Annotated in this window: 108 protein-coding genes and 2 tRNA genes (1 of these 110 running past the window's edge); 57 read left to right on the top strand and 53 right to left on the bottom strand. The window is 59.8% G+C overall.

The annotated features are described in order from the left end of the window. The first annotated feature begins 99 nt into the window (after window positions 1-99). Window positions 100-564, top strand: a complete 465-nt coding sequence (locus ACIROW_RS16410) for an Lrp/AsnC family transcriptional regulator (RefSeq protein WP_402277422.1) — start codon at window positions 100-102, stop codon at window positions 562-564. 37 nt (window positions 565-601) lie between these two features. Here ACIROW_RS16410 and glmU read toward each other — a convergent pair whose 3' ends face one another. Beyond that, window positions 602-1,960 carry a bifunctional UDP-N-acetylglucosamine diphosphorylase/glucosamine-1-phosphate N-acetyltransferase GlmU gene (glmU, locus tag ACIROW_RS16405; protein WP_402277421.1) on the bottom strand — a complete coding sequence of 453 codons (1,359 nt, stop codon included), beginning with the start codon at window positions 1,958-1,960 and terminating at the stop codon, window positions 602-604. A 225-nt stretch (window positions 1,961-2,185) separates the two neighbouring features. On the opposite strand from glmU, the gene ACIROW_RS16400 reads away from it, so the two are divergent. Together ACIROW_RS16400 and ACIROW_RS16395 are read left to right on the top strand one after the other, a co-directional pair. Next, the gene (locus ACIROW_RS16400; protein ID WP_402277420.1) at window positions 2,186-3,244 is read left to right on the top strand and encodes a glycosyltransferase family 4 protein; all 1,059 of its coding nucleotides are present in this window, start codon (window positions 2,186-2,188) and stop codon (window positions 3,242-3,244) included. Window positions 3,245-3,282: 38 nt separating this feature from the next. Then, on the top strand, window positions 3,283-4,209 hold the full coding sequence (locus tag ACIROW_RS16395) for a hypothetical protein (RefSeq protein ID WP_402277419.1): 927 nt from the start codon (window positions 3,283-3,285) through the stop codon (window positions 4,207-4,209). 64 nt (window positions 4,210-4,273) lie between these two features. On the opposite strand, the gene ACIROW_RS16390 is transcribed toward ACIROW_RS16395, so the two are convergent. From ACIROW_RS16390 to ACIROW_RS16285, 22 genes are all read right to left on the bottom strand, one after another. After that, window positions 4,274-5,344 (bottom strand): methyltransferase domain-containing protein, encoded by a 1,071-nt coding sequence (locus ACIROW_RS16390; RefSeq protein ID WP_402277417.1) that lies wholly within the window; start codon window positions 5,342-5,344, stop codon window positions 4,274-4,276. Window positions 5,345-5,470: 126 nt separating this feature from the next. Beyond that, a complete protein-coding gene (locus tag ACIROW_RS16385) occupies window positions 5,471-6,586 on the bottom strand; it encodes a glycosyltransferase (protein WP_402277415.1) in 1,116 nt (371 codons plus the stop codon). A 77-nt stretch (window positions 6,587-6,663) separates the two neighbouring features. After that, entirely contained in the window at window positions 6,664-7,248 is a 585-nt protein-coding gene (gene gmhB, locus ACIROW_RS16380) for a D-glycero-beta-D-manno-heptose 1,7-bisphosphate 7-phosphatase (protein ID WP_402277414.1), read from the bottom strand. A gap of 1 nt (window position 7,249) precedes the next feature. Then, complete coding sequence (locus ACIROW_RS16375) at window positions 7,250-8,188, bottom strand: NAD-dependent epimerase/dehydratase family protein (protein WP_402277412.1); 939 nt, start codon at window positions 8,186-8,188, stop codon at window positions 7,250-7,252. A 22-nt stretch (window positions 8,189-8,210) separates the two neighbouring features. Continuing rightward, a complete protein-coding gene (locus tag ACIROW_RS16370; protein ID WP_402277411.1) occupies window positions 8,211-8,795 on the bottom strand; it encodes an SIS domain-containing protein in 585 nt (194 codons plus the stop codon). 12 nt (window positions 8,796-8,807) lie between these two features. Next, window positions 8,808-9,533 carry a nucleotidyltransferase family protein gene (locus ACIROW_RS16365; RefSeq protein ID WP_402277409.1) on the bottom strand — a complete coding sequence of 242 codons (726 nt, stop codon included), beginning with the start codon at window positions 9,531-9,533 and terminating at the stop codon, window positions 8,808-8,810. A gap of 1 nt (window position 9,534) precedes the next feature. Next, entirely contained in the window at window positions 9,535-10,689 is a 1,155-nt protein-coding gene (locus ACIROW_RS16360; RefSeq protein ID WP_402277407.1) for a DegT/DnrJ/EryC1/StrS family aminotransferase, read from the bottom strand. A gap of 86 nt (window positions 10,690-10,775) precedes the next feature. Continuing rightward, window positions 10,776-11,312, bottom strand: coding sequence for a hypothetical protein (locus tag ACIROW_RS16355; RefSeq protein ID WP_402277405.1), 537 nt, complete (start codon window positions 11,310-11,312; stop codon window positions 10,776-10,778). A gap of 9 nt (window positions 11,313-11,321) precedes the next feature. Continuing rightward, complete coding sequence (locus tag ACIROW_RS16350) at window positions 11,322-12,032, bottom strand: thiamine pyrophosphate-dependent enzyme (RefSeq protein ID WP_402277403.1); 711 nt, start codon at window positions 12,030-12,032, stop codon at window positions 11,322-11,324. After that, window positions 12,010-12,951 (bottom strand): GDP-L-fucose synthase family protein, encoded by a 942-nt coding sequence (locus tag ACIROW_RS16345; RefSeq protein WP_402277401.1) that lies wholly within the window; start codon window positions 12,949-12,951, stop codon window positions 12,010-12,012. Before ACIROW_RS16345 ends, ACIROW_RS16350 begins: the two co-directional genes overlap by 23 nt. Beyond that, window positions 12,951-13,949 carry a kinase gene (locus ACIROW_RS16340; protein WP_402277399.1) on the bottom strand — a complete coding sequence of 333 codons (999 nt, stop codon included), beginning with the start codon at window positions 13,947-13,949 and terminating at the stop codon, window positions 12,951-12,953. Before ACIROW_RS16340 ends, ACIROW_RS16345 begins: the two co-directional genes overlap by 1 nt. A 76-nt stretch (window positions 13,950-14,025) precedes the next feature. After that, window positions 14,026-15,513: a B12-binding domain-containing radical SAM protein gene (locus ACIROW_RS16335; protein ID WP_402277398.1), complete on the bottom strand. Its 1,488-nt coding sequence runs from the start codon at window positions 15,511-15,513 to the stop codon at window positions 14,026-14,028. A 235-nt stretch (window positions 15,514-15,748) separates the two neighbouring features. Next, the gene (locus ACIROW_RS16330) at window positions 15,749-16,990 is read right to left on the bottom strand and encodes a hypothetical protein (RefSeq protein WP_402277396.1); all 1,242 of its coding nucleotides are present in this window, start codon (window positions 16,988-16,990) and stop codon (window positions 15,749-15,751) included. A 408-nt stretch (window positions 16,991-17,398) separates the two neighbouring features. Then, window positions 17,399-18,343 carry a dTDP-4-dehydrorhamnose reductase gene (rfbD, locus tag ACIROW_RS16325; protein ID WP_402277394.1) on the bottom strand — a complete coding sequence of 315 codons (945 nt, stop codon included), beginning with the start codon at window positions 18,341-18,343 and terminating at the stop codon, window positions 17,399-17,401. Between the two features lie 119 nt (window positions 18,344-18,462). Further along, entirely contained in the window at window positions 18,463-19,191 is a 729-nt protein-coding gene (locus tag ACIROW_RS16320) for a glycosyltransferase family 25 protein (protein ID WP_402277392.1), read from the bottom strand. Between the two features lie 308 nt (window positions 19,192-19,499). Continuing rightward, on the bottom strand, window positions 19,500-20,045 hold the full coding sequence (gene rfbC, locus ACIROW_RS16315) for a dTDP-4-dehydrorhamnose 3,5-epimerase (protein ID WP_402277390.1): 546 nt from the start codon (window positions 20,043-20,045) through the stop codon (window positions 19,500-19,502). A gap of 151 nt (window positions 20,046-20,196) precedes the next feature. Next, on the bottom strand, window positions 20,197-21,267 hold the full coding sequence (gene rfbB / locus ACIROW_RS16310; RefSeq protein WP_402277388.1) for a dTDP-glucose 4,6-dehydratase: 1,071 nt from the start codon (window positions 21,265-21,267) through the stop codon (window positions 20,197-20,199). A gap of 24 nt (window positions 21,268-21,291) precedes the next feature. Continuing rightward, window positions 21,292-22,302: a UDP-glucose 4-epimerase GalE gene (galE, locus tag ACIROW_RS16305; RefSeq protein ID WP_402277386.1), complete on the bottom strand. Its 1,011-nt coding sequence runs from the start codon at window positions 22,300-22,302 to the stop codon at window positions 21,292-21,294. A gap of 32 nt (window positions 22,303-22,334) precedes the next feature. Then, the gene (rfbG, locus tag ACIROW_RS16300) at window positions 22,335-23,414 is read right to left on the bottom strand and encodes a CDP-glucose 4,6-dehydratase (protein ID WP_402277384.1); all 1,080 of its coding nucleotides are present in this window, start codon (window positions 23,412-23,414) and stop codon (window positions 22,335-22,337) included. 349 nt (window positions 23,415-23,763) lie between these two features. Then, window positions 23,764-24,738, bottom strand: coding sequence for a tRNA 2-thiocytidine(32) synthetase TtcA (gene ttcA / locus ACIROW_RS16295; protein WP_402277382.1), 975 nt, complete (start codon window positions 24,736-24,738; stop codon window positions 23,764-23,766). 35 nt (window positions 24,739-24,773) lie between these two features. After that, window positions 24,774-25,169, bottom strand: a complete 396-nt coding sequence (locus tag ACIROW_RS16290; RefSeq protein ID WP_402277380.1) for a dihydroneopterin aldolase — start codon at window positions 25,167-25,169, stop codon at window positions 24,774-24,776. Between the two features lie 39 nt (window positions 25,170-25,208). Continuing rightward, window positions 25,209-26,000, bottom strand: coding sequence for an SDR family oxidoreductase (locus ACIROW_RS16285; protein WP_402277378.1), 792 nt, complete (start codon window positions 25,998-26,000; stop codon window positions 25,209-25,211). Window positions 26,001-26,073: 73 nt separating this feature from the next. Here ACIROW_RS16285 and ACIROW_RS16280 point away from each other — a divergent pair, with 73 nt between their 5' ends. From ACIROW_RS16280 to ACIROW_RS16260, 5 genes are all read left to right on the top strand, one after another. Beyond that, window positions 26,074-27,219 carry a class I SAM-dependent methyltransferase gene (locus ACIROW_RS16280; RefSeq protein WP_402277376.1) on the top strand — a complete coding sequence of 382 codons (1,146 nt, stop codon included), beginning with the start codon at window positions 26,074-26,076 and terminating at the stop codon, window positions 27,217-27,219. Between the two features lie 13 nt (window positions 27,220-27,232). Beyond that, a complete protein-coding gene (locus tag ACIROW_RS16275) occupies window positions 27,233-27,427 on the top strand; it encodes a DUF2905 domain-containing protein (protein ID WP_053200312.1) in 195 nt (64 codons plus the stop codon). Between the two features lie 9 nt (window positions 27,428-27,436). Then, complete coding sequence (locus ACIROW_RS16270) at window positions 27,437-28,093, top strand: response regulator (RefSeq protein WP_402277374.1); 657 nt, start codon at window positions 27,437-27,439, stop codon at window positions 28,091-28,093. Then, window positions 28,090-29,394 carry a sensor histidine kinase gene (locus tag ACIROW_RS16265; protein WP_402277372.1) on the top strand — a complete coding sequence of 435 codons (1,305 nt, stop codon included), beginning with the start codon at window positions 28,090-28,092 and terminating at the stop codon, window positions 29,392-29,394. The genes ACIROW_RS16270 and ACIROW_RS16265 overlap by 4 nt, the downstream gene beginning before the upstream one ends. A gap of 90 nt (window positions 29,395-29,484) precedes the next feature. Further along, the gene (locus ACIROW_RS16260) at window positions 29,485-30,972 is read left to right on the top strand and encodes a DegQ family serine endoprotease (RefSeq protein WP_402277370.1); all 1,488 of its coding nucleotides are present in this window, start codon (window positions 29,485-29,487) and stop codon (window positions 30,970-30,972) included. A 68-nt stretch (window positions 30,973-31,040) separates the two neighbouring features. Here ACIROW_RS16260 and kefC read toward each other — a convergent pair whose 3' ends face one another. Continuing rightward, window positions 31,041-32,840 carry a glutathione-regulated potassium-efflux system protein KefC gene (kefC, locus tag ACIROW_RS16255; RefSeq protein WP_402277368.1) on the bottom strand — a complete coding sequence of 600 codons (1,800 nt, stop codon included), beginning with the start codon at window positions 32,838-32,840 and terminating at the stop codon, window positions 31,041-31,043. A 21-nt stretch (window positions 32,841-32,861) separates the two neighbouring features. Continuing rightward, window positions 32,862-33,446 (bottom strand): NAD(P)H-dependent oxidoreductase, encoded by a 585-nt coding sequence (locus ACIROW_RS16250; protein WP_402277366.1) that lies wholly within the window; start codon window positions 33,444-33,446, stop codon window positions 32,862-32,864. A gap of 294 nt (window positions 33,447-33,740) precedes the next feature. On the opposite strand from ACIROW_RS16250, the gene ACIROW_RS16245 reads away from it, so the two are divergent. The 5 genes from ACIROW_RS16245 (at window position 33,741) to ACIROW_RS16225 (ending at window position 36,854) form a co-directional block, all read left to right on the top strand. Then, the gene (locus ACIROW_RS16245; RefSeq protein WP_402277364.1) at window positions 33,741-34,781 is read left to right on the top strand and encodes a gamma-glutamyl-gamma-aminobutyrate hydrolase family protein; all 1,041 of its coding nucleotides are present in this window, start codon (window positions 33,741-33,743) and stop codon (window positions 34,779-34,781) included. A 190-nt stretch (window positions 34,782-34,971) separates the two neighbouring features. Beyond that, the gene (locus ACIROW_RS16240; protein ID WP_116434473.1) at window positions 34,972-35,277 is read left to right on the top strand and encodes a YqjD family protein; all 306 of its coding nucleotides are present in this window, start codon (window positions 34,972-34,974) and stop codon (window positions 35,275-35,277) included. A gap of 17 nt (window positions 35,278-35,294) precedes the next feature. Next, entirely contained in the window at window positions 35,295-35,687 is a 393-nt protein-coding gene (locus tag ACIROW_RS16235; protein WP_402277362.1) for a phage holin family protein, read from the top strand. A 20-nt stretch (window positions 35,688-35,707) separates the two neighbouring features. Continuing rightward, on the top strand, window positions 35,708-36,124 hold the full coding sequence (locus ACIROW_RS16230; RefSeq protein WP_402277361.1) for a hypothetical protein: 417 nt from the start codon (window positions 35,708-35,710) through the stop codon (window positions 36,122-36,124). A gap of 73 nt (window positions 36,125-36,197) precedes the next feature. After that, window positions 36,198-36,854, top strand: a complete 657-nt coding sequence (locus tag ACIROW_RS16225) for an OmpA family protein (protein ID WP_116434470.1) — start codon at window positions 36,198-36,200, stop codon at window positions 36,852-36,854. Window positions 36,855-36,957: 103 nt separating this feature from the next. Here the strand turns inward: ACIROW_RS16225 and ACIROW_RS16220 are convergent, their stop codons facing one another. Then, window positions 36,958-37,542, bottom strand: a complete 585-nt coding sequence (locus tag ACIROW_RS16220) for a cytochrome c5 family protein (protein ID WP_116434469.1) — start codon at window positions 37,540-37,542, stop codon at window positions 36,958-36,960. Window positions 37,543-37,746: 204 nt separating this feature from the next. Here ACIROW_RS16220 and ACIROW_RS16215 point away from each other — a divergent pair. From ACIROW_RS16215 to ACIROW_RS16155, 13 genes are all read left to right on the top strand, one after another. Next, window positions 37,747-37,822 (top strand) — tRNA-Arg (locus tag ACIROW_RS16215). A gap of 329 nt (window positions 37,823-38,151) precedes the next feature. Beyond that, on the top strand, window positions 38,152-38,496 hold the full coding sequence (locus ACIROW_RS16210; protein WP_116434468.1) for an ATP synthase subunit I: 345 nt from the start codon (window positions 38,152-38,154) through the stop codon (window positions 38,494-38,496). Further along, a complete protein-coding gene (atpB, locus tag ACIROW_RS16205; RefSeq protein ID WP_016835152.1) occupies window positions 38,493-39,308 on the top strand; it encodes a F0F1 ATP synthase subunit A in 816 nt (271 codons plus the stop codon). Before ACIROW_RS16210 ends, atpB begins: the two co-directional genes overlap by 4 nt. Before the next feature lie 77 nt (window positions 39,309-39,385). Beyond that, window positions 39,386-39,631: a F0F1 ATP synthase subunit C gene (atpE, locus tag ACIROW_RS16200; protein WP_006461334.1), complete on the top strand. Its 246-nt coding sequence runs from the start codon at window positions 39,386-39,388 to the stop codon at window positions 39,629-39,631. 76 nt (window positions 39,632-39,707) lie between these two features. After that, window positions 39,708-40,178 carry a F0F1 ATP synthase subunit B gene (locus tag ACIROW_RS16195; RefSeq protein ID WP_116434466.1) on the top strand — a complete coding sequence of 157 codons (471 nt, stop codon included), beginning with the start codon at window positions 39,708-39,710 and terminating at the stop codon, window positions 40,176-40,178. A 1-nt stretch (window position 40,179) separates the two neighbouring features. Then, window positions 40,180-40,713: a F0F1 ATP synthase subunit delta gene (locus tag ACIROW_RS16190; RefSeq protein WP_402277357.1), complete on the top strand. Its 534-nt coding sequence runs from the start codon at window positions 40,180-40,182 to the stop codon at window positions 40,711-40,713. A gap of 54 nt (window positions 40,714-40,767) precedes the next feature. After that, a complete protein-coding gene (gene atpA, locus ACIROW_RS16185; protein ID WP_402277356.1) occupies window positions 40,768-42,309 on the top strand; it encodes a F0F1 ATP synthase subunit alpha in 1,542 nt (513 codons plus the stop codon). 17 nt (window positions 42,310-42,326) lie between these two features. Next, window positions 42,327-43,214, top strand: coding sequence for a F0F1 ATP synthase subunit gamma (gene atpG / locus ACIROW_RS16180; protein WP_116434464.1), 888 nt, complete (start codon window positions 42,327-42,329; stop codon window positions 43,212-43,214). 52 nt (window positions 43,215-43,266) lie between these two features. Next, window positions 43,267-44,667 (top strand): F0F1 ATP synthase subunit beta, encoded by a 1,401-nt coding sequence (gene atpD, locus ACIROW_RS16175; RefSeq protein WP_016835147.1) that lies wholly within the window; start codon window positions 43,267-43,269, stop codon window positions 44,665-44,667. Between the two features lie 71 nt (window positions 44,668-44,738). Further along, window positions 44,739-45,161 carry a F0F1 ATP synthase subunit epsilon gene (locus tag ACIROW_RS16170; RefSeq protein WP_402277353.1) on the top strand — a complete coding sequence of 141 codons (423 nt, stop codon included), beginning with the start codon at window positions 44,739-44,741 and terminating at the stop codon, window positions 45,159-45,161. A gap of 224 nt (window positions 45,162-45,385) precedes the next feature. Beyond that, window positions 45,386-45,796 carry a CoA-binding protein gene (locus ACIROW_RS16165; RefSeq protein ID WP_402277351.1) on the top strand — a complete coding sequence of 137 codons (411 nt, stop codon included), beginning with the start codon at window positions 45,386-45,388 and terminating at the stop codon, window positions 45,794-45,796. 46 nt (window positions 45,797-45,842) lie between these two features. Then, window positions 45,843-46,655, top strand: a complete 813-nt coding sequence (locus ACIROW_RS16160; RefSeq protein WP_402277349.1) for a PPK2 family polyphosphate kinase — start codon at window positions 45,843-45,845, stop codon at window positions 46,653-46,655. Continuing rightward, window positions 46,656-47,423 carry an SGNH/GDSL hydrolase family protein gene (locus ACIROW_RS16155; RefSeq protein ID WP_402277347.1) on the top strand — a complete coding sequence of 256 codons (768 nt, stop codon included), beginning with the start codon at window positions 46,656-46,658 and terminating at the stop codon, window positions 47,421-47,423. A gap of 50 nt (window positions 47,424-47,473) precedes the next feature. Here the strand turns inward: ACIROW_RS16155 and ACIROW_RS16150 are convergent, their stop codons facing one another. Continuing rightward, entirely contained in the window at window positions 47,474-48,283 is an 810-nt protein-coding gene (locus ACIROW_RS16150) for a transporter substrate-binding domain-containing protein (RefSeq protein ID WP_402277345.1), read from the bottom strand. Window positions 48,284-48,430: 147 nt separating this feature from the next. On the opposite strand from ACIROW_RS16150, the gene hemE reads away from it, so the two are divergent. The 9 genes from hemE (at window position 48,431) to ACIROW_RS16105 (ending at window position 59,071) form a co-directional block, all read left to right on the top strand. Continuing rightward, entirely contained in the window at window positions 48,431-49,525 is a 1,095-nt protein-coding gene (hemE, locus tag ACIROW_RS16145; RefSeq protein WP_402277344.1) for a uroporphyrinogen decarboxylase, read from the top strand. 740 nt (window positions 49,526-50,265) lie between these two features. Beyond that, window positions 50,266-52,302 (top strand): primosomal protein N', encoded by a 2,037-nt coding sequence (locus tag ACIROW_RS16140; RefSeq protein ID WP_402277343.1) that lies wholly within the window; start codon window positions 50,266-50,268, stop codon window positions 52,300-52,302. Window positions 52,303-52,461: 159 nt separating this feature from the next. Next, entirely contained in the window at window positions 52,462-52,980 is a 519-nt protein-coding gene (locus ACIROW_RS16135; protein ID WP_402277341.1) for a DUF6622 family protein, read from the top strand. A gap of 135 nt (window positions 52,981-53,115) precedes the next feature. Then, window positions 53,116-54,843, top strand: a complete 1,728-nt coding sequence (gene argS, locus ACIROW_RS16130) for an arginine--tRNA ligase (protein WP_402277340.1) — start codon at window positions 53,116-53,118, stop codon at window positions 54,841-54,843. Window positions 54,844-54,850: 7 nt separating this feature from the next. Continuing rightward, on the top strand, window positions 54,851-55,501 hold the full coding sequence (locus ACIROW_RS16125; RefSeq protein ID WP_402277339.1) for an SPOR domain-containing protein: 651 nt from the start codon (window positions 54,851-54,853) through the stop codon (window positions 55,499-55,501). A gap of 87 nt (window positions 55,502-55,588) precedes the next feature. Next, window positions 55,589-56,299 carry a thiol:disulfide interchange protein DsbA/DsbL gene (locus tag ACIROW_RS16120; protein WP_402277338.1) on the top strand — a complete coding sequence of 237 codons (711 nt, stop codon included), beginning with the start codon at window positions 55,589-55,591 and terminating at the stop codon, window positions 56,297-56,299. A 92-nt stretch (window positions 56,300-56,391) separates the two neighbouring features. Beyond that, entirely contained in the window at window positions 56,392-57,165 is a 774-nt protein-coding gene (locus ACIROW_RS16115) for an SDR family oxidoreductase (protein WP_402277337.1), read from the top strand. 12 nt (window positions 57,166-57,177) lie between these two features. Then, window positions 57,178-58,143 carry a methionyl-tRNA formyltransferase gene (fmt, locus tag ACIROW_RS16110; protein WP_402277336.1) on the top strand — a complete coding sequence of 322 codons (966 nt, stop codon included), beginning with the start codon at window positions 57,178-57,180 and terminating at the stop codon, window positions 58,141-58,143. 22 nt (window positions 58,144-58,165) lie between these two features. Beyond that, window positions 58,166-59,071, top strand: coding sequence for a LysR family transcriptional regulator (locus ACIROW_RS16105; RefSeq protein ID WP_402277334.1), 906 nt, complete (start codon window positions 58,166-58,168; stop codon window positions 59,069-59,071). Window positions 59,072-59,151: 80 nt separating this feature from the next. Here ACIROW_RS16105 and ACIROW_RS16100 read toward each other — a convergent pair whose 3' ends face one another. The 3 genes from ACIROW_RS16100 to ACIROW_RS16090 form a co-directional block, all read right to left on the bottom strand. After that, entirely contained in the window at window positions 59,152-59,604 is a 453-nt protein-coding gene (locus tag ACIROW_RS16100; RefSeq protein WP_402277333.1) for a cupin domain-containing protein, read from the bottom strand. A 24-nt stretch (window positions 59,605-59,628) separates the two neighbouring features. Then, window positions 59,629-60,240: an isochorismatase family protein gene (locus tag ACIROW_RS16095; protein WP_402277332.1), complete on the bottom strand. Its 612-nt coding sequence runs from the start codon at window positions 60,238-60,240 to the stop codon at window positions 59,629-59,631. 142 nt (window positions 60,241-60,382) lie between these two features. Further along, a complete protein-coding gene (locus ACIROW_RS16090; RefSeq protein ID WP_402277331.1) occupies window positions 60,383-60,946 on the bottom strand; it encodes a 5'-methylthioadenosine nucleosidase in 564 nt (187 codons plus the stop codon). 192 nt (window positions 60,947-61,138) lie between these two features. Here ACIROW_RS16090 and metH point away from each other — a divergent pair, with 192 nt between their 5' ends. From metH to ACIROW_RS16070, 4 genes are all read left to right on the top strand, one after another. Next, complete coding sequence (gene metH, locus ACIROW_RS16085) at window positions 61,139-64,885, top strand: methionine synthase (RefSeq protein WP_402277330.1); 3,747 nt, start codon at window positions 61,139-61,141, stop codon at window positions 64,883-64,885. A gap of 49 nt (window positions 64,886-64,934) precedes the next feature. Then, a complete protein-coding gene (locus tag ACIROW_RS16080) occupies window positions 64,935-65,210 on the top strand; it encodes a hypothetical protein (RefSeq protein ID WP_402277328.1) in 276 nt (91 codons plus the stop codon). 325 nt (window positions 65,211-65,535) lie between these two features. Then, window positions 65,536-66,720 (top strand): MFS transporter, encoded by a 1,185-nt coding sequence (locus tag ACIROW_RS16075; RefSeq protein ID WP_402277695.1) that lies wholly within the window; start codon window positions 65,536-65,538, stop codon window positions 66,718-66,720. Between the two features lie 99 nt (window positions 66,721-66,819). Continuing rightward, window positions 66,820-67,500, top strand: a complete 681-nt coding sequence (locus ACIROW_RS16070) for a MarC family protein (protein ID WP_016834912.1) — start codon at window positions 66,820-66,822, stop codon at window positions 67,498-67,500. A 6-nt stretch (window positions 67,501-67,506) separates the two neighbouring features. Here the strand turns inward: ACIROW_RS16070 and ACIROW_RS16065 are convergent, their stop codons facing one another. From ACIROW_RS16065 to ACIROW_RS16050, 4 genes are all read right to left on the bottom strand, one after another. Further along, window positions 67,507-68,121, bottom strand: a complete 615-nt coding sequence (locus ACIROW_RS16065) for an LON peptidase substrate-binding domain-containing protein (protein WP_116434441.1) — start codon at window positions 68,119-68,121, stop codon at window positions 67,507-67,509. Between the two features lie 40 nt (window positions 68,122-68,161). Beyond that, complete coding sequence (locus ACIROW_RS16060; protein ID WP_402277326.1) at window positions 68,162-69,724, bottom strand: SpoVR family protein; 1,563 nt, start codon at window positions 69,722-69,724, stop codon at window positions 68,162-68,164. Next, window positions 69,721-70,986: a YeaH/YhbH family protein gene (locus ACIROW_RS16055; RefSeq protein ID WP_402277325.1), complete on the bottom strand. Its 1,266-nt coding sequence runs from the start codon at window positions 70,984-70,986 to the stop codon at window positions 69,721-69,723. The genes ACIROW_RS16060 and ACIROW_RS16055 overlap by 4 nt, the downstream gene beginning before the upstream one ends. 153 nt (window positions 70,987-71,139) lie before the next feature. Then, window positions 71,140-73,062, bottom strand: a complete 1,923-nt coding sequence (locus ACIROW_RS16050) for a PrkA family serine protein kinase (RefSeq protein WP_402277324.1) — start codon at window positions 73,060-73,062, stop codon at window positions 71,140-71,142. A 1,000-nt stretch (window positions 73,063-74,062) separates the two neighbouring features. Between ACIROW_RS16050 and rpmH the strand changes: the two genes are divergently transcribed. From rpmH to mnmE, 5 genes are all read left to right on the top strand, one after another. Continuing rightward, window positions 74,063-74,200, top strand: a complete 138-nt coding sequence (gene rpmH, locus ACIROW_RS16045) for a 50S ribosomal protein L34 (RefSeq protein ID WP_006461360.1) — start codon at window positions 74,063-74,065, stop codon at window positions 74,198-74,200. A gap of 37 nt (window positions 74,201-74,237) precedes the next feature. Then, window positions 74,238-74,648: a ribonuclease P protein component gene (gene rnpA / locus ACIROW_RS16040; protein WP_116434435.1), complete on the top strand. Its 411-nt coding sequence runs from the start codon at window positions 74,238-74,240 to the stop codon at window positions 74,646-74,648. Continuing rightward, a complete protein-coding gene (gene yidD / locus ACIROW_RS16035; protein ID WP_402277323.1) occupies window positions 74,648-74,917 on the top strand; it encodes a membrane protein insertion efficiency factor YidD in 270 nt (89 codons plus the stop codon). Before rnpA ends, yidD begins: the two co-directional genes overlap by 1 nt. Window positions 74,918-74,936: 19 nt before the next feature. After that, on the top strand, window positions 74,937-76,622 hold the full coding sequence (gene yidC, locus ACIROW_RS16030; protein WP_402277322.1) for a membrane protein insertase YidC: 1,686 nt from the start codon (window positions 74,937-74,939) through the stop codon (window positions 76,620-76,622). 105 nt (window positions 76,623-76,727) lie between these two features. Next, on the top strand, window positions 76,728-78,134 hold the full coding sequence (mnmE, locus tag ACIROW_RS16025) for a tRNA uridine-5-carboxymethylaminomethyl(34) synthesis GTPase MnmE (protein ID WP_402277320.1): 1,407 nt from the start codon (window positions 76,728-76,730) through the stop codon (window positions 78,132-78,134). Window positions 78,135-78,348: 214 nt separating this feature from the next. Here the strand turns inward: mnmE and ACIROW_RS16020 are convergent, their stop codons facing one another. Beyond that, window positions 78,349-78,540 carry a hypothetical protein gene (locus ACIROW_RS16020; protein WP_053195427.1) on the bottom strand — a complete coding sequence of 64 codons (192 nt, stop codon included), beginning with the start codon at window positions 78,538-78,540 and terminating at the stop codon, window positions 78,349-78,351. Window positions 78,541-78,801: 261 nt separating this feature from the next. Between ACIROW_RS16020 and ACIROW_RS16015 the strand changes: the two genes are divergently transcribed. Both ACIROW_RS16015 and ACIROW_RS16010 read left to right on the top strand, forming a co-directional pair. Then, complete coding sequence (locus tag ACIROW_RS16015; RefSeq protein ID WP_402277319.1) at window positions 78,802-79,398, top strand: nitroreductase family protein; 597 nt, start codon at window positions 78,802-78,804, stop codon at window positions 79,396-79,398. Between the two features lie 77 nt (window positions 79,399-79,475). Continuing rightward, window positions 79,476-79,552 (top strand) — tRNA-Asp (locus ACIROW_RS16010). A gap of 262 nt (window positions 79,553-79,814) precedes the next feature. Here the strand turns inward: ACIROW_RS16010 and fusA are convergent. Then, window positions 79,815-81,923, bottom strand: a complete 2,109-nt coding sequence (fusA, locus tag ACIROW_RS16005) for an elongation factor G (protein WP_402277317.1) — start codon at window positions 81,921-81,923, stop codon at window positions 79,815-79,817. 346 nt (window positions 81,924-82,269) lie between these two features. Between fusA and ACIROW_RS16000 the strand changes: the two genes are divergently transcribed. Next, window positions 82,270-82,902, top strand: coding sequence for a TetR/AcrR family transcriptional regulator (locus tag ACIROW_RS16000; protein WP_402277315.1), 633 nt, complete (start codon window positions 82,270-82,272; stop codon window positions 82,900-82,902). An 88-nt stretch (window positions 82,903-82,990) separates the two neighbouring features. Here ACIROW_RS16000 and ACIROW_RS15995 read toward each other — a convergent pair whose 3' ends face one another. The 8 genes from ACIROW_RS15995 to ACIROW_RS15960 all read right to left on the bottom strand — a co-directional run bounded on the left by ACIROW_RS15995 (window position 82,991) and on the right by ACIROW_RS15960 (window position 91,690). Further along, complete coding sequence (locus ACIROW_RS15995) at window positions 82,991-83,923, bottom strand: recombination-associated protein RdgC (RefSeq protein WP_402277313.1); 933 nt, start codon at window positions 83,921-83,923, stop codon at window positions 82,991-82,993. A 107-nt stretch (window positions 83,924-84,030) separates the two neighbouring features. Further along, on the bottom strand, window positions 84,031-85,185 hold the full coding sequence (gene dinB, locus ACIROW_RS15990; RefSeq protein ID WP_402277693.1) for a DNA polymerase IV: 1,155 nt from the start codon (window positions 85,183-85,185) through the stop codon (window positions 84,031-84,033). Window positions 85,186-85,233: 48 nt separating this feature from the next. After that, window positions 85,234-85,446 carry a SlyX family protein gene (locus ACIROW_RS15985; protein ID WP_116434429.1) on the bottom strand — a complete coding sequence of 71 codons (213 nt, stop codon included), beginning with the start codon at window positions 85,444-85,446 and terminating at the stop codon, window positions 85,234-85,236. Further along, the gene (locus tag ACIROW_RS15980) at window positions 85,443-86,732 is read right to left on the bottom strand and encodes a TIGR03862 family flavoprotein (RefSeq protein ID WP_402277311.1); all 1,290 of its coding nucleotides are present in this window, start codon (window positions 86,730-86,732) and stop codon (window positions 85,443-85,445) included. The genes ACIROW_RS15985 and ACIROW_RS15980 overlap by 4 nt, the downstream gene beginning before the upstream one ends. Next, entirely contained in the window at window positions 86,713-87,456 is a 744-nt protein-coding gene (locus ACIROW_RS15975; RefSeq protein ID WP_144967960.1) for an amino acid ABC transporter permease, read from the bottom strand. The genes ACIROW_RS15980 and ACIROW_RS15975 overlap by 20 nt, the downstream gene beginning before the upstream one ends. A 125-nt stretch (window positions 87,457-87,581) precedes the next feature. Beyond that, window positions 87,582-88,382, bottom strand: coding sequence for a basic amino acid ABC transporter substrate-binding protein (locus ACIROW_RS15970; RefSeq protein ID WP_402277309.1), 801 nt, complete (start codon window positions 88,380-88,382; stop codon window positions 87,582-87,584). 245 nt (window positions 88,383-88,627) lie between these two features. Then, window positions 88,628-89,509, bottom strand: coding sequence for an alpha/beta hydrolase (locus ACIROW_RS15965; RefSeq protein WP_402277307.1), 882 nt, complete (start codon window positions 89,507-89,509; stop codon window positions 88,628-88,630). Between the two features lie 99 nt (window positions 89,510-89,608). Continuing rightward, window positions 89,609-91,690, bottom strand: coding sequence for a UvrD-helicase domain-containing protein (locus ACIROW_RS15960; protein ID WP_402277305.1), 2,082 nt, complete (start codon window positions 91,688-91,690; stop codon window positions 89,609-89,611). Between the two features lie 112 nt (window positions 91,691-91,802). Here ACIROW_RS15960 and ACIROW_RS15955 point away from each other — a divergent pair, with 112 nt between their 5' ends. Further along, a complete protein-coding gene (locus ACIROW_RS15955; protein ID WP_402277303.1) occupies window positions 91,803-92,276 on the top strand; it encodes an SRPBCC family protein in 474 nt (157 codons plus the stop codon). On the opposite strand, the gene ACIROW_RS15950 is transcribed toward ACIROW_RS15955, so the two are convergent. Continuing rightward, window positions 92,265-93,344, bottom strand: coding sequence for a YeiH family protein (locus tag ACIROW_RS15950; protein ID WP_402277301.1), 1,080 nt, complete (start codon window positions 93,342-93,344; stop codon window positions 92,265-92,267). The genes ACIROW_RS15955 and ACIROW_RS15950 overlap by 12 nt on opposite strands. A gap of 129 nt (window positions 93,345-93,473) precedes the next feature. Here ACIROW_RS15950 and ACIROW_RS15945 point away from each other — a divergent pair, with 129 nt between their 5' ends. After that, window positions 93,474-94,385 carry a LysR family transcriptional regulator gene (locus tag ACIROW_RS15945; protein ID WP_402277299.1) on the top strand — a complete coding sequence of 304 codons (912 nt, stop codon included), beginning with the start codon at window positions 93,474-93,476 and terminating at the stop codon, window positions 94,383-94,385. A gap of 4 nt (window positions 94,386-94,389) precedes the next feature. On the opposite strand, the gene ACIROW_RS15940 is transcribed toward ACIROW_RS15945, so the two are convergent. Continuing rightward, entirely contained in the window at window positions 94,390-95,844 is a 1,455-nt protein-coding gene (locus ACIROW_RS15940) for a sensor histidine kinase (RefSeq protein ID WP_402277297.1), read from the bottom strand. Continuing rightward, window positions 95,841-96,518, bottom strand: a complete 678-nt coding sequence (locus ACIROW_RS15935; RefSeq protein WP_402277295.1) for a response regulator — start codon at window positions 96,516-96,518, stop codon at window positions 95,841-95,843. The genes ACIROW_RS15940 and ACIROW_RS15935 overlap by 4 nt, the downstream gene beginning before the upstream one ends. Window positions 96,519-96,903: 385 nt before the next feature. Between ACIROW_RS15935 and ACIROW_RS15930 the strand changes: the two genes are divergently transcribed. The 5 genes from ACIROW_RS15930 to ACIROW_RS15910 all read left to right on the top strand — a co-directional run bounded on the left by ACIROW_RS15930 (window position 96,904) and on the right by ACIROW_RS15910 (window position 103,260). After that, a complete protein-coding gene (locus ACIROW_RS15930; protein ID WP_402277293.1) occupies window positions 96,904-97,881 on the top strand; it encodes a Bug family tripartite tricarboxylate transporter substrate binding protein in 978 nt (325 codons plus the stop codon). Window positions 97,882-97,922: 41 nt separating this feature from the next. Next, the gene (locus ACIROW_RS15925) at window positions 97,923-99,017 is read left to right on the top strand and encodes an ABC transporter substrate-binding protein (protein WP_402277291.1); all 1,095 of its coding nucleotides are present in this window, start codon (window positions 97,923-97,925) and stop codon (window positions 99,015-99,017) included. Between the two features lie 169 nt (window positions 99,018-99,186). Beyond that, window positions 99,187-100,995: an ABC transporter permease gene (locus ACIROW_RS15920; protein WP_402277289.1), complete on the top strand. Its 1,809-nt coding sequence runs from the start codon at window positions 99,187-99,189 to the stop codon at window positions 100,993-100,995. 59 nt (window positions 100,996-101,054) lie between these two features. Then, on the top strand, window positions 101,055-102,134 hold the full coding sequence (locus ACIROW_RS15915) for an ABC transporter ATP-binding protein (protein ID WP_402277287.1): 1,080 nt from the start codon (window positions 101,055-101,057) through the stop codon (window positions 102,132-102,134). A 64-nt stretch (window positions 102,135-102,198) separates the two neighbouring features. Then, window positions 102,199-103,260, top strand: a complete 1,062-nt coding sequence (locus ACIROW_RS15910; protein ID WP_402277285.1) for a porin — start codon at window positions 102,199-102,201, stop codon at window positions 103,258-103,260. 73 nt (window positions 103,261-103,333) lie between these two features. Here the strand turns inward: ACIROW_RS15910 and ACIROW_RS15905 are convergent, their stop codons facing one another. Continuing rightward, complete coding sequence (locus ACIROW_RS15905) at window positions 103,334-104,074, bottom strand: DsbA family oxidoreductase (protein WP_402277283.1); 741 nt, start codon at window positions 104,072-104,074, stop codon at window positions 103,334-103,336. Window positions 104,075-104,132: 58 nt separating this feature from the next. Then, window positions 104,133-105,068 (bottom strand): SDR family oxidoreductase, encoded by a 936-nt coding sequence (locus tag ACIROW_RS15900; RefSeq protein WP_402277281.1) that lies wholly within the window; start codon window positions 105,066-105,068, stop codon window positions 104,133-104,135. A 112-nt stretch (window positions 105,069-105,180) separates the two neighbouring features. On the opposite strand from ACIROW_RS15900, the gene ACIROW_RS15895 reads away from it, so the two are divergent. Next, window positions 105,181-105,543 (top strand): winged helix-turn-helix transcriptional regulator, encoded by a 363-nt coding sequence (locus tag ACIROW_RS15895; protein WP_402277279.1) that lies wholly within the window; start codon window positions 105,181-105,183, stop codon window positions 105,541-105,543. Between the two features lie 26 nt (window positions 105,544-105,569). Here ACIROW_RS15895 and ACIROW_RS15890 read toward each other — a convergent pair whose 3' ends face one another. Further along, a complete protein-coding gene (locus ACIROW_RS15890; RefSeq protein WP_402277691.1) occupies window positions 105,570-106,067 on the bottom strand; it encodes an asparaginase domain-containing protein in 498 nt (165 codons plus the stop codon). 79 nt (window positions 106,068-106,146) lie between these two features. Continuing rightward, complete coding sequence (locus tag ACIROW_RS15885) at window positions 106,147-108,780, bottom strand: chemotaxis protein CheW (RefSeq protein ID WP_402277277.1); 2,634 nt, start codon at window positions 108,778-108,780, stop codon at window positions 106,147-106,149. A 321-nt stretch (window positions 108,781-109,101) separates the two neighbouring features. Here ACIROW_RS15885 and ACIROW_RS15880 point away from each other — a divergent pair, with 321 nt between their 5' ends. Further along, entirely contained in the window at window positions 109,102-109,857 is a 756-nt protein-coding gene (locus tag ACIROW_RS15880; protein WP_402277275.1) for an L-asparaginase, read from the top strand. Here the strand turns inward: ACIROW_RS15880 and ACIROW_RS15875 are convergent. Both ACIROW_RS15875 and ACIROW_RS15870 read right to left on the bottom strand, forming a co-directional pair. Further along, the gene (locus ACIROW_RS15875; protein ID WP_402277273.1) at window positions 109,835-110,821 is read right to left on the bottom strand and encodes a D-2-hydroxyacid dehydrogenase family protein; all 987 of its coding nucleotides are present in this window, start codon (window positions 110,819-110,821) and stop codon (window positions 109,835-109,837) included. The genes ACIROW_RS15880 and ACIROW_RS15875 overlap by 23 nt on opposite strands. An 89-nt stretch (window positions 110,822-110,910) precedes the next feature. Then, window positions 110,911-111,936, bottom strand: a complete 1,026-nt coding sequence (locus ACIROW_RS15870) for a zinc-dependent alcohol dehydrogenase family protein (RefSeq protein WP_402277271.1) — start codon at window positions 111,934-111,936, stop codon at window positions 110,911-110,913. Window positions 111,937-112,127: 191 nt separating this feature from the next. Here ACIROW_RS15870 and ACIROW_RS15865 point away from each other — a divergent pair, with 191 nt between their 5' ends. After that, window positions 112,128-112,579, top strand: partial view of a LysR family transcriptional regulator gene (locus tag ACIROW_RS15865; protein ID WP_402277269.1) — the 5' portion only. Its footprint extends 433 nt past the window's final position; 452 of the gene's 885 nt are visible here — the first part of the coding sequence; it begins with the start codon at window positions 112,128-112,130; the stop codon falls past the right edge of the window.

The following is a 112,579-nucleotide window of genomic DNA, read 5'->3' as shown; positions in this document are numbered from 1 at the left end:
ATTGAAATAAGATTTCTAAATTTGTCAATATTTGGTCTATTATTGCTTTCAATATCGGTAATGAAATAATATTTCAAATTAAATGGATAATTTTATCTAATGACTATTGCTCTCGATGATCTGGATCGTCGCATCCTGAATGCTTTGCAGGAGGACGCTGCTCAAACCAATTTCCAGCTGGCCGAACACGTGCATGCGTCGCCGCCGACCTGCCTGCGCCGGGTCAAGCGGCTGGTGGAGGCGGGGGTGATCACGCGCCAGGTGGCGCTTCTGGCGCCGGAAAAGCTGGGGCCGGCCCTGACCGCGATCGTCGAGATCACGCTGGACCGGCAGGGCGATGAGCAACAGGTGGAGTTTGAGGCGCTGGTGGCGGCGGAGCCGGCGGTGCTGCAGTGCTACCGCGTGTCGCCGGGGCCGGATTTCGTGCTGGTGGTGCAGGTGGCGGACATGCCGGCGTATCACGGGCTGGCGCATCGCCTGTTCGCCACGCATCAGAACGTGCGCAACGTGCGCAGTTACTTTTCGATTCACCGCAGCAAGTTCGAGACCCGGATCGCCGTCTGAACAGGTTCGGGGCGATCCGGGCGGGGTGCGTCCAGGATTATTTCTTGATCTTGACCGGGCGTGTCCAGCCCGGCAGCGAGAGCTGTTTGGCGCGCGACAGCGTCAACTGGCCGGCTGGAGCATCCTTGGTCAGCGTGGTGCCGGCGCCGATGGTGGCGCCTTTGCCGACGCGCACCGGGGCGACCAGCTGGCTGTCGCTGCCGATGAAGGCGTCGTCCTCGATGATGGTTTCGAACTTGTTGACGCCGTCGTAGTTGCAGGTGATCACGCCCGCGCCGACGTTGACGCCCGAGCCGATCACGGCGTCGCCGATGTAGGCCAGGTGGTTGGCCTTGCTGCGTGCGGCAATGCGGCTCTTCTTCACTTCCACGAAATTACCGATGTGTACTTCTTCGCCAAGTTCGGCGCCCGGGCGCAGGCGCGCGTACGGGCCGACCTGGGCGGACGCGCCGACCACGGCGCCGTCGATGTGCGAGAACGGCTTGATCTGCGCGCCCTTGCCGATGCGTGCGTCCTTGACGATGCAGTTGGCGCCGATGACGGCGCCGTCTTCGATCTCGACCCTGCCTTCAAAAATACAGTTGACGTCGATGCTGACGTCGCGGCCGCAGGTGAGCGAGCCGCGCACGTCCAGCCGGGCCGGATCGAGCAGCGTGACGCCCTGTTCCAGCAGCGCGTTGGCGACGCGGCGCTGATAGGCGCGTTCCAGTTCGGCTAGTTGCACCTTACTGTTGACTCCCAATGTCTCGGCGACGTCGGCCGGGTTGGCCGAGACGACTTCGACGCCGTCGGCAACCGCCGCGGCGATGACATCGGTGAGGTAGTACTCGCCCTGGGCGTTGTCGTTGGACAGTGCCGCCAGCCAGCTGCGCAACTTCGCGGTCGGGGCGGCGATGATGCCGGTATTGATTTCGCAGATGGCGCGTTCGGCTTCGCCGGCGTCCTTTTGCTCGACGATGCGGGTGATCTTGCCGTTTTCACGCACGATGCGGCCGTAGCCGGTCGGGTCCGCCACGGTGATGGTCAGCACCGCCAGCTTGTCGTTGCCGGCGGCGGCCAGCAGGCGTTGCAGCGTGGCCGGGGTGGTCAGCGGTACGTCGCCGTACAGCACTAGCGTGGGCGCGTTGTCGTCGATAAAAGGCAGCGCCTGCGCGACCGCATGGCCGGTGCCGAGCTGCGGTTCCTGCAGCGCGAAGGACAGCGTATCGTCAGCAAAGCTGGAAGGTACGGCGTCGCCGCCATGGCCGTAGACCACGCACAGTTTCGTCGGCGCCAGCGTCTTGGCGGTATCGACGACATGGCGCAGCAATGGCTTGCCGGCGAGGGGGTGGAGTACTTTCGGCAGCGCTGATTGCATGCGCTTGCCCATGCCGGCGGCGAGGATGACGATGTTCATGAGTGGCGTTCGAAAATAAGGCGAAAGTTTAGCATGCGGATGTCGGAGCCGGGATTGGCGGAATCGCCTCAAATACAAAGCTGAGGGTTAATTCTGCATGTTCTCGGCCCTTTGGATTGACGCCCGATAATTATGATGATGTCTGGGTCAAATCGCATCCGGTGCGCCTCAAGAATGGACGGGCGCCGACGGATAGAAACAACAAAGACGGTTTAAAGGCAGTGCATGAAGATTCTCTTGCTAAACGATGAGTTCTACACCACCGGCGCCAGCATTGCGATGCTGCGCCTGGCCGAGCGCCTGGTGCAGAACCATGAAGTATCCGTAATGTCACGCATCGAAGGCGAAGGCGAGATCAAGAAGAAGTTCGAAGAACTAGGCATTCCCATTGTCAAGGATATCCAGGCCGGCGCCATCGATCTGTTGATCGCCAACACGCTGCTGTCCGGCGCCCACGTCGCTGCGGCGGCGCCGAAGGTCCCGGTGATCTGGTGGCTTCACGAAGCCGAGATCGGCCGCGACATGATTTTGCGCTTTCCGCAGCTGGCGGAAGGTTTCAAGCGTGCGTCGCACATCGTGTGCCAGACCGAATTCCAGCGCATCGTATACGGTAGCTTCCTGTTCGACAGTCCTGCTACGTTGCACGTGCTGCCGTTCTGGAATGACGCGATCTATCGCCAGAAAAACCTGCAGCCCGAGCCAAAGCCGGCCGGTAAAAAACGCATCGTATCGATCGGCACCATCGAGCCGCGCAAGCGCGTGTTCGACACCATCATGGCGGTCGAGAGCCTGGAAGCTGAACTGCGCAACCAGATCGAATGCATCTTCATCGGCAAGTACCTGCAATTGCCCGAAGGTGCGCAGCAACTGGTGGACTCCTTCCCGGATCGCTATCGCATGCTGGGCGAACTGCCCAATGACGTGGCGCTGTCCTATATGGCGTCGGCCGATCTGTTCGTGCTTGCCAGCGACAGCGAATCGCAGCCGCTGACGATCTGGGAAGCGTTCGAACTGGAAGTGCCGGTGTGTCTCTCCGACCTGGAAACTTATCGCCATATCGGCTTGCGGCATGCCCGGAATGTGATGATGCATCCGGTAGGCAATGTTGAAATGCTGTCTGTCAACCTCAGCGCCCTGCTCACCAGCGCAAAATTTCGTAAAAATCTCACCAGGGCCGGCAAGAGCCTGCTCTTGAAAAACCTGACGAATGATTGGGCTGACGAATTCGAGCGCATCATTCACAGGGTGTTCACTGAATCAGAAATCAAGAAACTTGGGTACTAGCGGTCCGTCCAGGACGCCATCAGGGAAATAGGGAAATCATGAGTCTCGATTTTAACCAACGCATTTCTACGCTATTGCAGATTCCGGTCAATGTCATCAATGCGCAGAGCTTGCTGAAAGAGTGTCGTCAGATCGAACTGGACAACGCTTACATTCCTTCCGGATTTTTATGGGCAATTGAATATAAGCGCTCACAGATCAGCAAGTTGTACGGAGACATGCCGGCTGCCATTCATCACGCGCGCAACGCATTGGCGCAAGTTCCGTACAACGGCGATATTCTTGCCGAGTACAAAAACCTCGTCAGCAAGCCGTCGCCGTTGCGAAACATCGCTCTGATCATCAGCTGCAAGAAGTACGAAGACAAGGCGCTGCAGCTGGCGCGTCAATATGATGAGGCGGCGATTGACTATCTGGTCATCAGTGGCTCCGATACGCCGCCGATCGATCATCCGCGCGCCATCCAGGTCGCGTGTCCCGACAACTACGAGAGTCTGCCGCGCAAGACGATTGCCGCATGCACATGGGTGTACGAAAATCTGGGCAACAGCGTCGGTGTTCTCAAGGTCGATGACGACCAGCACCTGTTCGATCCTGCACGCGCGAAAGTGATACTGGAGCAGTTGCGCCAGCTTGATGTCTATGCAGGCGTGCCTGTTTCCGGCGTTACGCATGACCGGAACTGGCATTGGAACAAATGCCAGGATCCAGTCCTCAACCGGAAGACTTACGGTCGTCCTTTCTTGCGCCAGTGGGCCAAGGGCGGCGCGTATTATCTGGGGCCCGGGCCACTGGAAAAATTGGTGATTTCGATGATCCGCTTCCCCGGCATGTTCGAGGGCGAATACTACGAGGACAAGCTGGTGGGAGATATGATGGTGTTGGAGCAGGTCGAGTTGAAAATGCTGGCCGAATATGAAGATTTCGGCCTTTCACTGACGGAGCAGCATCGTTTCAATTCCTGACGCCGAGGCATGAACGGCAAGGTAATGTCGACGGTGGAAGCGCGGTTCCACCGTCGATCGCAACTCAGTTTTTTCCCTTGCGGGCGTTGTTGACTTGTCGAATGTAAAAATCGACGATGTCTTTCACCATCTCCGAATTGCGCAAAGAGGCTTGATAAAACAGCTCTTTGGCATCTTCATCCATATTACAGATCGCAGCCAATCGTCCCAATTGGAACACCACGTCCGAATTTTCCGGCTCCTTCTGCAGCGCTTCGGTCAAGACCTCGAATGCGGTTTCATACCGTGCGGCGTCGATGTGCAAAATGCCGGTTTCCAGCAATGAAGGTTGTGGCGCGACATTGCCTTGCAGTGCCTGGATCATGCTGACTTCACGTTCCAGTTGACGCAGGTCTTGCGTGTACCGATCTTCTCCGGCGGCGCGTTGTTCCGGAGTAGCCTGCAGCCATTGTTCGCAGAAATTACCAAGGTCACGTACGGATCCGGCATTCAAGCGCGTGCCTGGAAGGACGGCAAGGGAGGTTTTCAGCAAGCGGTCGCGGTCGTTGCTCATCGTCAAACCGCAAAATGCAGGGCGCATGCCGGCGCTGCTCAACAGTGTTTCCAGTTCGTCCAGATTCCACTCGCGCATATGGCTGGGATTCGCCGGCGGACCGAAGTCGTGGACACCACGCTCAAGGTCGCGCTCAGGGGTAGACAGCAGAGCAACTTTGGCATGCACCAGGAATGACCGGATCAGATCCAGCAACTGGGTTGGATTGACCAGATGTTCGATGACGTCTGAATTGACGATCACTGCATGTTGCAGAACTTCCGGTGGAAGATTGACCTTGGTGCCCGCTTCCAGATCCACTTCGATCCAATTGCCGAATGGATATTCCTGGCGGCAATGGGCGAGGTTGCTGCCGAAGTCGAGGCCGATAATCTCAAATTCCGGATAAAGCCGCGCCAGCTTTCGAGCACGGCCGCAGCCGATATCGATGATGTACTTGCATTCATATTGACGCGCCAGGGTCGCCGCAAGCGGGTACACGTCAGGTTGCCAAATGGTGCCATCGTCGTGGATGTCGGCATAGTATTCAGGTTGCGTGCGCGCCCGATAACCGGGTTTGATGAAAAAACTCTCTGCAGTCACGATAGTTCCTATAAAAAAGACTTTGAGAAAGGATATCCAATCTCAGAGGGCGCTGAACACAGCAAACAGGGCTGGACAGCCTTAAGTTGAGTATGACCGTTTAAGGAATTGTAGCAGCCGACGAGCTCAATAAGCAGCAAAATCGGCCTCCACGCCACTCTCCAGCCAATCCATGATCTGTCGGACGCGTATTTCCGCAGTATGTGCGTTCTTCAGCTTGTGGCTGGCGTTGCTGGTCAGTCGCCGGACCAGGCCTGCATCCGTCTGTATGCGGCGGATTTGGTCCGCCAGATGCTCGGGCGAATTGGGGTCGTATAACAAAATGTCCTGATTGTCGGTGAACAATGCATTCGTCCGCGGCCTGCCCGGCACCATGCACGAGATCACCGGACGTCCTGCCGCCATGCCTTCGTATACGCGTCCTGGGAAGCCTTGGAAGAAGGAGGGTAAATTCACGACGGCGGAGCCTTGCTGCAAGCTGCCCAGCCACAATCCGAAAATGTCCTCACGCACGCGGCGCAGCAAGGACAGGTAGCGATCGAGATGGTGTTGCTTCACCAGGAGACCTTCATTGAGGGCCTCGGCGGTGAGTTGTTGCAAGCGATCGTACAACTCCGGATAACGGGTCTGGTACTCCAATGAAGGGCCCGGTTGCACCAGCAAACCTGCCAACGCCGGGTGTGTCAGCCATCCCTCGCGGTTGCCATACAGCGCGCCGTAGAAAACCGCATGAGAATTCTTCACCGGCGGCGGCGCCTGAATACTTGCGGCAGGCACTGTCTGCGGCCACCACATGGCATTGATCTGACCGCTCAGATTGAGGTCGGTGGCATCCTGTTCATCGGCCAGCAAGACGTGCGTCATGTACTTCAGGCGCTTTGTCACCAGTTCCTTGCGCGCTTTCAGCGGCGGCGACATTTCATACACGTGGGGTTCATATTGCAAGGACTCCATGACGAAGCCTAACCGCACCGGCGCCAGTGTCGACACCCATTGCAGGAACGCTTCGTCATAAGTGGTGTGCACCAATTCTATCCACACCTGATCGAACTGTTGGCCGTCATACAGCGCGCGGGCACGGGAAAGCCATGTGGCGGGGTGATCGCATTCCAGGCCATGCATGCTGACAATGCTGCTGACGTTCGCTCCGGTCTTGCGCAAGGCTTGCTCGACGCCTATCTGGGTTGGATAGCCGAGACTGCGCCCAAGACGCCAGTTGGGGAAGTCCAGCAGGATGACCAATATCCTCGGTCCGGTAGTCGGAGAACGATTCAACATCTTATTTTCCCAGGCAGGTTTTTTTCATACAAATAAACGGCTTACGCAGAAACCGCATCGGAGCCTTCCAGAATCAACCGTCCGGCCGCAGCAAAGTCGGCAGCCAGCAGGACGCCTGGCGGACAATGTTCCATTTCTGCGCGACCGTAACCCGTTTCCACCATGATGCATCGTACGCCTGCGGCCAGGCCGGCTTCGATATCGCTCAGCTTGTCGCCGATCATCCAGGATGCGGCCATGTCAATGTCCCATTCCTTGGCTGCCTGCAACAGCATCCCCGGCGCCGGTTTGCGGCACAAGCAGTCGCGCTGCTCGCCATGCAGAGGATGATGCGGGCAATGGTAGTAGGCATCGATACGCGCGCCGGCGACGGCGAGATCTTCGTCCACACGCGCATGCAACGCTTCAATGGCGGCAGCGTCGTAGTAACCGCGCGCCACGCCAGCCTGATTGGTCACGACAATCGCCAGAAAACCTGCATCGCCGAGAAGTTTGAGCATCTCCATCGAACCCGGGATCCACTCCCAGTCTGCGTACTTGTGCAGATAGTTCTTTTCGACATTCAGGGTGCCGTCGCGATCGATGAACACGCAGGCGCGCCCTGTCTGTACGGAAGACACGGCCATGTCAGACGTTGCCGTACTTGGTGTTCTTCATCATGGTGTAACCCTTCACCAGCTCGGCAATGCCGATGTCCAGCGAATGTTGCGTCCTGAAGCCGGTTGCTTCGATCTTGGCGTTCGAAACAATGTAGTTGCGTTGATCCGGATCTTTGCCGATTGCGGCTTCCGGGAAGATGAAATCCGGAACGTGACGCGCAATCGCCTGGCACAACTCCATCTTCGACACATTGGCGTCGGACAGCCCGACGTTGTAAATCTGGCCTTTCATGCGGTCGAAGTTCTCGATGCCATGCAGGAAGGCGCGTGTGACATCGCGTACGTGGATGTAGTTGCGCTTGAAGTGGGGTTCGAACAGCACGACAAAACGATCGTAAACCGCGCGATAGGTAAAGTCATTGACCAGCAGGTCGATACGCATGCGCGGCGACATGCCGAAGACGGTAGCCAGACGGAAGCTGATCGCGTTGGGATGCTCCATGACGGCATTTTCGATCTTCAGTTTTTCGATTGCATACTGAGAGATCGGACGCAAGGGCGATTCTTCCGTGCAGAAGTTGTTTTCGTCGCCGGTGCCGTAGGCGCTGTTGGTGGTCGGCATCAACAGGCGCTGGTCCTTGCTGAGATGCTTGAGCATCATCAGTACCGCGTCATGGTTGACGGTCGATGCGCCGATCGGATCCTTGTTGCATAAAGGAGCGCCCACATATGCCGCCAGCGGGATCACCACGTCGGCTTTGGCGAGCAGCGGCAGCATGGTTTTTTCCAGGCGGATGTCGCCGCGCACCACAGAAAAATTTTCATGATGGCAGACGTGCGACAAACTGACCTGGTCGTACATCAGATTGTCCAGCACGGTCACTTTGTGGCCTGCTGCCAGCAGCGCTGGAACCATGGTGGAGCCGAGATAACCGGCGCCGCCGGTGACGAGAATATTGTGGGTCATGTCGAAGATCCTTTTATTGGGTTCATTCGCCAAAAATGGCGACTTCCACACACTCGCAAAGCGTGTGGGCTAATACGATATGCAACTCCTGGATGGTGCTGGTCGCTCGTCCCGGCACCACAATGCTGTAATCGGCCAACGCCATGGCCGGACCGCCGTCCCGTCCGGCAAACAGGATGCTGGGGACTTGCATGTCACGGCACTGCTCCAGCGCTTTCAGAATATTGGGCGATTGGCCCGACGTGCTGATACCGAGGAACATGTCGCCGGCTACGGCTTTGCCTTTCAGCTGGCGCGAAAATACATGCTCGAAGCCGTAATCATTGCCGATCGCGGTCAGGATCGAGCTGTCCGTGGTCAGCGCTTCGGCGGGCAGGGGGGCTCGATCGCGGGCCAGTTTGCTGACGAACTCCGCCGCCAGATGTTGGGCATCTGCCGCCGAGCCGCCGTTTCCGGCGATATAGATGCGATGGCCTTGCCGGTAGCATGCCACCGTCGCGTCGACTGCTTTGGCAAAGATGGCAAGCGCGGCCTGATGTTGCATGAGGTCGCGTTTGGCCTGGATGGATGCTTCCAGATTACGATGCAAGCGTTCGATGGGTGTCATGAGGACTCCTTGCTAGGCATTGAGCACGGACCCGGCGCGATGATAATCGCCAGGGATGCCGATATCGATGAAGCTGCCGGGAAATTCGAGGCCGTACATGCGCTGGCCGGTATCGAAAGCGCGCGGGAAAAGGTCGTTCTCCAACGATGCTGCGGCGCCGGGAGCCAGTTTGTCATCGGCGGCGCACAATGCGTGCAGAGCGCGCGGATGGATCCAGTAGACGCCACCGTTGGCCAGGCATTCGGCGCCATCCTGGCTCGATTTAAGCCCGGTGATGCGCCCTGATGCCGCAATGTCCATGCCCAGGTAACGGCTCGTCTCGGCCGTGCGGAACAGGGAAAAACACCAGTCGCTGTCGTGACTGCGAGCAAATTCGTCGAGCCGGTCCAGGCGCACCGAAAAATACGTATCACCATTGAGCAGCAAAAAGGGCTGTTCCGGCGCTATCTTATCGAGCGCCAGCAAGACGCCGCCACCGGTACCCAACGGGCTTGCTTCGACAACATAGTCGAGCGCGGCGCCACCATAGGCGTTGCCGAAATGCCCGCTGATCGCCTCATGGCGATATCCCACCGCGAGCACAAAGTGCCGGATGCCTTGTGCTATCCAGTAATCCAGCTGGTACTCGAGAAAGGGCCTTCCCTCAATCGGCGCCATTGGCTTGGGCAGATCAGGCACGGCGCTGCGCAGCCGCGTACCCAGACCACCGGCAAGAATGATTGCGGACCGGACGGCCATGTCAGACCGCATTCAGCAAGCGGCACAGTTCATCGACCTCGGCGTCTTTCAGATCAGGGAAATTGCCGATGTAGAAGCCGTAGAAATGAACGTGCTCGGTTTCCGGGAAGTCCAGATGATGATTCGCCGGTACGATGCCTTTCAGATAAGGCTGTCGCACCTGGTTTCCACCGCCGGCGCTGCCGCGTCGGAACTCGATGCCGGCTGCGCGCATGGCGGTCATCAGGCGTTCGACCAGCTCATCGTCAGCTTCCTTGAGAATCAGGTTGAAGGCATAGTTGCTGGAACCTTCAAGTTTGAAGTCAGTACGATAGCGGCTGCTGTCAATCTGCCTCAGGAAACGCAGAAGGTTGTCGGTCCGGCGTTGCACGTTGGCATCCAGGCGTTTGAGCTGGCTGCGGCCCATGATGCCGCCGATTTCGGTATTGCGAAGATTGTAGGCAGGATAGGCAAAGATGAAATCCGGATTCAGCTCGGGATTGTCCTCGCGGTATGTGCGCTTGACGTTGTCGTCGTTGGATTCGCGGACCATGCCATGCGAGCGCAGCATGCGTGCTTGCTGATACACCTCGGGATCGTTGGTGCAGACCATGCCGCCTTCGATCGTGCTCATGTGATGGGCGTAATAGAACGAGAAATTCGACATCCAGCCGAAGCTGCCCAGACGCTTGCCGTTGTGGGTGGCGCCATGTGACTCGCAGACGTCTTCGATCAACGGAATATTGCGGCGTTCCAGTTCAGCCAGCAGTTCGTCGGTCAGGCCGTCGAAGCCCTGTACATGCGTGAGGAATACCGCGCGCGTGCGCTCAGTGATCTTGCTCAGTATTTGTTGAGGATCCATTGCCAGACTGCGCGGGCAGATATCGACGAATACCGGTGTGAAACCGTTTTGTAAAACTGTGGCGATATCCGAAATCCAGGTCAGCGGCGGCACCAGCACTTCGCCGCCTTCCGGATGGCGCAGCTTGAGGATGGCCATGCTCAGCAAGTTCGCCGAGGCGCCGGAGTTGACGAAGACGCTGTATTTCACGCCCAGCCATTCAGACCATTCGCTTTCGAATGCGCGTACGTTGGCGCCGTGCGTCAGGATGGGGTCATCTTGTTGCAAATGGGCGATGACTGCGTCCAGGTCCTCACGCAGGATATTGTTTCTCATCAACGGGAATTTCATGGTGCTTTGTCCAGGTTTGTTCTCGGTACGCTGTGGCTATCCATGGCTGTTCATGGAGTCAGTCGCGTTGCTTATTTTTCGCCGTAATAATCACCGTATTCCACGATGATGGTACTGCGGCCGTCATCACGAAGCAGCGCACGCTCGTAGGCGGGGAACACATCCTCCGGCTCCTCCAGGCGAATGATTTCAATCGTGGTGCACATGGAACGCAGCGCCTCGGTATAGTCGCCGATATGCTGGTGCTGAGGATGGAGCGGCCGTTGCGAGCCGATGCCGGTACGGACGATGGCCTTGGCTTTGTAACCACCGGTGGACATGACATCGATCTTGTCCAGGTGATTGATCAACTGGCTCATGCCGCACAACAGAAAATTCCAGCGCGGGAAAATGCTGACCGGCACCATGCCGGCAAGTGCCATGCCGGTGGTCATGCCCATCTGCATTTCTTCAGCAACGGGTAATTCCAGCAGGCGTTCGCGCGGCACATCCTTCAAGGTGTTGGTCATCGCCGTGCCGGCGACGGCTACAGCCTGGCCCATGAACACGGTACGTGGATCCTGCGCCAGGAAATCCATTGAACGCTTCAGTTCGTCGAAATATTTCATCGCAGATCCTCAGAACTGTACGCGCATGCCGGCGCCGGCATGTGGGTACTTTGTTTGATAACGGTAATAGGAAACGTATTCATCGTTGGCATTTTCGTAGGTCAGCTGAGGCTGATTCCAGGCTTCACGGGTATCGGTACAGACTGATTTTTCGTTGTCTTCTACGATGAAATGGATAGGCAGTTTGTGATTGCGGCTGTACTTGATCGACTCGTGGGCGATGCCGGTTTCGGAAGTCATCTCGCCCATGAAGCAGTACACGCGCGCATCTTCGCCGCTGCGCTGGATCGCCATGGCGGCGCCCACTGCAATTGGTAACACCCCGCCGACGATCGCCGAGGAGTAAATGCGCTGCTCGGGGAAGCACAGCGAAATGGAGCGGCCGGCGAGGATTTCGTCACGCACCTGCTCGGGCGGCACGCCTTTGAGCAGACATTGATAGTGCGAGCGCCAGGAGCAGAAAATCCAATCCTGCGGGCGAATGTTCTTGAACGCCGCGATGATCTGTTCTTCGTTGCCCGAATACAGATGCACCGGGGCTCGGATCTTGCCGGCGTTGAATGTGGCCGCAATCTCATCTTCAAATGCGATCAGCTCATCTTTTGTCATGGTTTCACCACATGTTGAGGGACGTCGTTCCGGACGTCGGTTGGAATAGTCGTTGCAGCGGGAAATTTGGTCATGTGCTTGTCCCCGGTCATTGCTGCCGATACCAATCATAGGTATCACGCAAGCCATCTTCAAAACTTATCTGAGACTGCCAGCCTAACTGGCGCAAGCGCGAACTGTCCAGCAGCTTGCGTAGCGCACCGTCGGGTTTAGTGCTGTCCCAATCCAATTCGCCTTCATAACCCACGACACGTTTCATGGTTTCGGCGAGTTCACGAATGGAAATATCGGCGCCCGAGCCGAGGTTCAACGGCAACGACAGTTGCGGCAAGTCGTTTCGCAACAGCATCAGGCAGGCAGCAGCGATATCGTCAGCATGGATGAACTCGCGCCGTGGCGTACCACTGCCCCATAAGGTCACAGTATCGGCGCCGTCCAGTTTGGCCTGATGGAATCGCGCCATCAGCGCGGACAAGACATGGCCTGATTTGGGATCGAAATTGTCGTTGGGACCGTAGGCGCTATTCGGAATGACCGGAATGAATCGTTGTTCGCCATATTGACGATTGTAGGCCAGGCAGAGATGCACCCCCGCCAGCTTGGCGATCGCATAGGGCAGGCTGGTCGGTTCGGGATGACCGCTCAGCAATGCTTCTTCCGGCATCGGTTGCGCGGTTTCCTTGGGATACATGCAGGACGAGCCGAACAGGATCAGGCGCTTGACATCGGCCTGGTGCGCGGCGCGCAGGACATTGAGGGCGATCGCCAGGTTTTCATTGATGAAATCCGCCGGCAAGGTCTGGTTTTCGAGAATGCCGCCTACGCGACCGGCGGCCAGCAGCACGTACTGCGGCTTTTCCGCTTCGAAAAATGCGGTGACCTGATCGGCATTTTGCAGTTCCAGTTGTTGCCGGCTGCGGATGACGAGGTTGGTATAGCCCGCTTTGTTCAGGCAGCGCACCAGCGCTGAGCCGATCAGGCCGGCATGGCCGGCAACAAAAATCTTTGCGTCTTTAGGCGGCAAGCTCATCAGGACAATCCATTCGGTTGGTAAAGGACGACCTTGCTGCCGGAGTCTTCGAACTGAAATGGCACATGGATCAGGTGGCTGAGGCGTTCGCGAACTTGCGCCTGAAGTTCTGGTTTGACGACCAGCAACAGGAAGCCGCCACCGCCGGCGCCCATGATCTTGCCGCCGCTGGCGCCTGCCCGCAGCGCTTCTTCATAGAGGAAATCGATCGCCTCTGTAGATACCTTATCGGACAGGCTGCGTTTGCACAGCCATCCTTCATGCATCAGTTTGCCGATTTCAGTGATCGGCAGGCGTTCATCCTGCAGCGTCAGAATGGCTTCCTCCACCATTTCTCGCATACGTTTGAGCTGATTTTCGCGTTTCGAGAAATTTTCGATTTGCGATTTTGCGACTTCGGAAGCAATGCGTGAAAATCCGGTGAAGAACAGCATCAAATGATTCTGGAAGTCGGCCAGCCGTTCCGGGCGCAATATCACCGGCGCCGTGCTGAAGCTGCCGTTGCGGTGGAAGTCGATGCGGTTGAAGCCGCCATAGGCAGCGGAAACCTGATCTTGCGAGCCGACGTTCTCGCCAATGACGTGTTGTTCGATATGGATGGCGTCTTTGGCCAATGCTTCCTTCGACGCGTAGCGCCCCTCCATGGTGGCCAGCGCGTGCACCATTCCGACCGTGAACGACGAACTGGAGCCGAGGCCGGAACGCGCCGGCAGATCGCCATCGTGATGAATTTCCAAGCCGCGTTCACAACCGGCCCAGCCGAGGATTGCACGGACAGCCGGATGCTTGATTTCGTCGATACGTTGAACGTTCTCAATCAGCGAATGCACGATCCGATGCTTGTGCTCGAAGAACGGCGGCAGATAGCGACAAGTGATGTAGCAATATTTGTTGATGCTGGTTGCCAGGACGGCACCCCCATGCTCGGCGTACCAGGCGGGATAGTCCGTGCCGCCGCCAAAGAACGACATGCGAAATGGGGTGCGTGTAATGATCATATTGGGCCAACTCTATGTAGTGCGGATGGGGCGCATGTCGGCCCTGAGCTCGCATACCGCGGGATCGATAGCTGATTCAGTCGCCTAGAATTTTTCGTTTCAGTTTTATTTTTGTCATGTCGCGTAAATGTGCCACGACATCTGAGCCGAATTTTTTCTGCACCAATTCAAGGTACTTCGGATCCGAGAAGTAGCGATTGAATGCCTCGTCACGGAATTTCAGTACTTCGGCCGCTGTGAGTGTCTCGGTTCTCAGCGGCAGGCATTCGTAGCTGTGCTGTGAATAGCCGATCCAGGTTTCTGGCAAAGGCCATTGTTTTTCCAAGGCCATGGTGTACAGCTTGGAACCGGGATAGGCCATCGCGCAATAAAAATTGGCGAATTCGCAATTGGCTTCGAGTGCCAGTTCCAGTGTCTCCTGCATGGATTCATGCGTGTCATCAGGCAAGCCGAAGATGTAATTGCCGATGACATTGATGCCGGCATCCTGAATCTTGCGTACGGTCTGGATAATGTCGATTGAGCCGAAACGTCCTTTTTCGACGCCGTCGCGCACCATCTTGCTGCCCGACTCGATACCGAGCGCCAGCCAGCGGAAACCGGCGCGCTGCAATTTCTCGAGGAAAGCATCCTTGACCGTGTCGACGCGGGCATAGGCCCAGATGTTGAGGTCATAGCCGCGCTCAATGATGTGATCGCAGATGCCCAGCACGTGACGGGGATTGAGCACGAACATTTCATCAACAAACTTGATGTTCTTGACGCCATATTTGGTCACAAGGATATCGATTTCCTTGATGACCGAATCCGGCGACCACATGCGATAGGACGGTTTGCCGAACGGCGCATTGATGCAGCAGAACGAACACTTGTAGGGGCAGCCGAGGCTGGTGTGCATTGACACGTAAGGCTGGCGATCGAAGATATGATCGAAGCAATGCCAGTTATGCGCACGGTACTTGTCCATCGGCAGCAAGTCCCAGGCAACGCCCGGCATTTCGCCGTCGAGGTCTTCCATCAGTTCGCCGGCAGGATTGGACATGATGATGCCGCTGCGGCGATACCAGAGACTTGGAATGCCTGAAAATGAAGTGCCTCCAGCTTGCAAGGCCTGCACCGTGCCCAATATGGTTTCCGGACCTTCGCGGTCGCAGACGAAGTCGATTTTTTCTTCGCGCAGCGTACGCTCGGGCAGCGCGGCGGGATGCGTGCCGGTCATCATTATTTTGCAGTCCGGCAACAATGCTTTCAGAGCGGCGCTGGTTTCGCCCGCGGCCGGCATGTTTTGCGTCGATGCGGACGGCTGGAAGCCATACACCACCATCACCACCAATGTCGGCGCGTAATTGTCAGCAATGAATTGCGCCGCGCCTTGCGGACTCAGGTTGTTGGCCGGAGCATCGACGATTGCCGTGCTCAGACCTTTGCGGATGAGATAGGTCGCAATCAGGCCGGCCAATGACGGCGGTTCGATTGCGGAGAATTCGTTGCCCAGTTCCTGATATACGGCCTGCCTGCTGCCCGGATTGACCAACACGACATCGATTTGCTTAGCTGCAGCCACAGGTCCGACTCCTTGAGACATTACCATTTCAACGATTGGTCCATCTGGGAGGCGGAGCGCCTGAACAAAGCACATGTGTGCATGCTGCTTCGATCAATCAGAGATGGAGTTCTATATATGGACCGAAGTGTACCGACACTCACTGTCATGAATAGTGTTGATTACAGGGGAAATAACCACTTACTTTCTGCAATTATCGCTGTGAGCTGCAATTTTGACGATCGGGCATAGGCGTTCAACTCAACGTTTCCAACATTTTATTGAACGCGTTGTGGGATGCCGTCGGCGCGAGAGACATTTTGCAGTGCAGCAAATTACGCATCGCCATTACGCGCAGCAGGTCAAAATTGCTGTTTTGCAATATTTGCTGATGAATCTGGGTAATGTAGTGGGCCGAAGGGGCTTCGATAAACGGCAGATAATTGTCCTGTAGCCATCCTTCCGCATGATCGTGATAGACCTGTTCGCGCACGCCGTGAATTCTCAGGATGGAGTCCGGAAGATTGTGTGCGTATTCTTCATAACCGGGTGCATCGGATATCAGCGGGATGCAGCCGCTTGCCAAGGCGCGAAGAATGCTGAAAGAGTGCAGGCCGGCCGTCGGCAGTGCGAAGATATGATGCGTCAGGTATAAATTCTCCAGAGTCAGATCATCAACGCGGTCTTGTATCCAGGTGACGCCAACCAGATCATCGGCAGTAAACCATTTTTCGATATCCTGCGGTACGGAGGACAAGATGGTTAATTCCACTTGAGGATGATCGCGCCTGATGAGCCGGAATGCCTTCAACAAGTGATGCCCGCCTCGGATATAAAACGATGTGGGATCCTGGTGCAGAGAATTGGTAAAAAGGATGCGCAAGGCCTTAGGCGACTGAAATTTATCGAGTGCCTTTTCCGGGGCGATGATGTCGATGCCAAGCGGAATGTAGTGAAGCTTGTCGGTGATGCGGGGCGTATCGAACACGCGCTCGAAGATTGCTCGGCTTTCTGCGATGTGCGTAAAAATGGCGAGGCACTGATCAGAGGCGAATTCAGCTTTGATTTTTTTGAAGTAATCTTTGTCGCGCAATGTGATGCCGGACGTTTTCCCCGTCCTTATAAACGGCATGAAAATACTAGGTAGGCTTTCGAAATGAAAGATCCAGGGTTTGGCGCCGCAATACATTGGCGCCGTATGTTGGAACAGCATTTCGAATTGTTCAGATTGCGCTTCGATACATAGCTGATCGAATATGTTCAGATGGTTGACGTAATTCAGCGCCTGTTCGGGATTGAGGGATCGCGTTTGCTCCGATAGCCTGAAAACGGTGGAGGCAGCAATTGAGTCGTCAGGATTGAGTGCTCGGTTGACGACGTGGATTTTGGAAGACGGATTGTTTTTGATGAATGATTCTACTAACGGATGAAAGCCATTGAGTGGTCGATAATATGGCAGCTTCCAGGGCAGTCCCAACGAAACGGAAGATTGAGTCATGGCAATGTATTCGTGGTCATGAAAAGTGGTGCCCCTAATGTGGAAGGAAATCCTGCTTGCGCTTCATTTGACGGGGGCGGCTCGGAGAACATGCGCACCCGCTGGATCAATCGATCGGACTGCACTGCAATACGGTACGTCTTTTGCGGAATACTACCATGATGCAATTCGAAAGAATCGACCGTGATGATAGTGCGTCGCCCCCCCCTGCCACTTTGACGGAGCATGCGACATTCTTCTATGTGTGGCTGCCAGGCAGAGTCGTGGACGAATCGAGCGTCGTTTTCATCACCGTCCGTCAAATGAAACAATTCATCGCATCCCGACCAGCGGGACATTCTCGCTTGTATCTGCACATGCGCGATCATTTCGTGTGACGGCATCTTGCGATCTCTTTGCGTTGTGCAATCATTTCGATGGCTTGTTCGGCAAGCCGTATTCGCTAACAAGCTCCTCAAGGAAGGTGGCGACATCGGTTTGCCATGCCGGCATCGTAACGCCGAATGTGGACGTTAATTTACGTCCCGACAACCGTGAATTCCTGGGCCGATGTGCCAACGTCGGATAGGTGCTCGACGGCACCGGTGCGATCATGTCGCTGCCGCAGATCTTGACCGGCACATTCATGGCGCGCAGCCGGTCCACGATAAAAGACGCATAGCCATGCCAAGACGTCTCGCCGGCGGCGGTGATGTGATAGATGCCGCTGGTGCGGCGCAGATGATCGGGGTCGACCCGCGTGCCGGCGGCTGCTTGCCCATTCAGCAGCAGGCGGCGCGTCACGTCGCTAATGGTTTTCGACCAGGTCGGCGCACCGAACTGGTCGTCGACCATGATGAGTTTTTCCTGCTCCTGCGCCAAGCGGATCACTGTTTTCAGGAAGTTGCCGCCGCCTGCGCCATAGACCCAGCTCGTGCGCAGGATCCAGTAGGCTTCGCAATGACGTGCAATGGCTTCCTCGCCGGCGCGTTTGCTGCGTCCGTAGACATTGATTGGGTGTGTTTGTGCGGTCTCTTCGTAGGGCAAGTCTTGTTTGCCGTCGAATACATAATCAGTCGAATAGTGAACCAGTGGTGCGCCGAGGCGCTGTGCTTCAGCTGCGATGACGCCGGGCGCTTCGGCGTTGATGCGCTTGGCCAGCTCGGGTTCGCTTTCTGCCTTGTCGACGGTGGTATAGGCCGCGGGATTGACGATCAGATTGGGGCGCGTTGTACGGATGACGTCGCGTATCTGGTCCAGGTCTGCCAGATTCATCTGTTGACGGGAGACTGAGATGATTTCGCCCAATCCTTGCAAGCTTTGGGCTAGTTCATGGCCGATCTGGCCGGTTTGTCCGGTCAGCAGGATTTTCATCGGAAAGCTCCGGCGTCGGCCGGCGATTTTCCGTTGACGTTCTCGGCAGGTAGCCGTGGCACGGATTGGCTGTCGCAGTCGATGGTGGAATTCAGGCTGATCATGGCATGCTCTTAATATCATCTGTTGGTCTGAACGCTGGAAATTTCATGTTCGTTCTTTGTGATCACGAGAGGAGGGAAGCAGGCGAATGAATTCGTCGAAGCATATATTCTGTTCATCGCTATGTCGATGCCGTTATTGGGTAGTTCTTTGTTCAGACCCTGAAAATACAGGAGAAAATGTTGCAAGGGAAAGCAGCCTTGTATGAATTTCTTCGCTCCTTTGGGACTGATGCTGTAGGCAGGCGTGCCGAAACATTTATCGAGAGGCAGCGGGTTCGGCTGCTGAGTCGCTGCCTGAAATCCGTAAATGTTATTTCGCAGTTGGAATTGATCGAAAAAAAGAACAGTCGGGGAGATACCAGGCATGGAATTCAACGACAGGATGGAATCGAAATTCCAGCCCCACATCACGATGTCCCAGTCATCCGGAAGATTGTTCAGCACCTGCTGGTGTATGGACTGAAAATCGTACCGGAATATCGCATCGTCTTCTGCGACCGTCACGATTTCATTGTTGTCCATTGCGGCAAACCAGACCGCCAGATGAGACAGTGCACAACCATACGCCCCTTTGGTATATGACAGATTGGACGCAAAAAGATTGGGATCGGACAGGACCTCCGGCGCCACCGACTCGCCTCTGAAGGCGCTGATGAATTCGTAATCCAGATGGCGGTTGTGCGCCGAAAAACTGCTCCTGCGAGCAACTGCATTATCTAAACTGATGATAAAAACGGAAGCCATCGCTCAATACCCCTCTCGATATTCAAGATCGATGCGTTTTCCCTGAGATTCAGCGCAACGAATTGCGTGTAAGGGAAAAGTGCACCAATACAGTCAAACGGAGTGAGCGAGAAACTTGTCTTTTAAGCAATTTTATTGATAAAGCCGGGCGGAGCAAGCGAAGAGCAGGCCGTTTTTTAGACTTCAGTTTGTTGATTCGCAAGGCCCGTCGGGAGCCCATGAGGACGACATGTCGGGGGAGCGCAGCATTTTTTCAACGCTGCCCAGGCAAGACTGGAAAGCCGGCAGCTTTTCCCGATGAGCGCGTTTCATCCGAAGACATCGGCATCGGCCAGCAACTTGCCCTCGTCATCTTTGGATGACAGTAGCGGCGCGGATGTAATGCCCCAGTCAATGTCAATCGCAGGGTCGCTCCACAGGATGCAGCGTTCATGCTCAGGCATCCAGTAGTCGGTGGTTTTGTAGAGGCATTCCGCATACTCGCTGCGTACCAGAAAGCCATGCGCGAAACCAGGCGGAATCCACATCTGGCGTTTGTTTTCGGCCGACAGCACCGTTCCAGCCCACTGTCCGAAAGTTGGTGATTTCTTGCGGATATCGACGGCGATGTCGAGCACCTCGCCGGCAATGACGCGTATCAGCTTGCCTTGCGGATGTCGGATCTGATAGTGCAAACCACGCAGGACGTTGTGTACCGAGCGCGAGTGGTTGTCCTGGACGAAGTTGACCGTAATGCCGGTTAATTCGGCAAAGCGGCGGGTATTGAAACTCTCGAAGAAAAAACCTCGCGCATCTCCGAACACGGTCGGCTCGAAAATCATAACCTCAGGGAGGTTGGTATGAATAATGTTCATGTCCTGGGAGTTTGCGAGTAGAAGATCACACGGTTTGGCTGATATTGAGTCGTGATTGCGGACTGTTGCCCAACCGTTTCACCAAGGATTGGATGTGTTGAGGCTGTGAGAATGACGTCCTTGCGTTTCAGCATTATCGGATGACTGGTGCTCATGCATTCAACTCTTTGGCGCCGTAACGCGGCTCCACCCATTTCAGATAGCCGCCCGAGCACACGTTGGCGACCCATTGCGGATTGTCGAGGTACCAGCGCACGGTTTTGGCGATGCCGGTTTCGAAGGTGTCGGCCGGCTTCCATTCGAGTTCGCGCTCGAGTTTGCGGGCGTCGATAGCGTAGCGGCGATCGTGGCCGGGGCGGTCCTGCACGAAGGTGATCTGGTCGCGATAGCTGCCTGCGACCTTGGGCCGGAGTTCATCGAGGATGTCGCACAGCGTATGGACGACGTCGAGGTTGGCTTTCTCGTTCCAGCCGCCGATGTTGTAGGTTTCGCCCGGCACGCCGCGCGCCAGCACTTCGCGGATCGCGGTGCAATGGTCGCCGACGAACAGCCAGTCGCGTATCTGCTGGCCATCGCCATAGATTGGCAGCGGCTTGCCGTCGAGCGCGTTGAGGATGACCAGCGGAATCAGTTTTTCGGGGAAATGATAGGGGCCGTAATTGTTGGAGCAATTGGTGGTCAGCGTCGGCAGGCCGTAGGTGTGATGGTAGGCGCGCACCAGATGGTCGGATGCCGCCTTGGACGCAGAGTAGGGGCTGTTTGGCGCATACGGCGTGGTCTCGCTGAACGGCGCGTCGTCCGGGCCTAGCGTTCCGTACACTTCATCGGTGGAGACGTGCAGGAAGCGGAAATCTTCCTTGATGCCCGCAGGAAGCGCAGACCAGTATGCCCGTGCCGCTTCCAGCAAGGTGAACGTGCCGTTGACGTTGGTGTGAATGAACTCGCCGGGACTGTGGATGGAGCGGTCGACGTGGCTTTCTGCGGCGAAATGCAACATCGCGCGCGGCTGGTGTTGTTCAAACAAGGCGTCGATCGTGGCACGATCGGCGATGTCGGCCTGCACGAAGTGATAGCGCGGATCGTCGTCCAGGCTGCTCAGGTTGTACGGATTACCGGCATAGGTCAGCTTGTCGATGTTGAGCACGTGCTCATCATTGCGCGACAGATAGTCGAGGATGAAATTGCTGCCGATGAAGCCGGCGCCGCCCGTGACGAAAATCATGATCTGTCTCAGTGTTCTCAGTGCTTAGATTCGAAAGCCGTTCGGATTTCCCTGCTGCCAGCGCCAGCTGTCGGCACACATGGTGTCCAGCGAGCGCGTCGCTTCCCAGCCGAGGGCAGATTTCGCGAGCGCCGTGTCGGCGTAGCACGATGCGATGTCGCCCGGCCGGCGCGCCGCAATCTGAAACGGCAGGTTTTTGCCGCAAGCCCGTTCGAATGCCTTGACGACGTCCAATACGCTGTAGCCGATGCCTGTGCCGAGGTTGACGGCAAAGCATTGCGGCTTTTCAAGATACTCAAGCGCGTTGAGATGGCCGACGGCCAGATCGACGACATGGATGAAGTCGCGCACGCCGGTGCCGTCCGGCGTATCGTAGTCGCCGCCCCAGATATTGAGTTTGTCGAGTTTCCCGATGGCGACCTGGGCCACGAACGGCATCAGATTGTTGGGAATGCCTTGCGGATCTTCGCCGATCAGACCGCTTTCATGTGCGCCGACCGGATTGAAGTAGCGCAGCAAGGCGATGCGCCAGTCGGGATGCGCAATGTAAAAATCTCGCAGCATGTCCTCGATCATGATCTTGCTGCGACCATAGGGATTGCTGGCCGACAGCGGATGTGATTCGGTCAGCGGGAGATATTGCGGGTCACCGTAGACGGTTGCAGAGGAGCTGAACACCAGGGTTTTGACGTTTGCCGCTTGCATCGCTTCAAGGAGGCGGACAGTGCCGACGACGTTGTTGTCGTAGTACTCCAGGGGTTTGGCAACGGATTCGCCGACTGCTTTCAGACCTGCAAAATGAATGACTGCGTCACATTGATGGCCGCGCAATGCCTTTTCCAAAGCCCCGCGGTCGCGAATGTCTCCCTCCACCAGGGCCAGCGGTTTACCGGTAATTTTTTCGACACGCCGCACCGATTCGGGAAAGCTGTTGCAAAAATTATCGAAAACGACGACCTGATGTCCTGCCTTGAGCAATTCCACGCAAGTGTGGGAACCAATATAGCCTGCACCGCCTGTGACGAGAATATTCATCTGAATTCCGACATGATTTGTATAGCCGAGAATTATGTCAGATTCTGGTAGAACTCAATCTGGCTTTCGCTCAGTGTGCGCAAGTCCTCGTTGTTGATGTAACCGCCATACCATTGCGCCGTCAATTCCAGCGCGGTATACAGTTCCATCTTCGGGATCCAGTCCAGCCGCTGGCGTGCCTTGGAAATGTCGAGACGCAGAAACGCTGCTTCGTGCGGTGCGCCGGCCTGGCTTTCGAGGCGCACTTCGACCGGCGGCACTTCGTTCTTTTGCAGCGAATGGTTGAACGTCGCGCAGAGCTGGCTGACTGTTTGCAGATCGGTATCAGCCGGACCGAAGTTCCAGCCCTCGGCGAATTGCTGGCCCGACTCATACAGTTTTTGCGCCACTTGCAGGTAACCCGACAAGGGCTCCAGCACGAATTGCCACGGACGGATCGCGTGCGGATTGCGAATGCTGACGGCTTCTTCCTTTTCCAGTGCGCGGATGAAGTCCGGGATCAGGCGATCGTTGGCGAAATCGCCGCCGCCGATGACGTTGCCGGCGCGCACGGTGGCGATCCCCGCTTGGGTGTCGCCGCCCTGCTGGAAGTAGGAACGGCGATACGCCGAGGTCACCAGTTCCGCCGCGCCTTTGCTGCTGCTGTACGGATCGTGGCCGCCCATCGGGTCGTCTTCGCGGTAGCCCCACAGCCATTCGCGGTTTTCATAGCATTTGTCGCTGGTCACCACGATCACCGAGCGCACGCTCGGCGTATGGCGCACTGCCTCCAGCACGTGGGCGGTGCCCATCACGTTGACGGCGAAAGTGTCGATCGGCGTGTTGTAGGAGTCGCGCACCAGCGGTTGCGCCGCCAGGTGAAACACCACGTCCGGCTGCACCGCGGCCATGGTGTCGCTCAGATGCTTGAGGTCACGCACGTCGCCGGTGGTGGTCTGGACGCAATTCTGGAGACGCGCCAGATGGAACAGGCTCGGATTGGTCGGCGCGGGCAACGAATAGCCGTAGACCTTGGCGCCCCAACGGTGCAACCACAAGGTCAGCCAGCTACCCTTGAAGCCGGTATGGCCGGTGATGAATACGCGCTTGTCGCGCCAGAATTGTGCTGCCATCAAACTTCCTCATGCACGAAATAAGCAGTGTCGGCATGGGCAGAGGTGCGGATGGTGGTTCCATCACGGTGGCGGAAGGGTTGATCACCAACTTCCTTTCTGAGGCCCCCTGCGGCTGTCGCGACTTTCTTGATTTGATTGATATTGTGGCCCTTCTGCGAATTGCCCGAGAGTATTGGAAATTACGCAGATGACGGTCAAATTAAATCATGGGGGGCAACGGCTTCAAGCGATGATCAGGAGGGTATTTGGCATCCAATCCGTGCAAATATGCGGTTTGTAAATAATTTTTTACGCATAACGGCGCGCAAAGTGCGTCGTTATGCTTAACCGATATTTACTTTGCAAGTTAATCGCCGAGATGGAGGGAGATCACATTCTGCCCGGCAGGTGCGCCGGTCGAGCACGGATCTTCATCGAACGCGATGTCGCCGTTGGCGTCGGCTTCGCCGGTGGCCTTGAGGTTGGCGAAGTCGAACAGGTTGCGGTCCATCAGATGCGACGGGGCGACCGTCGAGAATGAGGCAAAGATGTTGTCGACGCGTCCCGGGTATTTCTTTTCCCATTCGCGCATGAGGCCTTTGATCTGCTTGCGTTGCAGGTTTTCCTGGCTGCCGCACAGGTCGCACGGAATGATCGGGAATTCCTTGACCTCGGCGTAACGCGTGAGATCGGCTTCCTTCACATACGCGAGCGGACGGATGACGATCTGCTTGCCGTCGTCGGACTGCAGCTTGGGCGGCATGCCCTTGAGTTTGCCGCCGAAGAACATGTTCAGGAAAAAGGTCTCAAGGATGTCGTCGCGATGATGCCCTAAGGCAATTTTTGTGGCGCCCAGTTCTGTTGCAACGCGGTACAGGATGCCGCGGCGCAAACGCGAACACAGCGCACAGGTGGTTTTGCCTTCCGGGACCACGCGCTTGACGATGCTGTAGGTGTCCTGGTTTTCGATGTGGTACGCCACGCCCAGTTTTTCCAGATAGGCAGGCAGGATGTCGGCCGGAAAGTTCGGCTGCTTCTGGTCCAGGTTCACCGCGATGATGTCGAAGTGGATCGGCGCGCGCTCGCGCAACGTCAGCAGGATGTCGAGCAGTGCGTAACTGTCCTTGCCGCCGGACAGGCAAACCATGACCTTGTCGCCGTCCTCGATCATGTTGTAGTCGCCGATGGCCTGCCCGGTCAGGCGGCACAGGCGCTTGTGCAGCTTGTTGTTCTCGTAGGCGATTTTTTCCGCCTGCTTGACCGAAGTCGTGGCCTCGGCAAGGTCGGTGGTGGCGGCAGCGGCGCTGGCGGCGAGTTTGGCGTGTTCGAGCAGATCGTTCATCTTGGGTCCTGCAAATAGAGGGTTCAGAGCGCTTTTCAGAGCACTTCTTTGACGCGGAAGACTTCCACGCCGACGGAATCACAATCGGGATAGACGTCCGGTTTTTCGGTGGAGACGCGCACGGCGCGCACTTTTGGATGCGCCAGCATGGCCTTGACCACGTCGTCGCACAAGGTTTCCTGCAAATGGATGTGGCCCTGCGCCATGCGCTTGGCGATGGTGCTGCGGATGAAGTCATAGTCGACCACTTCCTGCAACTGGTCGTGTTCCGGGGTCGACATGGCCAGCGGGATGAACAGGTCGACGTTGATCAGGATGCGCTGCTCGCCCTTCTTCTCGAATTCGTGCACGCCGATGTTGATCAGCACTTCATAGTTGCGCAGGAACAAGCGGCGGCAATCGTTCAGTTCGGGATGAGAAAGAGAAAACATGGAATCCAGACAAGAGATAAATGAATAAAAACGAAACGCCTATTTGGCGAGGAACATCACGTCGCGTTGCAGCGGCACCAGGTGCTGGCCGCCGTCGACCAGGATCGTCGTGCCAGTGATCGCCTGCGCGGTGGCGACGAAACAGACTGCGGCGGCGACATCGTCCGGCGTGCTGCTCTTGCCCAGCGGCGTCACGCGATGGGCCTTCTGGAACCCGGCCTCGCTCTGGTCGGCCGAGACCAGGGTGATGCCCGGCGCCACGCCGACCACCCGCACGCGCGGCGCCAGCGCCTGCGCCAGCAAGGTGGTGGCGCTTTGCAGCGCGGCCTTGGACAGCGTGTAAGACAGGAAATCGGGATTGGGATTGTACAGCTTCTGGTCGAGCAGGTTGATCACCACGGCCTGGCGGCCTGCGGGCGTGGCGTCATACAGGGCTTGCGCCAGCAGCACGGGGGCGCCGACGTTGGCGCGCATGTGGGCGTCCAGTGAATCCATCGAAAAACTTTCGGCGCGGTCTTCGCGAAATAGCGAGGCGTTGTTGACCACGCAGGCCACCGGGCCGAGCCGGCCGGCCTGGCGCACCAGCGTGCGCACGCCGGCTTCGTCGGCCAGTTCGCATTGCAGCGCGATGGCGCGGCGGCCCAGCGCAGCGATTTCCGCCACCAGCGCCTGCGCCTCGGCTGCCGATTTGCCGTAATGCACGGCAATGTCCCAGCCGTCGCGCGCCAGCGCGAGCGCAATCGAGCGGCCGATACGTTTGGCGGCGCCGGTGACGAGGGCAACTTGTTGTCGGGACGGAATCATGATGTTCATTTCGTGGTGGATGCCCATGGGGCGCAGCGCTGCATGGCGACAGGAGCCAATTGCGAAGGCAGGGGCGGATTCAAATACAATACGCCCCATCATGCAACTGCAACTACCCGAACCTTCCGCCGACGCGCTTGCCGCTTCCCGCTCTCTCCAGCTCCTGATCGCCGACGATATCCGGCGCAATGGCGGCTGGATTTCGTTTGCACGCTATATGGAGCTGGTGCTGTATGCACCCGCGCTGGGCTATTACAGCGGCGGTGCGGCCAAATTGGGCAAAGACGGTGATTTTACAACCGCACCGGAAATTTCGCCGCTTTTCGGCGCTACTTTGGCGCATTTGGCGACAGAATTGTTTCCGCAGACCGGCGCCGCCATCATGGAGTTCGGTGCCGGCACCGGCAAACTGGCCTTCGATATCCTGAGCGAGCTGCGCGCCGCCGGCAGGTTGCCGGAGCACTATTACATCGTTGAAATCTCGTCGCAGCTGCGCGCGCGGCAACAGGAAAAGCTGCGCGACTTCCCGCAGGTGCAATGGCTGGACAGCCTGCCGCCGACCTTTTCCGGCGTGGTGATCGGCAACGAGGTGCTCGACGCCATGCCCGTGCAACTGGTGGTGCGTAGCGAGCAGGGATGGCTGGAGCGCGGTGTGGCGCTCGATGATGCGGGCGCCTTCACGTTCGCCGACCGCGCCGGCGACGCCGCTCTGGCGGCGCAGATCCCCGACGGCGACGCGCTGCCGGTCGGTTACCTGAGCGAAGTCCACCCCATCGGCGCCGCGTTCATGCAATCGCTGGCGACAATGTTGCAGCACGGGAATGCTGCGGCGCTGCTGATCGATTACGGCTTCCCGGCGGCGGAGTACTATTTCCCCGGACGTGCCCAGGGCACGCTGATGTGCCACTACCGCCACCATGCGCACGCCGATCCGTTTTACTTGCCGGGCTTGCAGGATGTCACCGCCCACGTCGACTTCACGGCAATGGCGCGTGCGGCGATCGAAGGCGGCCTGGACGTGCTGGGCTACGCCAGCCAGGCGGGATTCCTGCTCAGCGCCGGCATCGGCGAACTGTTGCTGCGCACGTCGCCGGAACAAAGCGCACAATACCTGCCGCAGTCCAATGCCGTGCAAAAGCTGATTTCGCCGGCTGAAATGGGCGAGTTGTTCAAGGTGCTTGCCGTGGGCAAGAACGTCGACTGGCCCGAGCGTTTACTGGCGCACGACCGCACCCACCGCCTTTAACCTGAAAGTTCATATGATTCGTTGGGTCGTCGTCATCTTCATCGCCGTGATCGTGTTTTCCAGCTTGTTGCCATGGCTGGAAAAGCTTGGTATCGGCCGCCTTCCGGGCGACTTGCGCTTCAAATTGTTCGGTCGCGTGTTTTCGCTGCCGTTTGCATCGACCATCCTGATTTCGGCGGTGGTGTTCTTGCTGGCGCGCTTCCTGTAGGAGACCGCCATGCGCATCCTGCTGGTCGAAGACGATCTGATGGTGGGTGAAGCGGCGCGCAAGGGTTTGCGCCAGGACGGTTTCGCTGTTGACTGGGTGCAGGACGGCGCTGCGGCGGCGCTGGCATTGCGCCAGGAAGATTACGCGCTGGTGCTGCTCGACCTCGGGCTGCCGCAAAAGAACGGCCTGGCCGTGCTGCAGGAATTGCGCGCGGCCGGCAACAAGGTGCCGGTGTTGATCGCGACTGCGCGCGACGCCGTCGCTGATCGCGTGGCCGGGCTGGATGCCGGCGCCGATGACTACCTGATCAAACCTTACGACCTCGAAGAACTCTCGGCCCGCATGCGCGCCTTGCTGCGCCGCCAGGCGGGCCGCGCCGACACCCTCATCCATGTGCGCGACGTCAGCCTGAATCCGGCCACGCGCGAAGTCTTGCTGCAAGGCCGGCCGGTGACGTTATCTGCGCGCGAATTCACCTTGTTGCAGGCTTTCCTGGATCGTCCGGGCGTGGTGCTGTCGCGCGCCCAGCTGGAAGAAAAACTCTACGGCTGGGACGACAGCGTCGACAGCAACGCGATCGAAGTTCACATCCACGCCTTGCGCAAGAAGCTCGGCAGCGACTTCATCAAGAACGTGCGCGGAATCGGCTACCTGGTGCCCAAATGAATTCCATCAGAAGACAATTATTGCTGTGGCTGGCACTCGGCTTGAGCGCGGGCATCCTGCTGGCCGGCATCGCGCTGTATTTCCAGGCGCGCGGCGAGGCCAATGAAATCTTCGATTATCAGATGCGCCAGATCGCCGCTTCGTTGCCGCGGCAGGCCTTTGCGCCGATCGCACCGGGCCAGGATGCGCCCGGCCTCGATGACGAAATCATGATGCAGATCTGGGACAGCACCGGCACCGTGATCTACCACTCGCACTCGCGCAGCGTCATGCCGCAGCAGGCCGAACTCGGTTTCGCCGACGTCCCCGGACCGGGCGGCATGTGGCGGGTCTACAGCGCACAGATCGGCAATACCGTGGCGCAGGTGTCGCAGCCGCAGAGCGCACGCAAGCAGGTGGCGGCGCAGGCGGCGGTGAAGACGGTGATGCCCTTGCTGTTGCTGTTTCCTTTCCTCGGCGCGCTGATCTGGATCGCGGTCGGCCATGCGCTGGCGCCGGTGCGGCGCGCCGCCGCCGACGTCCAGTCGCGCGACATGCATACGTTGGCGCCGGTGGCCGACCACGGCCTGCCGCAGGAAATCCGGCCGCTGACACATGCTTTCAATGATCTGCTCGAACGTCTGCGCCAGGCCATGCAGACGCAGCGCGCTTTCGTCGCCGACGCTGCGCATGAATTGCGCACGCCGCTGACGGCCTTGCGTTTGCAGGCACAACTGGCCGAGCGCGCCGGCGACGACGAAGAGCGTCGCGCTGCGTTCAACGATCTGCGTCACGGTCTCGAGCGCGCCACGCATCTGGTGCATCAGTTGCTGACGCTGGCGCGCCAGGAGCCGGGCGTGCAGGAAATGGCGCCGCTGGAGCTGGCGCCGCTGCTGCGTAGCGTGGTGCAGGACTACGCGCCGCTGGCTGAACACAAGGGCATCGATCTCGGCATGACCGCGCAGGTGGCTGGCGCAGTCAATGCCAATACCGACGCCTTGCGCATCCTGTTCGGCAACTTGTTGTCGAACGCGCTGCAGTACAGCCCGTCCGACAGCGCCGTTGATGTCGCCATGCGGACCGACGGCGATGGGTTGGTGGTCACCGTGGAAGATCGCGGCCCTGGCATTCCCGAACAGGATCTGGAGCGCGTGTTCGATCGCTTCCACCGCGCTGCCAACGTACTGCCGTCGCAACCGGGCAGCGGCCTCGGCCTGGCCATCGTGCGCCAGATCGCCGATTTGCATGGTGCGCTTGTCCGTCTGGAGAATACCGGCACGGGCTTGCGTGCCGAGGCCCGTTTCGCCAAAGCCAAGGTGTAACAGTTTGTTTCCTTAAGTCTGTCTTAATTTTCGCGACTTACGCTGCATTCCATCGGGTGGAGAAACCACCTCTTTCGCAAGGAGTGCACCATGAATCGCCGTACCGTTTTCGTTCGCAATACGCTCGCCATCGCACTGGCCGCCGTCGTCGGCGGCAGCTACGTGTACTTCCGCGGCGCTGAACTGCCAGCGGCGCAGGCCGCGATCCTGCCGGCGCCGGTGGCTGCTGTGGCTGCTACCGCTGGCGCTTCCACTGCCGTATCCGGATTGGCGACGCCGACCGATTTCTCCGGCATCGTCGAGCGCGCCGGCCCGGCGGTGGTCAACATCAGCGTCACCGGCAAGGCGAAACGGGTATCCGACGATGCTTCCGACGACGCCGATCCCAACGATCCGTTTTCTGAATTCTTCAAGCGCTTCGGCCCGCAATTCCAGCAACAGCCACGCACGCCGCAAATCATGCGCGGCCTCGGCTCGGGCTTCATCATCAGCCCGGATGGCCTGATCCTGACCAATGCCCACGTCGTCGACGGCGCCCAGGAAGTCACCGTCAAGCTGACCGACCGCCGCGAGTTCAAGGCCAAGGTGCTGGGCGCCGACAAGCAGAGCGATATCGCCGTGATCCGTATCGCTGCCAAGGATCTGCCGACCGTGCAGATCGGCAATCCGGCGCTGATGAAGGTCGGCGAGCCGGTGCTGGCGATCGGCTCGCCCTACGGCTTCGACAACACCGCCACGGCCGGCATTGTCAGCGCCAAGTCGCGCGCCCTGCCGGACGACAATTACGTGCCGTTCATCCAGACCGACGTCGCCGTCAATCCCGGCAATTCGGGCGGCCCGCTGTTCAACCTGAAAGGCCAGGTGGTTGGCATCAACTCGCAGATCTACAGCCAGACCGGCGGCTATCAGGGCCTGTCGTTCTCGATCCCGATCGATGTCGCGATGAAGGTCGAACAGCAACTGGTCCAGCACGGCAAGGTGACGCGCGGCCGTCTCGGCGTGTCGGTGCAGGAAGTCAATCAGGCGCTGGCGGAATCCTTCGGCCTGAAGAAGTCGGAAGGCGCGCTGGTCAGTTCGGTCGAGAAGGCCAGTCCGGCCGAGAAGGCGGGCGTGCAGCCGGGTGACGTGATCCTGCGCTTCAACGGCCAGGCCATCGATCACTCGGTGGACTTGCCGACGCTGGTGGCCGACACCGCGCCCGGCACCACGCAGAAGATCGACGTGATGCGCAACGGTGCGCTCAAGTCGCTCACCATCACGGTCGGCGAGCTGAAGCCGACCAAGGAAGCAGTGGCCAGCCGCAACGAGCCGCAGGGTCGGCTGGGGCTGGCAGTGCGTCCGCTGGACAAGAACGAACAGCAGCAGATCGGCGTGCATGGCGGGCTGCTGGTGGAAGACGTCAACGGTCCGGCGGCGGTGGCGGGCATCCAGAGCGGCGACGTGATCCTGTCCTTGAACGGCAATGCGGTGACCAGCGTGGAGCAACTGCGCAGCCTGGTGGGCAAGGCCGGCAAGAGCGTAGCGCTGCTGGTGGAGCGCGGCGACGACAAGATCTTCGTGCCGGTGTATTTGAATTAAATCGATTGATGTAATAAGAAAAGGCCGGATCGCAATAGCGTCCGGCCTTTTTTCATGCGCAGGAAAATTCAATCCCAGCGATGCTTGTCGCCGTCGGTGATGGCGTCGTTGTCGCTGGCGAACATGGCCTCCAGTTCTTCGCGCGCCTGCACCGCCATCGACACCATCTGCTGCTGATCCTTGTAATGCGGATAGAGCTTGTGCAGCGTCTCGATGTTGTGGGCGCGGAATTTCATCGCGGCGCGGTGTGCGCGATATGAACCGAAATCCAGCTGGCGCAGCACCTGGCGGCCCATTTGCAGCGCGCTCTCGAAGGTCTCGCGCTCAAGCACCGTGACGCCGCGGTCCATCAGGTCGTACAGGTGCGTGACGTTGCGCGCGCGGGCGGCGATCTTCAGGTGCGGGAAGGCGCGTTGCACGGCTTCCACCAGCTTCAGGCTGGCCGGCGCATCGTCGATGGCGATCACGATCAGGCGCGCCTTGTCGGCGCCGGCGGTGCGCAGCAGGTCGATGCGCGTGGCGTCGCCATAAAACACCTTGAAGCCGAACTTGCGCAGCGATTCGACCTGATCCGGATCGTGGTCGAGGATGGTCAGCCCGATGCCGTTGGCGTGCAGCAGGCGGCCGACGATCTGGCCGAAGCGGCCGAAGCCGGCGATGATCACCGGATTGTCCTGTGGCTCGATGTCATCCTCCGGTTGCCTGCCGCGCGCCTGCAGGCGTGGCAATATCACGCGATCGTGCAGCAGTAGCAGCAGCGGGGTGATCACCATCGACAGCGCCACCACCACCACCAGGATCGACGAGATGCGCGGCGTCAGCACTTGCGCGGTCGCTGCGGCGCCGAACACCACGAAAGCGAACTCGCCACCTTGCGACAGCAGGAAGGCAAAGAAGATCTGCTGGTCGCGCGGGATGCGGAAGCATTTGGCCAGTCCGTACAGCACCGCAGTCTTGATCACCAGGAAGCTCAGCACCATGCCGAGGATCAGCCACGGCTGTTCGAGGAAGATGCCGAAGTCGACCGACATGCCGACGGCGATGAAGAACAGACCGAGCAGCAATCCCTTGAACGGCTCAAGGTCGCTTTCGAGCGCGTGGCGGTATTCCGAATCGGCCAGCAGCACGCCGGCGAGGAAGGTGCCCAGCGCCATTGACATGCCCACCGATTGCATCAGCAGGCAAGTTGCGATCACGAGCAGCAGCGAGAAGGCAGTGAAGATTTCGCGCATGTCGGTTTTGGCGATGATCCGCAGGATCGGGCGGATCAGGTAGCGGCCGCCGAAGATCAGCAGCGCAATCACGGCGACCACCTGCAGCGTGTGCAGCCAGCCCTGGCCGCTGCCTTGCGCCACCGCTACGCCCAGTAGCGGAACCGCCGCCATCATCGGGATCGCGGCGATGTCCTGGAACAGCAGGATGGCGAATCCCGCAGAGCCGGCCGGCGTCGCCGTCAGCTTGCGCTCGCCCAGCGTCGCCAGCGCAATCGCGGTGGACGAGAGCGACATGCCGAGCGCGCCGATCAGCGCCACGCGCCAGTCGATGCCGACCGCCAGCGCCGCGCCGAACAGGCCGAGGCTGACCAGTCCGACTTGCGCGCTGCCCCAGCCGAAGATGTGACGGCGCAGCGACCACAGCCGTTTCGGATCGAGCTCGAGGCCGATCAGGAACAGCAGCAGCACGACGCCGAATTCGGAGAAGTGCAGGATGTCCTCGACCTCGCTGATCAGTCCCAGGCCCCAGGGACCGATGGCGATGCCGGCCAGCAGGTAGCCGAGCACGGCGCCCAGGCCCAGTTTCTTGGCGATGGGTACGGCGACGACCGCGGCCAGCAGGTAAATCAGCGGATGCAGCAGAGTTTGTTCCATGGTGTTCTTGTGGTCCCGGCGTTAACGTGGAAGGGAGACGGACGGAAGGGCGGCGGAGGCGGAGTCCGGCCAGTCCGGATAGCTGTCGAGCAGGGCGCGGTAATTGGCCGCGTGCATGGTCATGGCGGCGTTGTCGACCTGATGCGCGCCGTGCAACAGGTAGGGCGCTTTCCAGTGCATGCCGCACAGTCGCGCGGTCTGCTGGTACGGCGGCAGGAAATCATCGAAGGGATGGCCGTGGCGCGCACCCGGCTGGTACGAAGTCTCGTCGCCACCGGTGCTGGCGACCAGCCAGAAATCCTTGCCGCGCAAGGCATCGCCGCCGGGACCGAAGGCCCAGCCGCGCTCGAGCACCAGGTCGGTCCATTCCTTTTGCAACGCCGGCATGCTGTACCAGTGGATGGGGTGATGAAATACGATCAGGTCGGCTTCATGCAGCTGCGTCTGTTCGTATTCGACATCGATGTGGAAATCGGGATAGCACTCGTACAGGTCATGGATGCGCACGTTGGGTAGCGTGCGGGCCGCGTCGATCATGGCGCGGTTGGCGCGCGAGCGTTCGTGGGCCGGATGCGCATAGAGGATAAGAATGCGTGAAGTGGTCATGTAGGAGCATGCCTGAGCGAGGCAATAAGCAGGAAAGAAGTCAGAAAGGATTGGAACATATATCGTCGGTTTGTTGTCTGGATTATTGAAAAGGGACGAGAAAACACCTGACATGCTTGAATGGACGATGCCACGGGCGGGATCCGGCTGCCGCGTCCCCATCCCTTGCCGTGTTGTGCCTCGCTGTTTCGTGAGCAACTGCCCAAAGCAATTCAATGCGCTTATACTTTGGCAATCCTGTTCGCGGACGCAGCACCTGGTCACAGCCATTGATAACAACCTAACATAGCCGCCATGTCCGATATTAGCGATTCCGAAGCCAATCAACCAAGTTCCCCACGACCGCCTCGTCCCGATGCACCTGCTGCGGCGACGCCGGCACAGGCGCCTGCAACGGGGCAACAGCAGCCGCAGCAAGCATCACAGCAACCACCTCAGCAGCCGCAGGCGCCGCATCCGGCCTATTCGCCGCCGCCGCTGGATACGCCCTGGGCGCAGACCTGGCGGTTGCTGGGTGCGCGCTTCAAGGCCATGTCCGACAAGGCCGGTCGCCGCATCATGCAGCGCACGCTCAAGATCGGCATCTCGGCGCGCATCTTCCATCCGGAAACCGGTGCCAAGGGCTTGCGCGGCAAGACGCTGCAATACCTGGAAGAGTCGATCGCGCAATGGATCATGTCGCGCGACGTGCTGGTGTTCATGATCCCGACCGTCAACACCAACGGGCTGGTCCATCCCAGCAACATCCGTCTGCGCGACTACGCCAAGCATCTCGACGGCCTGGTGCTGCAGGGCGGCGCCGACGTTTCTCCGCAGAGTTACGCGGAGGCCGCCACGCGGCCCGAATGGAATGGCGATCGGGTGCGCGACATGTACGAGCTGGAATTGCTGCACGAATTCATTGAGGCCGGCAAACCGGTGCTGGGCATCTGCCGCGGTTGTCAGCTGATCAACGTCGCCTTTGGCGGCTCGCTGTACCAGGACATCGCCACCGACGTTCCGGCCGCGATCGCCCACGTCAACGACCTGTACGACAGCAACTATCACGAGCTCAAGTTCCCGCCCGGATCGACCTTGGCATCGCTGGTCAACACCCAGAACGCGGTGGTGAACTCCATCCATCACCAGGCCGTGAAGGACCTGGGGCGCGATCTGTCGATCGAAGCGGTGTCCGGCACCGACAACATCGTCGAGGCGATCCGTTATCGGAAGGCACCGTTCGTGATGGGTTTGCAGTGGCATCCGGAGTTCCACCGCGCCGGCGGGCCGGAGTTGCTCGATTGCATGCCTATTCTGGACAGTTTCCTGCGGACGGCGCGCGAAACGCGGTTTTGAACGTTTTTGCCGTTGCTGAAACTTATATAGAAGAAAGCTATCAAAATGAGCCTGCATTGCAGATCTTTTCCGGACTGCCTATGGCCCGGAATGATAGGCAACGGCGTGCTGACAACGGCGCCAATGCTCAGGCTCCCGCCCATTTAATCGCTTTCGTTCGCTTGAGCATTTAATCAATAGGAGAATCTCCATGACAAAGTCCGCCCTTAAAACAGTGAGAAACGATATGAAAACCCTCGTCAAAGATGCGCAAGAATTGTTCCGTGAAGCAGCTGCGGCCACCGGCGACAAAGCCGACGAACTGCGCAGCAAGGGCCTGACCATGCTGGAAGCAGCGGTCGAGGCGGCGCAAAATGCGCAAGCGGTGGCCATCGAAAAAGGCAAGGAAGTCGCTGCCGCCACCGATGACTACGTGCATGAAAACCCATGGCGCGCCGTGGCGATTTCGGCCGGTGTCGGCCTGCTGGTCGGCCTGGTCATCGGTCGCAGCAAGTAATCGGGCGCGCCGACACAATGGAGCATAAACACGCGCAGGCGGAGCCGGCCAATCCCGGCCTAACCGCCGGATTGCTGGGCATCGCGAGGAATCTGCTCGGGCTGATCATCAATCGCATCGAGCTGGCTTCACTGGAGCTGTCGGAAATCGGCGGCAACCTGGTGAAATTCCTGGTGCTGTTCACGCTGGCGGCAATTGCGGTCTGGTTCGCCATCGCGTTCTGGACGGTACTGCTGGTGTTCCTTGCCTGGGATTCCTGGGGCTGGAAGATCCTCATCGTGCTCGGCGCGTTCTTCACCGTCGCTGCGGCGGCGATCGGCTGGTACGCCTTCGCGCTGCTGCGCAATGGCAAGCTGGCTTTGCCCGCCACCATGGCGGAGCTTCGCAAAGACCGCGACGCGCTGCTCTGACCTCGGGAAACGGGAAAATCATGCCTCAAACAGACTGGAAACCGGACGTCCCGCTGGAAGAACGCAAGCGCAAGCTGCTGGCGGAAGGCGCGCTGTTCCGCATCGGCATCATGCAGTCGCGCGGCACCGTGCGCGCCAACCTGAACGCCGAATCGCTGGCCAAGGGTGCTTTCAACCGCATCGTCGGCGCGGTGTCTTCCACCTTCAGCGGCGCCTTGTCGGGCAAAGGGAACAGCAATCTGCAGTCGCTGTCGCCGCTGCTGATCGGTGGCATCTCGCTGCTGTCCAAGCGCTACTTGCGCAAGCCGCTGCTGTACGGTGCGGTGATCAGCGCGGGTGGAGCTTTCGCGTATTACCTGACGCGCCGCAAGGATCGCCAACAGAGCGTCGATGCGGGCGTTGACGCTGACGAAGCCTCCACGCCTGACGGCGAATAGCGCCGCAGTCGGATCCAACACCATGCCCGCTGTTCAGCGGTGCATTGGAATCACACGAATAAAGGAAATCATCATGCGTAAATTAACTCTCGGCGCGCTGGCGCTGACTCTGGCAGCAACCGGCTGTGCAGACATGACCGCGACCCAACGCGGCACGGCTACGGGCGCCGGCGTCGGCGCAGGCGTGGGCGGTATTCTCGGTGCTGCAACGGGCGGTGGCGGTGGTGGCCGTACGGCCGCCGGTGCAGCGATCGGCGCAGGCCTCGGTGCAGTCATCGGCAATGTCTGGTCGAATCGCATGGAAAACCAGAAGCGCGCCATGGAGCAGGCTACCCAAGGCACCGGCGTGCAAGTCACGCAGACTCAGGATAACCGGTTGAAGCTCGAGATTCCGAGCGATATCTCCTTCAATACCGGCCGCGCCGATATCCAGCCGAACTTCCGTGCCGTGCTGGATAAATTCGCCGCCACGCTCAACGAAAACCAGGCTACCACGGTGAACATCATCGGCCATACCGACAGCACCGGCAGCGACGCCGTCAACAATCCGCTGTCGATGGAGCGCGCAGCCCGGACACGCGATTACCTGACCGCGCGCGGCGTTTCGCCGGGCCGTTTCCACATCGACGGCCGTGGTTCGCATGAGCCGCTGGTGGACAACAACACTGAAGCGAATCGCGCCAGAAACCGTCGCGTTGAAATCTTCGTGGCGGAGCCGCAGCAGCGCTGATCCGGATTTGTCGTGGCAATAAAAAAGCCCCGCGATGCGGGGCTTTTTTATGGGCGGGCGTTGCCGGATATTCTCGATACCGGCGACGCCAGTCCCAGATTGATTACTTCTTTTCTGCCGGGGCGGCAGCAGCCGGAGCAGCGGCGTCGGCCGGTGCAGCAGGTGCAGCCGCAGGAGCCTTCACTTCCGGTTCCTTGAACTTGGCGCCGGACTGGTTGGCCATGTAGACCACGGTGCGGGCGATTTCCACGTCGTCCAGATCAGGATTGCCACCTTTCGGAGGCATGGCGTTCAGGCCGTTGATGGCGTGCGCCAGCAGTTTGTCGTAGCCTTCGCCGATGCGTGCTTTCCAGGCGGCAGGATCGCCCACCTTCGGTGCACCGGCGATGCCGGCGCCGTGGCAGGCTGCGCAGGTGGACTTGAAGACTTCTTCGCCACTCAGCAATTGCTTGGGTGCGTTGGAATCACGGAAGGTAAAGCCTTCGGAGGCAACCGGCTTGATGCGCGCGGCGATCATTTCAGGGGTCTGGCCGGCGGAACCGGCGCCGGTGGTCTGGCCGTTGGTGACGTACTCTACCAGCAGCACGATACAGATGATGGGGATAATAAAGCCTGCCAATACAGCGGCAATCAACTGTTTCGGCGTTTTGATTGCGGATTCGTGGTGTTCGTTATGTGCGTCGCTCATAGTTCCCTCAGTGCAATATTCTTCGAAAGCGTTGACCCGATTTTTTGAAAAATCGGTGTTTATTACTGTTTAGAGAAGCGCTGTCTCGCCCAACCTTAGATTATAGACACAATGTAATTCATTGGGAACGGAAAATAGTTGCCCGCCGTGGACGGGACGGGGGAAAAACTGTATCCTTCATCCCTCTTCGACGTTCGTCCCAAAGCGGCTGTAGCTCAGTGGATAGAGTATTGGCCTCCGAAGCCAAGGGTCGTGGGTTCGATCCCCGCCAGCCGCACCATATTTGCCGTTCCTCGATTCATCCCAGTCCCGCCGTGGTTTTTGTGCATTTTTGCCCATCCGGATCGCGTTTTTGTCAGTGCGGTGACAGCATTCCCGAAGTTTGTTTGGTTGTAGTTTGCATTACCTTGCAGGTAATCGCCGATCGCCCGATTTTGGCTCACAATGCAGCTGTATGTTAAAGCCGACAACTGACCTGCAACTTGACGATATAACACTGTAATCGTGCGTTAAAAGTTTGACGGATTCGGACGCAAGCCTTTATAATCGCCGGGCTTCTAAACCGCCGTCTGCTCATAATGAGTGCGGCCTGCACGATATTGGATATATATGCTGCGCATCATCCTTTTGCAGCTTGTGGCCATGGTCGTCGCTGCATGTATTGCTGGTTTGCTGGGCGGGGTATCTGCGTTGTGGTCTGCATTGCTGGGCGGGATGTGTTGCTTCATTCCCAACGGCCTGTTCGCCCTCCGTCTCTATACAAGTACTCGCAAGCCCGGTGGGGCTGACCCGATGACGTTTTTGTTCGGGGAATTTATCAAGATTGCTACGACTCTTGCGCTCATGGGCGCAGTTGTTTGGTTGTATCGCGGTGTGAACTGGCTCGCATTTGTGCTGAGCTTCATCGTGGTGCTTAAAAGTTACTTAATTTTACTGTTTAGACATCGACCATGACTGCTGCTGCGCACGCACCTACTGCTTCAGAATACATCGTCCACCATCTCGGACATTTCTCTTCGCAACACCAAGACAAGATCGTCGATTTCTCGATCATCAACATGGATACCATCTTCTGGTCGGTGTTCTGTGGCGTGGTCGGCTGCCTGTTCATGTACCTGGCAGCGCGCAAGGCCACTTCGGGCGTGCCGGGCCGTTTCCAGGCGTTCGTCGAAATGGTGGTCGAAATGGTCGAAGACCAATCGAAGGCCATCGTCCACGGCGATCGTACTTTCATCGCACCGCTGGCGCTGACCGTGTTCGTCTGGGTCGCCTTGATGAACTCGCTGGACTTCCTGCCTGTCGATCTGGTGTCGGGCATCATGCGCCTGGCCGGCCTGGAAGAAATCCATCACCGCATCGTTCCTACCGCCGACCTGAACGGCACACTGGGCATCGCCCTGGGCGTGCTGGCGCTGATGCTGTACTACAGCTTCAAGATCAAGGGCGCGGGCGGCTTCATCCATGAACTGTTTGCGGCGCCGTTCGGCATCTGGCTGGCGCCTTTCAATCTGCTGTTGAATATCATTGAATTTGCTGCAAAGACCGTGTCGCTGGGCATGCGGTTGTTCGGCAACATGTATGCGGGTGAGCTGTTGTTCTTGCTGATCGCATTGCTGGGTTCGGCTGCTACGGCGTTCGGCTTTGTCGGCCACGTCATCGCAGGTTCGATCTGGGCAATTTTCCACATCCTGATCGTGTTGCTGCAAGCATTCATTTTCATGATGTTGACACTGGTTTACCTCGGCCAGGCGCATGAGGCGCACTAACAAGGCTGCTGTACGGTTTTAGCTTTTTGGTTTGTTTTTTGATTTTCGTATTAACTTTAACTTTCTAAGGAATTGTCATGACTGATGTCTCTTTCGTTGCTTTGGCTTGCGGTTTGATCATTGGCCTGGGTGCTATCGGTGCTTGTATCGGTATCGCAATCATGGGCGGTAAGTACCTCGAAGCATCTGCACGTCAGCCAGAACTGATGAACACACTGCAAACCAAGATGTTCCTGCTGGCCGGTCTGATCGACGCTGCGTTCCTGATCGGTGTTGGTATCGCCATGTTGTTCGCATTTGCAAATCCGTTCATCGCGAAGTAATTCGGGCGGCATAGCCGATTCTCACTTTTGCCGGATTGACTGATCCGGCACACGATATTCTGAGAAGGAAATTACCGTGAACTTAAATGCAACATTGTTTGCGCAGTTCGTGGTCTTCTTCATCCTCGCCGGCTTTACGATGAAATTCGTTTGGCCGCCGTTGATCAAGGCGCTCGACGAGCGTGCGAAGAAGATTGCGGACGGCTTGGCTGCGGCTGACCGCGGCAAGGCTGACCTGGCGGCTGCTGAAAAGCGCGTTCAGGCAGAACTGTCGACAGCACGCGACGAAGGCCAGAAGCGTATTGGCGACGCTGAAAAGCGTGCTCAGCTGATTATCGAAGAAGCGAAGAAAACCGCTTCCGAAGAAGCAGCGCGCATCATCGCCAACGCCAAGGCGGATGCAGAGCAGCAAGTGACCAAAGCGCGTGAAGATCTGCGTGGCGAAGTAGCGACCCTCGCGGTCAAGGGCGCCGAACAGATTCTGAAGCGTGAAGTCAATGCAGCGGCGCATGCCGACTTGCTGACCCAACTGAAGACAGAGCTGTAATATGGCCGAACTCGCAACGATCGCTCGCCCTTACGCAGAAGCCCTGTTTCGTGTAGCCAAAGCCGGCAGTTTGTCGGCTTGGGCTGATCTTGTTTCCGAGATGGCGCAAGCTGCAGCGCACCATGATGTGAAAGACATGGCTCAAAATCCGGCACTGACGGATGAGCAAGTCGTCTCCACGTTTTCGTCCGTTCTGAAAACACCATTGAGCGTCGAAGCGAAGAACTTCGTCAGTACGCTGGTGCAGAACGGCCGTCTGACGCTGTTGCCTGAAATTGCCGCCCAATTCCATACGCTGAAAAACGCACAGGAAGGCGCCGCTGATGCCGAAATCACCAGCGCGTTCGAATTGTCCGATGCGCAGTTGAAGGATGTGGTCGCCACGCTGGAAAAGAAATTCGGTCGCAAGCTGACGCCAACCGTCAAGGTGGACAATGCTTTGATCGGCGGCGTGCGTGTGGTTGTCGGTGACGAAGTGTTCGATACCTCGGTGCGCGCGAAGCTGCAACAGTTACATGTTGCCTTGGCTGCATAAAACCTGGGCCTTGGCGTAAGAGCCTAAGCGATAGAAAAATTTTTAGGAGTTAGTATGCAACTCAACGCATCTGAAATCAGCGAGCTGATCAAGAGCCGGATTCAAGGCCTTGGCGATACCGCTGAGATTCGCAATCAAGGCACGGTTATTTCCGTGTCCGACGGTATCTGCCGTATCCATGGTCTGTCTGACGTGATGCAAGGTGAGATGCTGGAATTCCCGGGCAACACTTTCGGCCTGGCGCTGAATCTCGAGCGCGATTCCGTTGGCGCCGTTATTCTGGGTGACTTCGAACACATTTCCGAAGGCGATACAGTCAAATGTACCGGCCGTATCCTGGAAGTGCCGATTGGTCCGGAACTGCGCGGCCGTGTAGTCAATGCACTGGGCCAGCCTATCGATGGCAAGGGTCCGGTCAACACCAAGCTGACAGCCCCGATTGAAAAGATCGCGCCAGGCGTTATTGCCCGCCAATCCGTTTCGCAGCCAATGCAGACCGGCATCAAGTCGATCGACGCGATGGTGCCGATCGGCCGCGGTCAACGCGAACTGATCATCGGCGACCGTCAAACCGGCAAGACTGCTGTTGCGATTGATGCGATCATCAATCAAAAGGGCCAGGACGTGACATGTATCTATGTCGCGATCGGTCAAAAAGCATCGTCGATCAAGAACATCGTGCGCTCGCTGGAAACACACGGCGCCATGGAGTACACCATCGTTGTTACCGCATCGGCTTCCGAGTCGGCTTCGATGCAATACCTGTCGGCCTACTCCGGCTGCGCAATGGGCGAATACTTCCGTGACCGTGGTCAAGATGCGCTGATCGTGTATGACGATCTGTCCAAGCAAGCTGTTGCATACCGTCAGGTATCCCTGCTGCTGCGCCGCCCACCAGGCCGTGAAGCTTATCCTGGCGACGTGTTCTACCTCCACAGCCGTTTGCTGGAGCGCGCAGCACGCGTGAACGAAAAGTACGTCGAAGATTTCACCAAGGGTGAAGTCAAGGGCAAGACCGGTTCGCTGACTGCACTGCCTATCATTGAAACGCAAGCAGGCGACGTTTCCGCCTTCGTTCCGACCAACGTGATTTCGATCACCGACGGTCAGATCTTCCTGGAAACATCGTTGTTCAACGCTGGTATCCGTCCTGCGATCAACGCCGGTATTTCGGTGTCGCGCGTCGGTGGTGCTGCTCAGACCAAGGTCATCAAGAGCCTGTCCGGCGGTATCCGTACCGACTTGGCGCAGTATCGTGAACTGGCTGCGTTCGCGCAGTTTGCTTCCGACCTCGACGAAGCGACCCGCAAGCAACTGGACCGCGGCGCACGCGTTACCGAACTGTTGAAGCAAGCGCAATACTCGCCGTTGTCGATCTCGCTGATGGCTGTGACGTTGTTCGCCGTCAACAAGGGTTTCCTGGACAGCATCGAAGTCAAGCAGGTACTGCCGTTCGAAAGCGGTCTGCACAATTTCATGAAGACCAGCCACGCGCCTTTGCTGCAAAAGATCGAAGAAACCAAGCAAATCGACAAAGATGGTGAAGCTGCATTGTCTGCTGCCGTTGCTGATTTCAAAAAATCGTTCGTAGCTTAATTTAACTGGAGCACGGAATGGCTACAGGTAAAGAGATACGCAGCAAGATCAAGAGCGTAGAAAATACGAAGAAGATCACCAAGGCGATGGAAATGGTTGCTGCCTCCAAAATGCGCAAAGCGCAGGACCGGATGCGTGCGGCACGTCCCTACAGTGAAAAGATTCGTAATATCGCGTCTAACTTGTCGCAAGCCAATCCAGAGTACACGCACCCGTTCATGGTTAAGCAGGACAACTCCAAGAACGTTGGTTTCATCGTCGTCACCACAGACAAAGGTCTGTGTGGCGGCATGAATACCAACTCCTTGCGTTTGCTGACCGCGAAACTGCGTGAGCTGGAAGGACAAGGAAACAAGGTTCAGGCAGTAGCGATCGGCAACAAGGGTCTGGGTTTCCTCAACCGGATCGGCGCCAACGTCGTTGCGCATGCCGTGCAAATGGGTGACACGCCACATCTGGACAAGCTGATCGGGCCAGTGAAAGTACTGCTCGATGCTTACCAGGAAGGTCGCCTCGACGCCGTTTATCTGGTGTACACCAAGTTCATCAACACGATGAAGCAAGAGCCGATGCTGCAGCAATTGCTGCCGTTGTCAGCTGATCGTCTTGAGGCTGATCGTAAAGCTGCTGATGCAGCAGGTTCGCATTCCTGGGACTATATTTACGAGCCGGATGTGCAAAGCGTCATCGATGAATTGCTGGTGCGTTATGTGGAAGCGCTGATTTATCAGGCTGTCGCAGAAAACATGGCGTCCGAGCAATCGGCGCGGATGGTGGCGATGAAGTCGGCTAGCGACAACGCAGGTAACGTGATCGGCGAATTGAAACTGGTTTACAACAAGACTCGTCAAGCTGCGATTACCAAAGAACTCTCGGAAATCGTTGCCGGTGCGGCTGCGGTGTAACGCGCAAACTGCGCTTAACAGAACTTAATTTTATATTATTGAAGGAACGAAAATGGCTGATGGCAAAATCGTTCAGTGTATCGGCGCTGTGGTGGACGTTGAATTCCCACGTGACGCGATGCCTAAGATTTACGACGCCTTGAAGATGGATGGCTCGGAACTGACGCTGGAAGTACAACAACAGCTGGGCGACGGCGTAGTCCGTACCATTGCGCTGGGTACATCCGACGGTTTGCGCCGCGGCATGGCAATCAAGAACACAGGCCAGCCAATCATGGTGCCGACCGGTAAAGCAACACTGGGTCGTATCATGGACGTGCTGGGCAACCCGATCGATGAATGCGGTCCGGTGAGCCACGCAACGACGGCCTCGATTCACCGCAAGGCTCCTGCGTACGACGAACTGTCGCCGTCGCAAGAACTGCTGGAAACCGGCATCAAGGTTATCGACCTGGTGTGCCCGTTTGCCAAGGGCGGTAAAGTCGGTCTGTTCGGCGGCGCGGGTGTGGGCAAGACCGTGAACATGATGGAACTGATCAACAACATCGCCAAGGCGCACAGCGGCTTGTCCGTGTTCGCCGGTGTTGGTGAGCGTACCCGTGAAGGTAACGACTTCTACCACGAAATGGCCGACGCCAAGGTTGTGGATCTGGAAACTCCGGAGAACTCCAAGGTCGCCATGGTCTACGGTCAGATGAACGAACCGCCGGGCAACCGTCTGCGCGTGGCGCTGACCGGTCTGACGATCGCTGAAGGCTTCCGTGACGAAGGCAAGGACGTGCTGTTCTTCGTCGACAATATCTACCGTTACACACTGGCCGGTACTGAAGTTTCCGCGCTGTTGGGCCGTATGCCTTCCGCCGTGGGTTACCAGCCTACGCTGGCTTCGGAAATGGGCCAACTGCAAGAGCGTATTACTTCGACCAAGACTGGTTCGATCACATCGATCCAGGCCGTCTACGTTCCAGCGGATGACTTGACCGACCCGTCGCCTGCAACCACGTTTGCCCACTTGGACTCGACCGTCGTTCTGTCGCGTGACATCGCTTCGCTGGGTATCTACCCTGCGGTCGATCCACTGGACTCGACATCGCGCCAGCTGGACCCGCAAGTCGTCGGCCAGGAGCACTACGAAACAGCCCGCGCTGTTCAAGGCATCCTGCAACGCTACAAGGAATTGCGCGACATCATCGCGATTCTGGGTATGGACGAACTGGCTCCGGAAGACAAGCTCCTCGTTGCTCGCGCACGTAAGATGCAGCGTTTCCTGTCGCAACCGTTCCACGTTGCTGAAGTGTTTACCGGTTCGCCAGGTAAATACGTTTCGCTGAAAGACACGATCAAGGGTTTCAAGATGATCGCGAGCGGCGAACTCGATCACCTGCCGGAACAAGCGTTCTACATGGTTGGCACGATCGAAGAAGCAATCGAAAAGGCCAAGAAGATCAACTAAGATCTCTTGATTCTCGCGAAGCCGTTATTGCCTGAAGTCCGGGCAAGACGGCTGACCGGATAGGAAACGATATGGCACATACTATTCACGTTGACGTAGTCTCCGCCGAAGAAGAAATTTTCTCCGGCGAGGCGGAATTCGTCGTGTTGCCGGGTGAATCGGGTGAGCTGGGGATTTATCCTCGCCACACTCCCTTGATCACGCGCATCAAGCCAGGTGCAGTACGCATCAAGATTCCTGGCCAGGCGCAAGAAGAGTTCGTATTCGTCGCCGGTGGTTTGCTGGAAGTGCAGCCAGACACCGTGACCGTTCTGGCCGACACCGCGATCCGCGGCTCGGATCTGGACGAAGCCAAGGCCAGCACCGCGAAGAAACTCGCGGAAGAAGCCCTGGCGAATCGTGACTCCCAAATCGATTACGCAGCTGCACAAGCCGAACTGGCGACGGCAGTGGCGCAATTGGCCGCGATCGCGAAACTGCGTCAGAAGCGTTAATTACCCGCGCTCTGCAGCAACGGCGTCATCAGCATCATTAAAAAAGGCAGCTTCGGCTGCCTTTTTTATTGCCTGCGATCTTGGCGGTGGCGGTGTTCAGGATGCTGCTGCGATGTCGGCACGCGACGCCCTGACACCCGATCGGTTAAAGTGAACGTTCGTGAATAGTCGCCGACGTCGCCTCGGGCAGGCGTCGGCAGTTCTTTGATACAGGAGTTTGCCTTATGAGCGCCAAGCCAGTCATCGCCGTCGTCGGCCTGTCCAATCGCCCCGACCGTCCCAGCTACGATGTCACCGCCTACATGCAACGCCAGGGCTATCGCATCGTCGCCGTCAATCCCATGTACGCCGGTGAGCAGATACTCGGCGAGCATTGCTATGCCAGCCTGACCGACGCCGCGCAGGCGCTGGACGGCCAGGTCAGGATCGACATAGTGGATTGCTTCCGCAAGTCGGCGGATATCCCACCTGTGGTTGACGAAGCCATCGCCATCGGTGCCACCTGTGTCTGGATGCAGCAGGGTATCGTCAATGATGTGGCCGCAGCCAAGGCCGAAGCCGCCGGCCTGAAAGTCATCATGGATCGCTGCATCAAGGTCGATCACGCCATGGGAATTACCCACGGCGTGCTGTAGTCCAATCGCTTTCATTGCGCCGGAAGGCACACAGGAGATCGTCACGATGGGTATAGGTATACGCGAACAATTCCGCGCCACCAAAAAGCAGGAAATCAAGGACGAAAACGCCGGCGCCAAACCGCTCTCAAGCGGTGACAAGGCCGCCGACAAATTGCAGGTCCAGACACTGGCGGCGCAGATCGCCGAGCAACAGGCAATGCTGTTCGCGCAGCATGAGCGCAAAGTACTGGTGGTGCTGCAAGGCATGGACACCAGCGGCAAGGACGGCACCGTGGCCGGTGTATTCGGTGGCGTCAATCCGCAAGGCCTGCGCATCGTCAGCTACAAGGCGCCGAGCCAACCCGAGCTGCAGCGCGACTATCTGTGGCGCATCCATCAGCAGGTGCCGGCAAAAGGTGAACTGGCCATCTTCAATCGCAGCCACTACGAAGACGTATTGATCACGCGCGTACACGAGTGGATCGACGCGGCCGAGTGCAAGCGCCGCTACACCCAGATCAACGACTTTGAGCGCATGCTCGCGGAAACCGGAACGGTGGTGCTCAAGTTCTTTCTGCACATCTCGAAGGACGAACAGCGTGCGCGCCTGCAGGAGCGCGTAGACGATCCGACCAAGCATTGGAAGTTCGAGCTGCAGGATCTGGAGGAGCGCAAGAGCTGGGATGACTACCAGAAGGTCTACAGCCAGGCGATCCAGGCCACCGATGCCGATCATGCGCCGTGGTACGTGATCCCGTCCGACTCCAAGACGCATCGCAACCTGGCCATTGCGGGCGTGGTGCTGGAGACCTTGCAGGCGATGAAACTGGCCTTCCCGCCGGCCAAGAAGGAACTCGCCGGCCTCAAGGTGAAATAAATGCGGCGCTGGCTGCCAGAACTGCTCGCCTTGCCGCTGTTGCCCTGGCTGCTGGTGCAAGGCAAGCGCACGCGCCGCATCACACCGCGCCTTCCTGAAGCGGATGGGGCGCGTGAAGGTTTATGCACGCCGCCCGACGTCAGCAGCGCCGTTCCGGTCGTTCTCATTGCCATCGGTGAGTCGCCGGTAGCCGGGGTGGGCGTAGAGCATCAGGAAGAAGCCATTACCGCGCAGTTTGCGCAGGAGCTGGCCGTTGCGCTGAAGCGGCCGGTCCGGTGGCGCGCCTTCGGCAAGAATGGCGCCACAGTCGCGGATGCCTGTCATGAAGTCCTGCCGCAGCTCCAACAATTGCCGATGCCGCAGGCCGGCGAAATGCGTATCGTGCTGATCGCCTTCGGCGTCAACGACAGCACCGCCTTCCACAGCAGCAGCCGTTACCACCGCGATCTAGCTGCGTTGGCGCGCGCATTGCAGCAGCAACTGTCGCCGACCTTGCTGCTGATTTCCGGCGCACCGCCGCTGCATCTGTTTCCCGCTCTGCCGCAACCCTTGCGCCATGTGCTCGGCATGAAGGCCGCGGCACTCAGCCGCGCCGCGCAGCAATTGGCAACGGAGTTGCCGCAAGCGATTTACGTGCCGGTGCGCAGCGATGCCCGCGAACGCAGCCTGATGGCGCATGACGGCTATCATCCATCCGCTGCCGGTGCGCGTGTCTGGGCGCAGCAACTGGCGCACGCCGCCGTCGAAGGCTTGCGCGGACTGAAATAAAAACGCCCGCATCATCGGCGGGCGTCGTACGGCGAAAACTTCTCAACGCATCAATGCAGCCACTTGTTGAGCACGCGGTCGTAGTCGCCGGTGGCTTTCTGCAAATGCATCCAGGCATCCACGTATTCCTTGAAGGCGACATCTGCGCGCGGGAGCATGAAGGCCTTTTCCGAGAATTGCAAAGGCTGGTCCGGATGCACCGGGCACAACTCCGGATGCTGCTTGGCCTGCCACAGGGTTTCGCTGGCGTCGGTGACCATGATGTCGGCCTTGCCGTCGATGATCTGCTGGAAGATCGTGACGTTGTCCGGATGCAGGATCAGCTGTGCCCGCTTGTAATTGGCGCGCGCAAAGCGCTCATTGGTGCCGCCCGGATTGAAGATGGCGCGCGTGGTCGGCTGGTCGATCATGTCCAGCGTCTGGAACTTGGCGACGTCGGCGCAGCGCACGATCGGCGATTTGCCGTCGACCATGTGCGAGACCGCAAACGCTGCTTTCTTTTGGCGATCCAGCGTCACGGAGACGCCGCCCATGGCGATGTCGCATTTGGCCAGGAAGTCGGTCATCAGGTTGGTCCAGGTGGTCTTGACCAGCTGCACTTCGACGCCCAACGACTTGGCCAGCGATTGCGCCAGGTCGACGTCCATGCCTTCAAAGGTGTTGTCGGTCTTGAAATAGGTAAACGGCTTGTAGTCGCCGGTCATGCACACGCGCAACTTGCCGGACTGGATCACCTCGTCCAGGCGGCTGCTTTCGGCGGCGCCGGCGGTCTGCATTGCCAAGCCGGCGCAGAGTAGCGAGAGCGGCAACAGCCACGTTTTGAGGTATTTTTTGAGGTATTTTTTGAGGTATTTCGTCATATCGTCTCCGGATTATTTTTGTGAAGCAAAGACGATATCACCAGCAGCCCCGGGCATCAATCGCGCGCGGTTGTTTTGCGGTTTGGATGAGATAATAGAAGATTGCCGATGCGGCCAACATGAAGTCCCATTGCTCCAGATCGCCACATGTCTCAATTGTCCAAATCTCAATTTGCTCCGCTCAAGAACGACACCTTCCTGCGCGCCTTGCTGCGCCAGCCGACCGATTACACGCCGTTGTGGCTGATGCGCCAGGCTGGTCGCTACCTGCCCGAATACCGCGCCACGCGCGCGCGCGCCGGTTCCTTCCTGGGCCTGGCCAAGAATCCCGATTACGCCACTGAAGTCACGCTGCAGCCGCTCGAGCGCTATCCGCTGGACGCCGCAATCCTGTTCTCCGACATCCTGACCGTGCCGGATGCGATGGGCCTGGGCCTGTTCTTCGCCGACGGCGAGGGACCGAAGTTCGAGCGCCCGCTGCGCGACGAAAAAGCCGTGCTGGCACTGCAGGCACCGCAACTGGACAGCCTGCAATACGTGTTCGACGCCGTCACCCAGATCCGCACCGAGCTGGACGGCCGCGTGCCGCTGATCGGCTTCTCGGGCAGCCCGTGGACGCTGGCCTGCTACATGGTGGAAGGCGGCGGCTCCGACGACTTCCGCACCGTCAAGACCATGCTGTACGACCGTCCCGACCTGATGCACCACATCCTCAGGACCAATGCCGCCGCTGTCGCCGCTTACCTGAATGCACAGATCGACGCCGGCGCCCAGGCCGTGATGATTTTCGATACCTGGGGCGGTGCGCTGGCCGATGGCGTGTACCAGGCGTTTTCGCTGCACTACATGCGCGAAGTCATGCGCCAGCTCAAGCGCGACAAGGACGGCGTCAAGATTCCCGCAATCGTCTTCACCAAGGGCGGCGGATTGTGGCTGGAACAGATCGCCGACATCGGCGCCGACGCTGTCGGGCTGGACTGGACCGTCAACCTGGCCGATGCGCGTCGCCGTGTCGGCGACAAGGTGGCGCTGCAGGGCAACCTTGATCCCAATGTGCTGTTTGCCGGTCCGGCGCAGATCGAGGCTGAAGTGCGCAAATTGCTGGAATCCTTCGGCAAGCCCGAAGCCGGCGCAGGTCACGTGTTCAACCTCGGTCACGGCATTTCCCAGTTCACTCCGCCTGAGTCGGTCACGGTGCTGGTGGAGGCGGTCCACGGCATCAGCCGGGAACTGCGCGGCTGATCCTGAGCGCGGCTTGAATCGTTAAGCCGCTGAAAACAAACACATACTCTTCAGCATGCGATGCGGTGCACATTGTGCCCGTACGCATGCGCAGTTATGCACACGAACGGGGCTTTCCTTAGTGGGAATCATTCATATCCATATTTGTAAAGCGATGGATTCTTGAATTTTGCAAGTTATTGATTTTTAAGGATTTTGCTTCGTGCGCGGGATTTGTGCAAACTATCGAGACCCGCATGAAACATGGGTTTCGGGGCTGTCAAGAGGGAGTTACCCACAAAGTTATCCACAGGAATTGTGGATAGTTGAAAAAGCACTTATGAAACCGTGAGTTACATGCTTTTTTAACGTTTTACTTTAGAAACCGGGGCGGAATCCTACGTTCCTGTCAGAGGCATCCCGACAAAATTTGCTTGACAGAAAGTAGTGCGAACAATCTCGCGGCGATACCTTTTCGGTGCGAAAAAGCAGACTTATGCACAAAAAAGCTTTTGTGCGAAGCAATAATAAAAATTTAAAAATAAATTTCATGGGTAGTGGTGTGATTCGCAAGTCATTGATTTTTATAAGTTTAAATTTTGCTTTTGATTTGGGCAATTTATTGAAACCCGCATCCAGACTGGGAAAAACGCTGTCAAGCCCGAGTTATGCACAAAGTTATCCACAGGTTTTGTGGATAGCCTAAAAAGTAGTTACGAAACCGTTACTTAGGTCATCTTTTCAGGAATCACATTAAGTTCGTGGAACAACGCATCCTTCAGATCGTTCTCGACACCCCGCTTGACAGGACCTTCGATTACCGCTGGATCCGAAACGGCGACGAGGCGCTGCCGCAAATCGGCCAACTGGCGATCGTGCCGTTCGGCCGTCGCGAGGTCGCGGGCCTGATCGTCGGCCTGGCCGAACAGACCGACGTACCGGCAGGCAAGCTCAAGGACGTGCTGGCAGTGCGCAGCCAACTGGCGCCGCTGCCGCCGCAATGGCTGGCGCTGTGCGGTTTCGCGGCCGACTATTACCAGCGTCCGCTGGGCGAGGTGGCGTTGCCGGGCTTGCCGAAGAACTTGCGCACGCTGACCACGACCGCGCTTGACCGCGCGCTCAAGAAGCTGGCCAAGCTCGATGCCGGCCATGACGGCAGTCCCGTCAACACGCCGCAGTTGAAGCCTGAACAACAGGACGCCGTCGACGCCATCGCCGGTGCGCAGGGTTTTGCGCCGCTGCTGCTGTACGGCGTGACCGGCAGCGGCAAGACCGAGGTCTACCTGCAGGCGGCGGCGCGCATCCTGGCGCAGCACGAAGCGGTCGGCGACATCGCGCAGGTGCTGGTTCTGGTGCCTGAAATCAACCTGACGCCGCAGCTAGAATCGAACATCCGCGCGCGTTTTCCCGGCGTGCATGTGGTCAGCCTGCACAGCGGCCTGGCAGAGGGCGAGCGCACGCTCAGCTGGCTGGCGGCACATCAGGGCCAGGCGCGCATCGTGCTCGGCACGCGGCTGGCGATCCTGTCGTCGCTGCCGCACCTCAAACTGATCGTGATCGACGAAGAGCACGATCCGTCCTACAAGCAGCAGGAAGGCCTGCGTTATTCGGCGCGCGACCTCGCGGTCTGGCGCGCCCATCAGCTGGCGATTCCGGTGGTGCTGGGTTCGGCCACGCCCTCGCTGGAAACCTGGCAGCACGCCCAGGCCGGCCGTTACCGCAAGCTGCAACTGCGTGAGCGCGCGGTGCGCGACGCCGTGCTGCCCAAGGTCAAGATGATCGACATGGAGCGCGACCGTCCCAACGACGGCCTGACTTCGACGCTGGTGGCGGCGCTCAAGCTGCGCCTGGAGCGCGGCGAGCAATCGCTGCTGTTCCTCAACCGGCGCGGCTATGCACCGGTGCTCAATTGCGACGCCTGCGGCTGGATCAGCAACTGCATGCGCTGCACCTCGTTCATGGTGCTGCACAAGCCCGAGCGACGCCTGCGTTGCCACCATTGCAGCCTGGAGCTGTACATCCCCAAAGCCTGCCCGACCTGCGGCAACGTCGACCTGCAGCCGCTGGGCCGCGGCACCCAGCGCGTGGAAGAAGGCCTGCAGGCAATGTTTCCGGAAGCGCGCATCCTGCGCATCGACGCCGATTCCACACGTCTCAAGGGTTCGGCCCAGAACGCCTTCGACAGCGTGCACCGCGGCGACGTCGACATCCTGATCGGCACACAGATGGTCGCCAAGGGGCATGACTTCAAGCGCCTGACGCTGGTGGGCGTGATGAATCCCGACACCGCGCTGTTTTCGCATGACTACCGCGCCAGCGAGCGTCTGTTTGCACAGCTGATGCAGGTTGCGGGTCGTGCCGGGCGGGCCGGCCAGAAGGAGGGCGGTTCACCCAGCGAAGTACTGATCCAGAGCCGTTATCCGCATCATCCCTTGTACGGCGCGGTGGCCGCGCACGATTACGACGGCTTCGCCACGCAGTTGCTCGAAGAGCGCCAGCAGGCGGCCTTGCCGCCGTTCCTGTACCAGGCGCTGCTGCGCGCCGAAGCGGCTGAACTCGATATCGCGCTGGCTTTCCTGCAGGACGCGGCCGGCTGTCTGGAACACGCCGGCATCACCATCAACGATCCCATTCCGATGACCATGACGCGCGTGGCCAATGTCGAACGCGCCCAGTTATTGATCGAATGCCCGTCGCGACCGGCCCTGCAGGCCTTCCTGCGCGACTGGATGGACGTCTTGCGCCAGATGAAGACGCGCGCCAAATGGTCGCTGGAAGTCGATCCGGTCGATATCTGAGCGTCCGAACGTTTTGCGCCAATCCGGCGTACCCGTTCGTCACGTCAAAACCCCCGCAGACCGCCGTCTTCGCGCCGTTCGTCGCATGGCGCTGGGATCGCGCGCGGGGCCTGCCTAACATGGCGGCATTCCTCTTCCTTCTTCATTTCAGGAGTCGCCATGTTGCAACAAATCATCATTCATACGCCGCTGTGGGTCTGGGCCATGCTGGCCTTCCTGGTCTATCGCGGCTGGGCCGCCAGCGCTGATCGCGAAACACCGCTGTTCAAGGTCGCGTTGGTTCCGCTGCTGTTGCTGGCCTTGTCGCTGCATGGTCTGTATGCACAATCGCATGCCGATGCGCTGGCTCTGACGGCAGCCGCGTTGACGGCGTTGGGCAGCGGCTTCCTGAGTTGGACGGCGGCCGGCCGGGGCGGCATTGCGCCGCATCCCGCGCACGGAACGGTCTGGTTGCGGGGCAGCTGGTTGCCCTTGTTGATGATGATCAGCGTGTTTGCGGTCAAATATACCGTGGCCGTGTTACAGGCAATGCACTCCGGCCACGCCCGGGGCGCCGTGTTCACGCTGGCGGTCAGCCTGCTGTACGGCCTGTTCATGGGGGTACCGGTCGGTCGTTTGTTGCGCATCGTGCATCTTTATCGCCAGGCGCAGTCACCGGCAGCGCAAGCGGCCGCCTGAGGCTGGAGCAATACTCACGAGTGCTTACAAGATCGGCTTCAATCCGAGCACGGCAAGCCGGTATAATCCGGGGTTTATATATTCATCAATGTGCGGCTGGCGTTGTCAGCGCGGCCGCCGACCCCTTCTGTTCCCATGCTCGCCCAACAAAAACAACGCATCACCGAATTATTCCAGGCCGCCATGGCGCCGCTGATCGAGGGCTCCGGCCTGACGCCGACGATCACGCTGGAGCGTCCGCGGGACCCGTCGCATGGCGACATCGCCTGCAACCTGGCCATGCAACTGGCCAAACCGCTCAAAAAGAACCCGCGCGAACTGGCCCAGGCGCTGGTTGACGGCGTGCTGTCCCAGCCCGGGCGCGAAGAACTGATTTCCTCCGCCGACATCGCCGGCCCCGGCTTCATCAACCTGCGCGTGGCCGACGCCGCCAAGCAGGCCGTGGTGAAGGTCGTGCTGGCCGAAGGCGCGCAATACGGCAAGAGCAGCGCCGGCGCCGGCAAGAAAGTGCTGGTCGAGTTCGTTTCCGCCAATCCGACCGGTCCGCTGCATGTCGGCCACGGCCGCCAGGGCGCGCTCGGCGATGCCATGTCGGCGTTGCTGCAATCGCAGGGTTACGACGTCACGCGCGAGTTTTACTACAACGACGCCGGCGTCCAGATCGCCACGCTGGCCACTTCGGTGCAGGCGCGCGCCAAGGGCCTCAAGCCGGGCGACGCCGGCTGGCCCGAGTCGGCCTATAACGGCGATTACATCGCCGACATCGCCGACGATTTCAAGGCGAAAAAGACGGTGTCCGCCAGCGACGGCGAACCGGCCACCGCCAGCGGCGACGTCGACGACATCGAATCGATCCGCCGCTTCGCCGTGGCTTATCTGCGCCGCGAGCAGGATCTGGACTTGCAGGCCTTCGGCGTCAGGTTCGACAACTACTACCTGGAATCTTCGCTGTACACCGAAGGCAAGGTTGCCGCCGCGGTCGACGCATTGATCAAGGCCGGCAAGACCTACGAGCTGGACGGCGCACTGTGGCTCAAGACCACCGACTACGGCGACGACAAGGACCGCGTCATGAAGAAGGGCGACGGCACCTACACCTACTTCGTGCCCGACGTCGCCTATCACATCACCAAGTGGCAGCGCGGTTTCGGCAAGGTCATCAATATCCAGGGCAGTGACCACCACGGCACCATCGCGCGCGTGCGCGCCGGCCTGCAGGCGGCCAATGTCGGCATACCGCAAGGCTACCCCGACTACGTGCTGCACAAGATGGTCACTGTGATGAAGAACGGCGAAGAGGTAAAGATCTCCAAGCGGGCCGGTTCTTACGTTACGCTGCGCGATCTGATCGAATGGTCCAACGGTACCGAAGCGGACGCGGACGATTTGACGCGCGGCCGCGACGCCGTGCGTTTCTTCCTGATCTCGCGCAAGGCCGACAGCGAATTCGTCTTCGACGTCGACGTCGCGCTGACCCGCAACGACGAAAACCCGGTCTATTACGTCCAGTACGCCCACGCGCGCATCTGCTCGGTGCTGAGCCAGTGGGGCGGGGACGAAGCGACGCTGGATCAAGTGCAGGATCTGGCGCCGCTGACCGCCCCTCGCGAAGTCAGCCTGCTGGCCAAGCTGGCCGAATATCCGGAAGCGCTGGCCCATGCATTGCAGGAGCTCGGACCGCATCAGGTGGCTTTCTACCTGCGTGACCTGGCAGGCGAATTGCATAGCTACTACAATGCAGAACGCGTGCTGGTTGACGACGTCCCTACCAAGATGGCGCGCCTGGCGCTCATGAGTGCGACCCGCCAGGTGCTGCGCAACGGCCTGGCATTGATCGGCGTCTCCGCCCCGACAAGAATGTAAACCTGTAATGAAGACACAAGTGAAACAACACCATCCGATTTTACGCAAGCAGGCCGGCGGTACTTTCCTGGGCCTGATCCTCGGTCTCATCGTCGGTCTCGGCATTGCCGTGGTCGTCGCCCTGATGATCACCAAGTCGCCGATTCCATTCGTCAACAAGGTCACCAAGCAGGAACGCACCGAGCTGTCGCCGGGCCAGTCCTCCGATCCGAACAAGCCGTTGTACGGCAACAAGGACGTCGCCAAGGAAGCCCCGCCGGCGCCGAAGGCTCCCGACCAGGACAAGCCTGCGCCGGACGCCAAGAAGCCCGACACGCCGCCGGCGCCGAAGGTCGACGTGCCGAAGGACAAGGACAAGCTGGCCGCGATCACCAAGGAGCAGTCGCCCAAGGCCGACAAGTCCGATAGCGCGGTCGACGACAAGTGGACTTATTTCCTGCAGACCGGCGCCTTCCGTGAACAGGCCGACGCCGAAAACGCGCGCGCCAAGCTGGCGCTGCTCGGCTTCGAAGCCAAGGTCAGCGAACGGCCTTCCGATAACGGCACCTTGTACCGTGTACGGATCGGCCCGATCGGACAGCAAGAGACAGTGAACCGCATGCGCAGCAAGTTGTCTGATAACGGCGTCGATGCCGCCATCGTCCGCATACCAAAATAAGGACCGTTTTTGCCGCGAATCAAATGCGCGGCATGGCGGTCCGCCATCATATTTATTGTCGAATACCTTGAGAAGGGGTTAAGAATTATGCGTTTGTTCCGTCATGCTCTCGCTGCCATCAGCCTGGGTTTGCTGGCCATCTCGGCCGGCGCATCACCCGCCAATCCACAGAACGGCACCGATTACCGTACGCTGGAGCAAGCCCAGCCGACCGAGTCCGGCAAGAAGATCGAAGTCACCGAATTTTTCTGGTACAGCTGCCCGCATTGCGCAGCCTTTGATCCGGCGCTGACGGCGTGGGTCAAGAAACAGGGCGACAAGATTGTCTTCAAGCAAGTGCCGGTCGCTTTCCGCGAATCGTTCATCCCTCAGCAAAAGCTGTACTACGCGCTCGAAGCGATGGGCAAGACGGCGGAGATGAATCCGAAGATTTTCCAGGCCATCCATGTTGACCGTCAGCGCGTCGACACCGACAAGACCATCCTGGAATTCATCGAGAAGCAAGGCATCGACAAGCAGAAATTCCTCGACCTGTACAATTCCTTCGGCGTCCAGACCAAGGTGCGTCGCGCCTCGCAGCTGCAGGAACAGTACAAGATCGACGGCGTGCCGACCATTGCCATCGACGGCCGTTACCTGACCTCGCCATCGATTGCCGGCGCCTCCATGGCCAACCAGCCCGAGTCCATGCAGCAAGCCGCATCGCTGCAAGTGATGGATCATCTGCTGACCAAGCTGGCGGCGGAAAAAGGTGCTGAAAAGCCTGCCGAAGCAGCCAAGCCGGCCAAGAAGAAATAAGCTTCACCGCACCGAACACGGTCCGTCGCTCGCGAGAGGACGGACCGTTTTTATTGGCGCGCATCGATAACAATTTGAACGGAAGGGATGCTATGCAGCGAGTCTTCATCACCGGCGCATCAAGCGGCATCGGCGCCGCACTGGCCGCCGTCTGCGCGCAGCAGGGCGCCGTGCTGGGCCTGGTTGCACGCCGCCGCGACAAGCTCGAGCAATTGCGCGCAGGGCTCGCCCATCCCGAGCGCCATCACCTGTATGTGCTCGATGTCACCGACCACGCCGCCTTGCAGCAGGCCGCGCAAGATTTCCTCGCCGCGACCGGCGGCATCGACGTGGTGATCGCCAACGCCGGCATTTCGCAAGGCACGCTGACCGAATTCGCCGAGGATATCCCGGTGTTCGAGCGCATCATCGCCACCAACGTCACGGCCACGGTCGCCACCTTCCATCCGTTCATCGCTGCCATGAAGCGCCAGCCGCGACCGCAGGACTGCCGGCTGGTCGGCATCGGCAGCGTGGCTGGTATTCGCGGCCTGCCCGGCGCCGAGGCGTATAGTGCATCCAAGGCAGCGGTCATCAGCTATTGCGAATCACTGCGCATCGAGCTGCGCGCCAGCGGCATCAAGGTGGTGACGATTGCGCCCGGCTATATCGATACGCCGATGACGCAGGTCAATCACTACCGCATGCCCTTCCTGATGCCGGTACAGAAATTCGCGGCGCGCGCATTGGCGGCAATCGCCGCCGGCGACAGCTACCGCGTGATCCCGTGGCAGATGGGCGTGGTCGCCAAACTGTTGCGCCTGTTGCCCAACAGTGTGTACGACTTTGCGTTTTCCAAAGCGCCGCACAAGAAACGACATCCCTGAACGAGCAAGACCATGAAAATCATTTACGCCGGAACCCCCGAATTCGCCGCCGTCGCGCTGGAAGCGCTGTACGCCGCGGGCCACGACATCACGCTGGTGCTGACCCAGCCCGATCGTCCCGCCGGCCGCGGCATGCAGTTGCATGCCTCGCCGGTGAAGCAATGCGCGCTGGCACACGGCACGCCCGTGGCGCAGCCGGTGTCGCTGCGGCTGGACGGAAAATATCCGGACGTCGCGCGCGAGGCGCACGAGCTGCTGCGCAACACGCCGCACGACCTCATGATCGTCGCCGCCTACGGCCTGATCCTGCCGCGCAGCGTGCTGGACATTCCACGCCTGGGCTGCATCAACATCCACGGTTCGCTGCTGCCGCGCTGGCGCGGCGCCGCGCCCATCCATCGCGCCATCGAAGCCGGCGACAGCGAAACCGGCATCACGATCATGCAGATGGAAGAAGGCCTGGACACCGGTCCGATGCTGCTGATCGAGTCGCTGCCGATCGCCGCCGATGACACCACCGCCAGCCTGCACGACAAGCTGGCGGCGCTGGGCGGCAAGATGATCGTCGAGGCGGTGCGCAAGCTGGAACTGGGGGAGTTGCCGGCCACGCCGCAACCGGATGAAGGTGCCAACTATGCCGCCAAGGTCGGCAAGGAAGAGGCTGCGCTGGATTTCACGCAGCCGGCCGCCGTGCTGGCACGCAAGATCCGGGCGTTCAATCCTTTCCCGGGCGCGTCGGCGCAATTTGCAACGCCTTCGGGCGACGTTACCGTCAAGCTGTGGCAGGCGCAGGCGCTCGCTGAAACGACGGCAGCGACACCCGGCAGCATCCTCGCCGCCAATGCACACGACGGCGTCAAGGTTGCCTGCGGCGACGGCGTATTGCTCATCACGGAATTGCAAAAACCTGGCGGCAAGCGTCTGCCGGTGGCAGAATTCCTCAAGGGTTTTGCACTGGCGGACGGCAGGTTCCAATAAGGCAGTTTGTCGCGGAGGAGCAATGGATCAACTGGCGGCAATGCGCATCTTCAGGCGCGTGGTGGAAAGCGGTGGTTTCTCGGCCGCCGCCGATGCGCTCGACATCTCGCACACGGTGGTGTCGCGTCAGGTGCGCCAGCTCGAGGAGCTGCTCGGCGCGCAATTGCTCAACCGCACCACGCGGCGATTTTCGCTGACGGAAGTAGGTCAGCTTTACTACCAGCGCTGCATCGACATCATCGACCAGGTCGAAGACGCCGCGCGCGTGGTCTCGCACCATCATGCGCGTCCGGCAGGGGTATTGCGCATCAACGCGCCGATGGTGTTCGGCACGCTGGAAATGCCCAACTGGCTGCCGCAATTCATGCAGGCGTATCCCGAACTGAAAGTCGACGTAGTCTGCAACGACCGCTTCGTCGACCTCATCAGCGAAGAGTTCGACGTCGGCCTGCGCATCACGCGCGCTTTGCCCGATTCGACGCTGGTGGCCAAGCGGCTGACGGTCAGCGACATGGCGCTGGTGGCGACGCCTGCCTATCTGGAAAAGCACGGCACCCCGCGTGAGCCCAAGGATCTGCAGCAGCACAATTTCCTGGCGTATTCGCTCGCGCTGCAAACCACCGAGCTGGTGTTCACCGGTCCCGACGGCCACGAGCAGCTGGTCAGCCTGAGCGGCAATGTCCAGGCCAACACCGGCCTGATCGTCTGCGCCGCCGCACGCGCCGGCATGGGCATCACGGCGTCGGCCACCTTCGTCGTGCACGAGGATCTGCGGCGCGGCGCGCTGGTGGAAGTGCTGCCTGAATACCGCCTGCAGTCGCGCGACCTGTATGTGCTGTATCCGCAGAACCATCATCTCTCGCCCAAGGTGCGCGCTTTCGTCGATTTCCTGGCGGACTATTACGCCACGCCGCGCTGGCCCGTATAGGCAGACGCCCAGACCAAAAAGGCTGCACCCGCAAAGGTGCAGCCTTTTTTCATTCATGCAGCGAATTTACTCTTCATCGATTAATTCTTCTCGACCGGCACCAGGTCAAAGTGATCGGCCTGGTACTGGAACAACAGGCAGTCGTCGCCCTTGGCGCAGCCGCTGTAGTGCGGCATGTTGGCCGGCAGGTTGTAGAACGAACCGGCGGGATAGTCGATGCGCTTGCCGTCGATGACGGCGTAGAAAGTGCCTTTCAGGACCACCGTCGGCAGGTTCTGCGTGTGCAGGTGGTAAGGATTGTCCTTGCCCGCGGGAAAAATCACGAAGGCGTCGTAGGGACCCTTGCCGGTGATGCTACCCCGCACGTCGGCCACCTTGATGCCGCCGGTGCCGGGAAGTTCGCGCCACTTCAGGTCGGCGGCCGGGAAGGAAACCAGCGACTGGACGGCGGGCTTGCCGGCTTTGATGTTGTTGTCTGCGAAGCTGGCGCCGGCGGCGACCAGCAACAGCAAGGCGATTGCGATGCGTTTCATGGTGTTCCTTTAATGTGAGGGGAGTTATTGCACTTGCAGTTCAAGAATGGCGCTCGTATCGAGCACATCGCCGAACGTGTCGGCGATGGTCGTCAACGCACCGCGATGCAAGACGTCGTGCGTGATCACACCGCCGCCAGGCGCATCAAGGTCGCGCGTGGCCGAAGCGTCGGCAGCGACGATCACGTCGTAACCCGCAGGGACCGCATCGCGCGCGGCGCCGGCCACGCAGGCATGCGTCATCAGACCGGCGATGATCAGCGTCTTGACGCCGGCCGCTTTCAGTTGGACATCGATGTCGGTAGTCGGGAACACGCTGACCGAGCTCTTCTGCACCACGCGATGGTGGGCGGCCGGCTGGATATCCTTGTGGATGGCGACGGTATCGCCGTCCACCGCAAAGATCGGTGTGCCGGACGGCGTCACGTGCTGGACGTGGAACACCGGCATGTCGTGGCGATCGGCAAAGGCAATCAGGCGTTTGGCATTGTTCAGCGCCGCCATGCCGTCAGGGATCGGCATCGTGCCGCTGAAGTATTCGTTCTGGAAATCAATGACCAGCAGCGCGGTGCCGGCGGCTTGCAGTGCAACCGGTGCAGCAACGCCGGCGATGGTGCGGATGGTGGGATGGGACATGTTCTTCTCCTGGGTTGAAAGCGACAGGACGAAGAGTAGGCGAACGCGCGCCGCGCCAACAGTAGCGCGGCGTCACAAGATATGTGCGGAATTTGCACATATCCAAAGAACCTCGAGATGCGGTTCGGACGTCCGAAAAAATCTATGTTGCCAGCATCACGCGCAAGCGTTCCCAGAAAAGATCAGCGCCGCGGTGCACGTTGTCATTCCAGTGGTCGGCTGCATTGTCGTCGGCAGCATCCGTGATGAACTTGAATGCCCGCCAGGGGACACCATATCGATGGCAGGTGTGGGCGATGGCGAACAGTTCCATATCGACAACATCCACGCTCTGTTCGACCAGCCAGGGATCGGCGGCGGTGACGAAGCTGTCGCCGGTGCCGCAGCAGGCGTCTCCATGGCCTGATGCGTAAGAGCTGGGTTCGTCCGACAAGGGCGTCACGCCGCGCACGGCCAGTGGGATGGCCAGCATGTCGCGCTGGATGACGCTGGCGATGTCGAGCAGGCCGTCGCGGTCCGGATTGATCTTGCCCGCCGTACCAAAATTGATCACCAGCTGCGGTCGATGCTGCAGAATCGCCGCTGTGGCGGTCGAGGCGGCGTTGACTTTGCCCACGCCGGTATAGATTACGTCCACACCGGCTGGAGCGGCTGCGGCGTTGAGTTCGGAGGCAAGGGCGGTTAGCACCAGGATTTTCTGTGTCATTGCAGGTTATCGATATCCGTTGTTTGAGAGGGAAGCCCGGCTGTCGGACAAGGGTTTGGCGGGCGTTTCACGTATAATTTCAAGTCTTAACCGATTTGATGAACCCGGCATGTTGCGTGACCGGGTTTTTGCATTCGGCTTGCATTATTCCACAGGCATTATCCGAACTGTTCCACATTGAAGAATCTCGCCATGAAGCCAAACGATCTGTGCCAAACCGAACTGCTGTTGCGCGACCTGATGTCGCAGCGCATCCTGATTCTGGACGGCGCCATGGGCACCATGATCCAGCAGTACAAGCTGACGGAAGAAGATTATCGCGGCGAGCGCTTCAAGGACTTCAGCGTGCCGGGCAAGGAGTTGTTCGTCAAGGGCAACAACGAGTTGCTGAGCCTGACCCAGCCGCACATCATCCAGGAAATCCACGAGCAATACCTGGCTGCCGGCGCCGACCTGGTCGAGACCAACACCTTCGGCGCCACCGGCGTGGCGCAGGACGACTATCACATGGCGCATCTGGTGTACGAGATGAACGTGCAGTCGGCCAAACTGGCGCGCGCCGCCTGCGACAAGTATTCGACGCCCGACAAGCCGCGCTTCGTCGCCGGCGCGCTCGGTCCGACGCCGAAGACGGCCTCGATTTCGCCGGACGTCAACGATCCTGCGGCGCGTAACGTCACCTTCGATCAACTGGTGGCGTCCTATCTGGAGCAAACGCGCGCACTGGTCGAAGGCGGCGCCGACGTGCTGCTGGTCGAAACCATCTTCGATACGCTCAACTGCAAGGCCGCGCTGTTTGCGATCGACGTGTTCTTCGAGGAGTCCGGCAAGCGTTTGCCGATCATGATCTCGGGCACCGTCACCGATGCTTCGGGCCGCATCCTGTCCGGCCAGACCGTGCCGGCCTTCTGGCATTCGATCCGCCATGCGCGGCCGCTGACCGTCGGCCTGAACTGCGCACTGGGCGCAGCATTGATGCGTCCGTATGCCGACGAGTTGTCCAAGATCGCCGACACCTTCGTCTGCATTTATCCCAACGCGGGTTTGCCCAATCCGATGAGCGACACCGGTTTCGATGAAACGCCCGACGTCACTTCGTCGCTGCTCAAAGATTTCGCCGAAAGCGGCTTCGTCAACGTCGCCGGCGGCTGCTGCGGCACCACGCCCGCGCATATCAAGGCGATCGCCGACACGGTGGCGACGATTGCACCGCGCAAGGTTCCGGAAGGCAAGCACGAGATGCTGCTGTCGGGGCTGGAACCGTTCATCATCAACGACGACTCGCTGTACGTGAACGTCGGCGAGCGCACCAACGTCACCGGCTCCAAGGCGTTCGCGCGACTGATCCTCAACGAGCAATACGACGAGGCGCTGGCGGTGGCGCGCCAGCAGGTTGAGAACGGCGCCCAGATCATCGACATCAACATGGACGAAGCGATGCTCGATTCGCAGGCGGCCATGACGCGTTTCCTCAACCTGATCGCTTCCGAGCCGGACATCGCGCGCGTGCCGATCATGATCGACTCGTCCAAATGGTCGGTCATCGAAGCCGGGCTCAAGTGCGTGCAGGGCAAGTCCATCGTCAACTCCATCTCGATGAAGGAAGGCGAAGAGAAATTCCTGCACGAAGCCAAGCTGTGCCGTCGCTACGGCGCCGCCGTGATCGTCATGGCCTTCGATGAAGTCGGCCAGGCCGATACCTACGAGCGCAAGATCGAAATCTGCGAACGCGCCTATCGCCTGCTGGTCGACAAGGTCGGCTTCCCGCCGGAAGACATCATCTTCGACCCGAACATCTTCGCGGTTGCCACCGGCATCGAAGAGCACAACAACTACGCCGTCGATTTCATCGAGGCGACCCGCTGGATTCACCAGAACCTGCCTTACGCCAAGATCAGCGGCGGCGTCTCCAACGTCAGCTTCAGCTTCCGCGGCAACGATCCGGCGCGTGAGGCGATCCACACCGTGTTCCTGTACCACGCCGTCAAGGCCGGCATGACCATGGGCATCGTCAACGCCGGCATGATCGGCGTCTATGACGACCTCCCTGCCGAATTGCGCGAAGCCGTCGAAGATGTGGTGCTGAACCGCCGTCCGGACGCCACCGAACGCATGATCGACATCGCCGCGACCCTGAAGGCCGGCGACAAGAAGGAAGAAGCCACGCTGGAATGGCGCAGCGAGCCGGTCGAAAAGCGCCTCGCGCATGCGCTGGTGCTCGGCATCACCCAATGGATCGTCGAGGACACCGAGGAGGCGCGCCAGAATCTGTTGAAGAGCGGCGGCCGTCCGATCCACGTGATCGAAGGCCCGCTGATGGACGGCATGAACGTGGTCGGCGATCTGTTCGGCCAGGGCAAGATGTTCCTGCCGCAAGTAGTGAAATCGGCGCGCGTGATGAAGCAGGCCGTGGCGCACCTGATTCCCTTCATCGAAGAAGAGAAACGCCTGATCGAGCAGGAGACCGGCGTCGTCGCCAAGCCCAAGGGCAAGATCGTCATCGCCACCGTCAAGGGCGACGTCCACGACATCGGCAAGAACATCGTCTCGGTGGTCCTGCAATGCAACAATTTCGAAGTCGTCAACATGGGCGTGATGGTGCCGTGTTCGCAGATCCTGGCCAAGGCCAAGGAAGAGAACGCCGACATCATCGGCCTGTCGGGCCTGATCACGCCGTCGCTGGAAGAGATGGCCTACGTCGCCAAGGAAATGCAGCGCGACAGCTACTTCAGCGGCGTCAAGATGCCGCTGCTGATCGGCGGCGCCACCACTTCGCGCGCGCATACCGCCGTCAAGATCGCGCCGAATTACTCCGGTCCCGTAGTCTACGTGCCGGATGCCTCGCGCGCCGTCTCGGTGGCGCAGTCGCTGCTCACGCCCGAGCAGAAGGACCAGTACATCGCCGACATCGCGACCGACTACGAACGTATCCGCGAGCAGCACGCCAACAAGAAGGCGGTGCCGCTGGTGCCGATCGCCGCTGCGCGCGACAACAAGATGCAACTGGAATTTGCGCCGGTCAAACCGAAATTCATCGGCCGCCGCGTGTTCAAGAACGTCGACCTGGCGACGTTGGCGAAATACATCGACTGGGGGCCGTTCTTCCAGACCTGGGACCTGGCCGGTCCGTATCCCGCGATCCTGAAGGACGAAGTGGTTGGCGAAGCTGCCACCAAGGTATTCGAGGAAGCCCAGGCCTTGCTCAAGAAAGTGATCGACGGCCGCTGGCTGACCGCCAATGGCGTTGTCTCGCTGCTGCCGGCCAACACCGTCAACGACGACGACATCGAGATCTATACCGACGACACGCGCACTCAGGTGGCGCTGACCTACTACGGTGTGCGCCAGCAGACCGAAAAGCCGGTGATCGACGGCGTGGCGCGTCCCAACCAATGCCTGGCCGATTTCATCGCGCCCAAGGCATCCGGCATCGCCGACTACATCGGCATGTTCGCCGTGACCTCCGGTCTCGGCATAGAGAAGTACGAGAAGCGCTTTGAAGACGCGCACGACGACTATTCCTCGATCATGCTCAAGGCGCTGGCCGACCGTCTGGCCGAAGCCTTCGCCGAGTATCTGCACGAGCGCGTGCGCACCGATCTGTGGGGCTACGTGTCGCAAGAGTCCCTGAGCACCGAAGAACTGATCAAGGAAAAGTACGTCGGCATCCGTCCCGCCGCCGGTTATCCGGCCTGCCCGGAACACACTGTCAAGGCCGAGGCGTTCAGGGTCATGCAATGCGACGAAATCGGCATGACAGTCACCGAGTCGTACGCGATGTTCCCGGGCGCATCGGTGTCGGGCTTCTACTTCGCGCATCCGGAATCGAAGTACTTCGTGGTTGGCAAGATCGGCGACGATCAGGTCACTGACATGGCCGTGCGCCGCGGCGTCGCCAAGGAAGACGTCGAACGCTGGCTGGCGCCGAACTTGTCCTGATCGCGGTTTTCACTTACCCTTTGTCCATCCCGTTTTTTATTCTCGCGCCATGATCGATTCCGCCGACAACGTCACCCACATGTTGCCCGTCACCGGGCCGTTGCGCCTGAACTTCTTCACCGACCAGCCCGATGCGGCGCGGCTGTTCGTCGCCGACCTGACCCAGGATTTGCTGGGCGACTGGATCGTCACGCAATGCTGGACCGGCAAACCGCAGGCGCGCGGCGGCGGCCGTGTGACCGTGGTCAACGACCAGGAAGCCGGCTTCAAGTTGATCCAGAAGATCGCGCAGAAGAAGGAAAAGGGCGGCTATCGCCTGATCTGACGCTGTCTTCGGCGAGGCGTCGGTAGTTTGAAGAGCGGAGAGATTTTTCTCTCCGCTTGTTTTTGCGGCATCGCTTTTTGGCCTCGCCTGCATGCCCCGGCGTCTCGTGTTAGGCTGTCCACCGCTGTTAAATCGACGATAGCGTTGTTGTATTGATCATGCCGTCGCGATTCGATAGCGGGAGACAAAATAACTGAACGAGACGGAGAACCCGCGCGTGACTTCCACCCCAGCAGCACATCCCCCTTCCAAGGACAATCCCGACAGCGATTCCGGCGCCGACTCATCCTATGCCGTTGTACGCCTGCTGATCACGCTGGTGCTGATGGTGATCGGCGCCAGCGGCATGTATGTGGTGGCCGTCGTGTTGCCTGCGGTGCAGGCCGAATTCGGCGTGGCGCGCGGCGTGGCGTCGATGCCTTACACCTTGTCAATGATCGGCTTCGGCATCGGCGGCATGCTGATGGGCAAGCTGGCCGACCGGTTCGGCGTGATGATTCCCTTGCTGGTCGGCGCGGTATGCCTGGGCCTTGGTTTCATCCTGGCCGGCATGGCCCCCAACATCATCGTTTTCACACTCGCACACGGCTTGTTGATCGGCCTGTGCGGCAGTTCGGCGACCTTCTCGCCGCTGATTGCCGATACCTCGCTGTGGTTCGTGCGCCGGCGCGGCATCGCGGTGGCGGTATGTGCCAGCGGCAATTACCTGGGCGGCGCGATCTGGCCGCCGATCGTGCAGCATTTCGTCGACACGGTGGGCTGGCGTCAGACGTATTTTGGCCTCGGCGTGGTGTGCTTCATCGTCATGGGCGGGCTGGCGCTGCTGATGCGCCGTCGTCCGCCCGTGGCGGTTGCTGCCGCTGCGCGCAATGGCGTCAGCCTGACTTCGGAGCGTCCGTTCGGCCTGCCGATGGGCAAGGCGCAATTGCTGCTGTGCGTGGCCGGCATCGCCTGTTGCGTGGCGATGGCGATGCCTCAGGTGCACATCGTCGCTTACTGCGGCGACCTCGGCTACGGCGCCGCGCGCGGCGCGCAGATGCTGTCGCTGATGCTGGCGTGCGGTGTCGTGAGCCGGCTGATTTCCGGATTGATCTGCGATCGCATCGGCGGCTTGCGCACGCTGCTGCTCGGTTCGGCGCTGCAGGGGATTGCCTTGCTGCTGTTCCTGCCGTTCGACGGACTGGTGTCGCTGTACGTGATCTCGGCCTTGTTCGGGTTGTTCCAAGGCGGCATCGTGCCGTCCTACGCCATCATCGTGCGTGAATACTTCCCCGCCTCCGAGGCCGGCGGCCGGGTCGGCGCCGTCATCATGTGCACCATGCTCGGGATGGCGCTGGGCGGCTGGATGTCGGGCCAGATCTTCGACCTGACCGGCTCGTATCACGCCGCCTTCATCAACGGCATCCTGTGGAACCTGCTCAACTTCAGCATCTGCATGTTCTTGCTGCGACGCACCCTGCGCAGCAAGAAGGGCGGCGGCAGCGGCGGTTTGCAGACTGCAGGCGCGTAGCAGCAAAGTGCACGGCCGGTTTGATTTGGCGGCGCTCCTGCATTACGCTACGGGAATGCAGGCGACCGCCTGCGGTTTCCTTGCTTCCCTGGGCCCCAGATGCTGATCATTTTCCTCAAAGCCGTGCTGCTGATTCCGGTGACCCTGTTGCCCATCCTCAATCCGCTCGGCATTGCCCCGGTATTCGCTAACCTGTTGGGCGACGTGCCGCGCCAGATCGAAAACCGCGTCGCGCGTCAGGTGGCGATCAATTGCTGGTTCCTGCTGGTAGGCGCGATTTTCATCGGCTCACACGTGTTGGCGTTCTTCGGGATATCCCTGCCGATCGTGCGTATTGGCGGCGGCATCCTGGTCGCGGTGTCGGGCTGGAAATTGCTCAGCGACGGCGGCAACGACGCGGCGATTCCCAAGCAGGTTGCCAAGGCCTACGACGACGAGTCGAACGAAGAATTGAAGGCGCGCAGCTTCTATCCGATCAGCTTTCCGCTGACGGTCGGCCCCGGCACGATTGCCGCATCGATCACGCTCGGCGCGAACACGCCGGCGCGGCTGGTGGATTGGGTCATGTCGATCGGCAGCGCGGCGCTCGGCTCGGCGCTGACGGTGCTGGTGATCTACTTATGCTATCGCTCGGCCAACAAAATCGTCAGCCTGCTAGGCCGTCTCGGCACCATGGTGGTGTTGCGGCTGTCGGCATTCATCCTGCTGTGCATCGGCATCCAGATTTTCTGGTCGGGATTCACCGGTTTGCTGGTGGAGACGGGGATGCTGCCGCCGTAGAAATTTTCAATGGAGCAGCCCGCGCTCGCCGAGCAGGTCCTGCACCAGTTCCAGGCGCAGCACGGGGTTGTCGAGCGCCAGCAAGCCTTGCTTCTGTTCCACGCTCATCGGCAGCATTTCGCTCCAGCGGTTGGCGACCCAGCCGCAATCATCGAGACGATACGGCGCCGCCACCGGGATATCGCTCTCCGGAATGGAGTGGTTCTTCAGCGACGCCAGCAAATTCATCAGTGCGGTGACGGTGTTCTGCAGCTCCTCGGGAATCGCAACGCTCTGATCGTTCTCCAGCGGCTCCACCTGCGCCATCCACAGACCGTGTTTCAACTGCTCCTTGGCGGCGATGCGGAAGCGCGACGTCCCGTTGCAGGAAATGCGCAGCAAGCCCTGCACCGGCGCCGACCACTCCTTGATATGCGCCAGCGTGCCAACCGGCACGAAGCTCTCGACCAGGCCGGGTTTGCGGACTTCGTTGCCGGCCGTCAGCGCGACCACGCCGAACGAAGTGCCGTTGGCGATGCATTTGTTGATCATGTCCAGGTAGCGGACTTCGAAGATCTGCAACGGCAGCCGGCCGTCCGGAAACAGCGCCGAGCCTAGCGGGAAAAGCGGGATGGTTTCCATATAGTGAGGTGATGCTTTGTAATTTCCTAAGAGCGCCGCTCTATGTGCGCAAAACATAACGATTGTCGCTGATGCATTCATAGCGCTGCACGATGTAGCCGTTGTCGTCGACGCTCTCCAGGTAGACGTCGAATTGCCACAGCCGCGCCATGTGGCGCAGGACTTCGTTGGTGCTGTCGCCCAGCGAGCGGCCGTCGCTGCGGAAATGGCGCAGGGTCAGGCTGCGGTTGCCGCGCGTGTTGACCGACCACACCTGGATATTGGGTTCGCGGTGGTTGATGTCGTACTGACGTGACAAGGCCTGGCGTACGTACTGATAGCCGCTGTCGTTGTGGATCGCCGAGACTTCCAGCTCGCTGCGGCTCTCATCGTCGAGCACGGCGAACATGCGCATGTCGCGCATCAGTTTCGGCGACAGGTATTGCGCGACGAAGCTCTCGTCCTTGAAGTTGCGCATCACATAGTGCAGCGTGTCCAGCCAGTTGCTGCCGGCCATGTCGGGAAACCACTGCTTGTCTTCGGCGGTCGGGTTTTCGCAGATGCGGCGGATATCGCTCATCATGGAGAATCCCAGCGCGTACGGATTGATGCCGTTGTAATACGGCTTGGTGATCGGCGGCTGGAACACCACGTTGCTGTGCGAGTGCAGGAATTCCATCATGAAGCTGTCAGTCAGCTTGCCCTGGTCGTACATGGTGTTGAGCAGCGTGTAATGCCAGAACGTGGCCCAGCCTTCGTTCATCACCTGAGTCTGCCGCTGCGGATAAAAATACTGGCCGACCTTGCGTACGATGCGAATGACTTCGCGTTCCCACGACTCCAGCAGCGGCGCATTCTTTTCGGCGAAATACAGCAGGTTTTCTTGTGGCTCCGGTGGGAAGCGCTCGTCCACTTGTGCCGCTGCAGTTTCCTTTTTCGCCGGCAGGGTGCGCCACAATTCGTTGACCTGGGATTGCGCATAGGCTTCGCGTTCACTCTGCTGTGCGCGTTCTTGCGCCAGCGACATGCGCTGCGGGCGTTTGTAGCGATCAACGCCGTAGTTCATCAGCGCGTGGCAGGAATCGAGCAGCTCTTCCACACGATCGAAGCCGTAGCGCTCTTCACATTCGGCGATGTAACCTTTGGCGTAGACCAGATAGTCGATGATGGCGCTGGCGTCGGTCCACAGCTGGAACAGGTAATTCCCCTTGAAGAAGGAGTTATGTCCATACGCCGCGTGCGCCACCACCAGCGCCTGCATGGTCATGGTGTTCTCTTCCATCAGATACGCGATGCAGGGATTGGAATTGATGACGATCTCGTACGCGAGGCCCATCTGGCCGCGCTTGTAGTCGCGCTCGGTAGCGAGGAAATGCTTGCCGAACGACCAGTGGCGGTAATTGACCGGCATGCCCGAGGAGGCATAGGCGTCCATCATCTGTTCGGCGGAAATGATTTCCAGCTGAATCGGATAAATATCCAGCTTGTAGCTCGCCGCCACCTTGGCGATTTCCTCGTTGTAGCGTTCGATCAGCTCGAAGCTCCAATCCGACGGGCAGGGCAGGGGATCATGTTTGGGCGGCGCAGTCGGCGGCACAGGCGGCGTGTTCAGTCGCGTATTCATGCATGGACCTGCTTTTCAAAAAGTTCGCGGAAGACCGGATAGATCTCGGACGAGGACTGCACCTTCTTCATCGCAAAGTGCGGATGCTCGTGCAACAACTGCGTGTATTCCGTCCACAGGTTCTGTTCCGGCTCGGCCACCTGGATATAGGCGAAGTAACGGCACATTGGCAGGATCGTTTCCTCCAGGATGCTGCGGCATTTCGGCGAGTCGTCGTTCCAGTTGTCGCCGTCGGAGGCCTGGGCGCCGTAGATGTTCCATTCGCTCGATGGATAGCGCGTCCTGATGATGTCCTGCATCAGTTCCAGCGCGCTGGAAACCACCGTGCCACCGCTTTCTTGCGAGTGGAAGAAGGTCTCCTCATCGACTTCATCGGCGCGCGTGTGATGGCGGATGAATACCACCTCGATGTGTTCGTAATTGCGCGTCAAAAATAGATACAAGAGGATGAAGAAGCGTTTCGACAAATCCTTGCGCTGTTCGTCCATCGACCCCGACACGTCCATCACGCAGAACATTACGGCGCGGCTCGACGGCTGCGGCTGGCGCACGCGGTTGACGTAACGCAGGTCGAACGGATCGATGAAAGGGATGCGCCAGATGCGGCCCTTGAGATGATGGATTTCTTCTTCCAGCAGCAGGATTTCCGGACGCCGGTCGTCGGGATCCTTCTGGAGCTCGCACAATTGTTCTTCCAGCTCGCGCAGCTTGGCCACCAGCGGTCCGCCCAGCGCAATGCGGCGACCCAGCGAGCTGCGCAGCGAACGCACGATGTCGATGTTGGCGGGCGAACCGTCGACCGAGTAGCCGGCGCGCATGTTCTTCCAGTTGGGGATCGACATCAGGTTGGTCTGGATCAGGCGCGGCAGCTCCAGGTCTTCGAAGAAGTACTGCATGAATTCTTCGCGCGACAGCTCGAAGGTGAACTCGTCCTGGCTCTCGCCTTCATTGCTGGCGGTGCTGCCGCCATCGCCCGAGCCGCCGCTGCGGCGCGGAATGCGGTCGCCCTGCAGATAATCCTGGTTGCCGGGATGCACAATCTCGCGCTTGCCGCCGCGGCCGTGGTGGAAGGCCGGTTCGGAAATATCCTTGCGTGGAATGGTGATGCTTTTCGAGCTTTCGATGTCCTTGATGCTGCGGTCGCGTACCGCTTCGGTAACGGAACGCCGGATATCGCTGCGAAAGCGCCTGAGGAAACGCTCCCGGTTGGCGATGCTTTTATTCTTGCCAGCTAGCCTACGGTCGATGATCTGGTGGAGCAAGTGCTTCTCCCGCTAGTGGGGACCTGCTTTGGATCTCGCTGCGAGCCCTTGATCCGACACCGGCTGACGGTCTCGCGCTTGGATCGAAAACAGGTCCAAAGGCGGGTTGCTTTCAGCTGACGCGTTCTGTCATTGGCAACCCGCGTTCCTGGTTCAAGAGGATTTGCGTACGCGCAAATACCATTCGCACAGCAAGCGCACCTGCTTCGGCGTGTAACCCTTGCTGACCATGCGATTGACGAAGTCTTCGTGCTTTTGCATTTCTTCGGTCGAACCCTTGGCGTTGAAGGAGATCACCGGCAGCAGATCCTCGGTGTTGGAGAACATCTTCTTCTCGATCACCACGCGCAGCTTTTCGTAACTGGTCCACAGCGGGTTCTTGCCGCCGTTGTTGACGCGGGCACGCAGCACGAAGTTGACGATCTCGTTGCGGAAGTCTTTCGGATTGCTGATGCCGGCCGGCTTCTCGATCTTTTCCAGTTCTGCGTTCAGGGAGGCACGGTCGAAGCTCTCGCCCGTGTCGTGATCGCGGAATTCCTGATCCTGGATCCAGAAGTCGGCATAGGTGACATAGCGGTCGAACACGTTCTGACCGTATTCCGAGTAAGACTCCAGGTACGCAGTCTGGATTTCCTTGCCGATGAACTCTGCATAGCGCGAGGCCAGCGTATCCTTGACGAAGGACAGGTATTTTTGCTCCTGCTCGGGCGGAAACTGCTCGCGCTCGATCTGCTGCTCCAATATGTACATCAGGTGCACCGGATTGGCCGCGATCTCGGTGGTGTCGAAGTTGAATACGCGCGACAGGATCTTGAACGCGAACCGCGTCGAGATGCCGGTCATGCCTTCGTCTACGCCGGCGTAGTCGCGGTATTCCTGATACGACTTGGCCTTGGGGTCGGTGTCTTTCAGGTTTTCGCCGTCATACACCTGCATCTTGGAGATCAGGCTGGAGTTCTCCGGCTCGCCCAGACGCGTCAGAATCGAGAACTGCGCCATCATCTTCAGCGTGCCAGGTGCGCAGACGGCCTTGGCCAGCGAGGAGGTGCGCAGCAGTTTTTCGTAGATCCGGATTTCTTCCGATACGCGCAGGCAGTACGGCACCTTGACGATATAGATACGATCAAGCAGCGCTTCGTTGTTCTTGTTGTTGCGGAAGGCCTTCCACTCCGATTCGTTGGAGTGGGCCAGGATGACGCCGTCGAAAGGAATCGCGCCGAAGCCTTCGGTGCCCTTGAAGTTGCCTTCCTGGGTTGCGGTCAACAGCGGATGCAGCACCTTGATCGGCGCCTTGAACATTTCGACGAACTCCAGCAGGCCCTGGTTCGACAGGCACAGGCCGCCGGAATAACTATAGGCGTCGGCGTCGTCCTGCGAGTATTGCTCGAGCTTGCGGATGTCGACCTTGCCGACCAGCGTGGAAATGTCCTGATTGTTTTCGTCGCCCGGCTCGGTCTTGGAAATCGCGATCTGGCGCAGGATCGACGGATAGCGCTTGACCACGCGGAACTGGCGGATGTCACCGTTGAATTCATGCAGGCGCTTGACGGCCCACGGGCTCAGGATGGATTTGAGGTAGCGGCGCGGGATGCCGAACTGCTCTTCGAGGATCTGTCCATCTTCTTCGTAGTCGAACAGGCCGAACGGCGATTCATTGACCGGCGAGCCTTTGATCGAATAGAACGGGATGTGCTCCATGAGTTGTTTGAGGCGTTCGGCGATGGACGACTTGCCGCCGCCGACCGGGCCCAGCAGATACAGGATCTGCTTCTTTTCTTCCAGGCCTTGCGAGGCATGGCGGAAATAGGCGACCACTTGTTCGATCACTTCTTCCGCGCCGTAAAATTCCTTGAAGGCGGGATAGACCTTGATCACCTTGTTGGCGAACAAGCGCGACAAGCGGGGGTCTTCGCGCGTGTCGACTTTCTCAGGTTCGCCGATCGCCATCAGCATGCGTTCTGCGGCCGATGCGTACACAGCCGGATCGTTCTTGCAAAGACTCAGATACTCTTCAAGCGAAAATTCTTCTTCTCTGGTTTTGTCAAAGCGACTCGCAAAGCTGCTGTAGATATCCATACCACCTCCGTAACTTCAATGAGACAACAAATTGAATACGTGCGTTATGTTTTTAGATTTATCGACCGCGGTTCCCTGAGCATCAGCTCCTGACCAGCTCCAGCAGTTTCACTATCGTGCGCTGCATTGGAATTCCCAATGCTTTTTTCAGTGCGCTGACGATGCGTGCGCGCTTATGAACTTGGACCGGAAAACAAAATTTTCGTTTTTATTCTATTCCTTTTTTTCTGAAGTCATTGTGCTGCTTTTGTTTCAGCGTACTGCTAAATGATTTTCTCGTAGTCGAAAACAACTGTCGTTTTCGGAGCCAGCTTTTCGATATGCAAAAGCGTCGAAATTGTGCGCCGCAGTTTTTGCTATTCCCCTGTTCATTAAATGGTTGAGCGTCATCTGCGGTTGACCTTGTTACGTAATTCAGGCGTGCGGCCTTGCAAGCGAATCGGGGCAGGCTTTGCGCGCTGGTCGGACGAGGTCGGCGGACATCGCGCGGCGCACATTTTTCGTTATCGAAAACCGTCGCAAGAGGCAATGCAAGTTTGATGCCGGGAAATATCCCATCGACAGGATGGAGATAGGAACGAACTGGTATCGGCCAAAATGACGCCGAAATCTTTTTTCAATTGCATGCCTGAAACGTTGCTTTTTTACCATGTGACCGCTTCACAACGGCTAATTCGATAGCTTTCCAGCAAGCTTTGCAATATTTTTGATAGATGGCCTCGATGAACATACTGGGAAAACGGCTCCGGCCCTCTCCCCAGCGCGTTCGCAAGCGATCCGCAGAGAAAGCCCGGCGTAGATAAGTCATTGACAAACAAGTGAAAAATGCAGTCTAATTCAGGGTTCACCATCCGTTGAATTGCGTTCGTGCTGTGGCCTTGCGGTTTCGGCTCTCAAATGCCTCTCTGATCTACAGGAAGAGGCACGCGCAAAAAAACAGAAATTCCGCGGAGATTCCGAAGTATTTTTGCCGATTATTGATTAAGTAAGCGAGTCCAACATGAAACGTACCTACCAACCTTCCGTCGTGCGCCGCAAGCGTACCCATGGTTTCCGCGCACGCATGGCAACCCGTGGTGGCCGCGCTGTCATCAACGCACGCCGCGCCAAGGGCCGCAAGCGCCTGGCAGCTGTTTGATCCGGGCAATAGCCAGAATCAGTGCGCTGCTGTTCGTGTGACAGGCGATCGTTCCTATCTCTACTCACGCGATCAGAGAATCGTTAAAACGGATGAGTTTTCATCCGTTTTTCGTTTGCGACCGGTGTATCGGACTGCCCATTTCGTCCTGTACGCGCGCAACAACGACTTGCCGCTAGCGCGTCTGGGTGTCGTCGCCGCCAAACGCATGGCGCCGCGCGCGGTCACCCGGAACACGATCAAACGCGTCACCCGCGAATTGTTCCGGCAAACGGCATTGGCATTGCCCCAGATAGATTGCATCGTGCGTTTGTCGAAACCGGTCAACAGCAAGAGCGGACCGGCGACCAACGCCAGACTCAAAGCGGAATTGCGCGACGAGTTGTCACAGTTGTTTGCATTTTTGCTGAACGCGACCGCGTTTGCCAGGAAGCCGGAAAATACGTGATGAAAACGCCTTTGCTCCTGCTGTTACGCGCCTACAAGCTGGGAGTCAGCCCGTATCTCGGGCAGAATTGCCGTTTTTATCCCAGCTGTTCCGACTACGCCGCCGAAGCCATCCGTCTCCATGGCGCCTGGAAGGGCAGCATGCTGGCCGGCAAACGCCTGTGCAAATGCCATCCCTGGCATCCCGGCGGACTCGATCCGGTACCTGAGTCCACCACATCAGATTCCTCCTCTCCCACTGTAGCCGCTGGCGGCTGCAGCCACTCCTGATTTATTGGTCAATACTCTTATGGATATCAAACGTACCGTCCTGTGGGTTGTCTTCTCGTTTTCCCTGCTGCTGCTCTGGGATGGCTGGCAACGTCATAACGGCAAGCCGTCGATGTTTTTCCCGACGACGACCCAAGAGGCGACTCCGGCCGCTGCCGGCGCTGACCCGTCCAAATCTTCCGTGCCGCAAGCGGCCGGCGCCGCCGGCAAGACCGCCGGTGCAGCCGACGTGGCGGGCGGCCTGCCTGCCGCCAAGGGTGAGACCATCACCATCACGACCGACGTCGTCAAGGCCGATATCGACACCATCGGCGGCGAGCTCAAGCGTCTGGAACTGCTGAAGCACCGCGACACCGTCGACCCGACCAAGAACCTGGTCCTGTTCGATTCCAGCGCCGGCCACACCTATCTGGCTGAATCCGGCCTGATCGGCGGCGCCTTCCCGACCCACAAGTCGATCTTCACCGCCAAGCCGGGCGCACGCGCGCTGGACAACGGCAACGAAGTCCAACTGGTGCTGGAAGCGCAGGAGAACGGCGTCAAGCTGACCAAGACCTATACCTTCAAGCGCGACAGTTACCTGATCGACCTGAAGCACACCGTCACCAACGACAGCGCCGCCGCGATCACGCCTTCGCTGTACCTGCAACTGCTGCGCGACAGCAACAAGCCGGGCGGCGAATCGCATTTCTACAGCACCTTCACCGGTCCTGCGGTCTACACCAATGCCGAGAAATTCGAAAAGCTGGATTTTGAAAAAATCGAAAGCGGCAAGCAAACGCACGCGACCAAGGCCGACAACGGTTGGGTGGCGATGGTGCAGCATTATTTTGTTTCCGCCTTTATTCCACCGGAAACAGCCCAGCGTGACATCTTCGCAAAGAAGATCGACGGGAATGTCTATGCGGTTGGCAGCATCTTGCCGCTGGGTACGATCGCACCGGGTGCGTCGACGACCATGGATGCGCGCCTGTATTCCGGTCCGACCGACTCCAAGACCCTGGAAAGCATTGCGCCCGGACTTGAGCTGGTGCGCGACTACGGCCATCTGGGCGCTTTGCTCGGCCAGCCGATTTTCTGGCTGATGATCCACATCCACGCCCTGGTCGGCAACTGGGGCTGGACCATCATCCTGCTGACCGTGCTGATCAAACTGGTGTTCTTCCCGTTGTCGGCAGCCAGCTACCGCAGCATGGCCAAGATGAAGGCCGTCACCCCGAAGATGACCGCGATCCGCGAGCGTCACAAGGGCGATCCGCAGGCGATGAATCGCGAAATGATGTCGTTGTACAAGACCGAAAAGATCAATCCGCTGGGCGGCTGTCTGCCGATCGTGATTCAGATCCCTGTCTTCATCGCGCTTTACTCCGTGCTGCTGGCCAGCGTGGAAATGCGCGGTGCGCCGTGGCTGGGCTGGGTCCACGACCTGACCGCGCCGGATACGCTATTCACGATTCCGTTCATCAACATGCCAATCGGCATCCTGCCGATCCTGATGGCGATCTCGATGTTCATCCAGACCAAGCTCAACCCGACTCCTCCGGATCCGGTGCAGGCCAAGGTCATGATGTTCATGCCTATCGTGTTCTCGTTCATGTTCTTCTTCTTCCCGTCCGGCCTCGTGCTGTACTGGGTTGTGAACAACGTCCTGTCGATCACGCAGCAATGGGTCATCACCCGAAAGCTGCAGGCAGGCAAGGCTTGACGACCTGCTTGTGATTCACTTGTTAGTCGAAAAAGCCCGTGGCATGATTTTCACGGGCTTTTTTTTCGCCCCCGTTTTCCTATTTTTTGAAAAGCAGTGCGCATCATGACTCTCGACATTTCTCCCATCGCCGCCATCGCCACCGCCCCCGGACGCGGCGGCATCGGCGTGGTCCGTCTCTCGGGCAAGAACCTGTGGCCGGTGGTGCAGGCCATCTGCGGCAAGGATGAAAGTTCGTTGGCGCCGCGCCACGCCAGCTATCTGCCGTTCAGGCGCGCCGACGGCAGCCTGATCGACCAGGGCTTGGCGATCTACTTCAAGGCGCCGCATTCCTATACCGGCGAAGACGTGCTCGAACTGCAAGGCCATGGCGGCCCGGTGGTCATGCAGATGCTGCTGGCGCGCTGCCTCGAAGCCGGTGTCGACATCGGCCTGCGCCTGGCCGAGCCGGGTGAGTTCACCCAACGCGCCTTCCTCAACGACAAGCTTGATCTGGCGCAGGCCGAAGCGGTCGCCGACCTGATCGAAGCGTCCACCGAAGCAGCCGCCAAGTCGGCTTCGGAATCGCTGTCAGGCGCGTTCTCCAAGGTCATTCACGATCTGGTGAGCAAGGTTACCAATCTGCGTATGCTGGTCGAGGCAACCTTGGATTTCCCCGAGGAAGAAATCGACTTCCTTGAGCAATCCGACGCCCGCGGCCAGCTCGCCGCCATCCGCGCCACGCTCGACGACGTCTTCATGCATGCCTCGCAAGGCGCGCTGTTGCGCGACGGCCTCAACGTCGTGCTGGCCGGCAAGCCCAACGTCGGCAAGTCCTCGCTGCTGAACGTGCTGGCCGGCTCCGACGTCGCCATCGTTACACCGATTGCCGGCACCACGCGCGACAAAGTGACTGAGACCATCCAGATCGAAGGCATGCCGCTCAACATCATCGATACCGCCGGTATACGCGAAGCCGATGAAGATGGCAGCGGCCCCGACGAAGTTGAGCGCATCGGCATCGAACGCACCTGGGGCGAAGTCGCCAAGGCCGATGTCATCCTGCACATGCTCGACGCCGACCGCGGTCCGACACTGGAAGATGAAAAGATCACCGAGCGTTTCCCCGACGGTGTGCCGGTCATCCGCATCTGGAACAAGATCGACCGCTCCGGCCACAAGCCCGCGGTCGACAAGATGTCGGACGCCACGCATATTTACCTGTCCGCCACCGACCAGGTCGGCATCGACTTGCTGCGCGGCGAATTGCTGCGCATCGCCGGCTGGCAGCAGACGGTGGAATCGCGCTACCTCGCGCGCGAACGCCATCTGATCGCCCTGAAGGCCGCGCGCGACTATCTGGAAAGCGCTGCTGCCCACGCTTCGGTCGACAACCAGGCCAGCGACAAGTCTCTGGACTTGTTTGCGGAAGAGCTGCGCCTGGCGCAGGAGCGCCTGAGCAGCATCACCGGTAAGTTCACGCCGGACGATTTGCTGGGCGTGATTTTCTCGCGCTTCTGTATTGGGAAATAAGGTGGTCGACCTGCGGGGAAGTATGCGAACACAATCCTGTAACGGATGTTACAGGGTGTAAAAACCATAGGTGGACAGGGAAGGGGACGTTATCTTGAGCACTCCCTCCCCTCCAATTCATCACCCCCCTGAGGATTGGATTTAACCCGCGCGCCGCAAGGCCGCGGGTTTTTTTCTGGGCGACGCCAATCGGACGAACGGTATGAGCGTTGCCTTAGACTTCTTCGGAGCGATCGTGCGGCGCGGTCTGCAGGATGGCGGCCGGCGGATATAACTGCAGCGCGTTGTGCAGCTTGCCGATGGCGCGGCACATGTCTTCGAAGCCGCTGGCTTCCACTTTCGATTTGAACTGGTAAATCGTGCCGTCGACCCAGACTTCGCGCTCGGCTTCTCTGAGTATGTTCATGTTTGTCTCCATCTCATTTTTGTGAGGGAATGGTAGCACGGTGGTTTTCCGGCGCAAGACGGTGGCGGTTTTGCGACACTCATCGTGTCCTGCTGCGCATGTCCAGGCCTGCTTTTGCACCCGGTTTATCTGTGAAAAAACGCAAACCGGCGCTATGCCGATGCACTTTTTTGCGTCCTCTGCAGAGCCGGAAAACAACTGCTAAGATGCCCCTCTGCCCGATGCCGCAGAGCAGCATCTTTCCCATTTTTAGGAGTCTTCATGTCGCAAACCAACCCACGCGTTGCCGATCATCCCATCGATCCACAATTCCTGAATCGCTGGTCGCCGCGCGCCTACACCGGCGCCGACATCTCCGAAGAAACCGTGCTGAGTTTCCTCGAAGCCGCACGCTGGGCGCCGTCGTCCTACAATTCGCAGCCATGGCGCTTCGTCTACGCGCGTCGCGGCACGCCACAATGGGACAGCCTGCTGGGCTTGCTCAACGACTTCAACCGCAGCTGGGCGGACAAGGCCTCGGTGCTGATCATCGTGCTGTCCAAGACCACCTTCACGCCGCCGGGTGCCGCTGCGCCGGGACCTGCGCCGACGCATTCCTTCGACGCCGGTTCGGCTTGGGCCTACCTGGCGCTGCAAGCGAGCCTGTCGGGTTGGCATGCACACGGCATGGCAGGTTTCGACAAGGAAAAAACCCGAACCGAACTGGGCATTCCCGCCGACTTCGCCATTGAAGCTGCAGTTGCGATCGGTAAAATCGGCGACAAATCGATCCTTCCGGAAGGCCTGCAAGCCCGCGAACTGCCGTCTCCGCGCGAGCCGCTGAGCAAATTGGCGTTTGAAGGTAAATTTCAGGGTTAATTTGTAGAAAAGTACTGGAATTCCTGGAAAAGCTCGGCTATAATTGCGGTCTTTCAGCGAGACTGAAAACCAGATCTGGAGTGGTAGTTCAGTTGGTTAGAATACCGGCCTGTCACGCCGGGGGTCGCGGGTTCGAGCCCCGTCCGCTCCGCCAAAACACAAACGCCTGCTTAGTGCAAACTAAGCAGGCGTTTTTGTTTGTATTTTCATATTCATGCCCGAAGGGCATGCATTATGCGGAGCGGAGAGAGCCGCCTGCGCGGCTCTCGGCGGGGCTCGAAGGGATTCGCTTGCAAGCGAATCGGCGGCCTGCGGAACGTAGGCGAGCCCCAATGCCCCGCAAAAGTAAAAGCCCCGCTTAGTGCAAACTAAGCGGGGCTTTTACGTCGTACAAGAGTCAAAGAGTTTAGTCGAGTTTACTTCCCCTTCCTCTCCGTACTCAACTGCTCAATCACATGCCGCGGCGCCTCGGCATAATGCTTGAACTCCATCGTATAAGTAGCGCGCCCCTGCGTCGCCGAACGCAAGGAAGTCGAGTACCCGAACATCTCCGACAGCGGCACTTCGGCCTTGATGATCTTGCCGCCGCCACCGGCAATTTCATCCATGCCCTGCACCATGCCGCGTCGTGACGACAAATCGCCCATGACGCTGCCGGCGTAGTCTTCCGGCGTTTCCACCTCGACCGCCATCATCGGCTCCAGCAGCACCGGACTGGCCCGGCGCATGCCTTCCTTGAACGCCATCGAACCGGCCATGCGGAAAGCATTTTCGTTCGAGTCGACGTCATGGTAAGAACCGAAGGTCAGCGTCGCACGGATGTCGACCACGGGATAACCGGCCAGCACGCCGCTGCCCAGCGTTTCCTGGATGCCCTTGTCGACCGCCGGAATGAACTCGCGCGGCACCACGCCGCCCTTGATGGCGTCAACAAACTCGTAGCCTGTACCAGGCGGCAGCGGTTCCAGCTTCAGCACCACGTGGCCGTACTGGCCGCGTCCGCCGGATTGCTTGACGAATTTGCCTTCGACATCTTCAATCGTCTTGCGAATCGCTTCGCGGTAGGCCACCTGCGGCTTGCCGACGGTGGCTTCGACGTTGAACTCGCGCTTCATGCGATCGACCAGGATTTCCAGATGCAGCTCGCCCATGCCGGAAATGATGGTCTGGCCCGATTCCTCATCGGTACGCACGCGGAACGATGGATCTTCCTGCGCGAGGCGATTCAGGGCGATGCCCATCTTTTCCTGGTCGGCCTTGGTCTTCGGTTCCACTGCCTGCGAAATCACCGGCTCAGGGAAGACCATGCGTTCCAGGATGATCACGTGATCCGGATCGGTCAGCGTGTCGCCGGTGGTGACATCCTTCAGCCCGACCGCAGCCGCGATGTCGCCCGCATACACTTCCTTGATTTCCTTGCGCTCATTCGCATGCATTTGCAGGATGCGGCCGAGGCGTTCCTTCTTGCCCTTGATCGGGTTGTAGACGGTGTCGCCGGAATTGACCATGCCCGAATACGCACGGAAGAAAACCAACTGGCCGACGAACGGGTCGGTCATGATCTTGAACGCGAGCGCCGAGAATTTTTCGTCATCGGACGGGTGGCGTTCAATCTCATTGTCGTCTTCATCGTGACCCTTGATCGCCGGCACGTCGATCGGCGACGGCAGGTAATCGATCACGGCGTCGAGCATGGCTTGCACGCCCTTGTTCTTGAAAGCGCTGCCGGCCAGCATCGGCACGATCTCGCCGGCGATGGTGCGCAGGCGCAGGCCGTGCTTGACGTCTTCTTCGGTCAGCGGCGTGCCGCTGAGGTATTTTTCCAGCAGCTGTTCATTGGCTTCGGCGGCCTGTTCGATCATCTTGTCGTGCCACTCGCGCGCAGTCTCTTCCAGCTCGACCGGAATCGGCTGGTATTCGAACTTCACGCCCTGGCTGGCTTCATCCCAGATGATCGCTTTCATCTTGACCAGATCGATCACGCCCTGGAAATGGTCTTCCGCACCGATCGGAATCTGGATCGGCACGGCATTGCCTTTCAGGCGGTCGCCGATCTGTTTCTGCACGCGGAAAAAGTCCGCGCCGATACGGTCCATCTTGTTGACGAAGGCCATGCGCGGGACGCCATATTTGTTCGCCTGGCGCCACACGGTTTCGGATTGCGGCTGCACGCCGCCGACCGAGTCGTAGACCATGACCGCGCCGTCGAGCACGCGCATCGAGCGTTCGACTTCGATGGTGAAGTCGACGTGGCCCGGCGTGTCGATGATGTTGATGCGGTGTTCCGGATAATTGCCGGCCATGCCTTTCCAGAAGGCGGTGGTGGCCGCGGAGGTGATGGTGATGCCGCGTTCCTGCTCCTGCTCCATCCAGTCCATGGTCGCAGCGCCGTCATGCACTTCGCCAATCTTGTGATTGACGCCGGTATAAAACAGGATGCGCTCGGTGGTGGTGGTTTTACCGGCATCGATGTGCGCACTGATACCAATGTTCCGGTAATGTTCTATACGGGTCTTGCGTGTCATGACATTTTCCTTTTCGTTGCATCGTTGGATGGAACCGGCAGAAAGCAATCGCGGCGGAGTCACATTATGCGCATATTTTTGCATCCTATGCTGTCCGCCGTACTGGCTGATCGGCGCTGAAAGTCCGAACTGCAATTCTTCCCAGGTTCTTCTGGCGGCTTTCTTTCCTGCAAGACAACAGCAAGACCGGAAGCCTGCGCATCATCATAGTTTGTATTTATGTAATGCGTGTTACATAATAGGTTTTCACTGAAAATCTTGTCAAGGTATTTTTGTAATTCAAGTTATATTAAGCTACACTGGGCGTTGATATCCCATGCAGTCGTTGTAAAAAAGGAGAATTCCCATGCAGCAAACAAGAGGGCGGCCGCGCAGTTTCGACCGAGACGAAGCGCTACGCCTGGCAATGCAGGTTTTTTGGAACAAGGGTTACGAAGGCACCACCATGGCCGACCTGACGGCCGCCATCGGCGTCAAGGCGCCGAGCCTGTACGCCGCGTTCGGCGACAAGAATGCGCTGTTCCGCGAAGCCATCGATTTCTATTCGGCAACCACCGCCATCGGGCCGATCAACGCCTTGAAAGAGGGCAAGGGCATGCGCGAGGATTTGCACAACATGTTGCAAACCAGCGTCGCGTTGTATGCCGACCCGGCCAACGGCAAGGGCTGCATGGTGGTCGTCTCGGCCATCAATTGCGCCCCCGAAAATGCCGCCCATGCCGAAGAAATGACGGTGCGCCGCCAGAAGAAGCGGCAGGAGCTGGTCAAGCGTTTCCGCAAGGCGCAGGAGCAGAATGAAGTGAGCGCCGACGCCGACATCGACGGCCTGGCCGATTTTTACACCGCCGTCCTGCACGGCCTGTCGCTGAGCGCGCGCGACGGCGTCAGCTGCGAGCGTCTGGCCGGCACCATCTGTCACGCCATGAAGGCGCTCGATGCGGTGCTGGTTACGCCGAAGAAAAAGCGCACAGTGCAATAGACAGCAGAATTCCGCAGCGCCATCAAAAACGCCGGGCCGATCTTGCGATCGCCCGGCGTCGTTCGTTGGCGGAATTGGAAGAGGCCAATCAGGCCGCAGCAGCCAGTGCCGCAGAGCCGTCGTTCTCGCGCAATTGTCCACCCAGCGCTTCGATCAGGTCGGCCAGCATCTTGCTGACTTCCCCGGTCATCAACATGAAATCGCCGTCAAAACGCTCGTCGTCGTTCTTTGATGTGACGTCGCTGTCTTCCTTCAACACGTCCAGCGGCGTGATCTTCTTCACGCTCAGGTTTTCGGTCAGCACGAACGACACGCGGTCGTTCCAGGTCAGCGCCAGGCGCGTGCATTGCTTGCCCGATTCGATGTGGCGCTGCACATCTTCCGGCTCCAGCGTGTGGCGCACGAAGCGTACGGTCGCCTTGCTGTCGCCGCTGGCACGCAGTTCGGTGTCCTGATCGACGGTGAAGCCGCTCGGCGCTTCGTCCGAGGCCAGCCAGTCGGTCATCGACGACAAGGGTGAGCGCACCGTGCGCAGCGTTTCCAGCGGGAACTTCGGGATCGCCTTGAGCAGCAGCTTCAACACTTCTTCAGCCTTGCCGGGGCTGCCGGCATCGACGATCAGCCAGCCGTTGACCGGGTCGATCCAGGTCCAGGTGCTGCGCACGATGCTGAAGGCGCGCGGCAGCAACTCATCGGTGACCTGCTCTTTCAATTCCTTGGTCTGCTTGCGGCCCGGCGCGAAACCTTGTTGTTCTTCCAACTCGGCGGCGCGCGCCTTGGTCACCTGATTGATCACGGTGCTCGGCAGCAGTTTCTTTTCAGTGTCCAGCTTGAGCAGGAACTGACGATTGACGACATGCACCAGGCGTTCGTTGCCGCGCGGCGAAACCCAGCCCTGCGACTGCATTTCCAGGCTGGAGCAGGCGGCAAAGGCCTGCGGAGCGAGATTGGATTCGAGCTGGTCGGCGCTGATGGCCCAAGGGGCCGGAAGGCGATAAATCTGAAGGTTCTTAAACCACATGGCGTTCGGGCAAAAGCGTCCATTTTACACGCAGCTTGAGGGGCCTCCGATATTCCCGCCGACTTTATCTGCGTGCGCGGGCGCAGGCCGCATGCAGCCTGATTCGGCTATTCGAACCCGAGTTCGCCTTGCGAAAAATCCTCGCGTTCGGGCGCGCCGTCGTTCTTCGACAGGGCTCCCACGCGCACGCCCAGCAGCCGGATGCGCTGCTCCAGCGGCACCCGCCGCAGGCATTCGCCGGCGGCGCGCCGGATCGCGGCGGGGTCGTTCACGGATGCCGGCAAGGTGACATCGCGCGTCACCGTAGAGAAATCGGCGTAGCGCAGCTTGATGCCGATGGTGCGTCCAAGATAACCCTTGCGGTGCAGGTCTTCCGACACGCGCGTGCACAGCGCGGTGAAAATTTCGGACAGCTTGTCGCGGTCATGACGCGCATGCAGGTCGCGCTCGAAGGTGGTTTCGCGGCTGATCGACTTCGGCTCCGAGCTGGTCGTGACCGGCCGGTCATCGATGCCTTGCGCAACATTGCCGAGCCAGGCCGAATAGCTGCGGCCGAAATGATCCTGCAACAGGCCGGCGTCGGTGCGCGCCAGGTCGCCGATGGTGAGGATGCCGAGCGCGGTCAGCTTCTCGGCCGCCTTGGGACCGATGCCGTTGATCTTGCGCGCCGGCAGCGGCCAGATGCGCGTGGGCACGTCGGCCATGGTCAGGATGGTCAGGCCATTAGGTTTTTCCAGGTCTGAGCAGATTTTGGCGAGCAGCTTGTTGGGGGCGATTCCGATCGAGCACGACAGACCGGTGGTTTCGTTGACGGCGTTCTTGATGCGCGTGGCCAGTGCGCGCGTTTCTTCGTCGTGTTCGCTGAGGTCGATGTAGATTTCATCAATCCCGCGATCCTCGATCAGCGGGGCGATACTCGCAACGGCCTTCTTGAACAGCCGGGAATAGTGACGATAAGAATCGAAATCCACCGGCAGCAGGACGGCGTCGGGCGCCAGCTGCGCCGCCTTCATCATGCCCATGGCGGAAAACACGCCGAGAGCGCGCGCTTCATAGGTGGAGGTAGTGATGACACCACGCCCGACGTAGTCGCGCAGGATGGCAAATTCGCGCGTGCCGTCGTCGCGCATGACCGGCTGGTGCACCGAACGACCGCCGATGACCACGGCCCGGCCGCGCAATTCCGGATAGCGCAGCAACTCCACCGATGCATAGAACGCATCCATGTCGAGGTGCGCAATGCGGCGGGCGTTGGCGGTCATGAAGTTCGGTTGGGATAACTTGAGCACGGCGCATTGCCGTACGCCGCATCAATAATGCGGTGGTCTTTCATTCTCGATGCTGCGCGGCTCGCTTGCACTGTTGGCGGCGTCCTTCACCTGCCGCGCCAGCGCGGTCAGCAGCTTTTCGAGCTCGTCGATTTTCTTTTGCTGCTCGTAGACAATCTTGTTGAGTGTATCAACGGTATCTTCCTGATGCGTCAGTTTCAGTTCGATGTCGACCAGACGTTCTTCGTCGATCATGGTGTGTTCTCCTGTGCGGCCGGCGTGTCGCCGAGCCAACGTAATGCGCCTTGTGCGGCCTTGCGACCGCTGGCGAAGCAGGCGGTCAGCAGGTAACCGCCGGTCGGCGCTTCCCAATCCAGCATTTCGCCGGCGCAGAATACGCCCGGCGACTGACGCAGCATCAGGTGATGTTCATCCGCGTCCTGCATCGCCTCGAATGGTACACCGCCGGCACTGCTGATGGCTTCGTCTATCGGCCGTGGCGCGCGCAGTTTGACCGGCAATTCCTTGATCGCCTGCGCCAGCTTGTGCATATCCTGGAAATCTTCCGCGCTGGTGCATTCGCGCAGCAGCGCCGCCTTCGCACCCTTGAGTTTGAGCCGGCTCTGCAGATGGCTGGACATCGAGCGTGCGCCGCGCGGATGTTGCAGCTCGCTCAGTACGCGCGCGGGTAACCAGTCCGGAAGCAGATCGAGATATAGCGTGGCTGGCGCGGACGGCGTGATGGCGTCGCGCAAAGGCGCAGAAAGGGCATAGATCAGGCCGCCTTCGATGCCGGTATCGGTGATGATGCATTCGCCCTGGCGGCGCAGCGGTGTGCCGTCGCCGAGGATGACGGTGGCGGCGACGGTTTTGAGCGGTTCGCCGGCGGCGCGGCTGCGGAAGTGTTCGCTCCAGTCGACGTCGAAGCCGCAGTTCGACGGCCGCAGGGGCGCCAGATCGACGCCGCGTTCGGCCAGCAGCGGCATCCACGCGCCGTCCGAACCGAGGCGCTTCCAGCTGCCGCCGCCGAGCGCAAGAATGGTAGTCGATGCGGCCGAGGAAATGTCACCGTCGGGGGTGGCGAAGCGCAACTTGCCATCCGCATCCCAACCTTGCCAGCGATGCCGCATGTGGAAACGCACGCCTGCTTCGCGCAGCCGATGCAGCCAGGCGCGCAACAGCGGCGCGGCCTTCATGTCGGTCGGGAAAACACGTCCGGAACTGCCCACGAAGGTGTCGATTCCGAGTCCGTGTATCCACGTGCGCAAATCTTCGGGCGTGAAATCCTTGAGCAATGCGGCAACTTCATTGCGGCGCGCGCCGTAGCGCGAGAGGAAGCCGTCGAGGTCTTCCGAATGGGTGATGTTCATGCCGCCCTTGCCGGCCAGCAGGAACTTGCGTCCCACCGAAGGCATGGCGTCGTAGAGGTCGACCTGCACGCCGGCCAGCGCCAGTACTTCGGCGGCCATCAGGCCGGCCGGACCACCGCCGATGACGGCGACCGGGGCGGTGCGTGCGGGGTCAGTGGCGGGATGGGGCACTGTATTTCTTTTCCAGTCTGGCCACCAGCATGGCCAAGCAAATCGTCATGCTGAAATACACCACCGAAATCGTGATGTACGGCTCCCAGTAGCGCGAATAACTGCCTGCCACGGTGCGCGCGGCGTAGGCCAGTTCTGCCAGGCCGATGGTCGACACCAGTGAGGAATCCTTGAGCAGCGTGATGGCTTCATTGCCCAGCGGCGGCAGCATGCGGCGGAACGCCTGCGGCAAAATGATGTAGCGCATGCGCAGGCGATAGCCCATGCCAAGACTCGATGCCGCATAGCTCTGGCCGCGGTCGATCGACTGGATGCCGGCGCGGAAGATTTCGGAGATGTATGCCGCAGCATTGAGCGACAAGGCCACGATGCCCGACACGAATGCGCCGTAATCCTGCTTGATGGTGCGCGCCAGTTCGCCGGAAATCAGCAGGCCGTTGTCCTGGTGGATCAGCACCGGCATCACGGCGAAATGGATCAGCAGGATCTGCACGAACAGCGGCGTGCCGCGGAAGAACGCAACGTAGAAGCCGGCGATCCACTTGGTGACGCGCAGGATGTATTTCCACACGCCGTGCTGCACGTCGGCCAGCCGCAGCATGCCCAGCAGGAGGCCCATCACGGTGCCCGCGACAATGCTGATCACGGCCACTTCGAGCGTCATGAAGAAGCCCTTGATGAACAGCGGCGCGTAGCCTTCGATGATGCTCCAGCGGAAATCCATGGCGGAAAATTGTATGGTGGACATGAAAAATGCGCAATCCGGCGGACTGCGCATTTGTCGAGATTATACCGTAGCGCCGCAGCCGCACTGTGATTGCGGCGGCTGCACTACGGCCTGCAAAGATGTTATTTCTTGGCGCCGAAGTACTGCGTGCTGATCTTGTCGAAAGTGCCGTCGGCCTTCAGGTCGGCCATGCCCTTGTTGACCTTGTTGAGCAGCTCGGTGTTGCCTTTGCGCACGGCGATGCCGTAATACTCTTTAGGGAAGTTGGCGTCCGACACGGTGCGCAGCTTGCTCGACGGATTGTTGGTGATGTAGTTCTTGACCACGGCGTCGTCGGCGACCACGGCGTCAACACCGCCGGTTTCCAGTTCCTTCAATGCCAGCGGGGTGGAGTCGAGGCGCTTGATGTTGGGATTGTTCTTGCCCAGCAATTGCTGCACGATCTCGTCGCCCGAGGTCGCGCTCTGCACGCCGACCTTGAGGTTCTTGAGGTCGTCGAACTTCTGCACCTTGGCGTCGGCTGCCGGCACTGCGATCAGCTGGCTTGCTTCGAAATACGGCTCGGAGAAGTCGACGGTCTGCTTGCGCTCGTCGGTGATGGTGATGGCCGAGATCAGCAGGTCGCGATCGCCCTGCGCCAGGAAGTTGAAGAAGCCTTCGAACGGCGTCGGCACGAACTTCACTTCGATGCCGATCTTTTGCGCCAGCGCCTTCATCACGTCGATATCGAAGCCGACCACTTCCTTCTTTTCATTCTCTGCCGAGAACGGCGCATAAGCCGATTCCACGCCGACCAGGTAGACCTTGGCGGCAGCGGCGGCGGGCGCTTGCGCTGCTTCGTCTTTCTTGCCGCAAGCGGACAGTGCGGCGACAGCGGCGACCAGCGCCAGTGCAGGAGCGAATTGCTTGAAGTACTTGTTCATGACCAACCTTGTAAAAATAAGAACAGCAGATGAAAACAGGGCCCGGGTAGGCCGCCGCCGCGCAAGCGCATCGGGGTGTCGGAAAGGGGAGGATTGTAAACGTTTACGGTCCGGTTCAACGCCATTTGCAGCGCAAAATAAGGTGCAATCGCGTTTTCGATGCGCGGATATTGAAAAATGTGCAACAAATGTGGGAGGGCGAGGGCCTGTCCGCCGTACAGGGGCGGACAGCTAAAGCCGGCAGCCTATTGCTCAGGGCGTCGGACGGTCTGGAAAATGTATTTGAGGGCATCGCCGATGGTCGATTCCCACACCGGCCAGGCATGGGCGCCGTTGACGATGCGCAGTTCGGCCGGTTGCTTGTTCTTGCGCAGCAGCGCATAGAACTGGGTGGCTTCGCTCTCGATCATGAAGTCGTCATCGTCGCCGGAGTTGATGTACATCGGCACTTTGATGTTCTTCTTCAGGAATTCGTCCCACAGCGCCGGATAATTGTGCGCCTTCCAGATGGCCGGATCGAAGTCGGGTGAGCCGAACACCTTGACGAAGCGCGCCGATGAGGTGGCAGGCGGCTCCGGATTATAGATGGCCGGGCTCAGCAGCGCGGCGGCCTGGAATTTTTCCGGATACTTGAGCGCAAAACGCATGGCGCCATAACCGCCCATCGACAGCCCGCCGACCAGGCGACCGTCGCGTCCGGTCAGGGTGCGAAAGCGTTTCTGCACTTGTGGAATCAGATCGGCAAAAAAGGCGGTCTCGACTTTTTCCTTGAGGTCAACGAACCAGGTGGTGCCGGCGTCCGGCATGATGATGATAGCCGGGGGAATATCGCCGGAGGCAATCAGCGCGTCGGCAGTGGCCTGAATGCGTCCCTTGACCGGCCAGTCATTGCGATGGCCGTCATTGCCGTGCAGCAGATACAGCACCGGGTAACGCAGGTTGGATGTTTCATAGCCGGTCGGCAGGTAGACGTTGTAGTTCCATGCGCGTCCCAATGCGGGCGACTGGAATTCGACGTTGGTGATGCTGCTCGCCTGTGCGCCGGCAGATGCCAGCAACAGCATGGTCAGCAGCGCAAGTAGTGAACGATATGACCGGGCAAGCGGTTTCCTGAAAATGGACAGCATGTCTTCTCCTCCTTATTGTTGTCGGAGACTGCGGATGCCTGGATGTCATCTCACAGCCGGGGCATTGCCCCGCAGAAAATTATACGCGGTGCAGGTGGGTCAGTCGTTGGACGGCGTCGGCGTGCTGCGCGGCTGTTGCAGCAAGGCCTTCAGGTTGGCCAGCCGGTTCTGCGGCGTGATTTTTTCCTCTTCCTTGGGTACGGCGTCGCCGACATCGAGGTTCATTTCCTTGATGAAGCGCGACGGGTCGCAAGCGGTGAATTCACGTGCGCGCTTGCGCCGTTTGCACCAGGTGATCTGCAGGCTGCGCTGGGCGCGCGTGATGCCGACGTACATCAGACGGCGTTCTTCTTCGATCCGTGCGGCGATGGTCTCGGCCGGCGCGTCGGGATCGCCCTTGTGCGGCAAGATGCCTTCCTCCACGCCGATCAGGAACACGTGCGGATATTCCAGGCCCTTGGAGGCGTGCAAGGTCGACATGCGCACGGCGTCCTGTTCTTCATCCTTGCCTTCGAGCATGGTCATGAGTGCGACCATCTGGGTCAGCTCCAGCAAGTTCTTTTCTTCGCCTTCGCCGTCCTTGCCGCCGCAGCCGCGCTCCTTGAGCCAGCTGGTGAAGTCGACCACGTTCTGCCACTTGCTTTGCGCCTGGCGTTCGTCGAAGGCGTCGTAGCAGTAGCCTTCGTAGTTGATCGCTTCCATCATGTCGTCGAGTACCTGCGCGGCGTTCTCGCCGCTGCCGGACGGACCCGGGCGGCTGGCGCGCGATTCGAGGTTGTTGATGAAATCGCAGAACTGGCGCAGCGGCAATAATTGCTTGTCGGGCAGCTTGTCTTCCAGCGCGCCCTTGTACACGGCTTCAAACAGCGAGCACTGCCACTGGCCGGCAACCGTGCCGAGCACTTCCAGCGTAGCCTGGCCGATGCCGCGGCGCGGCGTGGTGACGGCGCGGATGAAGGCAGGATCGTCGTCCTGGTTGGCGATCAGGCGCAGGTAGCTGATGATGTCCTTGATTTCGGCGCGATCGAAGTAACTCTGGCCGCCCGACATCACGTAAGGAATGCGTTCGCGCCGCAGGGCTTTTTCGAAGATGCGCGCCTGGTGGTTGCCGCGGTACAGGATCGCGTAGTCGGAGAATTTGGCACGGCGCTCGAAGCGATGCGCCGACAGCATGATGGCGACTTGGTCGGCCTCGGCCTCGTCGTCGTCCATCGCCATGACCTTGACCGGGTCGCCCAGCCCGTGTTCCGACCAGAGCGCTTTTTCAAACAGCTTGGGATTGTTGGAAATCACCGAGTTGGCGGCTTGCAGGATGCGCGTGCTGGAGCGGTAATTCTGCTCCAGCTTGATCAGGTGCAGATTGGGGAAATCGATCTGCAGCGTCTTCAGATTCTCGATGGTGGCGCCGCGCCAGGCGTAGATCGCCTGGTCGTCGTCGCCCACGGCGGTAAACATCGGCTTCTTGCCGATGCCGCTGACCAGCAGCTTGACCAGCTCGTACTGGCAGGTGTTGGTGTCCTGATATTCATCCACCAGCAGATAGCGCAGGCGCCGCTGCCAGCGGTCGCGCACTTCTTCATTACCCCGAAACAGCTCCACCGGCAGGCGGATCAGATCGTCAAAGTCGACCGCCTGATACGCCGAGAGCGTGGCGACATAGCTGCGATAGATGCGCGCGGCCACGGCTTCTTCTTCATCGACCGCATTCCTGAGCGCAAGCTCGGGATCGATCAGGCCGTTTTTCCACAGCGACATCGCATTCTGGATGCGGCGGATCAATTGCTTGTCGGTCGTTACCGCCAGATCCTGCACCAGCGAGAAACAATCGTCGCTGTCCATGATCGAAAAGCGATCCTTCAACCCCAGGTGTTTGGCTTCCTGGCGCAAAATTTTTACACCCAGCGAATGGAAGGTCGACACCGTCAGATGCTTGGCCTGTTTCGGTTCCTTGAGCAGCTTGGCGATGCGCTCCTGCATTTCCAGCGCGGCTTTGTTGGTGAAAGTCAGCGCGGCGATGTGGCGCGATTCGTAGCCGCAATTCTCGATCAGGTGGGCGATCTTCTGCGTGATGACGCGCGTCTTGCCCGAGCCGGCGCCGGCCAGCACCAGGCAAGGGCCGTTCATGTACAAAACGGCTTCGCTTTGCGGGGCGTTGAGACCAAATGCGGGGGCGGAAGACATGCAGGGATCGATTGGAAGGGGATGAGGGATAACACGCCATTGTAGCAGGCCGGCCCTGCCCGGCCGGGCCTTCTGTGGGACAATAACGGCATCCCGAAACAGGTTCAAAAGCATGAAATTCAATCACTTGATTCAAATCAACGATCCGCTCAACCCGCTGATCGACAATCTGACCCGCGAACAGCTGTGGCGCGGCCTCGTCATGCGCGCCGAAGCGCCGCAATTGTTCATGGAGCATCTCGACGAATGCGTGCTGTCCGACAAGACGGACGCGGCGGTCAAGCGCATGCTGCGCTATGGCGAATTGCGTATCCATGATGTTGTGACGTACGAAGCGCTGCAGCGCGTGCACTACCACGTGCCGGCGCAGGGCGAGATCCCGACGTCCAGCCTGAGCATGACGATTGAGGAGCCCGAGGAAGAGGCGCTGTTCGTGCGTTTCGAATATGACGACGGCGCGCCGGAAGAAGAAGCCGGCACTGAAAAAGCCTTTTACGACCAGTTCCGCCGTTCGGCTTATGAAGCGGCGGACATCGACACCATCCGCATCATTCGCGAACTGATCGTCAAAGGATCAGTGCATTAAGAAGGTCACGGCGGCGTTGATGGCGCCACCACCCGCAATCAGCCAGACAAACAGCAATCCACCCAACAGCAGCGGACGAACACCCGCACGGCGCACGGATGACAGATGGGTGGTCAGGCCCAGAGCCGCCATCGCCATCGCCAGCAGGAAGGTGTCGGCGTCGAGCAGGGCGTTGGTCACGGTTGCCGGTATCGGCAGCAACGAGTTCAGCGCCACCACGCCGATGAAGGCGAACGCGAACCACGGGACGCCGGCCAGGCGCGAGGCATTTGAGCGACCTTCAGCGGCGGTCGCCGAACGGCCGCGCTGCATGTAAGCCGACAGGATCAGCAGGAACGGCGCCAGCATCATTACGCGCACCATCTTCGCGATCACTGCGGTGTTAGCGGTGTGATCGTCAATCGAGCGCGCCGCCGCCACCACTTGCGCTACTTCATGGACGGTCGAGCCGATATAGACGCCGAAGTCGGCGTGGCCCCGCAGAAAGTCCAGGCTGTGCAGCAGCGGGTACAGGAAGATCGCCGCCGAGCCGAACACCACCACTGTCGACACCGCTACAGTCACCTGTTCGCTGCGCGCGCGCAGCACCGGCTCGGTCGCCATCACCGCCGCCGCGCCGCAGATCGAGCTGCCGGCGCCGATCAGCATCACGGCATTGCGATCCAGCTTGAATACCTTCACGCCAAGAAAATAAGCGATCGCGAACGTCGACATCAGCATGCAGGCGTCAATCACCACGCCGCTCACGCCGACGTGGGCGATGTCCTGGAAGGTCAGGCGCAGGCCGTACAGCACGATGCCCAGGCGTAACAGATTCTGTTTGGAGAACGCCACGCCGTTGCTGCAGCCAGCGGCCACGCGCGGATAGACGGTATTTCCAACCAGCATGCCGAGCACGATCGCAATCGTCAGCGCGCTGAAGCCATGCGCCTGCAACCAGGCAAGGCGGCCGGCTTCAATCGAGATCAGCGCCAGCGCGGCGCTCAGGGCCAGGCCGGGGAGAACGCGGTTCAACTGCGCCGGAGGGGCTGACGGGGTGGCGACGACGGTAAGCGGCGGGGTGTTCATGATGTGCCTGACATTGAGGACTGAGCAATGAAGGCACTTTAGCGCTCTGTTATTTAAAAGAAAAACGCGTTATCTTGTTAATATCTACCTGAATAACAAGTAGATTAATGAATCATCAAGCGATCCGAGATGAAAATTACCCTTCGGCAATTACAGATATTCCTGGCCGTGGCGCAATCCGGCAGCACGACCGCCGCCGCCGATCTGGTCGCGCTGTCGCAGTCGGCCGCCAGCGCTGCGCTCAATGAACTCGAGAACACGCTCGCCGTGCAGCTGTTCGATCGCGTCGGCAAGCGCCTCATGCTCAACGACAACGGCCGCCTGCTGTTGCCGCAGGCGCAGCACCTGCTCGACGCCGCCAACACCATCGAGCAGCAATTCCTGACGCCGGATCAGGTCGGCGCCGAATTGCACATCGGCGCCAGCACGACCATCGGCAGTTACATGCTGCCGCAAATGGTGGCGGCCTATCGGCGCGCGCATCCGCAGTTACGCGTGCGCGCGCTGGTGGCCAATACCGCCGACATCGTCAACGCCGTCAGCAATTTTGAAGTCGATGCCGCGTTGATCGAAGGCCCATGCCATGCGAATGATGTCGACGTCGAGCCGTGGATGACCGATGAACTGATCGTGGTCGCCTCGCCGCGCCATGCGCTGGCGGCGCAGGGCAAGGAGCTGACGCTGAAGGCCTTGAGCGAAGCCGACTGGCTGTTGCGCGAAGAGGGCTCCGGCACGCGCGAGGCGGTCGAGCACGCCTTGCTGCCTTACCTGCATCATTTGCCTTCGGCCTGCGAGTTCGGCAATTCGGAAGCGATCAAGCGCGCCACCGCGGAAGGCATGGGCATCAGCTGCCTGTCGCGCGCGGTGGTCGAGGATCTGCTGGAGTCGGGGCGGTTGATCGAACTGGCGACGCCGCTGCCGCCTTTGCGCCGCCATTTCTACATGGTGCGCAACAAGCATCGCGTGCTGTCGGTCCGGCTGGCCTCGTTGCTGGATTTTTGCCGTGACTGGGCGGTGCGGCACGAGCAGCGCCAGGACTGAGAATTCAGGCGCGCTTCGATGCCGGGAAGCGCACCTTCACCAGCAAGCCGGTATTTTCAGCGCCGTCGGCCAGGATGATTTCGGCGCCATGCGCCGACGCGATGTCGCGCACGATCGACATGCCCAGGCCGGCGCCATGCGGATTGGCGAGTTGCGCCGACGGCGCACGGTAAAACGGCGCAAAGACGCGTTCGCGATCCGAGGCCGGGATGCCGGCGCCGGTATCCTCCACCTCCAGCAGCGGGCAGGTATCCGCACCGATCTGCTGATATCCCACGCGCACCGCGATGCGGCCGTTGACCGGCGTGTAGCGGATCGCATTATCAAGAAGGTTGACTACAAGTTCGCGCAGCAGCAACGGGCTGCCGTAGATCAGCACTTCGCCGGCGGTGTCGAAGGACAGATCGATATGTTTGGCCACGGCGTTTTGCGCCAGTTCGAGCGCGACCTGGCGTGCGGCATCGGCAAGGGAGACCGGGACGATGCCGCCTTCGACTGCGCCATGTTCGGCGCGTGCCAGCGTCAACAGGCGATTGGCCAGATGCACGGTGGAGTCGGTGGTGCCGGCGATGCTCTCGACCAGTTCGCGCAAGGCGCGTGGATCATTGGGCGTGCGATCGAACTCACGCAGCGCCAGTTCGGCCTGTGTCTTCAATACCGTCAGCGGTGTGCGCAACTGATGCGAGGCGTCGGCGATAAAGCGCCGCTGCCCCGTGATCAGGGTTTGCAGTCGCTCCATGTAGCCGTTCATGGCCAGCACCAGCGGTCGCACTTCCTTATGCACGCGCGCAGGATCAAAATCGGATAAATCGGTCGGCGCGCGCGACTCGACTTCGCTGCGCAATTGCATCAGCGGGCGCAGCACGAAGCGCACGGCGAACCACACCAGCAGAGCAGCCACCGTCACCAGCACGCCTTGGCGCCACATGGTGTCGAACAGGATCTTGCGCGTCATGCCGCGGCGTGCGTCCATGGTTTCGCCGACCTGGATCAGCGCAATGCCGCGCATCGTATCGTCGTAGACCGGCTGGTACAGTGCGGCGATGCGCACCGGTTGATTGTGGTAGTCGGCCTGGTAAAAACGCACCAGCGCGGGATACGCTTCCGAGCGTTTGACATTGGCCGGCAGCGGCGGCAAGTCATCGTAGCCGGACACGAACTCGCCGTTGACGCCGGTCACCTTGTAGTAGATACGGCCTAATGTATCGGTTTCGAAACTATCGAGCGCCACATAAGGCACGTCCGCTACCACCTGGCCGTTGACGACGGATACGCGCTCCGCCAGTGCACGCGTCGATGCCAGCAGCGAACGGTCATAGGCGATGTCGGCCACTTCCAGCGCGTTGTAATACACCGAGACCGCGTCGAGCGCGACCAGGATCAGCAGCGGCACCAGCAGCCAACGCATCAGCTGGCTGCGCAGACTGCCGAGTCCGGTAGCGATCGGTTTGCGTATCATCCGGCGGCTTGCAGCAGGTAGCCAAGACCGCGCAAGGTGGTGATGGAGACACGGCCTTGCTCCACGGCGTCGAGTTTCTTGCGCACGCGATGGATATAGATTTCGATGGCGTCGACGTTGGCGTTGTCATCGAGCGAGAACACTTCCTGGAACAGCTTTTCCTTGGCGACGGTGCGGCCGGCGCGCGTGATCAGCGTCTCCAGCACCGCATGTTCGCGCGGCGTCAACGCCAGCATCGCATCGCCGTAGGTGAACATCCGCGACACCGTGTCGAAGCTCAGCGCGCCGCACTGGATGGTGACTGCTTCATTGCCTTGTGCCCGTCGCAGCAGCGCCTTCACGCGCGCTTCCAGTTCCACCAGCTCGAAGGGTTTGGAGAGGTAGTCGTCGGCGCCGAGATTGAGGCCGTTGACGCGGTCATTGAGTCCGCCGCGCGCGGTCAGGATCAGCACCGGTGTGCGGCTGCCGCGTGCACGCAGGCGCTTGAGGACATCGAGGCCATCCATCTTCGGCAACGTCAGGTCGAGGATGACCAGCGCATACTCCTGCGTCAGCAACAGGCTGTCCGCATCGTCGCCGTTGCTGGCGCATTCGACGGTCAGGTGTGCATCCTGCAGCGCCTTGGACAGCCAGCGGGAAAGTTCGACATGATCTTCAACCAATAGAATGCGCATGATGCCGGTGCCATGAATGAGAAGCGACGTGACGGAAATACGGAACGTCGAAATGCACTGCAACAAGGAGAACAGCATGAAAAAAATCAGACCGACCGGCGCTGCAATGCGACGAATAGTTGCGGATGCTAACAGAAGCGCAGCCTTTGCAATAGCGGCTTTGCGGCACGGCGGCCAACGCTTTCGCAACACTGAAAGCCGAATGAAAGTTTGGCCGCGTAGCATCCGCTCACATAATCAAATCAAAAATAATAACAACCATAACTTGGAGACACGGCATGAGCCATCGCACCTGTTTGCGTACCAGCTTAGGTACTTGCATACGTATTTTCCCGTATTCGTTTTACGACGTACCCGTTATCTTGCGCAACGTCTGACGGCTGTCATGAATCCGTTCATTCGGCGTCATCTGTTGACGGCGTGCGCCTTGCTGGTCGGCGCGGCCGCACTGCACGCACCCTCGGCGCAGGCGGTGGAATGCATCGTGCCGGCCAAACCTGGCGGCGGCATGGACGGCGCTTGCAAGATGATCCGCAAGGCCTTGCCTTTGAGTGCAGAGGGCGCGCCGGTGAAGATCAGTTACCTGCCTGGCGGTATCGGCGCGGTGGCGTGGAGTTCAGTGGTGTCGCAGCGTCGCGGCGGCGCGGACACGCTGGTGACGTTCTCGGGCGGTTCATTGCTCAATCTGGCGCAGGGAAAATACGGCAAGGCCGCGGTGTCTGACGTGCGCTGGCTGGCTGGCGTCGGCGTCGACTACGGCATGATCGCGGTGCGCAGCGATGCGCCGTACAAGAACTTGCGTGAACTCATCGACGCCATGCGCAGCGAGCCGGGCAAGATTACCATCGGCGTCAGCGGCACGGTCGGCAGCCAGGACTGGCTGAAGGTGGCAATGATCGCGCGCCGCGCCGGTATCGATCCGCGCAACTTCCGCTTTGTCGCCCTGGAGGGCGGCGGCGATTCATTCACCGCGTTGCAGGCCAATCACGTGCAGGTGATTTCGGGCGACGCCTCGGAAGCGGCAGCGTCCGTCAAGGACGGAAAATCCCGCGTGCTCGCGGTGCTGTCCGAGCAGCGCCTGCCGGGTTCCCTGGCCGACGTCCCGACCGCGCGCGAACAGGGCTTTGACGTCGTGTGGCCGATCATCCGCGGCTTCTACATGAGCGCCAAGGTCAGCGACGCCGACTATGAGCGCTGGGTGGCGGTGTTCGACCGCACCATGGCAACCGAAGAATTCAAGCGCCAGCGCGTGGCCGGCGGACTCTATCCGTTCGCCATGACCGGCGCGCCGCTGACCGACTACATCCACAAGGTAGTCGAGCAATATCGCAAGCAATCGCAGGAACTGGGGCTGGTCAGATGACCCGGCATCCTGCTCCTGAATAACTGAAGAGGAGATTTCGCATGTTCGTAAAACGCCGCATCATGATCGTACTGGCGCTGGCCGGTTTGTCCGCACACACGCTGGCGCAGAGCCCGGCGGGCTATCCCGCGGACTACGCCAAGGTAGTCGAAGCGGCGAAGAAGGAAGGCAAGGTCGTGGTCTACAGCACCACCGATTCCAAGGCGGCGGAAGCGCTGATCCGCGATTTCAGCACCCTGTATCCGGCCGTGAAGGTGGAGTACAACGACATGAACTCCACTGAAGTCTATAACCGCTTCATCTCCGAAGCCGCCGCCGGCGGCGCTACCGCCGATGTGATGTGGTCGTCGTCGATGGACCTGCAGATGAAGCTGGCGTCGGAGGGCTACGGCCTGGCCTACAAGTCGCCGGAAGCGGCCGCCGTCCCGGCCTGGGCCAACTGGAAGGACACCGCTTACGGCACGACGTTCGAGCCGACCGCCATCGTCTATAACAAGCGCCTGGTGCCGGAAGCCGAAGTACCGGCCACGCACGCCGACTTCACCAGGCTGCTGACCACCAGGCTCGACAAGTACAAGAACAAGGTCACCACCTACGACATCGAGAAGTCCGGCGTCGGCTTCAGCCTGATCACGCACGACCTGAAACTCAATCCGCAGTTCTGGGACTTCGCCAAAGCGCTCGGCGGCGTGGCGGTGCGGGTGCAGTCGTCCACCGGCACCATGCTCGAACGCATCTCGTCGGGCGAGAACCTGATCGGCTACAACATTCTTGGTCCGTACGCATTGACGCGCGCCAAGAAGGATCCGTCGATCGGCATCGCCTTCACCAAGGACTACAACCTGGTGCTGTCGCGCGTGATCTTCATCAACAAGTCAGCCAAGAACATCAACGCCGGCAAGCTGTGGCTGGATTACATCCTGTCCAAGCGCGGCCAGACCATCATCGCCAATGATGCGCAATTGTTTGCCATCCGCGGCGACGTTGCCGGCGCCACCACCTCGGCCGAGCTGACCAAACAACTCGGCGCGGCCCTGAAGCCGATGCCGGTCAACACCGACTTGCTGGAATACCTGGACCAGACCAAGCGCCTGGCTTTCCTCAAGCAATGGAAGGATGCGGCCGGCAAGAAGTAAGCGCCGGCAGCGATAAGTCCGGCGCACGGCCGGACTGCCTTGTAGCGACATTCATCTCGTAGTACCCGTCTTGGGGACGCAGCTGTTGCGCCTCCAGGCCCCCGGCTTGTCTGAATTGTCGAGATGCCGGAGACGCGGGCTGCTTCATCACCAGAAACGGCAGGTTCTCATGCAAACACTTTCTTCCACCACCGGCGCCTTGCCGATACGGCGCGCCCGCTTCCGCCTGAACTGGCCGCGCGGCGTCGTGGTCGCGCTGGCGGCGCTGGCCATTTTCGTGCCGCTGCTGCTGATTTTCTATCAAAGCTTCCTGTCGGCACCGTTCTTCGCACCGGTCAAGACGCTGACGCTGGATTCGTATCGTTTCATTTTTGACGACTCCGATTTTCGCCAGGCCTTCGTCAACGGCTTCTATCTCGCCTCCGGACTTGCCCTGATCGCGGTGCCGCTGGGCGGCATGCTGGCCTTCCTGATGGTGCGTACCGACTTGCCGGGGCGCGCCTGGATTGCCCCGATGCTGCTGGTGCCGATCTTCGTCTCGCCGATGGTGATTGCCTTCGGTTACGTGGTCTCGATGGGACCGGTCGGGTTCTATACCGTGTGGGTGCGCAACCTGCTGTCGGTGGTCGGTTTTGAAGGTGATCCGTGGAACGTGTATTCCTTCCCGTCCATCGTCATCATTGCCGGCCTGACGCACGTGCCGCATGTCTATCTGTACGCGTCGGCGGCACTCAAGAGCCTGGGCTCGGATGTCGAAGAAGCCGCGCGGGTGGCCGGCGCCTCGCCCCTGCAGGTGGCGCTCAACGTGTCGCTGCCGATGATCATGCCGGCGCTGGCCTATTCGGGCGTGCTGGTGTTCTTCCTCGGCTTCGAAGTGTTCGGCCTGGTGCTGGTGCTCGGTGATCCGGAGGGCCATCTGGTGCTGGCGACCTATCTCTACAAGCTGACCAACAAACTTGGGACGCCCTCGTATCATCTGATGGCGGCGGTCGCGGTTTGCCTGGTGGCGGTGACGATGCCGCTGGTGATGCTGCAGCGCTGGTTGCTGAAGTCAGCAAACAAGTACGTCTCGATCAAGGGCAAGGGTGCACGCCAGAAGGCGCTGCCGCTCGGCAAGTGGCGCTGGATCGCGTTTGCCCTGATCGCCTTCTGGCTGCTGTTCACGGTGATCGTGCCGCTGTCGGGCATTGCTCTGCGTACTTTCGTTTCGCACTGGGGCGACGGCGTCAAGCTGATGGAGGTGCTGACGCTGCAAAACTTCCGCGACGTCTGGAGCCAGCCTTCGCTGGTGCGCGGCATCATCAATACGGTGCTGATCGGCGTCATCGGAGGTGCGTTCGCGGTGGTGTGCTACAGCGCGATTGCGCTGGCCATGCATCGCAAGAACGACGGCATCACGCGCTTCCTCGACTACAGCGTACTGGTGCCGCGCGCGGTACCGGGTTTGCTGGCCGGCCTGTCCTTCCTGTGGGTGTTCCTGTTCGTGCCTTCGCTGCTGGACAACTTCCTCAAGGGCTTCGACAACGACATCGCGCGCTGGCTGTCGGACAGTTTCATTCCGCAATTGCGCTCGTTGCGTTCGACGATCTTCTCGGTGTGGCTGGCGTATTCGGTGGTGTGGATGGCCTATGGCCTGCGCCTGATCACCACCGCCTTGCTGCAGGTCGGCCCCGAGCTTGAGGAGGCGGCGCGTGCGGTCGGTGCACAACGCGGCCAGGTCACGCGCGACGTCACTCTGCCGCTGGTGAAGTACGGCCTGCTGGGCGCGTGGCTGATGGTGTTCCTGATCTTCGAGCGCGAATACTCGACCGGCGTCTACCTGCTGTCTCCGGGCACCGAAGTGATCGGTTCGATGATCGTCTCAATGTGGGCCGCAGGCGCGGTGGAACTGGTGGCGGCGCTGTCCTTCATCAACATCACGCTGGTCGCCATCGGTCTCGGAATCGCCCTGCGCTTCGGCATCAAATTGCACGATTAACTTACTCAACATACGAGACTGCGGCGTGATCGCCGCAGCCTGCAATCAAAGGAATCATCATGTCAGAACTCTCCGTCAACGATCTGCATCTCGACTACGGCAGCGGCGCCGGCGCCAATCCAATCCTCAAGGGCGTCTCCATGCAATTGCAGCGCGGCGAAGTGGTCGCCTTGCTGGGCCCGTCGGGCAGCGGCAAGACCACGCTGCTGCGCGCCGTCGCCGGGCTGGAGTCGCCCAAGGCCGGCACCATCGATATCGCCGAGCGCCGTGTGTTCGACGGCGCGCGCAACTATGAAATGCCGGCCGAAGAACGCAACCTTGGTCTGGTGTTCCAGTCGTACGCGCTGTGGCCGCACAAGACGGTGTTCGACAACGTCGCCTACGGCCTCAAGCTGCGCAAGATGGGCGGCACTGAGATTGCAGAGCGCGTCAAGGCCGTACTCTCGCAACTCGGCCTCGGCCACCTGGGCGAGCGCTTTCCGCATCAACTGTCCGGCGGCCAGCAGCAACGCGTCGCGATCGCACGCGCGCTGGTCTATAACCCGCAGGTCATCCTGCTCGACGAACCGCTGTCCAATCTCGACGCCAAGCTGCGTGAAGAGGCGCGCGCTTTCCTGCGCGAACTGATCGTGCGACTCGGCCTGTCGGCGCTGATGGTCACGCATGACCAGGGCGAAGCGATGGCGATTTCGGATCGCATCCTGCTGCTCAACAACGGCAAGATCGAACAGCAGGGTACGCCGCAAAGCATGTACCAGACTCCCGACACGTTGTTCACTGCGGAGTTCATGGGTAGCAACAATCGTCTCAAGGGCAAGGTGCTGCAGCGCGACGGCCAGCGCGTCACCTTGCAGGTCGAGGGCGGCACGGTAGTCGCCAGCGCGCGCGGCGGCAATATCGGCAATGAGGCCACAGGCATCATCCGCCTCGAACAGGTTCGCATCTCAGACCACCAGACCGACAACGCCATTCGCCTGCCGCTTTCCACGTGCATGTACCTGGGAGACAGGTGGGAGTGCCTGTTCAAAGCCAAGAGCGCGGACAGCACGACGGTCGGCTTGCGCGCCTACGCGCCGCACAAGCTGGCGCAGGGCGAGTACTGGCTCACATTGCCGGAACAAGCTTTGTGGGCTTTTTGATTTCAACGTAACAACACCGCAACACCACAACCATAAAAACGATTTTTACCAAGGAGAAACCAGAGTGCAAAAAAAATTATTGGCAGCTGCCATCCTGTCGACCCTGAGCGGCGCGGCGGCGGCGCAGAGCAACGTCACTGTGTACGGCCTTATCGACACCGGCATCGAATACCTCAATAATGCAGGCGCCACAGGCGGCAGCGTCACACGCATGAGTTCCGGCGCGATGAATACCTCGCGCATCGGCTTTCGCGGCACCGAAGATCTTGGCGGGGGCCTGAAGGCGATCTTCCAGCTGGAAAACGGTTTCAAGCTCGACAACGGCGCCTTTGACGGCGACGCCGGCCAGCTGTTCAACCGCCAGTCCAACGTCGGCCTCGAAGGCAGCTTCGGTCGCATCGTCGCCGGCCGTTCGTTCAGCACCACCTACGACTTCATTTTGCCGTTCGATCCGATGGGTTACTCGGCGCAATATTCGTGGGTGACGTCGGCCGGCGCCACCGGCGGGCGCAAGGACGGCATGCCGACCGGCGTGTCCAACCTGGTCAAGTACCAGGGCGACTTCGGCGGTTTCAAGCTGGGTGCGATGTACGGTTTCGGCGAAGTGGCCGGCAGCGTCAATGACTCATCCAAATATGGCCTCGGCCTGGGATACGGCAACGGTCCGTTCTCGCTGGCGACCACCTACGATCGCGTCAACGGCACCGCCGCAGTGCCGGGCGGGTCATTCGACAAGACCACCACGGTGCATCTGGCCGGCGGCTATCAGGTCATGGAATCGCTGAAGTTCAACCTCGGCTACCGTTACTTCAAGAAGAGCCTGGCGTCCGGTGCGACCGACCTGCGCAGCGATTTCTACTGGGGCGGTGCAACATACAAATTCACACCGGCCTTGAGCCTGATCGGCACGATCTACTATCAGAACCAGAAGAACCTGGTCACCGATGCCGATCCGATCATGTATTCGCTGCGTCTGAAATACGCCTTGTCCAAGCGCACCGATTTGTATGCCAGCGGCGCTTACGCCAAGGCGAAGAACAACCAGCTGGTCGGCCTGTCGCGTGACGACGTCGGCTTCGGCAACAGCCAGGTTGGCGTCACCCTGGGCATGCAGCACCGTTTCTGAGCCGCTTGGGCATCAAGAAGCAGGATGAGCGTTGTGGCGCCGGTGCGATGCAGGTGCCGGCGATCACAACAGCTCAGCATTGACCATTCAGGGAGCAACTTTCTCCCGACATCGCAACTTCGGCAGGGGGCACGGTTTTTTGCTGCCATCCGTCGAACGCGGTGTGCAATAGCGTGCTGAAGGCGGCCGCCGATTGCGCTCCCGACAGCGCCTGCTTTCGATCCAGTACGAAGAAGGGGATGCCGCGCACGCCGATCTGACTTGCCTGCGCCACATCTTCCTCGACTTCAGCAGCATAGGCGCGCGACGACAACATGATTTCCGTCGCCGACGCATCCATTCCGAGCTCGTCCCCCAGTTGCGCCAGGACCCGGCGGTCCTCCAGGTTCAAGCCTTCTTCAAAGAATGCCTGGAACAGGCGCTCCTTCATTTTGCTTCCCAGATCGTTTCCAAGATCGTGCATCGCGGCCCAGTGCACCATTCTCAGTGCGTCGAATGTGTCGACCATCTGCAGACGGTCGAAATCGAATCGAATGTCGACGTCGCGGCCCAATGCAGTCACATGCGCGATCGCCTGTTGCATGGACGATCTCGCCAGGCCCTTGGTCTTGGCGAGGACCGTGCAGGCGTCACTTCCTTCCTGGTACCGGACGTCGGGGAAAAGACGATAGCTTTTCCAGACAACCTGAATCTGCCCCTTGTGCGCGAAGGCGTCGAGTGCCTTGTCAAAGAGGCGTTTGCCGATGAAGCAGAAGGGACACATGATGTCGCTCCAGATCTCGATCTGCATTTTTTCGGATGGTGTGGTGTTCATGTATTTTTTCGTTGAAAATTGGAAGTTCGCCGATGCGGATGGGCGGCGGCAAAGTTGTTCAGGCTTGCGCCATGGCGTTCTGGGCGAGGTCTTTCCAGGGAATCTGCGCGGCCCAGCTGTCAATCGAAGCTTGCGGCACGGCAAATTCAGCCCTTGCCGCGCGCAGGTCGACGTTAAGGATGTCGGCATGCGCGGGATTGGTCATGTAGCGATACAGATTGGCGAGAGCGCCGCCGGTCTCGGCGCCGAAGGCGGCGGACAGTCCGGCTTCGAATTGCTCGATCGGCAGCGGGAAATAGAACACGTTGCGACCCACGGCCTTGCCGATGGCGGCGGCCAGTTCATTGCCCGTGATCGCTTGCGCGCCGCCGATGTCGAATGTCGGTCGTCTTGCCGCCAGATCGGGACGTTGCAGGGCGGCGACGACATAGGCGGCGGTTTCTTCCCAACTGATCCAGGATACTTTCTGGCCGGCGGGAACAGGGTAGGCCAGCACGCCGTCGTTGACGATCGACGGCGTCGCGAACGGCGCGGTCAGGTTGCCCAGGTACAGCGTGGGACGTAATACGATGCTGGGGATAGTCGCCTGCTTCAGATAACGTTCAAGCTCGGACTTGATATCGATTGCGACGCTGCCGGTGGCCTGACCCGCCTCGGCTGCACCGACGATGCTGGTATTGAAGACCATCAGCGGCGCCTCGGCTGCGACGGCGGCGTCGATCGCATTTCTGCCCCAGCGAATTGCCTTGTCGGCGTTGAACTGCAATGGCAGGGCAAAGTAGACGCCGGCGACGTCGCGGCTCGCGGCCAGCAGTTGTGCCGGCGAATCCAGGTCACCGATCGCGACTTCCACACCGGTGTCCTCGAACGAGGATTTGTTGTCGGCATTGCGCAGCAGCACGCGCACCTTCTTGCCGCTTGCCCTCAACGCGCTCACCACTGCACGGCCTTGTGCGCCCGTGGCGCCGAGCACCAGATAGATTTGTTCTTTCATCATTGACTCCAAAATGTGGTTAAGAAGTCAACAGTGTAGGAGCTTGGTCAGGTATTGAATAGAATGTACATGCATGTGCAATACCCACAAAAATGTACCTATTGGAGCCGTCATGAAAGCTGCATCACCTGATCGTTGTCCCGTGGACATGGCGCTGGATCTGGTCGGCGGCAAATGGAAGTCACTGGTGTTGTATCGCCTCAGCGCGGGGACTTTGCGCTTCGGGCAGTTGCAAAGAAGCATTCCTGAAGTGACGCAGCGCATGCTGACGCTGCAGCTGCGCGAGCTGGAGCGCGACGGCCTGGTGCGCCGGGTGGTGTATGCGGAGGTGCCGCCCAAGGTGGAGTACAGCCTGACGCCGCCGGGGCAGTCATTGACGCCTGTGCTTGAGCAATTGGGGGGATGGTTCCATCAGAACGTGTCGGCGTTGCAGGACTACGCGCATGCCGGCACGGCAGAAAGCGGAGAAGACTGAACATTGTCTCCTCCGGTGAGATGCCCTCAGTCTTCCGTTTCGATCTCTTCGAACACGCCTGCGCCGCGATTCTTCACTACTTTATCCCAGGCAAATACGCGCCCGTTCATCGCGACATACACGCCGTGCGGCAGCAGCTGCGCCACGCCGCAGGCGAAGCCGAAATTGAATTGCGCATCCGAGCCGTGGATGGCGTAAGGAATCATGGCGCCGGTCAGTACGATGGTCTTGGCCAGTTGCGCCGCGCCGAGCACGCGTGCGGTGTCCTGCATGGTGTCGGTGCCGTGGATGACGACGATGGCGTTTTCTTCCGAGCGGTCGCATGAGGCGAGCACGCGGCGCCGGTCGATGTCCTGCATGTCGAGCGAATCGAGCAGCGGCAGTTCTTCCAGCGTGGCGGGAACGGTCAGGCGTGCACGCGCGATGACCTCGGGCAGGTGGCTGTTGGCGAAAACAAGCTGGCCGGCGAGCTCGTCGTATTGCTTGTCGAAGGTGCCGCCGGTGGCGATGATGCGTAAAGTCATGATCATGGAAAATCAGAAAAAGTCCCAGCCATCATACCCCACATCACGCTACCGGCGGCCCGTGCAAATCAACTCTTGATTACGCTGCCAGCAGCTCTACCGTGCGTTTGCCGTCAGCTGCGACTACCGGGGCTGCCGATTGCGCGGCAGCTTCCACAAGCTCGGGCGGCATCGCTATCTGGCCGTCGATCAACAGCGCGAACAAACGCTCGACGTCGATCGCCTGGATCAGCAACTGGCCGTTGTTGGCCTTGATCACCTGGGTCACCAGCATCGATGCACCCTGCATCGCGAACGGCGTGTGCATGATCTGGGCAGGATTGAACTGCGGCACGGCGTGCAGCTCATCGACCAGCAAGCCGATTGTGTGTTCGCCTTCGCGCACGATCATCACCTGGCTGCTGCCGCTGACGGCGGAGCGGGTGCCGCGCATCATCTGGCCAAGGTCGAACACCCAGACGAATTCCTTGCGCTTGCCGTCGCCGTCATCGCGCCGCAGGTTGAGCACGCCGATCTGTTCCGGCCGCGAGCCCATCGAGGTGGGTAGCACTTCGCTGAACGGCACCGCTTCCACCACGTGGGCGGCAGAGATGGCGAACAGGTTGTGGTCGCTGAAGAAGGTGGCGTATTCGTTGCCGTCGGTGATGGTCGGATCGGTTTCGAGCAGGTATTGGCGGCCGTCGGTTTGCGAACCTGCGCCTTGCACCGCGCCGAAGGATTCGAATACCACCGCGATGACGTCTTCCTGGTAACCGTCGCTGACCTTGAATTCACGATAGCCGTTTGATACCGAGCAGGCGACGATGGCATATTCGCCGTCGTGCACCGCGACCTGCGACGCACGGCCGCCGTTGGCGATGGTCAGCAGCGCCGGATCGATGTCCAGCGTCTCGCCGACGCTGCGCGCGCTGTCAGTGGTCGAGATGATGCGTGCATTGCGATCAATGTAGAAAGCCTTCATATTCTTCTTGGCGGTAATGCCGCTGGAGAGCATGTTGGAAAACTCCGGCATCGAGTCGAACACGATGCCGATGCCGCCGACCACCACGGCTTCGTTCTCGAGATCGCGGATCGCTGCGTGATAAATGTAGGTGTCCTTGCCGTCGTACAGCGCACTCGGCGTGAAGGCGCTGACGTAGTACTGCTGCTGCGTGCGCAGCGACAGCACCTGGCGCAGGCTGTCTTCGTCGATGTCGCTGCCAATAATGTCGGCCGCGTTGTCGCCGGTGCTGGCGATGATACGGCCATGGCGGTCGTAGACGAAGATGCGCGTGTAGACGGTATACAGGCCATTGATGTAGGCGAGGATATTGGTCATCTTCTCGACCGTGGCCTGGTCCTGCGCCGGTTGCGCCAGCGCGCTGCGCAGTTCCGGCGTGAGCGCCCACCAGCGGCAATCGTCGGAGCGCTCGTAGAGATTGCGATCGAGCAGGTCTACCAGCAGGCTGGTGGTGAACTCGGCATCGCGCATGCCCGACACCAGTACGGTTTGGTAGAGGTCATGAATCGATTGCGCGAACAACTCGTTGCTGCGATTGCCGGTCTCGCTGATCTGGTCGAGGATGGTCTTGAGCTTGAGCATTTCGCCGCGTTGGCCCGCGGTCATGACCTGGCCGTTCCAGACGATGCGCTGGATGGTCTTGGCGGCGGTCATGATGTCGTACAGCGGCGGGCAGAATGAATGCGCGTGCGACAGCAGGCCTTCGGCAATCTCGGGCGACAGCTTGGTGAGCACGTCGCTGATGACGCCGCTGAAGGCCACTTCGACCGGAATCATCACCTGACCTTGCCAGCCGCTCGGACCGGGATAGCCCTGATAGCCGTCGGAGGACACCGTACGGACCAGATATTCGCGGCCGCAGAACAGCATCAGCGCGGCGTTGCCGTCGCGATTGACCGGCACTTCGGTGCCGACCGGGATCCACAATTTATCGGCGCTGGCGATGACGCGGTTGTCGGCGTCCAGCAGCAGCATGTTGGAGCGCGCTTCGGCGTCACGATGCGACGAGAAGATGCCGGCCATTTCTTCTTCGAAATGGAAGCACAGGCACAGGATGCCGACTACCGCACCAGTTTGGGGATGCTGCATGCGACGCGAATAAATCAGTGCACGTTCCTTGCCGGGACGCAGGTCGCTGAAGCGGAAGGTCTCCACATAAGTGTCGGAGTTGAGCGTCTCGGCGATCAGCGCATCGGCGCTGTGTTCCAGCGGTGTGGCCGGATCGATCTGCACCAGCACGTTGCCTTCGGTGTCAAGCAGCATGATCTCGTCGTAGACGGTGTATTTATCGCGGTACTGGCGCAGGCGATAACGGATCGCCTCCACGCTGTCGGGGCCGTCAGTGACGCCGGCGACAAAATTGCACAGTTCGCGATCAGTGGCGAGGAAGCCGACGTCGGCGGTGCGCTCGAACAGATTGCGCACCACGATGTCGATCACGTACTGCGCCTTGGTGCCGATTTCGGTGAGCACGTTGCGGACTTTTTCCTGGACCAGGCTGACCACCAGCTCGCGTTCCAGACGGCTGAAGCCGGTGCGCGTTGCCGCCATGGTCGGCAGGATGGTCTTGGCTTCACTGGGGCAATTCATTTTTGCCGAGGCTTCAATCACACGCCACATCAGATTCAGTTCCTGCAGCGACTGTTCGCATTTGGTGACGTCGCGCATGTACGGCAGGAAGGTTTCGGTTTGAATCGCTACGTGTTCAGTCATGTTGTCCCTTTTATTGAAGAAGCCCGCAAGAACTTGTCCGCGCCGCACTTATATTTAGTAATTAATGTCGGCACTCAGTTGTTATTACGCAAATTGCGTGCCACGCATTCTATTGGTAAAACGATATGCATGTTGTCTACAAGATCGTCCGCAAAGCCGCATGCAGATTGACTTTCAATAATTTCCGCGTGGAAATTGTAAAGACGTTTTTTGTCGTAGCGGGAACTGCGCGGCGAATTATTTTTCTGAATCGCTCATTGCGTACGCGCTGATCGCTAATGCTGCCCGGTCAGGTTTTTGATAGTTGGATAAAATCGAGACATGAAACCGATTGCTCCCGGCACCGTCATCTTCCATCGCCATCGCGGCTATGGCGTCATCGTCTCCGTCAACTTGCTGACGGGATGGATTTCTGCGCGCTTCGGCAGCGAGGTGCGCACGCTCGATTTGAATCTGTCATCCGATGAAGTGCAGCATGCCGACGGTACGCCGATCATGTTCCGCCGCCAGCCGCCCGACCGCATGCCGCATGCGCGCCTGATGGCGATGGTGCGCGAGTTGCACGCGGCCGGTTATCAACGCTTGTATCTGTACAGCTGGCCCAAGCCTTCGGGCCTGCACTGGCGCTGGCATTTGTTCGCGGGGCCGCGTCATTGGAATGAACGGCCGTGGCGCGAAGGCTGGTACGGCTCGGGCGCGGACTACAATTTCAATCCGATTTTCGGCTGGGGCGATACGCCCGGCGCGAGCGCCCAGGATCTCGCCAGCGCACTGGCGCAATTCGATCCGCAGGGACTTGCGCAGGCGCTCGGACGCGATGAGGATCACACGGCGTGGTTTGCGGCGGTGTGCGATGCGCTGTTGCCGCATCATGCGTATAGCATGGGATGGGATCACGCCGGATCGATGCCGGAACATTTGCCGGTCATCGCCGTGCGCAGGGGAGTGGAGCCGTACGCCGGGTCGCCGCTGCCATGGCCGCCCGGCTGGCTGCATCTATGGAAGGTGTCGCACGCTCAGCATCTGCAGTATGCGCCGCCGACGCCGGTGCGCGTCAGGCCAACGCCTCAGGATTGAGGACGTTCTTCGGCGCGCCGTTGGCGAAGTCGACGATGTTCTGGAAGGCCGCGCGGAAGTACAACTCGTAGCCGTCTTTTTCCACATAGCCGAGATGCGGCGTGGCCACCACGTTGTCCATGCGCAGCAGCGGCGAGTCCTGCGGCAGCGGTTCGGTTTCGAACACGTCGAGACCGGCGAAGCCAGGACGGCCCTGCTGCAGCGCTGCTTCCAGTGCGCCGCTCGCCACCAGTTCGGCGCGGCTGGTGTTGATGAAGGTGGCGCTCGGCTTCATCTGCGCCAGGTCTTGCGCGTTGACGATGCCGCGCGTGGCGTCGTTGAGGCGCAGGTGCACCGAGACGAAGTCCGCCGTCGAAAAAAATTCTTCCTTGCTGGCCGCGGCGGTGTAGCCGTCTTTCTGCGCCTGCTCCAGGCTGGCCTCGCGTCCCCACACCACGATCTTCATGCCGAAGGCTTTGCCGTAGCTGGCCACCATGCGCCCGATTTTTCCGTAACCCCAGATGCCGAGCGTGCGGCCCTTGAGGGCGACGCCGATGGGATTGCGTTCCGGCGCGGCCGAGACTTGCTGCCAGAGGCCGGCCTTGAGGTTGGCGGTGTATTGCGGGATGCGGCGTGCGGCCGCCATGATCAGCGCCCAGGTCAGTTCGGCCGGCGCGGTCGGGTCGCCGACGCCTTCGACGATGGCGATGCGCTGCGCGGTGGCGGCGGCGACATCGACGTGGCCGCTGATCTTGCCGGTTTGCGAAATCAGCTTCAACGCCGGGAGTTTTTCGAGGATGGCTTTGGTGAAGACGGTGCGTTCGCGGATCAGCACCAGCGCGTCGAACGGCGCCAGGCGCGCGACCAGCTGGCCGGCGCCGCGCACGGTGTTGTTGAATACCTTGACGTCATGGCCGTCCAGCAGCTTGAAGCAGTCGAGTTGGCGGACGCTGTCCTGGTAGTCGTCGAGGATGGCGATCTTCATGTGGTCTCCGGAAGGCGGTTGGTGTTGGGGAAAACCACATCATAAAACGCCCGCCGGATTTTTGCCGCCTCCCTGCAAAGGGCGAATGCTCAGGCTGGAATCTCAATCACCAGCTTGCCGCGCGCACCGCCTGCATCGATGACGTCGTAAGCGGCATCGGTCTGGTCGAAGCCGAAGCGACGCGGATCGACCTGCACCACGATCTTGCCGGCTTCAATCAGCTTGGTGGCTTGCTCCATGATCTCGCCATGATGGGCGCGACCCTTGCCGGTCAGCAGCGGCATCAACGTGAACACGCCCGAGTAAGTCGCGGCGCGGAATGACAGCGGCGCCAGGGCATGTGTGCCCCAGCCGAGACAGCTGACGACGTGGCCGTGGTAGCGTTTCGCCGCGATGAAGGAGGCGTCCAGCGTGGCGCCGCCGACGGTGTCGTAGACGATGTCGAAGCCTTCGCCGGCTGTGTATTGCTGCACGTATTGTTCCACCGTGGCGGTGCGGTAATCAATGAAAGTGGCGCCGTAGCCGGTAATGACGTCGCGCTGCTCGGCCGAACCGGTGGCGTAGACGTCGGCGCCGAAGGCCCTGGCGATCTGCGCCGCAACGTGGCCGACGCCGCCGGCGCCGCCGTGCACCAATACTTTCTGGCCGCTGCGCACATGGGCGCGATCAACCAGACCTTCCCAGGCGGTGATGAAGATCAGCGGCAGCGCGGCGGCTTCACGCATGCCGACGTTGGCTGGCGTGTGCGCCAGCAGGGCGGCGTCGACGGCCGCGAATTGGGCCAACGAACCTTGTACTCTGCCGACGCCGCCGGTCATGCCGTAGACCTCGTCGCCGACGTTGAAGCCGGACACGCCGGAACCGATCGCTTCGACCACGCCGGCCATGTCGATGCCGAGCACGGCAGGCAACTGCGCGTGCGCATGTCCGGCCTTGCCGGCGCGGATCTTGGCGTCGAGCGGATTGAGTCCGGCCGCGCGGATGCGCACCAGCACCTGGCCCGCGCCGGCAACGGGGCGATCAATGCTGGTGCTTTGCAGCGGTGCGCCATGGGCGCGCAGCAGTACTGCGGTCATGGAGGACGCGTTGGAGGTATTGGAGGATGCGGTGGTCATGGCGTTTCCTTTCTGAGTCTGTGGATGAGTGACGCCGCGTTCTTGTTTGCAGCGATGAAGCAAGTCTAGAGACGGAAAGGCCTGAGAAAAACGGGGCAGACGGCAATACAGAATGGTGAAAACGTGGATAATCGGCAGCACCCACGAATCCTCATTCGTCATCCCTCATACGCCGGAGAAGAACAGCAAACATGGACCGCCTGGATGCCCTGAAAGTGTTTTGCAACGTCGTCGAGGCCGGCGGTTTCAGTCGTGCGGCGGACCGGCTCGGGATTTCGACCTCATCAGTGACCAACCAGGTGTCGGCGCTGGAGACGCATTTCCGCGCCAAGCTGCTCAACCGCACCACGCGCAGCATGTCGCTGACGGAAGAGGGGCGCCGCTGTTACGAGCAGGCCTTGCTGCTGCTGGGCGGCATGAGCGACCTGGAAGGCAGCATGATGCAATCGCAGGCGCTGCCGGCCGGCACGCTGCGCGTCGACATGCCCAGCGTGATCAGCCGCCAGTACATTGCACCGGCGCTGCCGCAGTTCCTCGCGCAGTATCCCGACATCGCACTCAAGATCACGGTGGGCGACCGCATGATCGACATGGTGGAAGAGGGCGTGGATGTGCTGATCCGCATCGGCGACCTGCCTGATTC

The organism is Herbaspirillum sp. NPDC101397, assembly GCF_044767325.1.
In the GTDB taxonomy this organism is placed as follows: Bacteria; Pseudomonadota; Gammaproteobacteria; order Burkholderiales; family Burkholderiaceae_D; genus Herbaspirillum.
Note: the sequence above shows the minus strand (reverse complement) of the source record. Positions and strands in the feature narration are given on the sequence as shown.

What these genes read in the sequence shown, in the direction of transcription:
- ACIROW_RS16410 (WP_402277422.1), top strand. Translation starts at nt 100, where the DNA reads ATGACTATTGCTCTCGATGATCTGGATCGTCGCATCCTGAATGCTTTG.
- glmU (WP_402277421.1), bottom strand. Translation starts at nt 1,960, where the DNA reads ATGAACATCGTCATCCTCGCCGCCGGCATGGGCAAGCGCATGCAATCA.
- ACIROW_RS16400 (WP_402277420.1), top strand. Translation starts at nt 2,186, where the DNA reads ATGAAGATTCTCTTGCTAAACGATGAGTTCTACACCACCGGCGCCAGC.
- ACIROW_RS16395 (WP_402277419.1), top strand. Translation starts at nt 3,283, where the DNA reads ATGAGTCTCGATTTTAACCAACGCATTTCTACGCTATTGCAGATTCCG.
- gmhB (WP_402277414.1), bottom strand. Translation starts at nt 7,248, where the DNA reads ATGGCCGTGTCTTCCGTACAGACAGGGCGCGCCTGCGTGTTCATCGAT.
- ACIROW_RS16375 (WP_402277412.1), bottom strand. Translation starts at nt 8,188, where the DNA reads ATGACCCACAATATTCTCGTCACCGGCGGCGCCGGTTATCTCGGCTCC.
- ACIROW_RS16370 (WP_402277411.1), bottom strand. Translation starts at nt 8,795, where the DNA reads ATGACACCCATCGAACGCTTGCATCGTAATCTGGAAGCATCCATCCAG.
- ACIROW_RS16365 (WP_402277409.1), bottom strand. Translation starts at nt 9,533, where the DNA reads ATGGCCGTCCGGTCCGCAATCATTCTTGCCGGTGGTCTGGGTACGCGG.
- ACIROW_RS16360 (WP_402277407.1), bottom strand. Translation starts at nt 10,689, where the DNA reads ATGAGAAACAATATCCTGCGTGAGGACCTGGACGCAGTCATCGCCCAT.
- ACIROW_RS16355 (WP_402277405.1), bottom strand. Translation starts at nt 11,312, where the DNA reads ATGAAATATTTCGACGAACTGAAGCGTTCAATGGATTTCCTGGCGCAG.
- ACIROW_RS16350 (WP_402277403.1), bottom strand. Translation starts at nt 12,032, where the DNA reads ATGATTGGTATCGGCAGCAATGACCGGGGACAAGCACATGACCAAATT.
- ACIROW_RS16345 (WP_402277401.1), bottom strand. Translation starts at nt 12,951, where the DNA reads ATGAGCTTGCCGCCTAAAGACGCAAAGATTTTTGTTGCCGGCCATGCC.
- ACIROW_RS16340 (WP_402277399.1), bottom strand. Translation starts at nt 13,949, where the DNA reads ATGATCATTACACGCACCCCATTTCGCATGTCGTTCTTTGGCGGCGGC.
- ACIROW_RS16330 (WP_402277396.1), bottom strand. Translation starts at nt 16,990, where the DNA reads ATGACTCAATCTTCCGTTTCGTTGGGACTGCCCTGGAAGCTGCCATAT.
- rfbD (WP_402277394.1), bottom strand. Translation starts at nt 18,343, where the DNA reads ATGAAAATCCTGCTGACCGGACAAACCGGCCAGATCGGCCATGAACTA.
- ACIROW_RS16320 (WP_402277392.1), bottom strand. Translation starts at nt 19,191, where the DNA reads ATGGCTTCCGTTTTTATCATCAGTTTAGATAATGCAGTTGCTCGCAGG.
- rfbC (WP_402277390.1), bottom strand. Translation starts at nt 20,045, where the DNA reads ATGAACATTATTCATACCAACCTCCCTGAGGTTATGATTTTCGAGCCG.
- rfbB (WP_402277388.1), bottom strand. Translation starts at nt 21,267, where the DNA reads ATGATTTTCGTCACGGGCGGCGCCGGCTTCATCGGCAGCAATTTCATC.
- galE (WP_402277386.1), bottom strand. Translation starts at nt 22,302, where the DNA reads ATGAATATTCTCGTCACAGGCGGTGCAGGCTATATTGGTTCCCACACT.
- rfbG (WP_402277384.1), bottom strand. Translation starts at nt 23,414, where the DNA reads ATGGCAGCACAATTCTGGCGCGACAAGCGCGTATTCATCACCGGCCAT.
- ttcA (WP_402277382.1), bottom strand. Translation starts at nt 24,738, where the DNA reads ATGAACGATCTGCTCGAACACGCCAAACTCGCCGCCAGCGCCGCTGCC.
- ACIROW_RS16290 (WP_402277380.1), bottom strand. Translation starts at nt 25,169, where the DNA reads ATGTTTTCTCTTTCTCATCCCGAACTGAACGATTGCCGCCGCTTGTTC.
- ACIROW_RS16285 (WP_402277378.1), bottom strand. Translation starts at nt 26,000, where the DNA reads ATGGGCATCCACCACGAAATGAACATCATGATTCCGTCCCGACAACAA.
- ACIROW_RS16280 (WP_402277376.1), top strand. Translation starts at nt 26,074, where the DNA reads ATGCAACTGCAACTACCCGAACCTTCCGCCGACGCGCTTGCCGCTTCC.
- ACIROW_RS16275 (WP_053200312.1), top strand. Translation starts at nt 27,233, where the DNA reads ATGATTCGTTGGGTCGTCGTCATCTTCATCGCCGTGATCGTGTTTTCC.
- ACIROW_RS16270 (WP_402277374.1), top strand. Translation starts at nt 27,437, where the DNA reads ATGCGCATCCTGCTGGTCGAAGACGATCTGATGGTGGGTGAAGCGGCG.
- ACIROW_RS16265 (WP_402277372.1), top strand. Translation starts at nt 28,090, where the DNA reads ATGAATTCCATCAGAAGACAATTATTGCTGTGGCTGGCACTCGGCTTG.
- ACIROW_RS16260 (WP_402277370.1), top strand. Translation starts at nt 29,485, where the DNA reads ATGAATCGCCGTACCGTTTTCGTTCGCAATACGCTCGCCATCGCACTG.
- kefC (WP_402277368.1), bottom strand. Translation starts at nt 32,840, where the DNA reads ATGGAACAAACTCTGCTGCATCCGCTGATTTACCTGCTGGCCGCGGTC.
- ACIROW_RS16250 (WP_402277366.1), bottom strand. Translation starts at nt 33,446, where the DNA reads ATGACCACTTCACGCATTCTTATCCTCTATGCGCATCCGGCCCACGAA.
- ACIROW_RS16245 (WP_402277364.1), top strand. Translation starts at nt 33,741, where the DNA reads ATGTCCGATATTAGCGATTCCGAAGCCAATCAACCAAGTTCCCCACGA.
- ACIROW_RS16240 (WP_116434473.1), top strand. Translation starts at nt 34,972, where the DNA reads ATGACAAAGTCCGCCCTTAAAACAGTGAGAAACGATATGAAAACCCTC.
- ACIROW_RS16235 (WP_402277362.1), top strand. Translation starts at nt 35,295, where the DNA reads ATGGAGCATAAACACGCGCAGGCGGAGCCGGCCAATCCCGGCCTAACC.
- ACIROW_RS16230 (WP_402277361.1), top strand. Translation starts at nt 35,708, where the DNA reads ATGCCTCAAACAGACTGGAAACCGGACGTCCCGCTGGAAGAACGCAAG.
- ACIROW_RS16225 (WP_116434470.1), top strand. Translation starts at nt 36,198, where the DNA reads ATGCGTAAATTAACTCTCGGCGCGCTGGCGCTGACTCTGGCAGCAACC.
- ACIROW_RS16220 (WP_116434469.1), bottom strand. Translation starts at nt 37,542, where the DNA reads ATGAGCGACGCACATAACGAACACCACGAATCCGCAATCAAAACGCCG.
- ACIROW_RS16210 (WP_116434468.1), top strand. Translation starts at nt 38,152, where the DNA reads ATGCTGCGCATCATCCTTTTGCAGCTTGTGGCCATGGTCGTCGCTGCA.
- atpB (WP_016835152.1), top strand. Translation starts at nt 38,493, where the DNA reads ATGACTGCTGCTGCGCACGCACCTACTGCTTCAGAATACATCGTCCAC.
- atpE (WP_006461334.1), top strand. Translation starts at nt 39,386, where the DNA reads ATGACTGATGTCTCTTTCGTTGCTTTGGCTTGCGGTTTGATCATTGGC.
- ACIROW_RS16190 (WP_402277357.1), top strand. Translation starts at nt 40,180, where the DNA reads ATGGCCGAACTCGCAACGATCGCTCGCCCTTACGCAGAAGCCCTGTTT.
- atpA (WP_402277356.1), top strand. Translation starts at nt 40,768, where the DNA reads ATGCAACTCAACGCATCTGAAATCAGCGAGCTGATCAAGAGCCGGATT.
- atpG (WP_116434464.1), top strand. Translation starts at nt 42,327, where the DNA reads ATGGCTACAGGTAAAGAGATACGCAGCAAGATCAAGAGCGTAGAAAAT.
- atpD (WP_016835147.1), top strand. Translation starts at nt 43,267, where the DNA reads ATGGCTGATGGCAAAATCGTTCAGTGTATCGGCGCTGTGGTGGACGTT.
- ACIROW_RS16170 (WP_402277353.1), top strand. Translation starts at nt 44,739, where the DNA reads ATGGCACATACTATTCACGTTGACGTAGTCTCCGCCGAAGAAGAAATT.
- ACIROW_RS16165 (WP_402277351.1), top strand. Translation starts at nt 45,386, where the DNA reads ATGAGCGCCAAGCCAGTCATCGCCGTCGTCGGCCTGTCCAATCGCCCC.
- ACIROW_RS16160 (WP_402277349.1), top strand. Translation starts at nt 45,843, where the DNA reads ATGGGTATAGGTATACGCGAACAATTCCGCGCCACCAAAAAGCAGGAA.
- ACIROW_RS16155 (WP_402277347.1), top strand. Translation starts at nt 46,656, where the DNA reads ATGCGGCGCTGGCTGCCAGAACTGCTCGCCTTGCCGCTGTTGCCCTGG.
- ACIROW_RS16150 (WP_402277345.1), bottom strand. Translation starts at nt 48,283, where the DNA reads ATGACGAAATACCTCAAAAAATACCTCAAAAAATACCTCAAAACGTGG.
- hemE (WP_402277344.1), top strand. Translation starts at nt 48,431, where the DNA reads ATGTCTCAATTGTCCAAATCTCAATTTGCTCCGCTCAAGAACGACACC.
- ACIROW_RS16135 (WP_402277341.1), top strand. Translation starts at nt 52,462, where the DNA reads ATGTTGCAACAAATCATCATTCATACGCCGCTGTGGGTCTGGGCCATG.
- argS (WP_402277340.1), top strand. Translation starts at nt 53,116, where the DNA reads ATGCTCGCCCAACAAAAACAACGCATCACCGAATTATTCCAGGCCGCC.
- ACIROW_RS16125 (WP_402277339.1), top strand. Translation starts at nt 54,851, where the DNA reads ATGAAGACACAAGTGAAACAACACCATCCGATTTTACGCAAGCAGGCC.
- ACIROW_RS16120 (WP_402277338.1), top strand. Translation starts at nt 55,589, where the DNA reads ATGCGTTTGTTCCGTCATGCTCTCGCTGCCATCAGCCTGGGTTTGCTG.
- ACIROW_RS16115 (WP_402277337.1), top strand. Translation starts at nt 56,392, where the DNA reads ATGCAGCGAGTCTTCATCACCGGCGCATCAAGCGGCATCGGCGCCGCA.
- fmt (WP_402277336.1), top strand. Translation starts at nt 57,178, where the DNA reads ATGAAAATCATTTACGCCGGAACCCCCGAATTCGCCGCCGTCGCGCTG.
- ACIROW_RS16105 (WP_402277334.1), top strand. Translation starts at nt 58,166, where the DNA reads ATGGATCAACTGGCGGCAATGCGCATCTTCAGGCGCGTGGTGGAAAGC.
- ACIROW_RS16100 (WP_402277333.1), bottom strand. Translation starts at nt 59,604, where the DNA reads ATGAAACGCATCGCAATCGCCTTGCTGTTGCTGGTCGCCGCCGGCGCC.
- ACIROW_RS16095 (WP_402277332.1), bottom strand. Translation starts at nt 60,240, where the DNA reads ATGTCCCATCCCACCATCCGCACCATCGCCGGCGTTGCTGCACCGGTT.
- ACIROW_RS16090 (WP_402277331.1), bottom strand. Translation starts at nt 60,946, where the DNA reads ATGACACAGAAAATCCTGGTGCTAACCGCCCTTGCCTCCGAACTCAAC.
- metH (WP_402277330.1), top strand. Translation starts at nt 61,139, where the DNA reads ATGAAGCCAAACGATCTGTGCCAAACCGAACTGCTGTTGCGCGACCTG.
- ACIROW_RS16080 (WP_402277328.1), top strand. Translation starts at nt 64,935, where the DNA reads ATGATCGATTCCGCCGACAACGTCACCCACATGTTGCCCGTCACCGGG.
- ACIROW_RS16075 (WP_402277695.1), top strand. Translation starts at nt 65,536, where the DNA reads ATGGTGATCGGCGCCAGCGGCATGTATGTGGTGGCCGTCGTGTTGCCT.
- ACIROW_RS16070 (WP_016834912.1), top strand. Translation starts at nt 66,820, where the DNA reads ATGCTGATCATTTTCCTCAAAGCCGTGCTGCTGATTCCGGTGACCCTG.
- ACIROW_RS16065 (WP_116434441.1), bottom strand. Translation starts at nt 68,121, where the DNA reads ATGGAAACCATCCCGCTTTTCCCGCTAGGCTCGGCGCTGTTTCCGGAC.
- ACIROW_RS16060 (WP_402277326.1), bottom strand. Translation starts at nt 69,724, where the DNA reads ATGAATACGCGACTGAACACGCCGCCTGTGCCGCCGACTGCGCCGCCC.
- ACIROW_RS16050 (WP_402277324.1), bottom strand. Translation starts at nt 73,062, where the DNA reads ATGGATATCTACAGCAGCTTTGCGAGTCGCTTTGACAAAACCAGAGAA.
- rpmH (WP_006461360.1), top strand. Translation starts at nt 74,063, where the DNA reads ATGAAACGTACCTACCAACCTTCCGTCGTGCGCCGCAAGCGTACCCAT.
- yidD (WP_402277323.1), top strand. Translation starts at nt 74,648, where the DNA reads ATGAAAACGCCTTTGCTCCTGCTGTTACGCGCCTACAAGCTGGGAGTC.
- yidC (WP_402277322.1), top strand. Translation starts at nt 74,937, where the DNA reads ATGGATATCAAACGTACCGTCCTGTGGGTTGTCTTCTCGTTTTCCCTG.
- mnmE (WP_402277320.1), top strand. Translation starts at nt 76,728, where the DNA reads ATGACTCTCGACATTTCTCCCATCGCCGCCATCGCCACCGCCCCCGGA.
- ACIROW_RS16020 (WP_053195427.1), bottom strand. Translation starts at nt 78,540, where the DNA reads ATGAACATACTCAGAGAAGCCGAGCGCGAAGTCTGGGTCGACGGCACG.
- ACIROW_RS16015 (WP_402277319.1), top strand. Translation starts at nt 78,802, where the DNA reads ATGTCGCAAACCAACCCACGCGTTGCCGATCATCCCATCGATCCACAA.
- fusA (WP_402277317.1), bottom strand. Translation starts at nt 81,923, where the DNA reads ATGACACGCAAGACCCGTATAGAACATTACCGGAACATTGGTATCAGT.
- ACIROW_RS16000 (WP_402277315.1), top strand. Translation starts at nt 82,270, where the DNA reads ATGCAGCAAACAAGAGGGCGGCCGCGCAGTTTCGACCGAGACGAAGCG.
- ACIROW_RS15995 (WP_402277313.1), bottom strand. Translation starts at nt 83,923, where the DNA reads ATGTGGTTTAAGAACCTTCAGATTTATCGCCTTCCGGCCCCTTGGGCC.
- dinB (WP_402277693.1), bottom strand. Translation starts at nt 85,185, where the DNA reads ATGACCGCCAACGCCCGCCGCATTGCGCACCTCGACATGGATGCGTTC.
- ACIROW_RS15985 (WP_116434429.1), bottom strand. Translation starts at nt 85,446, where the DNA reads ATGATCGACGAAGAACGTCTGGTCGACATCGAACTGAAACTGACGCAT.
- ACIROW_RS15975 (WP_144967960.1), bottom strand. Translation starts at nt 87,456, where the DNA reads ATGGATTTCCGCTGGAGCATCATCGAAGGCTACGCGCCGCTGTTCATC.
- ACIROW_RS15970 (WP_402277309.1), bottom strand. Translation starts at nt 88,382, where the DNA reads ATGAACAAGTACTTCAAGCAATTCGCTCCTGCACTGGCGCTGGTCGCC.
- ACIROW_RS15965 (WP_402277307.1), bottom strand. Translation starts at nt 89,509, where the DNA reads ATGCTGTCCATTTTCAGGAAACCGCTTGCCCGGTCATATCGTTCACTA.
- ACIROW_RS15960 (WP_402277305.1), bottom strand. Translation starts at nt 91,690, where the DNA reads ATGTCTTCCGCCCCCGCATTTGGTCTCAACGCCCCGCAAAGCGAAGCC.
- ACIROW_RS15955 (WP_402277303.1), top strand. Translation starts at nt 91,803, where the DNA reads ATGAAATTCAATCACTTGATTCAAATCAACGATCCGCTCAACCCGCTG.
- ACIROW_RS15950 (WP_402277301.1), bottom strand. Translation starts at nt 93,344, where the DNA reads ATGAACACCCCGCCGCTTACCGTCGTCGCCACCCCGTCAGCCCCTCCG.
- ACIROW_RS15945 (WP_402277299.1), top strand. Translation starts at nt 93,474, where the DNA reads ATGAAAATTACCCTTCGGCAATTACAGATATTCCTGGCCGTGGCGCAA.
- ACIROW_RS15940 (WP_402277297.1), bottom strand. Translation starts at nt 95,844, where the DNA reads ATGATACGCAAACCGATCGCTACCGGACTCGGCAGTCTGCGCAGCCAG.
- ACIROW_RS15935 (WP_402277295.1), bottom strand. Translation starts at nt 96,518, where the DNA reads ATGCGCATTCTATTGGTTGAAGATCATGTCGAACTTTCCCGCTGGCTG.
- ACIROW_RS15930 (WP_402277293.1), top strand. Translation starts at nt 96,904, where the DNA reads ATGAATCCGTTCATTCGGCGTCATCTGTTGACGGCGTGCGCCTTGCTG.
- ACIROW_RS15925 (WP_402277291.1), top strand. Translation starts at nt 97,923, where the DNA reads ATGTTCGTAAAACGCCGCATCATGATCGTACTGGCGCTGGCCGGTTTG.
- ACIROW_RS15920 (WP_402277289.1), top strand. Translation starts at nt 99,187, where the DNA reads ATGCAAACACTTTCTTCCACCACCGGCGCCTTGCCGATACGGCGCGCC.
- ACIROW_RS15915 (WP_402277287.1), top strand. Translation starts at nt 101,055, where the DNA reads ATGTCAGAACTCTCCGTCAACGATCTGCATCTCGACTACGGCAGCGGC.
- ACIROW_RS15905 (WP_402277283.1), bottom strand. Translation starts at nt 104,074, where the DNA reads ATGAACACCACACCATCCGAAAAAATGCAGATCGAGATCTGGAGCGAC.
- ACIROW_RS15900 (WP_402277281.1), bottom strand. Translation starts at nt 105,068, where the DNA reads ATGAAAGAACAAATCTATCTGGTGCTCGGCGCCACGGGCGCACAAGGC.
- ACIROW_RS15895 (WP_402277279.1), top strand. Translation starts at nt 105,181, where the DNA reads ATGAAAGCTGCATCACCTGATCGTTGTCCCGTGGACATGGCGCTGGAT.
- ACIROW_RS15890 (WP_402277691.1), bottom strand. Translation starts at nt 106,067, where the DNA reads ATGACTTTACGCATCATCGCCACCGGCGGCACCTTCGACAAGCAATAC.
- ACIROW_RS15885 (WP_402277277.1), bottom strand. Translation starts at nt 108,780, where the DNA reads ATGACTGAACACGTAGCGATTCAAACCGAAACCTTCCTGCCGTACATG.
- ACIROW_RS15880 (WP_402277275.1), top strand. Translation starts at nt 109,102, where the DNA reads ATGAAACCGATTGCTCCCGGCACCGTCATCTTCCATCGCCATCGCGGC.
- ACIROW_RS15875 (WP_402277273.1), bottom strand. Translation starts at nt 110,821, where the DNA reads ATGAAGATCGCCATCCTCGACGACTACCAGGACAGCGTCCGCCAACTC.
- ACIROW_RS15870 (WP_402277271.1), bottom strand. Translation starts at nt 111,936, where the DNA reads ATGACCACCGCATCCTCCAATACCTCCAACGCGTCCTCCATGACCGCA.